At 71.8% G+C, this 110277-nt stretch carries 101 protein-coding genes and 4 pseudogenes (1 of these 105 running past the window's edge); 36 read left to right on the top strand and 69 right to left on the bottom strand.

All coding sequences use genetic code 11. The features are described from left to right. Positions 1 to 292 precede the first annotated feature (292 nt). The gene (locus ACFVH0_RS13125; RefSeq protein WP_385819644.1) at positions 293 to 697 is read right to left on the bottom strand and encodes an FAD-dependent monooxygenase; all 405 of its coding nucleotides are present in this window, start codon (positions 695 to 697) and stop codon (positions 293 to 295) included. Positions 698 to 789: 92 nt separating this feature from the next. After that, positions 790 to 1464 (bottom strand): DUF4232 domain-containing protein, encoded by a 675-nt coding sequence (locus ACFVH0_RS13130; RefSeq protein WP_385819645.1) that lies wholly within the window; start codon positions 1462 to 1464, stop codon positions 790 to 792. Between the two features lie 738 nt (positions 1465 to 2202). On the opposite strand from ACFVH0_RS13130, the pseudogene ACFVH0_RS13135 reads away from it, so the two are divergent. Further along, positions 2203 to 2621, top strand: a pseudogene (locus ACFVH0_RS13135) (phosphotransferase); the annotation flags it as partial. 240 nt (positions 2622 to 2861) lie between these two features. Here ACFVH0_RS13135 and ACFVH0_RS13140 read toward each other — a convergent pair. Continuing rightward, positions 2862 to 3515, bottom strand: a complete 654-nt coding sequence (locus ACFVH0_RS13140; RefSeq protein ID WP_385819646.1) for a TetR/AcrR family transcriptional regulator — start codon at positions 3513 to 3515, stop codon at positions 2862 to 2864. 261 nt (positions 3516 to 3776) lie between these two features. Between ACFVH0_RS13140 and ACFVH0_RS13145 the strand changes: the two genes are divergently transcribed. Beyond that, a complete protein-coding gene (locus ACFVH0_RS13145) occupies positions 3777 to 4397 on the top strand; it encodes an SRPBCC family protein (RefSeq protein ID WP_385819647.1) in 621 nt (206 codons plus the stop codon). 142 nt (positions 4398 to 4539) lie between these two features. Here ACFVH0_RS13145 and ACFVH0_RS13150 read toward each other — a convergent pair whose 3' ends face one another. From ACFVH0_RS13150 to thpR, 4 genes and pseudogenes are all read right to left on the bottom strand, one after another. Beyond that, complete coding sequence (locus tag ACFVH0_RS13150; RefSeq protein WP_385819648.1) at positions 4540 to 4998, bottom strand: hypothetical protein; 459 nt, start codon at positions 4996 to 4998, stop codon at positions 4540 to 4542. 68 nt (positions 4999 to 5066) lie between these two features. Further along, positions 5067 to 5279, bottom strand: a complete 213-nt coding sequence (locus ACFVH0_RS13155) for a histidine phosphatase family protein (RefSeq protein ID WP_385819786.1) — start codon at positions 5277 to 5279, stop codon at positions 5067 to 5069. 122 nt (positions 5280 to 5401) lie between these two features. Further along, positions 5402 to 5794 (bottom strand): annotated as a pseudogene (locus ACFVH0_RS13160) (phosphoglycerate mutase family protein); the annotation flags it as partial. After that, the gene (thpR, locus tag ACFVH0_RS13165) at positions 5728 to 6354 is read right to left on the bottom strand and encodes an RNA 2',3'-cyclic phosphodiesterase (RefSeq protein WP_385819649.1); all 627 of its coding nucleotides are present in this window, start codon (positions 6352 to 6354) and stop codon (positions 5728 to 5730) included. The gene thpR and the pseudogene ACFVH0_RS13160, both read right to left, overlap by 67 nt. Positions 6355 to 6755: 401 nt before the next feature. Here thpR and ACFVH0_RS13170 point away from each other — a divergent pair, with 401 nt between their 5' ends. Next, positions 6756 to 7469, top strand: coding sequence for a GNAT family N-acetyltransferase (locus tag ACFVH0_RS13170; RefSeq protein ID WP_385819650.1), 714 nt, complete (start codon positions 6756 to 6758; stop codon positions 7467 to 7469). A 195-nt stretch (positions 7470 to 7664) separates the two neighbouring features. Here ACFVH0_RS13170 and ACFVH0_RS13175 read toward each other — a convergent pair whose 3' ends face one another. The 3 genes from ACFVH0_RS13175 to ACFVH0_RS13185 all read right to left on the bottom strand — a co-directional run bounded on the left by ACFVH0_RS13175 (position 7665) and on the right by ACFVH0_RS13185 (position 11935). Beyond that, the gene (locus tag ACFVH0_RS13175; protein ID WP_385819651.1) at positions 7665 to 7973 is read right to left on the bottom strand and encodes a hypothetical protein; all 309 of its coding nucleotides are present in this window, start codon (positions 7971 to 7973) and stop codon (positions 7665 to 7667) included. Between the two features lie 411 nt (positions 7974 to 8384). Beyond that, positions 8385 to 9302: an aminoglycoside phosphotransferase family protein gene (locus tag ACFVH0_RS13180; RefSeq protein WP_385819652.1), complete on the bottom strand. Its 918-nt coding sequence runs from the start codon at positions 9300 to 9302 to the stop codon at positions 8385 to 8387. A gap of 737 nt (positions 9303 to 10039) precedes the next feature. Next, the gene (locus ACFVH0_RS13185) at positions 10040 to 11935 is read right to left on the bottom strand and encodes an SMI1/KNR4 family protein (RefSeq protein ID WP_385819653.1); all 1896 of its coding nucleotides are present in this window, start codon (positions 11933 to 11935) and stop codon (positions 10040 to 10042) included. A gap of 525 nt (positions 11936 to 12460) precedes the next feature. Between ACFVH0_RS13185 and ACFVH0_RS13190 the strand changes: the two genes are divergently transcribed. Both ACFVH0_RS13190 and ACFVH0_RS13195 read left to right on the top strand, forming a co-directional pair. Then, positions 12461 to 13066 carry an RNA polymerase sigma factor gene (locus tag ACFVH0_RS13190; protein WP_385819654.1) on the top strand — a complete coding sequence of 202 codons (606 nt, stop codon included), beginning with the start codon at positions 12461 to 12463 and terminating at the stop codon, positions 13064 to 13066. Beyond that, complete coding sequence (locus tag ACFVH0_RS13195) at positions 13056 to 13418, top strand: hypothetical protein (RefSeq protein WP_385819655.1); 363 nt, start codon at positions 13056 to 13058, stop codon at positions 13416 to 13418. The genes ACFVH0_RS13190 and ACFVH0_RS13195 overlap by 11 nt, the downstream gene beginning before the upstream one ends. 27 nt (positions 13419 to 13445) lie before the next feature. Here the strand turns inward: ACFVH0_RS13195 and ACFVH0_RS13200 are convergent. The 8 genes and pseudogenes from ACFVH0_RS13200 to ACFVH0_RS13235 form a co-directional block, all read right to left on the bottom strand. Next, a pseudogene (locus ACFVH0_RS13200) lies at positions 13446 to 13713 on the bottom strand (transposase family protein); the annotation flags it as partial. Positions 13714 to 13868: 155 nt separating this feature from the next. Beyond that, a complete protein-coding gene (locus ACFVH0_RS13205) occupies positions 13869 to 14252 on the bottom strand; it encodes a VOC family protein (protein WP_385819656.1) in 384 nt (127 codons plus the stop codon). Between the two features lie 57 nt (positions 14253 to 14309). Next, the gene (locus tag ACFVH0_RS13210) at positions 14310 to 14741 is read right to left on the bottom strand and encodes an ester cyclase (protein WP_385819657.1); all 432 of its coding nucleotides are present in this window, start codon (positions 14739 to 14741) and stop codon (positions 14310 to 14312) included. Positions 14742 to 14840: 99 nt separating this feature from the next. Next, the gene (locus ACFVH0_RS13215; protein WP_385819658.1) at positions 14841 to 15377 is read right to left on the bottom strand and encodes a hypothetical protein; all 537 of its coding nucleotides are present in this window, start codon (positions 15375 to 15377) and stop codon (positions 14841 to 14843) included. A 159-nt stretch (positions 15378 to 15536) separates the two neighbouring features. Further along, positions 15537 to 16256 (bottom strand): MBL fold metallo-hydrolase, encoded by a 720-nt coding sequence (locus ACFVH0_RS13220; protein ID WP_385819659.1) that lies wholly within the window; start codon positions 16254 to 16256, stop codon positions 15537 to 15539. Positions 16257 to 16441: 185 nt separating this feature from the next. Continuing rightward, positions 16442 to 16714 carry a hypothetical protein gene (locus tag ACFVH0_RS13225; protein ID WP_385819660.1) on the bottom strand — a complete coding sequence of 91 codons (273 nt, stop codon included), beginning with the start codon at positions 16712 to 16714 and terminating at the stop codon, positions 16442 to 16444. Then, positions 16711 to 16986: a hypothetical protein gene (locus tag ACFVH0_RS13230; RefSeq protein ID WP_385819661.1), complete on the bottom strand. Its 276-nt coding sequence runs from the start codon at positions 16984 to 16986 to the stop codon at positions 16711 to 16713. Before ACFVH0_RS13230 ends, ACFVH0_RS13225 begins: the two co-directional genes overlap by 4 nt. Positions 16987 to 17077: 91 nt before the next feature. Beyond that, a pseudogene (locus tag ACFVH0_RS13235) lies at positions 17078 to 17245 on the bottom strand (FBP domain-containing protein); the annotation flags it as partial. A gap of 71 nt (positions 17246 to 17316) precedes the next feature. Between ACFVH0_RS13235 and ACFVH0_RS13240 the strand changes: the two are divergent. Both ACFVH0_RS13240 and ACFVH0_RS13245 read left to right on the top strand, forming a co-directional pair. Then, positions 17317 to 17886: a TetR/AcrR family transcriptional regulator gene (locus tag ACFVH0_RS13240; RefSeq protein ID WP_385819662.1), complete on the top strand. Its 570-nt coding sequence runs from the start codon at positions 17317 to 17319 to the stop codon at positions 17884 to 17886. Positions 17887 to 17987: 101 nt separating this feature from the next. Then, the gene (locus tag ACFVH0_RS13245; RefSeq protein ID WP_385819663.1) at positions 17988 to 19166 is read left to right on the top strand and encodes a GDSL-type esterase/lipase family protein; all 1179 of its coding nucleotides are present in this window, start codon (positions 17988 to 17990) and stop codon (positions 19164 to 19166) included. Here the strand turns inward: ACFVH0_RS13245 and ACFVH0_RS13250 are convergent. From ACFVH0_RS13250 to ACFVH0_RS13260, 3 genes are all read right to left on the bottom strand, one after another. Next, positions 19153 to 19758, bottom strand: a complete 606-nt coding sequence (locus ACFVH0_RS13250) for a hypothetical protein (RefSeq protein ID WP_385819664.1) — start codon at positions 19756 to 19758, stop codon at positions 19153 to 19155. The two genes, ACFVH0_RS13245 and ACFVH0_RS13250, sit on opposite strands and share 14 nt — an antisense overlap. Before the next feature lie 136 nt (positions 19759 to 19894). After that, positions 19895 to 20713, bottom strand: coding sequence for an alpha/beta fold hydrolase (locus tag ACFVH0_RS13255; RefSeq protein WP_385819665.1), 819 nt, complete (start codon positions 20711 to 20713; stop codon positions 19895 to 19897). A gap of 42 nt (positions 20714 to 20755) precedes the next feature. Then, entirely contained in the window at positions 20756 to 21427 is a 672-nt protein-coding gene (locus ACFVH0_RS13260) for a DUF4097 family beta strand repeat-containing protein (protein WP_385819666.1), read from the bottom strand. A 224-nt stretch (positions 21428 to 21651) separates the two neighbouring features. Here ACFVH0_RS13260 and ACFVH0_RS13265 point away from each other — a divergent pair, with 224 nt between their 5' ends. Next, the gene (locus ACFVH0_RS13265) at positions 21652 to 22407 is read left to right on the top strand and encodes a helix-turn-helix domain-containing protein (protein ID WP_385819667.1); all 756 of its coding nucleotides are present in this window, start codon (positions 21652 to 21654) and stop codon (positions 22405 to 22407) included. Between the two features lie 184 nt (positions 22408 to 22591). After that, positions 22592 to 23353 carry a MerR family transcriptional regulator gene (locus tag ACFVH0_RS13270; protein WP_385819668.1) on the top strand — a complete coding sequence of 254 codons (762 nt, stop codon included), beginning with the start codon at positions 22592 to 22594 and terminating at the stop codon, positions 23351 to 23353. Positions 23354 to 23463: 110 nt separating this feature from the next. On the opposite strand, the gene ACFVH0_RS13275 is transcribed toward ACFVH0_RS13270, so the two are convergent. Continuing rightward, the gene (locus ACFVH0_RS13275; RefSeq protein ID WP_385819669.1) at positions 23464 to 23634 is read right to left on the bottom strand and encodes a hypothetical protein; all 171 of its coding nucleotides are present in this window, start codon (positions 23632 to 23634) and stop codon (positions 23464 to 23466) included. 179 nt (positions 23635 to 23813) lie between these two features. On the opposite strand from ACFVH0_RS13275, the gene ACFVH0_RS13280 reads away from it, so the two are divergent. Together ACFVH0_RS13280 and ACFVH0_RS13285 are read left to right on the top strand one after the other, a co-directional pair. Further along, a complete protein-coding gene (locus tag ACFVH0_RS13280; protein WP_385819670.1) occupies positions 23814 to 25523 on the top strand; it encodes a hypothetical protein in 1710 nt (569 codons plus the stop codon). A 41-nt stretch (positions 25524 to 25564) separates the two neighbouring features. Continuing rightward, positions 25565 to 26182, top strand: a complete 618-nt coding sequence (locus tag ACFVH0_RS13285; protein ID WP_385819671.1) for a hypothetical protein — start codon at positions 25565 to 25567, stop codon at positions 26180 to 26182. Positions 26183 to 26186: 4 nt separating this feature from the next. On the opposite strand, the gene ACFVH0_RS13290 is transcribed toward ACFVH0_RS13285, so the two are convergent. Together ACFVH0_RS13290 and ACFVH0_RS13295 are read right to left on the bottom strand one after the other, a co-directional pair. Then, positions 26187 to 26864 (bottom strand): lysophospholipid acyltransferase family protein, encoded by a 678-nt coding sequence (locus ACFVH0_RS13290; RefSeq protein ID WP_385819672.1) that lies wholly within the window; start codon positions 26862 to 26864, stop codon positions 26187 to 26189. Between the two features lie 184 nt (positions 26865 to 27048). Further along, complete coding sequence (locus tag ACFVH0_RS13295; RefSeq protein ID WP_385819673.1) at positions 27049 to 28305, bottom strand: MFS transporter; 1257 nt, start codon at positions 28303 to 28305, stop codon at positions 27049 to 27051. A gap of 143 nt (positions 28306 to 28448) precedes the next feature. On the opposite strand from ACFVH0_RS13295, the gene ACFVH0_RS13300 reads away from it, so the two are divergent. After that, complete coding sequence (locus ACFVH0_RS13300) at positions 28449 to 28928, top strand: winged helix-turn-helix transcriptional regulator (protein WP_385819674.1); 480 nt, start codon at positions 28449 to 28451, stop codon at positions 28926 to 28928. 64 nt (positions 28929 to 28992) lie between these two features. On the opposite strand, the gene ACFVH0_RS13305 is transcribed toward ACFVH0_RS13300, so the two are convergent. Continuing rightward, positions 28993 to 29829 carry a TetR/AcrR family transcriptional regulator gene (locus ACFVH0_RS13305; protein WP_385819675.1) on the bottom strand — a complete coding sequence of 279 codons (837 nt, stop codon included), beginning with the start codon at positions 29827 to 29829 and terminating at the stop codon, positions 28993 to 28995. Positions 29830 to 29920: 91 nt separating this feature from the next. Here ACFVH0_RS13305 and ACFVH0_RS13310 point away from each other — a divergent pair, with 91 nt between their 5' ends. The 4 genes from ACFVH0_RS13310 (at position 29921) to ACFVH0_RS13325 (ending at position 33359) form a co-directional block, all read left to right on the top strand. Next, entirely contained in the window at positions 29921 to 30904 is a 984-nt protein-coding gene (locus ACFVH0_RS13310) for an ATP-binding cassette domain-containing protein (protein ID WP_385819676.1), read from the top strand. Next, positions 30901 to 31722 carry an ABC transporter permease gene (locus tag ACFVH0_RS13315; RefSeq protein ID WP_385819677.1) on the top strand — a complete coding sequence of 274 codons (822 nt, stop codon included), beginning with the start codon at positions 30901 to 30903 and terminating at the stop codon, positions 31720 to 31722. The genes ACFVH0_RS13310 and ACFVH0_RS13315 overlap by 4 nt, the downstream gene beginning before the upstream one ends. Before the next feature lie 99 nt (positions 31723 to 31821). Beyond that, positions 31822 to 32181 (top strand): VOC family protein, encoded by a 360-nt coding sequence (locus tag ACFVH0_RS13320; RefSeq protein ID WP_385819678.1) that lies wholly within the window; start codon positions 31822 to 31824, stop codon positions 32179 to 32181. Between the two features lie 113 nt (positions 32182 to 32294). Beyond that, positions 32295 to 33359, top strand: a complete 1065-nt coding sequence (locus ACFVH0_RS13325) for a BTAD domain-containing putative transcriptional regulator (protein ID WP_385819679.1) — start codon at positions 32295 to 32297, stop codon at positions 33357 to 33359. 86 nt (positions 33360 to 33445) lie between these two features. Here the strand turns inward: ACFVH0_RS13325 and ACFVH0_RS13330 are convergent, their stop codons facing one another. After that, positions 33446 to 34099: a cutinase family protein gene (locus ACFVH0_RS13330; RefSeq protein ID WP_385819680.1), complete on the bottom strand. Its 654-nt coding sequence runs from the start codon at positions 34097 to 34099 to the stop codon at positions 33446 to 33448. A gap of 222 nt (positions 34100 to 34321) precedes the next feature. Between ACFVH0_RS13330 and ACFVH0_RS13335 the strand changes: the two genes are divergently transcribed. After that, entirely contained in the window at positions 34322 to 36139 is a 1818-nt protein-coding gene (locus ACFVH0_RS13335; protein ID WP_385819681.1) for a BTAD domain-containing putative transcriptional regulator, read from the top strand. 35 nt (positions 36140 to 36174) lie between these two features. Here ACFVH0_RS13335 and ACFVH0_RS13340 read toward each other — a convergent pair whose 3' ends face one another. Further along, a complete protein-coding gene (locus ACFVH0_RS13340) occupies positions 36175 to 36708 on the bottom strand; it encodes a hypothetical protein (RefSeq protein ID WP_385819682.1) in 534 nt (177 codons plus the stop codon). Next, positions 36705 to 37544: a 4'-phosphopantetheinyl transferase family protein gene (locus tag ACFVH0_RS13345; RefSeq protein ID WP_385819683.1), complete on the bottom strand. Its 840-nt coding sequence runs from the start codon at positions 37542 to 37544 to the stop codon at positions 36705 to 36707. The genes ACFVH0_RS13340 and ACFVH0_RS13345 overlap by 4 nt, the downstream gene beginning before the upstream one ends. A 232-nt stretch (positions 37545 to 37776) precedes the next feature. On the opposite strand from ACFVH0_RS13345, the gene ACFVH0_RS13350 reads away from it, so the two are divergent. Beyond that, positions 37777 to 38787, top strand: a complete 1011-nt coding sequence (locus ACFVH0_RS13350; RefSeq protein WP_385819684.1) for a TauD/TfdA family dioxygenase — start codon at positions 37777 to 37779, stop codon at positions 38785 to 38787. A gap of 169 nt (positions 38788 to 38956) precedes the next feature. Here the strand turns inward: ACFVH0_RS13350 and ACFVH0_RS13355 are convergent, their stop codons facing one another. The 11 genes from ACFVH0_RS13355 to ACFVH0_RS13405 form a co-directional block, all read right to left on the bottom strand. Beyond that, positions 38957 to 41524 carry an FtsX-like permease family protein gene (locus ACFVH0_RS13355; protein ID WP_385819685.1) on the bottom strand — a complete coding sequence of 856 codons (2568 nt, stop codon included), beginning with the start codon at positions 41522 to 41524 and terminating at the stop codon, positions 38957 to 38959. Next, complete coding sequence (locus tag ACFVH0_RS13360) at positions 41524 to 42309, bottom strand: ABC transporter ATP-binding protein (protein ID WP_124723115.1); 786 nt, start codon at positions 42307 to 42309, stop codon at positions 41524 to 41526. Before ACFVH0_RS13360 ends, ACFVH0_RS13355 begins: the two co-directional genes overlap by 1 nt. 292 nt (positions 42310 to 42601) lie before the next feature. Further along, positions 42602 to 43390, bottom strand: a complete 789-nt coding sequence (locus ACFVH0_RS13365) for a 4'-phosphopantetheinyl transferase family protein (protein ID WP_385819686.1) — start codon at positions 43388 to 43390, stop codon at positions 42602 to 42604. 35 nt (positions 43391 to 43425) lie between these two features. After that, a complete protein-coding gene (locus ACFVH0_RS13370) occupies positions 43426 to 44802 on the bottom strand; it encodes an alkaline phosphatase family protein (RefSeq protein ID WP_385819687.1) in 1377 nt (458 codons plus the stop codon). Continuing rightward, the gene (gene eboE / locus ACFVH0_RS13375; RefSeq protein WP_385819688.1) at positions 44799 to 45980 is read right to left on the bottom strand and encodes a metabolite traffic protein EboE; all 1182 of its coding nucleotides are present in this window, start codon (positions 45978 to 45980) and stop codon (positions 44799 to 44801) included. The genes ACFVH0_RS13370 and eboE overlap by 4 nt, the downstream gene beginning before the upstream one ends. Before the next feature lie 12 nt (positions 45981 to 45992). Beyond that, on the bottom strand, positions 45993 to 46850 hold the full coding sequence (locus ACFVH0_RS13380; protein ID WP_385819689.1) for a TatD family hydrolase: 858 nt from the start codon (positions 46848 to 46850) through the stop codon (positions 45993 to 45995). A 53-nt stretch (positions 46851 to 46903) separates the two neighbouring features. After that, on the bottom strand, positions 46904 to 47563 hold the full coding sequence (locus ACFVH0_RS13385; protein WP_385819690.1) for an EboA domain-containing protein: 660 nt from the start codon (positions 47561 to 47563) through the stop codon (positions 46904 to 46906). Then, positions 47560 to 48441: a sugar phosphate isomerase/epimerase family protein gene (locus ACFVH0_RS13390; RefSeq protein WP_385819691.1), complete on the bottom strand. Its 882-nt coding sequence runs from the start codon at positions 48439 to 48441 to the stop codon at positions 47560 to 47562. The genes ACFVH0_RS13385 and ACFVH0_RS13390 overlap by 4 nt, the downstream gene beginning before the upstream one ends. Then, a complete protein-coding gene (locus ACFVH0_RS13395) occupies positions 48438 to 49469 on the bottom strand; it encodes an SCO3242 family prenyltransferase (protein WP_385819692.1) in 1032 nt (343 codons plus the stop codon). Before ACFVH0_RS13395 ends, ACFVH0_RS13390 begins: the two co-directional genes overlap by 4 nt. After that, positions 49466 to 50653: an inositol-3-phosphate synthase gene (locus ACFVH0_RS13400; protein WP_385819693.1), complete on the bottom strand. Its 1188-nt coding sequence runs from the start codon at positions 50651 to 50653 to the stop codon at positions 49466 to 49468. The genes ACFVH0_RS13395 and ACFVH0_RS13400 overlap by 4 nt, the downstream gene beginning before the upstream one ends. Positions 50654 to 50752: 99 nt before the next feature. After that, positions 50753 to 51544 (bottom strand): Tat pathway signal sequence domain protein, encoded by a 792-nt coding sequence (locus tag ACFVH0_RS13405; RefSeq protein WP_385819694.1) that lies wholly within the window; start codon positions 51542 to 51544, stop codon positions 50753 to 50755. Positions 51545 to 51911: 367 nt separating this feature from the next. Between ACFVH0_RS13405 and ACFVH0_RS13410 the strand changes: the two genes are divergently transcribed. Beyond that, entirely contained in the window at positions 51912 to 52814 is a 903-nt protein-coding gene (locus tag ACFVH0_RS13410; RefSeq protein ID WP_385819695.1) for a hypothetical protein, read from the top strand. 75 nt (positions 52815 to 52889) lie between these two features. On the opposite strand, the gene ACFVH0_RS13415 is transcribed toward ACFVH0_RS13410, so the two are convergent. From ACFVH0_RS13415 to sbnA, 13 genes are all read right to left on the bottom strand, one after another. Beyond that, positions 52890 to 54272 carry an MFS transporter gene (locus ACFVH0_RS13415; RefSeq protein ID WP_385819696.1) on the bottom strand — a complete coding sequence of 461 codons (1383 nt, stop codon included), beginning with the start codon at positions 54270 to 54272 and terminating at the stop codon, positions 52890 to 52892. Beyond that, positions 54269 to 55261, bottom strand: a complete 993-nt coding sequence (locus ACFVH0_RS13420) for an ornithine carbamoyltransferase (protein WP_385819697.1) — start codon at positions 55259 to 55261, stop codon at positions 54269 to 54271. The genes ACFVH0_RS13415 and ACFVH0_RS13420 overlap by 4 nt, the downstream gene beginning before the upstream one ends. 4 nt (positions 55262 to 55265) lie before the next feature. Further along, on the bottom strand, positions 55266 to 61841 hold the full coding sequence (locus ACFVH0_RS13425; protein WP_385819698.1) for an amino acid adenylation domain-containing protein: 6576 nt from the start codon (positions 61839 to 61841) through the stop codon (positions 55266 to 55268). Then, positions 61838 to 66919 (bottom strand): amino acid adenylation domain-containing protein, encoded by a 5082-nt coding sequence (locus ACFVH0_RS13430; protein WP_385819699.1) that lies wholly within the window; start codon positions 66917 to 66919, stop codon positions 61838 to 61840. Before ACFVH0_RS13430 ends, ACFVH0_RS13425 begins: the two co-directional genes overlap by 4 nt. A gap of 72 nt (positions 66920 to 66991) precedes the next feature. Next, positions 66992 to 67207: an MbtH family protein gene (locus tag ACFVH0_RS13435; RefSeq protein WP_385819700.1), complete on the bottom strand. Its 216-nt coding sequence runs from the start codon at positions 67205 to 67207 to the stop codon at positions 66992 to 66994. A 213-nt stretch (positions 67208 to 67420) separates the two neighbouring features. Continuing rightward, positions 67421 to 68596, bottom strand: coding sequence for an FAD-dependent monooxygenase (locus tag ACFVH0_RS13440; protein ID WP_385819701.1), 1176 nt, complete (start codon positions 68594 to 68596; stop codon positions 67421 to 67423). Further along, on the bottom strand, positions 68593 to 70056 hold the full coding sequence (locus ACFVH0_RS13445; protein WP_385819702.1) for a condensation domain-containing protein: 1464 nt from the start codon (positions 70054 to 70056) through the stop codon (positions 68593 to 68595). The genes ACFVH0_RS13440 and ACFVH0_RS13445 overlap by 4 nt, the downstream gene beginning before the upstream one ends. Then, complete coding sequence (locus ACFVH0_RS13450; RefSeq protein ID WP_385819703.1) at positions 70053 to 70769, bottom strand: 2-hydroxychromene-2-carboxylate isomerase; 717 nt, start codon at positions 70767 to 70769, stop codon at positions 70053 to 70055. The genes ACFVH0_RS13445 and ACFVH0_RS13450 overlap by 4 nt, the downstream gene beginning before the upstream one ends. 35 nt (positions 70770 to 70804) lie before the next feature. Further along, positions 70805 to 71548, bottom strand: a complete 744-nt coding sequence (gene fabG / locus ACFVH0_RS13455) for a 3-oxoacyl-ACP reductase FabG (protein WP_385819704.1) — start codon at positions 71546 to 71548, stop codon at positions 70805 to 70807. Between the two features lie 61 nt (positions 71549 to 71609). Then, complete coding sequence (locus tag ACFVH0_RS13460; protein WP_385819705.1) at positions 71610 to 72704, bottom strand: beta-ketoacyl synthase N-terminal-like domain-containing protein; 1095 nt, start codon at positions 72702 to 72704, stop codon at positions 71610 to 71612. 35 nt (positions 72705 to 72739) lie between these two features. Then, positions 72740 to 74032: a beta-ketoacyl-[acyl-carrier-protein] synthase family protein gene (locus ACFVH0_RS13465; protein WP_385819706.1), complete on the bottom strand. Its 1293-nt coding sequence runs from the start codon at positions 74030 to 74032 to the stop codon at positions 72740 to 72742. Further along, entirely contained in the window at positions 74029 to 74292 is a 264-nt protein-coding gene (locus ACFVH0_RS13470; RefSeq protein WP_189544967.1) for an acyl carrier protein, read from the bottom strand. The genes ACFVH0_RS13465 and ACFVH0_RS13470 overlap by 4 nt, the downstream gene beginning before the upstream one ends. Positions 74293 to 74417: 125 nt before the next feature. Continuing rightward, on the bottom strand, positions 74418 to 75467 hold the full coding sequence (gene sbnA, locus ACFVH0_RS13475) for a 2,3-diaminopropionate biosynthesis protein SbnA (protein WP_385819707.1): 1050 nt from the start codon (positions 75465 to 75467) through the stop codon (positions 74418 to 74420). A 212-nt stretch (positions 75468 to 75679) separates the two neighbouring features. Between sbnA and ACFVH0_RS13480 the strand changes: the two genes are divergently transcribed. The 3 genes from ACFVH0_RS13480 (at position 75680) to ACFVH0_RS13490 (ending at position 79267) form a co-directional block, all read left to right on the top strand. Next, entirely contained in the window at positions 75680 to 77293 is a 1614-nt protein-coding gene (locus ACFVH0_RS13480; protein WP_385819708.1) for a tryptophan halogenase family protein, read from the top strand. Between the two features lie 86 nt (positions 77294 to 77379). Next, positions 77380 to 77916 carry a flavin reductase family protein gene (locus tag ACFVH0_RS13485; RefSeq protein ID WP_385819709.1) on the top strand — a complete coding sequence of 179 codons (537 nt, stop codon included), beginning with the start codon at positions 77380 to 77382 and terminating at the stop codon, positions 77914 to 77916. Continuing rightward, a complete protein-coding gene (locus ACFVH0_RS13490) occupies positions 77903 to 79267 on the top strand; it encodes a cation:proton antiporter (RefSeq protein WP_385819710.1) in 1365 nt (454 codons plus the stop codon). The genes ACFVH0_RS13485 and ACFVH0_RS13490 overlap by 14 nt, the downstream gene beginning before the upstream one ends. 91 nt (positions 79268 to 79358) lie before the next feature. Here ACFVH0_RS13490 and trpD read toward each other — a convergent pair whose 3' ends face one another. From trpD to ACFVH0_RS13530, 8 genes are all read right to left on the bottom strand, one after another. After that, positions 79359 to 80462, bottom strand: coding sequence for an anthranilate phosphoribosyltransferase (trpD, locus tag ACFVH0_RS13495; protein ID WP_385819711.1), 1104 nt, complete (start codon positions 80460 to 80462; stop codon positions 79359 to 79361). A 20-nt stretch (positions 80463 to 80482) separates the two neighbouring features. Beyond that, positions 80483 to 80713 carry a hypothetical protein gene (locus ACFVH0_RS13500; protein ID WP_385819712.1) on the bottom strand — a complete coding sequence of 77 codons (231 nt, stop codon included), beginning with the start codon at positions 80711 to 80713 and terminating at the stop codon, positions 80483 to 80485. A gap of 191 nt (positions 80714 to 80904) precedes the next feature. Then, the gene (locus ACFVH0_RS13505) at positions 80905 to 81537 is read right to left on the bottom strand and encodes an anthranilate synthase component II (protein WP_385819713.1); all 633 of its coding nucleotides are present in this window, start codon (positions 81535 to 81537) and stop codon (positions 80905 to 80907) included. Further along, positions 81534 to 83069, bottom strand: a complete 1536-nt coding sequence (locus tag ACFVH0_RS13510; RefSeq protein WP_385819714.1) for an anthranilate synthase component I family protein — start codon at positions 83067 to 83069, stop codon at positions 81534 to 81536. Before ACFVH0_RS13510 ends, ACFVH0_RS13505 begins: the two co-directional genes overlap by 4 nt. 12 nt (positions 83070 to 83081) lie before the next feature. Further along, a complete protein-coding gene (gene sbnB / locus ACFVH0_RS13515; protein WP_385819715.1) occupies positions 83082 to 84116 on the bottom strand; it encodes a 2,3-diaminopropionate biosynthesis protein SbnB in 1035 nt (344 codons plus the stop codon). 142 nt (positions 84117 to 84258) lie between these two features. Further along, positions 84259 to 87258, bottom strand: a complete 3000-nt coding sequence (locus ACFVH0_RS13520; RefSeq protein ID WP_385819716.1) for a BTAD domain-containing putative transcriptional regulator — start codon at positions 87256 to 87258, stop codon at positions 84259 to 84261. A gap of 239 nt (positions 87259 to 87497) precedes the next feature. Continuing rightward, complete coding sequence (locus ACFVH0_RS13525; protein WP_385819717.1) at positions 87498 to 89108, bottom strand: acyl-CoA carboxylase subunit beta; 1611 nt, start codon at positions 89106 to 89108, stop codon at positions 87498 to 87500. A gap of 10 nt (positions 89109 to 89118) precedes the next feature. Beyond that, positions 89119 to 89316 carry an acyl-CoA carboxylase subunit epsilon gene (locus tag ACFVH0_RS13530; RefSeq protein WP_385819718.1) on the bottom strand — a complete coding sequence of 66 codons (198 nt, stop codon included), beginning with the start codon at positions 89314 to 89316 and terminating at the stop codon, positions 89119 to 89121. 664 nt (positions 89317 to 89980) lie between these two features. Between ACFVH0_RS13530 and ACFVH0_RS13535 the strand changes: the two genes are divergently transcribed. Together ACFVH0_RS13535 and ACFVH0_RS13540 are read left to right on the top strand one after the other, a co-directional pair. Beyond that, positions 89981 to 90625: a TetR family transcriptional regulator gene (locus ACFVH0_RS13535; RefSeq protein WP_385819719.1), complete on the top strand. Its 645-nt coding sequence runs from the start codon at positions 89981 to 89983 to the stop codon at positions 90623 to 90625. Between the two features lie 52 nt (positions 90626 to 90677). Next, on the top strand, positions 90678 to 92249 hold the full coding sequence (locus tag ACFVH0_RS13540) for an FAD-dependent monooxygenase (protein ID WP_385819720.1): 1572 nt from the start codon (positions 90678 to 90680) through the stop codon (positions 92247 to 92249). Here ACFVH0_RS13540 and ACFVH0_RS13545 read toward each other — a convergent pair. Together ACFVH0_RS13545 and ACFVH0_RS13550 are read right to left on the bottom strand one after the other, a co-directional pair. Beyond that, positions 92215 to 93099 (bottom strand): alpha/beta fold hydrolase, encoded by an 885-nt coding sequence (locus tag ACFVH0_RS13545; protein ID WP_385819721.1) that lies wholly within the window; start codon positions 93097 to 93099, stop codon positions 92215 to 92217. The genes ACFVH0_RS13540 and ACFVH0_RS13545 overlap by 35 nt on opposite strands. Before the next feature lie 91 nt (positions 93100 to 93190). Beyond that, positions 93191 to 93631 carry a nuclear transport factor 2 family protein gene (locus tag ACFVH0_RS13550; protein ID WP_385819722.1) on the bottom strand — a complete coding sequence of 147 codons (441 nt, stop codon included), beginning with the start codon at positions 93629 to 93631 and terminating at the stop codon, positions 93191 to 93193. A gap of 86 nt (positions 93632 to 93717) precedes the next feature. Between ACFVH0_RS13550 and ACFVH0_RS13555 the strand changes: the two genes are divergently transcribed. Next, the gene (locus ACFVH0_RS13555; RefSeq protein ID WP_385819723.1) at positions 93718 to 94287 is read left to right on the top strand and encodes a PadR family transcriptional regulator; all 570 of its coding nucleotides are present in this window, start codon (positions 93718 to 93720) and stop codon (positions 94285 to 94287) included. Next, positions 94274 to 95149 carry an SGNH/GDSL hydrolase family protein gene (locus tag ACFVH0_RS13560; protein WP_385819724.1) on the top strand — a complete coding sequence of 292 codons (876 nt, stop codon included), beginning with the start codon at positions 94274 to 94276 and terminating at the stop codon, positions 95147 to 95149. Before ACFVH0_RS13555 ends, ACFVH0_RS13560 begins: the two co-directional genes overlap by 14 nt. On the opposite strand, the gene ACFVH0_RS13565 is transcribed toward ACFVH0_RS13560, so the two are convergent. Continuing rightward, positions 95146 to 96093 (bottom strand): N-acetylmuramoyl-L-alanine amidase, encoded by a 948-nt coding sequence (locus ACFVH0_RS13565; protein WP_385819725.1) that lies wholly within the window; start codon positions 96091 to 96093, stop codon positions 95146 to 95148. The genes ACFVH0_RS13560 and ACFVH0_RS13565 overlap by 4 nt on opposite strands. A gap of 417 nt (positions 96094 to 96510) precedes the next feature. Here ACFVH0_RS13565 and ACFVH0_RS13570 point away from each other — a divergent pair, with 417 nt between their 5' ends. Both ACFVH0_RS13570 and ACFVH0_RS13575 read left to right on the top strand, forming a co-directional pair. After that, positions 96511 to 96984, top strand: a complete 474-nt coding sequence (locus ACFVH0_RS13570; RefSeq protein ID WP_385819726.1) for a hypothetical protein — start codon at positions 96511 to 96513, stop codon at positions 96982 to 96984. Positions 96985 to 97171: 187 nt separating this feature from the next. Continuing rightward, positions 97172 to 97669: a BTAD domain-containing putative transcriptional regulator gene (locus ACFVH0_RS13575; protein WP_385819727.1), complete on the top strand. Its 498-nt coding sequence runs from the start codon at positions 97172 to 97174 to the stop codon at positions 97667 to 97669. Between the two features lie 348 nt (positions 97670 to 98017). Here ACFVH0_RS13575 and ACFVH0_RS13580 read toward each other — a convergent pair whose 3' ends face one another. The 4 genes from ACFVH0_RS13580 to ACFVH0_RS13595 all read right to left on the bottom strand — a co-directional run bounded on the left by ACFVH0_RS13580 (position 98018) and on the right by ACFVH0_RS13595 (position 101284). Next, entirely contained in the window at positions 98018 to 99046 is a 1029-nt protein-coding gene (locus ACFVH0_RS13580; protein WP_385819728.1) for a phosphotransferase family protein, read from the bottom strand. Between the two features lie 135 nt (positions 99047 to 99181). Then, positions 99182 to 99823, bottom strand: coding sequence for a glyoxalase (locus ACFVH0_RS13585; protein ID WP_385819729.1), 642 nt, complete (start codon positions 99821 to 99823; stop codon positions 99182 to 99184). Between the two features lie 103 nt (positions 99824 to 99926). Next, positions 99927 to 100337, bottom strand: coding sequence for a VOC family protein (locus ACFVH0_RS13590; protein WP_385819730.1), 411 nt, complete (start codon positions 100335 to 100337; stop codon positions 99927 to 99929). 197 nt (positions 100338 to 100534) lie between these two features. Then, positions 100535 to 101284, bottom strand: a complete 750-nt coding sequence (locus ACFVH0_RS13595; protein ID WP_385819731.1) for a dienelactone hydrolase family protein — start codon at positions 101282 to 101284, stop codon at positions 100535 to 100537. Between the two features lie 240 nt (positions 101285 to 101524). Here ACFVH0_RS13595 and ACFVH0_RS13600 point away from each other — a divergent pair, with 240 nt between their 5' ends. The 5 genes from ACFVH0_RS13600 (at position 101525) to ACFVH0_RS13620 (ending at position 105547) form a co-directional block, all read left to right on the top strand. Further along, positions 101525 to 102112 carry a L,D-transpeptidase family protein gene (locus ACFVH0_RS13600; protein WP_385819732.1) on the top strand — a complete coding sequence of 196 codons (588 nt, stop codon included), beginning with the start codon at positions 101525 to 101527 and terminating at the stop codon, positions 102110 to 102112. 503 nt (positions 102113 to 102615) lie between these two features. Further along, positions 102616 to 103596, top strand: a complete 981-nt coding sequence (locus ACFVH0_RS13605) for a CorA family divalent cation transporter (RefSeq protein ID WP_385819733.1) — start codon at positions 102616 to 102618, stop codon at positions 103594 to 103596. A 54-nt stretch (positions 103597 to 103650) separates the two neighbouring features. Beyond that, positions 103651 to 104436 (top strand): DeoR/GlpR family DNA-binding transcription regulator, encoded by a 786-nt coding sequence (locus ACFVH0_RS13610; RefSeq protein WP_385819734.1) that lies wholly within the window; start codon positions 103651 to 103653, stop codon positions 104434 to 104436. A 50-nt stretch (positions 104437 to 104486) separates the two neighbouring features. Further along, positions 104487 to 104888: a DUF4406 domain-containing protein gene (locus tag ACFVH0_RS13615; RefSeq protein WP_385819735.1), complete on the top strand. Its 402-nt coding sequence runs from the start codon at positions 104487 to 104489 to the stop codon at positions 104886 to 104888. Beyond that, a complete protein-coding gene (locus tag ACFVH0_RS13620) occupies positions 104885 to 105547 on the top strand; it encodes an NUDIX domain-containing protein (RefSeq protein WP_385819736.1) in 663 nt (220 codons plus the stop codon). The genes ACFVH0_RS13615 and ACFVH0_RS13620 overlap by 4 nt, the downstream gene beginning before the upstream one ends. A 21-nt stretch (positions 105548 to 105568) precedes the next feature. Here the strand turns inward: ACFVH0_RS13620 and ACFVH0_RS13625 are convergent, their stop codons facing one another. Further along, positions 105569 to 106177: a TetR/AcrR family transcriptional regulator gene (locus ACFVH0_RS13625; protein ID WP_385819737.1), complete on the bottom strand. Its 609-nt coding sequence runs from the start codon at positions 106175 to 106177 to the stop codon at positions 105569 to 105571. Between the two features lie 52 nt (positions 106178 to 106229). On the opposite strand from ACFVH0_RS13625, the gene ACFVH0_RS13630 reads away from it, so the two are divergent. After that, positions 106230 to 107213 (top strand): GNAT family N-acetyltransferase, encoded by a 984-nt coding sequence (locus ACFVH0_RS13630; protein WP_385819784.1) that lies wholly within the window; start codon positions 106230 to 106232, stop codon positions 107211 to 107213. Here the strand turns inward: ACFVH0_RS13630 and ACFVH0_RS13635 are convergent. Next, the gene (locus ACFVH0_RS13635) at positions 107170 to 108696 is read right to left on the bottom strand and encodes an MFS transporter (RefSeq protein WP_385819738.1); all 1527 of its coding nucleotides are present in this window, start codon (positions 108694 to 108696) and stop codon (positions 107170 to 107172) included. The genes ACFVH0_RS13630 and ACFVH0_RS13635 overlap by 44 nt on opposite strands. A 194-nt stretch (positions 108697 to 108890) precedes the next feature. Here ACFVH0_RS13635 and ACFVH0_RS13640 point away from each other — a divergent pair, with 194 nt between their 5' ends. Both ACFVH0_RS13640 and ACFVH0_RS13645 read left to right on the top strand, forming a co-directional pair. After that, positions 108891 to 109262, top strand: a complete 372-nt coding sequence (locus ACFVH0_RS13640) for a YciI family protein (RefSeq protein WP_266694972.1) — start codon at positions 108891 to 108893, stop codon at positions 109260 to 109262. Further along, positions 109259 to 110277, top strand: partial view of an RNA polymerase sigma factor gene (locus tag ACFVH0_RS13645; protein WP_385819739.1) — the 5' portion only. It continues 244 nt past the right edge of the window; 1019 of the gene's 1263 nt are visible here — the first part of the coding sequence; the start codon lies at positions 109259 to 109261; its stop codon lies off the right edge, out of view. Before ACFVH0_RS13640 ends, ACFVH0_RS13645 begins: the two co-directional genes overlap by 4 nt.

The following is a 110277-nucleotide window of genomic DNA, read 5'->3' on the forward strand; positions in this document are numbered from 1 at the left end:
GGGGCCTCGCGCGCGCCCGGGGTACCCCCGGGCGGACCGTCGGGGTTTACCATGCCGGGGTTTGCGGGGGCGGGGGGGGGCGCGTGTCACGCCCCACACCGGCGCCGCGCGGAACGTCACCACAGAAACGATCACTCCGCTCCCCCGGATGGTGGTCGATGCCGCCGGCTCCGGTCTCTGTCCGGTTCCTGCGGAGGGGCCGGGCTCCGAACGATCCGGAAGGTTGCGTCCTTCATCGAGGTGAGCGGGTTGGTCGAGGCGCGTGAATCATGAATGTGGCCGGCGGAACGATTCACCGCCGCGCGCCCGCGCGCCCCGGTGCTCCGTCTCGGACGGCCACCGCGTAGTCGGGCAGCACCAGCGCCGAGTGCGCCGCGCGTCCTTCTTCGGCGCTCGCCGTCTTCCTCCCCGACTGCGGGTCACGCACCACGGCATTGCGGGCGTCGAGCTGCTCCTGCGTCGTCGGGGTCACGATGGTGCCACCCTCGGTGGCCAGCGCCTGGTTGCGTTCCGCGAAGGGCCGCATCCGGCGCTCGTAGGCGGCGAAAGCGTCCCCGTGATCCGCGTGCGTGGCCAGTTCGCCCGCCAGGACGTACGCGCCGACCAGCGAGACACTCGACCCGTGGCCGGAGAGGAACGAGGTCGCGTGCGCGGCGTCGCCCGCCAGCGCGACGCGGCCGCGGGACCACGCAGGCATGTGGATCCGGCTCACGATGTCGAAGAAGCGGCCCGACGCGTTCGGTCTTGCCCTCAACGTAACGCGCAGGTCCGACAGCTCCTGCCGACCGCTCAGACGATGACGGGGATGGCCTCGGCGCGGTTGGTGGCCCAGTTGGTGACGATGGGCTTGTCGACGTTGGTGGCCTCGGGGAGCTTGAGCTCGGCGGGGTTGGGATCGTCCTCGGTGGTGGCGATGATGACGTTCTCGAATTCCTTGCCGTCATCGGTGTTGGTGGTCTTGGGGCTGATACCGGTGTACGCGACTGCGGAACCGGTGAGCTTGATGGGGTCTTCGCCGCCCTGTCCGACGGGCGAGGCGACACCGTCGGCACCGGAGCCGAAGGACACGGTGGGGGTGTTGGTGTCCAGGTAGCAGGTGATGCCGGACTTGGCCTTGGCGGTGACGAGGTAGTAGCCGCCGGCCTGGGACTCCGAAGTGACTGTGAATTCCAGGTCGTTGGTGCCGCAGGACTGCCCGTAACCGCTCTTCTCGCCGTCACCGGAGCCGGAACCTGAGCCGGTCTTGGCGCCGGAGTCGCTCTTCTTGTCGCTGGAGCCACCGGTGGAGGGGCTGTCGCTGGAGGAGTTGTCACCGCCGGCGGAAGCGACGGCGGAGGGGGCCGTGGAACTGCCGGCGTCCTCGATGTCCTCTGGTCCACAGGCAGTGGCGGTGGCGGCGAGGGCCGTCACGGCCGCGGCGGCCAGGACGAGGCGGGCGGAACGGGCGGCGAGATGCGAACGCATCGTGAACTCCAGCGGCTGTCGATTGCGGTGTTTCCTGCTGACACCAATGACACTAGGGCCGGGTCGATCCTGAAATGATCCTGCCGATGTCCGGGTTCTGTCTCAGCGACTTCGGTTCCAGAAAACAGCGTTGGCTTGTAACAACCCCAGCTCAAGGGGCATGTCCGGGTTCGCCCGGGAAATGGCCCGCGTGGTGGGCAACGCCGGTCCGGGACCGGTCGCAGGTGCACCAGTACGGCTGAAGCGTCCGACGCCGGTTCTCCCGGGGCCGTGTCTCCCTTCACGGGATCGCCGCCTGGGACACCTCGATCAGCTGCGGGATGATCGCGCCATGAATGAGTTCGACACAACGTCCGCCGCAGTGACTCGTTGCTGGTCGACGCACGCCGACGGGGCCCCGAAGGCGCCTTCGCGTACCTGAGGGACGGCGCGCTGGACCGGCTGCTCAAGGCCAGGCGATGATGAACGCGGATCCGGAGGAGAGCGAGGGCGCCTGCCACACCCACGCCGCCCTCAACATCGGCGAGGAAGCCCGCTCCGACCGGAAGCTACTGGGCTCTGGCCACCGGGAAGACCGCGGCCCTCTACGGCCCGAAGGAGATCGCCCCGAGCCGACATCGTACGGGTGAGGGCTGACCAGGCGGCCGGTCCCGGGGGATGCGGTCCCTGAACTCGGCTCTCCGCTCGGCTCGTTGGCCGGTCCGGCTCAATCGCCGGGGGAAAGCCGTTGCGGCGCGCGAGTTCGATGCCGCGGCCCTGACCGAGCTGTGGGACGCGGCGCTGGGTGCCCCGGAACGGGACCGCCCTCCGGTCTGGTTCCACGGCTACTTCCACACCGGCGATCCGCTGACCGTCGATGGCCGTCTCAGCGCGGTCATCGATTTCGGGGTGGGCTCGGCATCGGCGACCCGGCCTGCGACCTGACCATCGCGTTCACCCTGATGTCGGCCGCGAGCCGGGCTGCGTTCCGGGCCGCGCTCGGCGTGGACGACGCCACCTGGGCCCGGGGCCGCGGCTGGGCCCTGGCCACCGCTCTGAACGCCTACACCTCCTACGCAGCGGCCGACCCACGGGTCGCCGCGCAGACCACCCGGCAGATCACCGAGGCACTGGTCGGCCGAGCAAGCGATTCAAGTGCCAGGCGTACGGGTTCATGAGGGGCACGGCACGCCGGAGCCGCTGCCTGAGTCAAGGGCGGGCTCGCCGGCGGACCCGACGCCGGAGCCGAGGGCATGACGGTGCGGCCGAGGAGGTGGCCGACGGCCGATCAACCTGCGGCGCATCAGCGGCGGCTCAGGGCCCACCACGTACCGCAGGAAGGCGCACTCCCGTTCGAGCATCCGTCCACGTGGCGATGCCGATGCGAGCCGCCGACTCGACGCCGGAAGCGGATGACATCAAGCCCGCCGCGTGAGCAGGTCATCGAGCTCGGCTGCGAAGAGCAGGGCGGGGTCGAGGCCCATTCCGGCGAAGTGGCCCGCGAGTTCCAGAGACAGGACGCCGTGCAGCCGGGTCCAGAAGTTCAGGGCCTGATGGAGGGCCGCGGGCGTGGCGGGGTGACCTTCGGCCCAGTCCCGGTGTTCTTCCAGGTGGGCGCCGAACGGTGTCGTGGGACCGTCCGGCGTGAGGGTCGCACACGCGTCGAGCAGGATGGCCATGATCCGGGAGGAGATCCGGGTGGTGTCCTCGGGGGCGTGGTAGCCGGGCACGGGGGTGCCGTAGATGAGGAAGTAGCGCTGGGGATCCTCCAGGGCCCAGTCGCGCAGGGCATGCGCCAGACCGGTCACGTCGGCGCCGGCGGCGAGGGCCTTGCGGAAGGTGTCGGCGAGGCTCTGGTACGCGTCCCGGATGAGCTCGGTGATGAGTTCGTCGCGGCCGGCGAAGTAACGGTAGAGCGCGGGGCCGCTCACGCCCATCTGTTTGGCGACCGCGTTGAGGGAGAGCGCGGGCACTCCTGCCGTGGCGATCTGTTCCCAGGCGTGCTCCTTGATCTCCGCACGGACCTGGGCGCGGTAGCGCTCCCGCGGGGTCTTCGGATCCGGCTCGGCCACGGCCCGCCACCTTCCTTCCCTACCCGATCCGCTACATCTTCAAGGTTTCGTTAGAACCTATCATGCAACGTCTTGACCCTCCATCAACTCGCGAGTTATAACCTCTAACGAACACATGAGCTTATAGCTCATTCGGGAGGCGTCACGCGGCCGTCCCGCTCTCTCCCCCGTCCGACGATCCGACGACAGACATCCGCCCGACAGTCACGGCGCACTCAACAGGCAGCTCCCATCCGGCATCTGACAAACAAGGGGAACACCATGTCCGGTATCCGCACCGCCCTGTTCACCGTTCCGCTCGCCCTCGCCGTCCTCGGCACCGCGGCCGCACCCGCCGGGGCCGCTCACCACCACCCCGGCACGTCCCTCACCTGCCGCGGGGCAGGCGTCGACCCCGACGCGCGTGTTCGCCACAGGACCGAGACCTTGATCCACGCGCCGTTGCGCACCGTCTGGAAACTGCAGACGGACGTGGCGCGGTGGCCGTCCTGGCAGGCCGCCGTCAAGACCGCGGAACGCCTCGACCACGGCCCCCTCCGGAAGGGCTCGTCGTTCCGGTGGACGACTCCGATACCCCCCAACCCCGCGACTCCGGCGACCGAGTTGGACATCACCTCGACCGTCGAGCAGCTCAGGCCCGGCTCCTGCATCCGCTGGACCGGCCCCGCGCTCGGTGAGGGACTGCGCATCGACGGCGTCCACGTATGGAACTTCACCGCGGTCGAGGGCGGCGTCCGCGTGAACACCGAGGAGACCCACACCGGTGCCCAGGTCGACGCGGATGTGCCCACCGCGACGGAGATACTTCGCCAGGGCCTCGAAGCATGGCTGCACGACCTGAAGACCGCCGCCGAGGCCCGCGCCGACGCCCGGCGGAACTGAAGGGTGCCGACGGAACCGAACAGGTGAACGCATGCGGGCCCCCGGGTCCATGTCCCGGGGGCCCGGGGGCCCGCATGGGTTTCACCGCGTGGCGTCGTGAGGCGAGTCGTTCGCACCACCGGCCGACGGCCGGAATGTTCGGTCAGTGCTCCCAGCCGAAGATGCCGGCGTTGTCGTGGCATTCGTCGGTCTCACGTGCTTCCAGGGTGAGTTCGTGCCGACTGGCCTCGATCCGTCCGGTGAGCGTGACCGACGACTCGATGTCCTGTTCAGGTGCGGGGCGTTCGGCGGCATGGCGCAGGATTCCCTCCAGGAGACCGATCCTGCTGGTGCGGCAGCAAGCGGTCTCGGTGGCGTCCAGACGGCCGGTCTCGAAGTGCTTGCTGGTCGCCTGCCCACCGCGGCAGTAGCTGAAGTGCTCGTACTGAGTACGGCAGTCGGCGATGCCGGCCATGGCTTCGGCCACCCACGGCCCCTGCTCCGCGCGGGCCGCGAGAACTGAATGCGGGGTACGCAGGACGTTGCCCGTGGTGAACGGGCCGTGGTGGGGCGTCCCGCACGGTCGCGAGGCGTTCGCCGCACCGGGACCATCGATACTCACTGTCGCTTGGACAGGGACCTACGAAAACACCCAGCACCACACGTCGTCGACGCGGGTCGCCTTCGTCGTCACCTCGTGGGCCACCGAATGCGACTGGCATAGCCGGCCGACTCGATCGGCATCCTGATCCAGGACGCGACGACGAACGTCAGGGAGCCGCCGTGCGTCACGATGATCTGGTGCTCGCAAGGATTCTGCAGAATGTCGTCCATGGCCACGTAGATGCGCTGCGCGCACGCCGCCTTGGTCTCCGCACCCTCCACACCCTCGTCGTGGTCCATCCGCTCCCCGACAGCAGGCGGTGGGATGAAACGCCTGTCCAACCACTCCTGGGGCATTCCCCCGCCTGCCCGTAGGACTTCTCCCGCAGCCTGCGATCCAAGGTCGGCTTCACGCCGAACAGTTCGGCCACCTCCTCGGCCGTCCGCAGGGTGCGCCGCAGATCCGAGGAGAACAGCTCCACCTCGGCTCCGTCCGGGATCCGGGACCGAAGCGCCCTGGCGATGGAGACCGCCGCACGGACGCCGGCGGGCGTCAGCTGCGAATCGTGCCATCCACCGACGACTCCCTCGATGTGGTGCGTGGCCTCCGGATGGGTGACTACGTAGAGAGTGCGCATGGATGCGTGCCTTCCTCTGGGTGGCGTCCTGCCCGGCCACAGCCCGCAACCACCGCGGTCCGCAATTGGTGCGGGTTTCGATGACGGTGCGGTTGAAGGTGAACCGGTCGTCACGCCTCTCCAGGCTGCTTTCGGTTCGTTCGAACACCGGTGGGGTTGCCGTTGCCGAAGGGCCATGCCTCGATGTCGCGGTAGTGGATCGGCCCTCGGCTGCGGCCTGCGTTGCTGCCGACCAGGTGCAGACGTTCGGCGGACCACTGACGTCCGGTGAATCCGTCGAGCCTTTCGGCGATCTCTTCTGCCGAGGTTCGATCTCCTCGGCGGGCACGCGCCAGCGTCAGATGGGGGCGCAGTGGCCGGTCCTCGAAGACGACACCGCAGTTCTTGACGGCGGCACGCACATCGGCCGCGAGCATGTGCAGCCCATCGAGGTCTCCGTCGATTCCGCTCCACAGCACCCGGTCGTCGAAGTTCCCGCTGCCGCGCAATGCCAGACAGAGTGGCCGGTGGTTCGCCGCGAGGTCGGCGAGGGGCGGGCGCAGGAGCGGAACTGTCCCGACCGGAAGCTCCCCGAGGAACGCCAGAGTGATGTGCCAGTCCTCGATGCGGTTCCATCGCATCCGAGGGTGCGAGTCATAGGCGGGGCGCAGTTCCCGGGCGAGTTCCTCTTTCGCGTGGTCGGGCGGGGCGAGCGCGATGAACACGCGGACGGTCGCGGGCTGAGTCTGATCGTTCACATCGGACTTCGTACCGCACGCGGTGGTGGATGCAACGACCCGGGTACGGCAGGATGCCTCGACCGGTAGGTCGGTGAGCGCATCCGGACGAGACCGGCTCATGGCCCGGTTCGACACGGTGCAGTGACACCAGCCGCGAGTGTGTATCACCCCGCTCGCCGAGGGGCGGGTGCTGGGACTGGGACTGCTGTTGGAGGCGGTGGGGCCGTGCCGGGAGCGGGGCCCGGCGCCGGGCAGCCGCCGTACGAAGGTCGACCCCTTCTCCAGGCGCGCGGCTCGGCCCTACTAGAGTCCGATCGCGGACAGATGATCAGCGAGGCTCGTTGCACCGGCCGCGGCGCCCGGGCGTCGCATCGCACGGCAGCGCGCCGGCTCACGCTCGACACGGAAGGCACTGCACCATGGAGGGCAGCAACGCTGTCGTACTCGACGACCCGGTGGGCGCGTCGCTCCGAGGCCACCACGCGCACCTCGCCCGCGGGTACGGCCGGGCCCTCACCTACCTGCCGGGAGTCGCGACCTTCTCCGCAGTGCCCGCCCAACCGGGACCGGCGGAGTGGGCCGACCTCACCCAACTGCTGGGGCCGGACGGGTTCGCGGACATGTTCGACTGCCCGTCGATCCCGCCGTCGCACTGGGAACCCGTCTTCGTCCTCGAAGGGCGTCAGATGATCTGGCCGGGCCCCGGCTCGCCCGTCCCTTCCCGGGCCGAGGGCGGAACCGACGTGGTCGAACTGGGCCCGGGCGATGTGCCCGAGATGCTCGACCTGGCCGGGCGAACCAAGCCCGGACCGTTCTGGGCGCGCACCCCCGAACTCGGCACGTACCTCGGCATCCGCGACAACGGCACTCTGGTGGCGATGGCCGGGGAACGGCTACGGCCTCCGGGATGGACCGAGATCAGCGCGGTCTGCACCGCCCCCGAAGCCCGCGGGCGAGGCTGTGCCGCCCGCCTGGTGAGCGCGCTCTCCGCGCGCATCGTGGCCCGGTACGAACGTCCCTTCCTGCACGTGGCCGACAGCAACACCGCCGCCGTCGCGCTCTACGAACGCCTGGGCTTCGAGACCCGCAGGCCGGTGACGTTCCGCGGGTTCCGCACCCCGGCCGACTCGTAGCGCTCGTGCTGCGCCCTCGGTGTGTCCGGCGTCCCCGGCGTGCCCAGGCACTGTCTCGGGCGACGCACGGTGCAACCGGCCCTGTTACGCACCCGGCCGCGCACCGCCGACGGGTCGGCACGACGGTTCCCGGCGCCGTTTCACATCCCACTCGGCCACTCGGCCGCTCGGCCGCTGGGCCGCTCGGCCGCTGGGTCAGGCGACCGGGTTGATGCCCTGAAGGACGTCCCGGGCATGGAGGTGAAGTTCACTCGCGCCCGTGCCCGTGAGGACGAGGCGAGCGGCGTGGGGCGGATCCACTTCGGTGACCGTCACCCGGGGATAGCGTCGGATCTCCGTCAGGGTCAGGTCGACGGCTCGGCCGTGCGGGCTCACGCAGTGGAAGCGGGCGCCCAGCCTTGTTGTCGCCAGACACCTCACCACGATGGCGAGCAGATCGGTCCCGAGGATGTCCACCTCCACGATCTGGACCTCGGGCTGCGGATCGACGTAGGGCACGGTCACGCTGCCATGTTCTCAGAACGTCTCGACCGGCCGGATCGACGGTCCAACGCCTCGCCCGAGAGCGGACCGGCACGACCGCCATCGGCCGTCGGCCGACCCGCTCGGTGACCGGCCTCGGCCTGCACCAGGCGCTGGCCTTGACCGAACTCGGCCCGCTCGAAGCAGCGCGGAAGGCGTGCGATCGCCCCCTCCCCTCGCGCCGACGGGGCTGCGGCGGGGAGCCCGCGGACCTCTTCGGATCCCTGCCGGCTCCGGCCTTGATCAAGGCTCTGAAGGATCTGCCACGGCGCCACAGCGGCCCGAGCCCGCCGGGAACGTCTCCGCCTTTCCGTACGGCGCGTTCGGGGACCACGAGTACGTGGTGCCGTCATGACGGTCGGCGTTGATCCCGATGCCTGGTCGCGGGCGTGATCAGCGGCCGGCCGTTGCGATCAGGCGTCGCAGTGCGGCGTGGGCGGGTGTGCCCCAGGTGGGCTTGCCGCCGGGGCGGCCGTGGACGCCGGCGTCTCCGATGAGGATGCCGGCGAGGGCGCGCAGCACCGCCCAGCCACGGGCGCGGCGCAAGGTCGCGGCGTCCGGGGTCGGCTGGTAGCCCTCGTAGAAGCGGTCGGCGGCGCCGTCCGGCAGCAGAATCCAAGGGGCGGCGAGGTCGCCGGCCGGATCGCCCGCGCAGAGGTCGCCGAAGTCGATCACGCCGCAGAGGGTGCCGTCCGCGGTGAGAACGTTGGCCGGATGCAGGTCACCGTGGAGCCAGAGCGCCGGGCCCGCCCATTCCGGCGCGGCGGCGGCGTCCTCCCAGACCGCGCGGACGGCGTCCGGGTCGGGGATCAGACCCAGCTCGGTGGCCGAGGCGAGCCCGTCGGTGAACTCGTCGGCGTGGTCGGCCAGCGGTCCCCCGCGGCCACGGCCGACGGGCGCTCCATCGGGAGCGGGTCGGTGCAGAGCGGTCAGGAAGGCGGCCAAGGTGTCGGCCGCGTCCGCAGCGCGCGTGGCGGGGGCGCGGTCGGCCGGCTCGCCCTGCACCCAGGTGGTGACGATCCAGGGCCTCGGAAACCGCTCGGAGGGCTCGCCGAGACGCTGTGGGACGGGGACCGGCAGCGGAAGGTGCGGGGCGAGGGCGGGAAGCCAGGCGTGTTCCTTGCGCAGCAGCTCGTCCGCGGACTGTGTTGCCCAGGGCAACCGGACGGCGAGGTCGTCGCCGAGCCGCCACATCTGGCTGTCCCAGCCACGCGCGCCGAGCTTCAAGGGGTGATCGGCCAGGTCGGGGTGCTGATCTCGCAGCAGGTCACGGACCAACTCCGCGGTGATGTCGATCTCGGTGTGGGTCATGCGGAGCAACCGTAGTCGGAAGGTGCTTCACCGTTTTATGACGCCCATCACTCTGCGCCGCTCGCTCAGGGGCTGAAATGACTCGAATCCTTGCTGCCGCGCCACCTCCCGTATGGCGCAGCCGACCGGCCCTTATGCGATCGGCCACGGTCTGGCGGCGGCCTGTCGCCGAGCAGCTGACCGAGCTCGCCGCCGCCGTCCGGGGTGCCGGTCCGAAGTCCCGGATGCGCTGCTCGCCGCGCACCGGCGGATCCTGGCCGGTCTCGCGCCATCCGCGTTCTACCTGTACGAGATCGTCGAGCGGGCCGGCTCACCGTCGGCGGGAGGAAACGCACCGGACCTGGTCCGAAGGGCCGGGCCCGAACCGGACCGTGCGGGTCGTGCCGATCCGCGTAACGCGACCGGGACGCCGAGACGGGGCACGCGAGAAACGAATCGAGGCCCTTCCCCGGCAGGGGGAAGGGCCTCGCGATCGAGCGCTGGGCAGGCCTTGCACCTGCATTTCCCCGCGGGAAGCGGGGCGTCTTTCCTTGGACCACCAACGCGAGGTCGTTCGCCGTGGGTTGCGGCGAACTCTCAAGATCAACTATAGCGTATGAGTCCGGGCGCCTGCGACGGCAGCAGCGAAGGCCGAAGCGAAGGCGGCGTCGGAATCCACCATCCGCCGCAGCGGCCACCACGACCGGCCTTCACGAGTGGTCACCGCGACCGTCACCACGACCGGTCACCACGACCGGTCACCGCCCCGCGAAGCCGATGAAGGCGTAGCCGAAACCCTCGCCCTCGCGTGGCGCCCGGGTCCAGGACCGGGTGGTGAAGGTGCGGAGCCTGCCTCGGGTCAGCGCGAAACGCGGGAGCGAGAGCCCGAATTCTGTATGCAGGGCCTCCAGCACACGCAGCTCGCACTCCAGCTCGGTGTCCTCCGGGCGGAACAGTCGTACGGGGTCCAGGGCCTCGGGTATCGCGCCGGAGCGCTGGATCTCCGTGCCCCGCACGGTGAACGCGTAAAGCTCCTCGCCCTGTTCGGCCACCGACAGATGGAACGCGGTCGGGTGGTCACCCGGGGACGAACGCCTCGGATCGCGCCACACCACCACCGCGCGGCCGGAAGAGGAGGCGGCCTGAGCGGGGGACAGGAACAGCTTGCTCAGATGGCAGGAGTGGCCTTCGAAGGCGAAGGCCCACGCTTCCGCGGTGCGACCGACGGCGACCACGGCCCGGTCCTCCCAGAGTTCCACACCCTCTCGTTCGTGGGGCCTGGGTGCCCGCCAGGACGCCTTGCCCGGTTCCGTGGGCGCGCTCAGTTCGGCGCCCTCCTCGCCGATCAGGGCGGGCAGACGGGACGGGTCGGCTCCTTCGACCCAGACACAGCGGTATCCGTCGAGCGGCCACTGGTTCGCCGCGGGCTCCGTCAGCCAGGCGAGCCCCGGCGGGTCGAGATCGGGCGCCTGCCCGGGAACGGGGCCCGTTTCCCCGGCCCGTGGTGTCGCGAGGATCTCCCGCCCGCGCTCCGGGGTGATCAGCGGACCCAGGACCGGATCGGCGAGCAGGCCGATCGGGGCGATCAGCGAGGGACCGGGCGTCTCCCACAGCGGGAGCGCCTCCCGCAGCACCCGCCACGCGGCGTCGGTCGCCCCCCAGCAGGCCGACTCCCGGGCCTCGGCGACGGCCCGGCCCCATGCGCCGGGAGGCGCGTAGCGATGAGTGCCGTCCCGCATCGCGCTCAGTACGGCTTCGGCGGTCTTCCGGGCGGCCCCGCGGGCGGCCATCATCCCGAGCCAGTGGTCGTCCCCGCCCAGCCGCCATTCGCCACGTGCCGGCGACATGGCCTCCACGGGCAGAATCTCCGGCAGGTAACGCGGGTCGGCCACCAGATTGCCGTAACTCCGGAAGCTGCGCGAAGTCAGCAGATGCCGGATCTGGTTCAGCAGGACGGCGCTCCGCGGCCGTCCGAAGGACAGCGCTTCCTCAAGCAGGGGCAGAGCCTCCTCGTAGCGTCCGCGCAGGGCCAGCAGGCGGGCCTCCTCCACATGGGCGTCCTGGGCGCGCGTCGTCGCGTTCTCGAAGTCGGGTCTCTCCACCCGGACGGAGTGGAAACCGCGGTACATGGCCTCCATGTACGCGCGGAACGACGGGTATCGGTCCGGCAGCTCACCGCCCCAGCCCTTGTAGACGTAGAGCGCCCATTCGCCGTCCTGGTCGCTGTCGCCCGGGTCGAGCAGGGCGTACGACATGTCGGAGTCCGTCTCCAGCCGTAGCGCCCGCTGCCACATCCCGGCCAGCAGGACGTCCTCCTCGCGCGGGTTGTCGCCCAGGTGCTCCTCGTACATCGGGGTCATGTCGTACGGATCCTGGAACCAGCCGATGTCCGCGGCGCCGCCGAGCTGATAGATCCCTGCCATCTGGTCCACGTGCCACCCGTCGCTCGCGGACAGGAACTCCCGGTACGAGGGCGGCAGCCGGCGCCCGAGCCGCTCCTCGGCCGCAGCGATCGCCGCCTCGTCCGCCCCGGGCCTGCCCAGAGGGGCGACGGCCTGCCCGCCGTCCTCGTTCTCGTCGTCTTCCTCGCGCGGAACCCACTCCTTCTGCCAACGTCCGAGGAATTCGTGCCAGTTGAAAGAATCGCCGCTCATGTCCGGATGATGTCATCCGGCACTGACAACGAGGGGGCCTCCGCCTTGGCGTCCCCGATGGGTGGTTGGCCGGGCGAGTGCCCCTCCGGGCGTCACCGGTCATGCCCGGTGACGCGCAATCATGGGGTTCGTGATGCGGCGTTGTGAGCCGACGTACGGGTATGTATGGGCTTTGCCGAGCCGTTGTTGGCGCCGGTGCCCTTCGGCCCGGCTGCCGGGCCGGCGGGCTTTGCCGAGCCGTTGTTGGCGCCGGTGCCCTTCGGCCCGGCTGCCGGGCCGGCGGGCCGCCGCGGGCCCGGTCGCGGTCTACAGGTCGTACGCGCCGAGGCGCCCTGGACCACCGGATCGTGGGCAGGGGTGAATCCTTCCGCGCCCGGCGCGCCTCTCATATGCGTGCGGACGACCGCGTCCGCCCTGCACCCCACCGGGAGGACCCCATGACCACCGTCGTCATCGCCGCCGCGGCCGCCGCGCTGCTACTGTGCGCGTGCACCGTCACGCTGCTGCGCCGCCGGAGGCGTCAGCGTGGCTGACCGCACTTGGCCCGGCGCGACCCTGATCGGCGCGGCACAACGCGGCGATGTCGAGGCGCTCACCGCGTTGGTGTACGGCTCCTACCCGCACGTGCACCGGTTCGCGCACACGCTGTGCGCCACACCCCAGGACGCCGAGGATGCCGCCCAGGAAGCGCTGATCATCCTCTACCGCAAGATCGGCATGCTGCGCGCCTCCGGGGCGCTGGCGTCGTGGATGTTCCGGATCGTCCGCAACGAGTGCCTGCGCCGCACCCGCGCCCTGCGCCACCGGGAACCGATCGGCGAAGAGGGGAGGCTCGGCACATCGGGCCGGTTCGACGCGTTCGGCGGCACCGCGCGGTCCGCCGAGGAGGACGTCCTGCTGCGCCTGGAGGCCGAACGCGTCGCGGCAGCCGTCGCCGCCCTGCCCGTGGACCAGCGGCAGGTGCTGGTCATGCGGGACGTCCAGGGCCTGCCCGGCCGCACCGTCGCCGACCGGCTCGGTCTGAGCAACGCCGCGATGAAGTCCCGTCTGCACCGGGCCCGTTCAGCCGTACGCGAGGCGCTGCGGGACGATCCGGCCGGGATGATGAGAGGAACCGACGATGACAACTGACACGATCACGGCGACACGCACCGCCACGCCCGGTTCCGTACCCGGTTCCCCGCCCAGCTCCGTACCCGGCACCGCTGGTGTACGCAAGGCGTCGGCGCGCGGCGGCTTCGCCGGCGACACCGTCCCGCGCCATCTTGCCCGCGGCGCCGTCGGGTTCGGTGCGCTCGCCGGGGCGCTGACTCTGTTGCCGGTCGTCGGGCCGGCGAGCCTTCTGCTCGCCCCGGTCGGCCTGATCGCGCTGCGCGGCTGCCCGATGTGCTGGGTGATCGGTCTTGTGGAGACCATCTCGGCCGGGCGGCTGCGTCGGTCCTGTTCGGAGGGGAGGTGCGAGCTGACCCGCGCCAGGCATTAGAGGTCGTTCTTCTCCCAGTGGGCTGCTTCAGCTTCGCCGCTCCGGAGTGAGGATGTCCTTGGCGATTTGACGTCATGCGGTTGGGGCCGCATCGGGATCTGCGGAAGACGCGCCAGGACTTCACCCTCGCGACGCCGCGTTCGACTGGCGCTCGTGCTGCGGCCAGTGCCTGGTTGCGAGCTCTCTCGGTGGGGGTGAGTTCTTGCCGGGGCCTGCGCTCGATACCGGTGGTCAGCCACGGGCCGGCGCCCTGGTGGGCGAGATCGGCCAGGATGGGTACCGCCGCCTGCGAACACCATTCCGGAACGAGCAGTTGAGGACGGATGCCGAGTGGCCATGTGGCTGTGCCCAGTTGCCATGTGGCTCTCGGCCTGAGCGTCCGGGTCTGAGGAGACCCGAGCCTCGGGAGGCCCGGACGCTCAGGAAGCCCGGACCTCAGAGGTCCGAGCCTCAGGAAGACGTCGCAGCGCGATCGGATTCGCTGCGCAGGACACAGAATTCGTTGCCTTCGGGATCGGCGAGGACGGCCCAGCCCGCGCCGTCGGGCTCCCGGCGATCAGTGACCAGGGTGGCGCCGAGAGCCAACAGCCGCTCGATCTCCTCCTCGCGCGAGGTCGTCGGGCGCAGGCACAAGTGGATCCGGTTCTTGATCGTCTTCGGTTCCGGCACCTGGTTGAAGTACAGCAGCGGGCCCTCCGGAAGCATCACCTGGGTCTCCCGGCTGCCCCGTCCGTCCTCCGGATGCAGTGGGCAACCGGTCACCTCACTCCAGAACCGGGCCAGCTCATAGGCACCCGAACAGTCGATCGCCACGTTCTGCACTACCGAAACCATGCAGCTCAGCCTGCCTGAGCACGGCGCGGTCCGCCACCAAGACCGCGAGCCTCCGGATCAGCCCCTGTGGTCCGGGCCGGCTGAGATCTGCTGCATGAGGGAGCTCATGTCCGGAGCCACCCATTCCTCGGCGATCTTGTCCCCTTCGAAGCGGTAGAGCTCGATACTGCGGAAGCTCACCTGCCGCTGCGTCGCCTCGATGCCCTGGAAGGCGCCCTGGTGGGTGCCGCGGAAGTGGACACGCACCGCCACTCTGTCGTCGGCGCCGAAAATGTCCTCGACCTCGATCCGAAGGTCGGGGAATCCTTCGAGCATGGCCCGGGTGCCCAGCTTCCAGACCTCCCGCCCGATCAGCGGGTCGGGCGCTCCGGGGACATTGGCGATGAAGTCGTCCGTCAGCAGTTCCGCGCCCGCGTCGACGTCGCGGCTCTGCATCGCCTGGTAGGCGGTACGCATCAGGGCCATGTTCTTCTCGGGGTTCATGCTCATGCCCCCAGTGAAGACCGTGCCGTCGTGTCAAGGTCAATCGGGCCGAAGCCGGTCCGGTGACATGACTCCGCCGTGGCCCCATGGGAACGGTGTACGGATTCAGTCGGTGATGTACCAATCATTCTTGAGGTACTCCAGGGTGCAGCTTCCGAGTTCGCTCTCGGAGAAGGTGACGGAGGCCCTGACCGCTGCGGTCGGCATCTCGATCTTGTCGGGCGTGCTCACGACGATGCGCCGCGGGTCGACCGTCGCGGTTTGCAGGGCTTTCTTCTGCACGGGCGAGATCATCTGGAACACGACGGGGTACGTCGCCGTGCACGGGCCGAGCCCCTCGTCCTGTGCCTTCTTCGCGGCGGGTCCGGCCACTTCGCAGACCGTGTCGAGGTCCTCGTGGCCCACGGCGTGCAGGTACTGCTCGTACCGCTGGATCGCGCCCTGCGTCGTCCTGGGCGCGGGCCGACCACCCGTCTGGGCGGCCGGCGGCTTCTCGGTCCGACCGGATACGGACGGCGTGGCCGACGGCTCTTCGGCCTGCGTGGATGCGGACGGCTGCGAAGGCCGCGCGTCGGTGTCCTCCTTCGTCTTCTCCGGACCGCATGCGCACGCCACCAGCACCACACAGGCCGATACCGCCACGCCCACAATCGTCCGCGCTCTCATCCGGTCCCCTCGATCACATCACCAGCCGACAACACATCAAGACATCAAGACGCCACGCAGGATCCGGGTGAACGGTTCCCTAGCCGGTCCGGGCGTCGTGATCGGATCCGTGCGATCGATCGGCCTGTGCCCGGCTCACACCCAGTCGTTCTCCGGAGTTGCCGCCCGCAGCACCTCGTTCGCGCCCTTGAGCACCGGTTCGCCGTGCGGGACGCACAGCGCTTCCACCTCGAGCGACGCCAGTCGCCGGAAGGAGGCAATGGCCTGCTCCCTGTCCACGTTGAACGGGCCGAGGATCGCCCGGCCCTCCGCGGTGGCGATGATGTCGCCCGGGAAAAGCACGCCGCTGGAGGGCAGGTGCAGCGCGATGCTTCCCGGGGTGTGTCCGGGCACGTGCAGGACGTGGACAGGCTCGCCCCAGTCGCCGATGCTGTCGCCGTCGTGCAGTTCCACATCCACCGGCACATGTTGCAGGGGCTGGACGTCCGCTTCGGCGAAGCCCGCCATGATCTGCTCGTGAAGCGCGCGTTCCGGGGTTGTGTACGTCGGCTGGGGTTCGGGTGCGGTACCGCGGATGAACGGGGCGTCCACGGCTCCCGCCAGGACGCGGGCGCCGGTGGCCTCGACGAGATCCGCGGCCGAGCCCATGTGGTCGATGTGGGAGTGGGTGAGCACGATCTGCCGCAGATCTTCCGGGCGGCCGCCGAGCCGCGTCAGGGCATCGAGGATCGCGGGGGCGGACCCCGGGACGGCGGTGTCGATCAGAGCGTAACCGTCCGGCAGGCGCACGAAGTGGACGTGCCCGACCGGGAAGGCCAGCTGCCAGACAGCAGGGTTGACCTGGGAAAGTTCCATGATTGCGACGCTAGGCAAGGGGCCGGCGAGTGTCCAGGTTCTTATGCCGACGGTGAATTGAGCGCAGCGCGAACGAGCTCGGTCAGCCGCCGATGAACGAACCGCCCGTCTGCGCGACCGCCAAGTCGCCGGCTCCTTTCGACCGGCAGACAACGTGCAGACGTCCCGGGGCACGGATGGTTTCGTCAGTGGAACCAGACCAGGACCGAGACGCGTATCTCCTTGGCTTCCCGCACGACCATGTACTCGATGATGACCGGTTCACCGGGGACTTCGAGGGAGTATCGGACCTCGAAGTCGTCCATCGCGTCGCCGGGCGGTTTCCTGCCCAGGTTGATCGCGCCACCGGCCTCGATGGCCAGGGCTCGCAGGAAGTTCGCCGTCTTTCTGCGGAGTTCGACGGGCATGTCGAGCACGGTCTGTGCCGGGATCTCCTCCGTCCAGACGGTCCAGCTCACCGCGGCTCGTCCACGAGCAGTTCCTCGACGGAGACGAGAGAGCGACCGGCCGCGGCATTGGCGCGGCTCTGAACCGCGGCGGGGGCACGGTGCAGCATCGCCGTCTTCCACCAGCGGCGCATCACGCCCAGCACTTCGCCCTCTTCGGCGGCCAGGACCTCGGTGTAGAACCGGGCACGCTCGGCACCGGTCAATGCGTCACCGATCGCGTTGATGGTGTGCGGGACAGCGGTGACCCGGGGGCCGGCGGGGTGCTCGGGCTGAGCCGTCACATCTCTCTCCTTCGTTCTGCTGACCCGAGTGTCCTACGCCGGGGCCCGGATCGGGAACCGGGCGGGTGAACTCGCCCCTCGCGGCCGGCTCGGTGGCGAGGTGGGCGCGGTCGGGGGCCCGGGGGGCACGCCGGCCGAGGAAGTCCAGGTCGCCCCAGGGCCGCTCGGCCAGGTCGCGAGGGACGGACAGGCGCTTCGCCTCGCCCTTGGTGCAGTTCACGAACACGGTACGGATCTCCTGCTCGGTCAGCGGCTTCATGAGAGAGAGGCCCATTTGCCTATAAGCTTTAGGCAAATGCATAATAGGTATCGGCAAACAGGAGGAAGCTTATGGTCAGAGTGGGGTTGACCCCGGAGCGTCTGACGCTGGCGGGGGCTGAGCTGGCCGACGAGGTCGGCTTCGATCAGGTGACCGTTTCGGCGCTCGCCCGGCGGTTCGACGTGAAGGCCGCGAGTCTGTACTCACACCTGAAGAACTCCCAGGAACTCAAGACCAGGATCGCCCTGTTCGCCCTGGAGGAACTCGCCGACCGGGTCGCCGACGCCGTGGCCGGGCGTGCCGGCAAGGACGCCCTGGCCGCCTTCGCGGATGCCTACCGCGATTACGCCCGGGAGCACCCTGGCCGGTACGCCGCCGCGCGGCTCCGGCTCGATCCCGAGACGGCGGCCGCCAGCGCCGGGGTGCGGCACGCACAGATGACGCGGGCGATCCTGCGCGGCTACGACCTGACCGGGCCGGACCAGACGCACGCGGTCCGGATGCTGGGCAGCGTCTTCCACGGCTACGTCAGCCTGGAGCTGGCCGGAGGCTTCGAGCACAGCTCCCCCGACTCGCAGGAGTCCTGGGTCTGGATCGTGGACTCCCTCGACGCCCTGCTGCGGAACCGGGCCACGCCCTGACCAGCGGGGTGCCGCACCACCGGAGGCGGTCCGAAGCTCCCCGCACCGGCGCATCCAGAACATTCCGAGAACCTTGATCAACAGGCTGAGGCGCTGAGGCAATGAACACCGAGCACGACACGATCACCACACCCGTCACCACGGACCTCCTGCGCGGCTTCCTCGATGTGGAAACGACCGCGCACGGGCTGCTGCCGCATCGGCTGCCCGCCGGAGCACGCCGGCAGATCCCCGACGACCAATTGGCGGTGGCCGAGGCCCAGCCCTCCGGCGTACGGCTGGCCTTCCGTACCCGGGCCACCACGATCGAGCTGGACACCCTGCCCACCAAGCGGGTCTACCGAGGTCTCCCGGCCCCGGCCGACGGCGTGTACGACCTGCTGGTCGATGGCCGTCTCACCGCCCGGGCCACGGTGGCCGGCGGCAACGTACGCACGATCACCGACATGCTCACCCAGTCCTCCGAGCTGTCGGAGGGGCCGGCCGGCACCGCCCGGTTCACCGGTCTTCCGGCCGGTGACAAGGACATCGAGATCTGGCTCCCGCACACGGAGATCACCGAGCTGATCGCCCTGCGCACCGACGCCCCCGTCGAGCAGGCACCGGACGACGGGCGCAGGGTCTGGCTGCACCACGGCAGCTCCATCAGCCACGGCTCGAACGCCACTCGTCCGACCGCCATCTGGCCGGCCCTGGCAGCGGCCCGGGGCGGAGTGGAGCTGGTCAACATGGGGTTCGGTGGCGGCGCGCTGCTGGATCCGTTCACCGCACGGGCGATGCGGGACGCGCCCGCGGACCTGATCAGCGTCAAGGTCGGCATCAATGTCGTCAACTCCGACGCGATGCGCCTGCGCGCCTTCGGCCCCGCGGTCCACGGCTTCCTCGACACCATCCGCGAGGGGCATCCGGCCACGCCGCTGCTGGTCGTGTCCCCCATCCTGTGTCCGGTCCAGGAGGACACCCCCGGCCCTCTCGCCCCCGACTTCGACGGCGGCACCCTGCGGTTCAAGGCGACCGGCGATCCCGCCGAACGCGCCGCCGGGCGTCTGACGCTCAATGTCATCCGTGACGAACTCGCCCGGATCGTCGAGCAGCGGGCGGCCGACGACCCGAACCTGCACTACCTCGACGGCCGTGACCTGTACGGCGAGCGGGACTACGCCGAATTCCCGCTGCCCGACGAGGTCCACCCCGACCCGGCGGGACACCGACGCATCGGCGAGAACTTCGCGCGGCTCGCGTTCGGCGACGGCGGCCCCTTCGCCGTCAGGACCGGCTGATCGCGGTGCCGGGACTCGTACTGGAGAAGATGTAGCGCACCCGCGTTCCGCGGGCGATCTGGCGGCGGTCGCGGGACAGGGTCCGTTCGGGGATCTCGCGGCTGTGGCTGATCTGGGTCTGCAGCGCGCAGAGGTCGTGCTCCACGGTCTCGGTGATGCCCTCCAGGACCTGCTGGATGCGCCGGTAGTCGGTGATGACTTCGACCTCGGCGGACGGTGCGAGGACCTCGGCGCGCAGGAACCGGGTGGCCAACGACTCCAGCCGGCCGTTGACCTCCTCGGCGTGGCGCAGGTCCTCGGCGAGGCGGCCCCGTTCGCTCTCCAGGAGCTTGATCAGTGCCATTTCGGGGCTGACCACGGCGACCGTGTCGGACTCCGCCTCGGGTGCGCTGCCGGAGGCGAGTGCGAGACCGTTGTCGTGCTCGGTGCCCGTGGGCACGATCAGGCCCGGGTTCAGGAGATCGCGCCGGCAGCGCTCGCGCTCGTTCGGGCCGAGGTTCAGTTCGGCGACGGCCTCGTCGAAGCCGGCCGCGCCACGGAGCCGGAGTTCCTGGCAGAGCGCGAGTGCCGGGTCGTCGGGGCGTGTCCCCATCGTGCTCGCTCTGGCAGCGGTGACCGCGCAGCCCCCCTCGGAGATCCACGAAGCGAAGCCCCCCTTCGCGTGGGATGTTGTCCGATTCCATGAGGTGGGTCGGTTCCGAGATCATGCCGCCCGGCACCGGCGACGGTCAGTTCTCCCTGTCGCCGAGGGCGGCGACCTCACGTACGGCATCGGCGATGGCCGGGAAGTCCTTCTTCAGGATCGCGCCGTGGTTGCTGGCGACCTTCGCGCCGAGCCGGATGTTCGAGTTGCGCTCGTAGACCCGGTCGAGGCCCGCGCGAATTCGTTCCTGCTCGTCGCCCTTGCTTCCGAGGGACGTCCCCGAAGCGACCACGTACCGTACCGGGACGGTGATGTTGTCCAGCACGGGGCCGAGCTCGCGCTCGCGGGAGATCACGCCGATCTCGATGTTGCTGTCCGCCTGCTGTTCGGCGGTCATCCGCGGTGCCAGGCCCGTCGGGCGCAGCAGCGGCAGGAACCAGCCCATCCGCCGGAACATCTTCCGGATCCGCTGTTCCATGGCTTCGTCGAGCCAGTCGTACGGGAACGCTCCGTCGACCATGACCGCACCCAGGGCTCGGTCCGGGTTCCGGCCTGCCCAGTGCGCCGCGACGAACGCTCCGTAGGACCAGCCCACCACCAGCGCCCGGTCCACGCCCCTGGCGTCGAGAACGGCGTCGACGTCCCGGACGGCGGCGGCGAAGGAGTAGTCCGCCGAACGCTTCGACTTTCTGCCCCGGGCCCGCTCGTCGTAGGTGATGTGCCGCCATCCCCCGCCCAGTTCGGCGATGGTGCGCCGCCAGTACCCCTGGGTGGCGAACTGGCCGTTGAGATAGACCACGGGGATACCGGGACCGCCGGTGTCGGTGACGGCCAGGGCCGTATCGTCGACCGGCACCATGCCGGTCCACTCCTCGTCGGTCGGGGACGTGCTGTTTTCCACCATGATCAGTTCTCCTCAGGGGTTGTGGATGTCGGTGGCTTCGGGTCAGAGGCCGCGGGCGGTGATATCGCCGTGGGCGGTGGTCGCGTGGATGTTCAGGTCGGCGGCGGCACCGTCGCCGTTCTTGAGCGAGTTGTGGATCCGGCCGTGGCCGGTGCCCGCGTCCAGCGATGCGGAGACTCCTCGGGCGGCTCCGACCGACACGTCGCCGGACTCGGTGCGCAGCACGACCGTGCCGCGCGTGGCCTCGGCGATGTGGATGTCGCCCTTCGGGGTGCTGATCTCCGCGGGGCCGCCCAGGCGGCCGACCGAGATGTCACCGGCGAGGGCGGTGAGGCGGACGCTGGTGGCCTCGTCGATCCTGGTCGCTCCGTGCGCGCCGTCGAAGGCGACGTCGCCGAGCCGGCCGACGGCCCGGAATTCGGCGCCGGATGCCTTCGCCTCGACGCGGGAGCCGGCCGGCAGCTTGATGGTCACCTCGACGGATCCGGAGGGGCCGAGGATCTGGTGCTTCGTCACCGGGGCCGCGATCCGCAGGACACCGTCGGCGTATTCGACCTCGGTCTGCTCCGCGGCCTTCACGTCGCGGCTCTTCGAGGCGTCCGCGGGCAGGATCTCGACCGAGGTGTCGGACCGGTCGGCGGCGATGAGCTGGATGCGTCCCGCGGTGATGTCGAGGACGGCGGAGATCGGGGTGGGGGTGTCGTACTTCTGCATCGTGCTCTCCTCTTGCGCTTGTTGTTTCCGACACCAGAAACGCTACGTAGCGTTCACTGATTACGCAACGAGTTCATTGCCAATGAATTACATAAATGCAGGTGAGCGCCGTCATATCGTTGCAATGCACATGACGGTAACGCAACGTCAGGCACTCGGTTCGTTGCATTGGGAAGGCGTGAACGCTACGCTGACGATGCCGGAAAACGTGAAGGGAGATGTCGATGCCGGGAGGCAGACTCACTCAGCAGGAGCGTCAGCAGATCGCGCTGGGGTTGGCCGACGGCCTCGCCTACGCGGAGATCGCCAGACGTCTCGACCGCCCCACCTCGACGATCACGCGTGAGGTGATGCGCAACGGCGGCCCCACCGTCTACCGCGCCGACCTGGCCCACCGCGCCACCGAACGCCGCACCCACCGCCGACGGCAGACCACACCCCCGGGACCTCACACCCCCGCACAGGCCGATGGACGCGACATCGAGGCGGTGCGCGAGTACGAGGAGACCTTCACCACCCTCCTCATGCAGTCGGGTCTGCCCAAGATGATGGCCCGCGTGCTGACCTGCCTCTTCACCACCGACGCCGGCAGCCTCACCGCGTCCGAACTCTCCCAGCGCCTACAGGTCAGCCCGGCATCCGTCTCCAAGGCGATCACACTGCTCGAAGGCCAGGGCCTCGTACGCCGGGAACGCGACGAGCGCCGCCGCGAGCGCTACATCGCCGACGGCGACGTCTGGTACCAGGCGACACTGGCCAGCGCCCGGGCCAACACCCAACTCGCCGAGACCGCACGGCAGGGTGTCGCCGTCCTCGGCCGCGACACCCCGGCCGCCGCCCGCCTGGAGAACATCGCCCGCTTCGTCGACTTCATCGGCGAGAGCATCACCCGAGCCGCGGAACAGGCCCGCGAGATCCTTTTCACCCATCCCGACCCGCCCTCGGACGGCACCGCCGGGTCGGAGTCGGATCGCGGATAGACAGCCTCCGGCGGCGCCCCACCCGCGTCGGAGGTACGACCGTGGCCGGCCTTCACCGCCACGGGCCCGGCCACCACGGAAACCAGGCCGGATGTCGGGGTTGAAGTTGTCGCTGCGGCAGCTTCTACCGTCCTGACCAGGGCCGGAAAGACCGGCCCTGGATGCGATCGTGAAGGAGGCGGCAATGGACTGGCCCATCGCGGAGGTCGCCCGGATGTCGGGCGTGACCGCCCGGACCCTGCGGCACTACGACGAGATCGGACTGCTGCCGCCCGCCCGGATCGGAGCGAACGGCCACCGCTACTACGAGGAGCGCCAGCTCCTGCTGCTCCAGCAGATTCTCGTTCTGCGGGCGTTGGGGCTGGGACTGCCGGAGATCGGCCGGGTCCTGGCCGATCAGGTCGACGAGGTGGAAGCCCTGCGCGGCCACCACCGGTGGCTGCTCGCCGAGCGGGACCGGCTCGACGCCCTGGCCGGCACCGTTTCCCGCACGATCGCCGAACTGGAACAGTCCAGGAAGGACGGCACACCCATGACCGCCATCAACCGCCCGGAGAACCTGTTCGAGGGCGTCCGGCCCTCCCAGTACCAGGAGAGCCTGCGGGACTTTCCCGAGCACGCCCAGGAGGTCGACCGCCGGGTCGCCGCGATGACCCCGCAGGAGGTCGTCGCCGGGCAGCGCGAGCGCACGGCGCAGATGATCCGGCTGGCCGAGCTGATGGCCGCCGGCCTCCCCGCCGACGCCGAGCCCGTGCAGGCCGAGATCGACGCCCAGCACCGGACCCTGACCGGACTGCGGGCCGTCTCCGTCGACGAGTACCGCGCCATCGGGCGCTCCTGCGTGGACAACGACGCCTGGCGCGCCGCGTACGAGGCGATCGCACCGGGGCTGGCCGCGTACCAGCGCGACGCCATCGAGGCGTACGCCAACACCCGGCTGAGCTGACCCGGGGTGGTGGGCCGGCCGGCCGTCGTCCGGGCCGTCGAGCACGGCACCGGTGGACGTCTGCCGGCCGGCCCGACCACTGTGTCATTCCGCTGTGTCATTCCGTCGGGTCACTCTTCGAGGTCCTTGACCTCCCGCGTGCGGCCGGCCCGCGAACGGCGCCGGCCGGCCCACCACCCCGCGACGGCCGCCGTCGCGAGGCTGGTGATCAGCTGGGCCGGCAGTTCGGTGAGCAGGGCCTCGGCCAGGGCTGTCAGAGCGTGGGTGAACAGTTCGGGCATGGTGGGGTTCCGTCCGTGATGGCGATCGTTTTGTTCACACCACGCTGAATGTGCTGGGATGTTGCGGTCCACTTGTCCGCCGGACGAGCGGGACAAGGCCGAACAAGCCCTGCTTGTCCACCAGTTGCCCGGGAGGGACGTTGACCGAGGGGCGACGGCGCACTCGCCCGTGGGCCGCCTTGAAAGGGCCGACCGCGCTGGACAACGACCTCGCGTCGTTGCTGCGCGGTTGGATGGACCATGCCGACCTGACGATCGACCTCCTGAGGGAGCGTCTGACGGCCGATCACTTCCCCGACGGGCGGATCCCCAGCCGTACGACTCTCGCCAACCGGTTCTCCGGTGTCGCACTGGACGACGCATTCGTCCAGGCCGTGGCCGACGCCTGTTCCCGCGACGCCGACGAGCAGCGGATGCTGCTGGCCCAGGCACACGAACTGAAGACGCGCGGGGCCGGCGTACCCGCAACGGCCGCGCCGCCCGAGGCTTCCCGCCTGCCGTCACCGACGGACTGGGGGTCGATCGCGCGGGCGGGCGCCGAACTCATCGCGCTGCAGCACAAATACGTGGCCACCCAGGACCGTCTCGTCCGCGCGGTCGAGCGTTCGGCGGAACTGGAACGCGAACGCTCCAGCGCCAATCAGCTGGTCCTGGTCCTGCTCGCCCTCGTCGACAAACTCCACCGCGACATCGACGACCTCCACAACGAGCAGGCCCCGGGCAACAGCCGGAGGCTCACTCGGCGGCCCCTCGACGAGATCCGTGCGCAGCTGTCACGCAGCGAGCAGCAGCGGATGGCCGCGGACGCGGAACTGGTGCGTGCTCGATCGGAGCGGCGCAAGGCCGACCAGCTCGCCAGGGAGGCGGCCGAGCAGGTCGCGGCGCTGCGCGCGGAGGTCGAGGAGTTGCGCCGTGGCCCGTCGGTCCCGGACGGCAGGCCCGCGCACGCGGGCGCGAGCGCCGGGCGGGAGGTGATCGAACCGCATCCGGCGGACGCGACGGCGGACGACGTCGATTCCGCGTTGGCCAAGGCGGCCCGGCACCTGGACGAGAAGGCCGACCGTCTCGATCTGCTGGCCGACGAACTCCACCAGGACAACTCGCCGGACAACTCCCCCACCGGCATCGACAGGCCGGACAATTCGCCGCACGTCGACGTCACGGACGTCACCGCTACCGACAACGACGATGAGGACGCGGACGAAGCCGGGGACGAGGAGGAGAACCTCGCACGGCAGCGGGCGATGAAGCAGATGAAGCAGCAGATCCTGCTCCGTTACTACGAACTCAGGGCGGACCCCGAGGCCTACCGCCGTGTCCTTTCACGGTTCTCGCCGGCCGACGCGTTCGAACTGGGGCTGTTGATGTACGAGATCGCCACCCCTGAAGAAGGCGAACGGGTCTGGAGCACGTACGGCTCGACCGTGATGTCCGACGACCTGCTCGCCCTCGTCGAGAGGCTGGACCGGTCGGGCTGGCCGGATCATGCCTCGGACATCCTGATCTCCGCCGCACGCGGCCGCGAGGTGCCCGGACTGCTCCAGCTCATCAACGAAATGGAGGAAGCCGGTGCCGACCGGACGTCCGTGCTCGCCGACATCGCCCTGTGCCGGGCCGCGCGCGACATCCCTCTCGTCATGGCGAACCTCAGCATGCGGGACAGACGCACCATCCTGAACATGTTCCGCACACACCGGAGCATCGGCGAGAAGCAGGAGCTGGTGCGCGCCATGTACGCCGCCGGCCGCCCCGACTGGGAAATCTCCGACCTGGAGCTGACACTGGGCCCGGTCCCTTTCGAACCGGCCCCCACGGCCGCGGACACACACCCCACTCTGCGTCTCCGCTTCCCACAACAACCGCCCGTGCCGGGATTTCGGCACGACTGAGCCTCGGGGCTCGGGGCTCGGGGCTTACCTATGCTGCCGTCATGGGGCTGGATCTCACACTGTTCATGGCGGACTGGAAACAGTTGCGCGCCCTCCCCGTCGAGCACCGGACCGACGCGTTGGACGACGCGGTCCGGCCACCGGAACCCGACGAGGCGTACCGCTGCGGGCGCCGTCCGGCCGGTGGCCTGCTGTGGCCTCCGGACCCGGCGGTGGCGTGGTGTGCCGAGTACGTCTTCGCCACCACCGGTGCCTACAGCCCCCATGGCCGCACGGGCGCGGCATGGGCGGACATGCGGCTGCTCGTCGACGCGTCCGTGCGTGAGGCGATGGACACCTTTCTCGTCGGCCTGATCCCGGAAGCGGATCCGGCCGTCGGTCCTGCGTCGACCGGGGGCGGGATCTTCCCGCCTGCCGCCGACCGACGGCAGGCGGGGATCCTTCTCGTGTGCCCGCCGGAGGTGCTGCCGGGCAAGGCCCGTGCCTGGGAGCGGGCGGAGCCGCGCATCGATGAGTTGCGCGGGCCGTTCGCCGCCGAGTGCGAGGGCTGGGCGGGCCGTCCGGACACCTTCGAGGACTTCGTCGCGCTGCTGCGTGAATGGGGCCACGTGACGGCGGAGGCCGCTCGCCGCGGCTGGGGCCTCGTGGGGCTGCCCTGATGCGTCAGGCCGCCGTCTGCCGCGCGGCGAGTGCGGCGGGCTCGCGCAGGTGGGCGGCGGCCGTCCGCCAGGCGGTGGTCACCGCGGTGCGGGCCCGTGCCGTACGGACGGCCCGGTCGCCGGTCAACTCCACTGGCGCGCCCACGTGTACGTGGAGTTCCGGTCGGCGCAGTGGGGCCGTGACCAGGCCGGCGAGCTGCTTGACGGGGCTGCCCGAGGTGATCCGGCGGGCTCCGGCCTGGCCCACGGGTACGACGGGGGCGCCGGTGCGTTCGACGAGCCGGGCCAGGCCGCTGCGGAAGGTGCCGGGTACGGCTTCCGCGGCGTCCCTGCGGCGGGGCAGGCCCCCTTCGGCGTAGATGAGGACCAGCCGCCCCTGCTCCAGGGCTTCCGCCGCGGCGTCCAGCGCGGCTGCGGCGCGCCGGTCTCCGCGGATGACGGGTATGTGCCCCTCGCGGGCGAGCGCACGGCCGAGCACCGGGACGCGCCACAGCCCCGCGGCCGCCATGATGACCGGCTCGGCGCCGAGCCGGTGCAGGGCGGCGGTCACGATCGCGGGATCGGCCAAGGACGTGTGGTTCGCGGCGACGATGCTGCCGGGCGCGAGTTCGGTGCCGGGGTCGGTGGTCACCGTCAGGCGGCCGACGGCGGGCACCAGGACGTCGGCGATGCGGCTGAGCATGAACGGTCTCCCGGTCTCGACGATGTTGGTCCTCATCGTCGGGGGCGGGCGTCGGCCGGGGCGTGAGTCGTCGTACTCATCTTCTCGGCAGGGCCTTCGCCACGTCGGTGCCGGCCGGGTTCACGTCGGGGCCGGGGCCCCGGATTCCGTTGGCGGCGGTATCCACGACCGGCGCGTCGTCCCCTCAACAGGCGCTCCGGTCCTGCCTCTTGGCCGGGCGGACCGGCCGGGCGGGGCGGACGGGCGGGGCGGTCGGGCGGGTGGCGCCCCTCTCGGTGAGTGCCCAGATGATGAGTGCGAGGCCGCTGAATCCGGCGCCCAGCACACACACCGCGCTCCAGCCCGCGGTGGCGTACAGGGTTGTCGCGGCGAGGGCTCCGACGGCGCTGCCGATCGAGTAGAAGACCATGTAGCCACCGATGAGCCGGCTGCCCGCCTCGGGGTGCAGCGCGTGGATCAGGCTCTGGTTGGTGACGTGCACGGCCTGTACGGCGAGGTCGAGGAGGACCACTCCGGCCGCGAGGGCCCACAGCGACTGCCGGGTGAGGGCGAGGGGCAGCCACGAGAGGGTCAGCAGGGCCAGGCCGATGCCGGTGGTCCGGTTCGCGTGGCCGCGGTCGTTGAGGCGGCCCGCGACGTTCGCGGCGAGCGCTCCGGCGGCGCCGAGCAGTCCGAACGCGCCGATCGCGGTGGACGACAGGGCCATGGGGGGATCGCTGAGGACCAGAGTGACGCTGCTCCACAAGGTGCTGAACGCGGCGAAGACGAGGAGTGCGAACAGCGCGCGCAGTCGTGGCAGGCGTTCGCGCGTGAACAGGCGGACGGTGGAGGTGAGCAGGCGCCCGTATCCCAGCGTGGGCGCCGGTGTGTCGCGCCGGGGTATGACGCGGTGGAGGGCGAGGGCCGCCGCGCAGGTCAGTGCCGCCGAGGTGAGGTAGACCGAGCGCCAGCCCGCGAGGTCGCCGAGCAGTCCGGAGACGGTACGGGCGAGCAGGATGCCGGTGACGACGCCGCTGGTGACTGCACCGACGACGCGGCCGCGCCGGGCGGGCTCGGTGAAGGATGCGGCGCAGGCGACGAGGGACTGTGTCACGACCGCGAGCAGCCCCACTGAGGCCATCCCGGCGAGGAGTGCCGCGCTGCTGGTCGCGGTCGCGACGAGGAGGAGCGCGGCGGCCAGCAGGATCAGTTGCGCCGTGATCAGGCGACGGGGGTCGAGCCGGTCGCCGAGCGGAACGATGAGGAAGAGGCCGAGTCCGTACCCGATCTGCGTGAGGGTGACGACGGCGCCGAGCGCCGCCGGGGCGATCGCGAACTCGTTGCCGAGGGCCACCAGGAGCGGCTGGGCGAAGTAGACGTTGGCGACCGCGGTTCCGCAGGCGACCGCGAACAGTGCGGTGGCGCCGCGGGGCAGTACGGCGGTGGGTGTCGCCCGGTGCATGGTGGACCCTCCAGCAGTTCGGTTGCATGTTGCCACCGGTGACCGTAGCGGCGACTGGTAGCATGTTGCAACCGCCACGGGATGGCCGGTCGGCCGCGGAGGAGGACATCGCGGCGGGGGAACATCGTGGCGAGGAGGACATCGTGGTGAAACGGACCAGGTTCGACGACAGCGACTGCCCGGTCGCGCGATCGGTCGACGCGATCGGCGACTGGTGGTCACTGCTGATCGTGCGCGACGCCTTCGACGGGAGCCGGCGCTTCGGCGAGTTCCAGCGCAGCCTCGGGGTGGCCAAGAACATCCTGAGCGCCCGGCTGCGCACCCTGGTCGCGGGCGGAATCCTGGAATCGGTGCCGGCGCCCGACGGCGGAGCACACAACGAGTACGAACTGACGGACAAGGGCCGGGAGCTCTTCCCCGTCATCGTGGCGCTGCGTCAGTGGGGCGAGGCGCGGTTCTTCGAACCCGGCGAACCCCATTCGGAACTGACCGACCGCCGCCTGGGCCTCCCCCTGCTCCCGCTGGAGGTCCGCGCGCACGACGGCCGGCCCCTCACACCGGACGAGACGGTCGTCACCAAACTCGACGGCACCACGACGCCCCACCGCCCGCCGGGCCGGTAGGCGCGGACGGCCCGGCGCGGCCGTCGGGTGCGCGGTGCACGCCGGGCGGGCCGGCGCGTTCGGGCTACGCCCGCCGCTCCGGCGCGGCCGAGTCGGCGGTATTGCCGGTATCGGCGGCATCGGCAGCACCGGCAGCGGGGCCGTCCGCCGGGTTGCGCGCCGCCACGAGCGCCTCCAGCCCGTCCAGGATGCGCTGGAGGCCGAACTCGAAGTGGTCGAAGCTGTTGCCGAAGGACTCCTCGGACAAGGAGGCCATGACGGGGTACCGGCCACTGGCCATGGCTTCTTCCAGGACCGGCTGGTGCGCCTCCCAGAACTTCGCGTCCGTCAGACCGGAGGTGCGCTCGATCTCCTCCTGGTGCACCTGCGTGCGGGCGGCCCCCGCCACGTACCCGTCGATCAGGATGATCACCGATACCAGTTCGGGGTCACGCAGGCCCATCGGCCTGATCCGGCCGAGCACCTTCTCCATGCCGTCGAGCGCGTTCGGGCCGAGGATGGGGCGGGACTGGTTGACCTCCAGCAGCCAGGGGTGACGGCGGTGGAGGGCGAGGGTGGCCCGGCCCAGGGCCTGCAGGGCCGAGCGCCAGCCGCCGTCGCCCAGGTCGGCCGGGTCGTCGGACACGCGCTGGACGCGGTCCAGCATCAGGTCGAGCAGCTCGCCCTTGCCGGGGACGTAGCGGTACAGCGACATCGTGCCGGTGCCCAGTTCCGTGGCGATCCGGCGCATCGAGACCGCGCCGAGCCCCTCCCGGTCGGCGACATCGACGGCGGCGGCCACGATCCGCTCCAGCGTCAGGCCCGGTTTGGGGCCCCGGCTGGGCCGGCGGCCGGTGTCCCACAGCAGTTCGAGGGTCCGGTTGATGTCGCCGCTGCCACTGGTCTGCGTACTGCTCGTCATGCAAGCAGTTTAGTTCCGCGCGAAAAAACCGGGTACGGTGTACGCGCAATCGGGTACGGTGTACCCAGTCAGAGAGTGGGAGGGGGTACCCATGAGCGACGGAAGCGACGGTTACGCGGTACGGGCCGAGGGTCTGGAGAAGCGGTACGGAGAGAAACGCGCCCTGGACGGCTTCGATCTGACCGTCCGTACGGGCACCGTGCACGGCCTGCTCGGGCCGAACGGCGCCGGCAAGACCACCGCCGTACGCATCCTGGCCACGCTGCTGCGGCTGGACGGCGGGCGGGCGCAGGTGGCCGGCCTGGACGTCGCCCGGCAGGCGCACGCGGTGCGCGGGCGGATCGGGCTCACCGGGCAGTACGCGGCCGTGGACGAGGTGCTCACCGGCCGGCAGAACCTGGAGATGTTCGGCCGGCTGTTCCACCTGGGCGGGCGGCGGGCCCGGGCGCGCGCCGTTGAGCTGCTGGAGCAGTTCGACCTGACCGACGCCGCCGACCGGGGCGTCGACAAGTACAGCGGTGGCATGCGGCGCCGCCTCGACCTCGCCGCCTCGATGATCCTCGCGCCGTCCGTGCTCTTCCTGGACGAGCCGACGACCGGACTGGACCCCCGCAGCCGGGGCGAGGTCTGGGATTCCGTCCGGGCCCTGGTGGCGAGCGGCACGACCGTGCTGCTGACCACGCAGTACCTGGAGGAGGCCGACAAGCTGGCCTCCCGTATCACTGTCATCGACGGGGGCAGGGCCATCGCCGATGACACTCCGGACGGGCTGAAGGACCTGGTCGGCGGCGACCGTGTCGAGGTCGTGGTCACCGAGCGGGCCGAGATTCCCCGGGTGGTGAAGATGGTCGCCCGCGTCTGCGAGGGCGAACCCGAGACCGACGAGGAGGGGTTGCGGGTGTACGCCCCGGTCACCGACCGGGTGGCCGCCCTGACCGAGGTGGCACGCGCCCTTCAGGACGAGGGCGTCGGGGTCGCGGACATCGGACTGCGCAGGCCGAGCCTGGACGACGTGTTCCTGCGCCTGACCGGGCACCGGGCCGAGAAGCGGAAGAACGAGGAGGCGGCGGCATGAGCGCGCTCGACCTGACCGGGACGGTCGGCCGCGGACGGCTGTACTGGCTGTTCGCCGACTGCGGCAACATCGTCCGCCGAGGTCTGACGCACTACCGGCGCCAGCCCGTCAACATCGCCTGGCAGCTCGGCTTCCCGATCCTTTCCGTCCTCCTCTACGGGTACGTCTTCGGCAGCGCGATGACCGTGCCAGGCGGCGGGGACTACAAGGACTTCCTGATGCCCGGCATGTTCGCGATGACGATGGCGTTCGGCTTCATCAACACCGCGACCATCATCGTGCACGACTCCACCAAGGGCGTCATCGACCGCTTCCGCTCCATGCCGATGGCCTCCTCCGCGGTGGTGGCCGGGCGCGGCGTCACCGACCTCGTGGTCGCCTGCGCCGAGCTGGCGATCATGATGCTCACCGCGATGGCCATGGGCTGGCGGCCGGACGGGGGTTGGGGCTTCCTGGCCGCGTTCGGGCTGCTGCTGTGGCTGAGGTTCGCGCTGATCTGGGTCGGGGTGTGGCTCGGTCTGCTGGTGCCCAACCCGGAGGCGGCGGGCGGGCTGTTCGCGGTGGCGTTCCCGTTGACAATGGTCTCCAGCATCTTCGTCGCCCCGCAGCTCATGCCCGGCTGGCTCGGCTGGGTGGCGGCCTGGAACCCCATCTCCTCCACGTCCACGGCCACCCGGGAACTGTTCGGTACACCGGTCGGAGGCGGCGGCTCCTGGATCGAACAGCACGCGCTGCTGATGGCGGTGGTGTGGCCGGTACTGCTGACGGCGGTCTTCCTGCCCCTGGCGGTACGGCGGTTCAAGAGGCTCAGCCGATAGCCGCTGGTGGGAGGGGGTGCGGGAGCGGGGAAGCCGTACTGGGGGCAGGCGCTCCCGGGGCCCCGGGACTCGTAGGATTGCTCTCCTTGGAGGTGGGTCGTGTTCGACAGCGTTCGTACCGTGATGACCTTCGCCCCGGATCCCGAGGCGTCGGCCCGCTGGTGGGGGGAGCTGTTGGGTGTCCCCGTGGAGGTGGACGTCAGCGATGCCGGAGACGTCTACGCCTGGGTGGAGATCGGCGGGGTCGAGCTCGGGTTCCACCCCGCCGACGACGAGCGCAATCCGCGTGGCGGCAGCCCGGTCGTGTACTGGGGAGTGGCGGATGTCGACCGGGCGCGGGAGCGGCTGCTGGCGGCCGGGTGTGAGCATCACCGGGGTCCGCTGGTGATCGGGCCGGGGCGGCGGATCGCCCAGTTGCGTGATCCGTTCGGGACCGTCGTCGGCATCGAGGGGCCATAGGCGCGTCGGCACGTGTCACTCCGGATCGTTCCGGATGCCTGGTCCGGCGCTCCCGCCATTACCTTTTCGACGGCGCCCGCCAGAACGACCAGCCCGGAGCCCGGGGAGCAGCGATGCCGACGACCGTCACGACCCGCCGGCCGACCGCCGCAGCGCTGGAGCGTCAGGAGCGCAAGGTGCTCCACGCGGTCGGCTGCGGTCTGCGGGACGACGAGATCGCCGCCGCTCTTGCCGTCTCCGAGGACGTCGTGGCCGGGCATCTGGCGCGGATCCTCGTGAAGCTAGGGCTGCGCGACCGGGCCGCCGCCGTTGTCCATGCCTTCGACTGCGGCCTGGTCGTGCCCGGTTGCGGGCCCCGTCCGCAGGCGGCGGACCCGGTGGTGCGGTCGGCGGGCGGGCCGAAGGTGGAGATCTCCCTGCTCGGGCCGCTGGAGGTGCGGCTGGGCGGGCGGGAGCTGGATCCGGGGCATCTGCGCCGGCAGGCCGTACTGGCGGCACTGGCGCTGTGCACAGGGCGGGCGGTCAGTCAGCAGGAGCTGCTCGACGGGGTGTGGGGGATGGAGCCGCCGGTCACGAATGTGGTGCCGGTGTACATCTACCGGTTGCGCAGGACACTGTGCCCCGGGGGCGGCCCGGAGTCGGTGATCGAGCACGGCCGGTGCGGATACCGGCTGGCCGCCGGTGGGGTCGAGGTGGACGTGGCGCGTATGGAGGCACTGGTCAGCGATGCCTCGGCGGCCGATCGGGCGGGCGAGACGGCGGAGGCGGTCCGGCTGTGCTCCCGGGCGTTGGGGCTGTTCCGCGGGGAGCCCCTGGCCGGTCTGCCCGGTCCGTTCGCCGAGCTGGAGCGGCTGCGGCTCACCGAGCGCAGGATCGCCGTGGTGCAGCGGAAGTCGGAGTGGCAGTTGCGGCTCGGCCGGCACTGCGAAGCGATCGCCGAGCTGTCCGCCTTCGCCGCGGCGCATCCCCTGAACGAGTCGGTGGCGGCGATGCTGATGCGCGCGCTCTACCGCGGTGGCCGGCAGGCCGACGCGTTGACCGTGTTCGATCGTGCCAGCCGTCGGCTGGCCGACGACCTGGGGGTTCGTCCCGGTCGGATGCTGCGGCGGACGTGCCAGATGATTCTGCGTGGGGACGAGGCCGGGCTCGGTCCCGGGCTCGGCAGTGCCGCGCCGTGACCGGACCTGGACGCCGGTGGGTGATCACCACCTGCCGGTGGCCGGTGGGCCCGGCAGTCGACAGGTGGTGAACGGGGCGTCCGTGGTTACGCGGGGTACCAGGCGCCGTTGTACCACTGCTCGTTGGCGCCGTCGTCGTGGTGGTCCATGTTGAAGTCTTCGGGGTAGTTGTTGACGTGGTTGGCCGGGTACGTCCAGATGCCGGCGGACTCGTCGCAGACGTAGTCCCAGTGGCAGATGGTCTTGACCGGCACGTTGCCGAAGAACTTGTCGGCACCGGCGAGCGGTGCGCCGACGATCCCGCCGAACGGCACGGATCCGCCGTTGGCGCCGGGGTTGCCCTGGCGCTTGGGGTCCGCGATGAGGATGGCGTTGACGTTGCCGAACGTCTGCCAGTTCTCGGTGACCCAGACGTGCACCACCGCGGCGCCCAGGGAGTATCCGGCCATCTTGACGTGCTGGCCGGGGCAGGCTGCCCGCTGGTCGCGGACCAGCCGGTTCAGCTCGTTGACGCCCGCCCGGGCGCTCGCGCCGTTGGGGATCTGGGTGGGGTAGCCGACGTGCTGCTGGATGTTGCCGTAGAAGCCGTCGTTGTTCCAGGAGCTGCCCGTGCCCCCGACCACGATCGTGTAGGTGCCCTCGCACGGCGCCGCCGCCTGTGCCGTGGTCCCCTGTGCCACCGAAAGCCCGGCGGTCAGCAGCAGTCCGGCTGCCGCGGCCGCGATCCTTCTTGTTCGCATTCCGTCCTCCCCATGTGGTTGGCCGGCGCGGCCGCGTTTCCGGTTGCGGTACGCGGTCGGCCCGGGTCATCGACGACAGTGGCAGCGGTCGATGACATCGCGATGAAACCCGGCTCCGGCGGGCGGTATCGGCGTCCGGCCGCCGGCGATAACCCATGGATAAGGGTGCCGCCTAACTTCGGAGTTCATGCAGGAGGCTCAGACCTGAAAGGGGTTTGCCGCATGGACTTCCGGATTCTCGGGCCGGTGGAGGCCCGGCGTGACGGGGACTGGATCGCGTTGTCCGGTTCCAAGGTGCATACGGTCCTTGCCGCGATGCTGCTCGCACACGGGCGGGTCGTCTCGGACTCCAGACTCGGCGCGCTGCTGTGGGGCTGGGAGCCGCCGGTCACAGCGAGCGCGCAGATCTATACGTACATGTCCCGGCTGCGCAAGCTGCTCGGTGACGAGGTGGAGATCGTGCGGCGGCAGCCCGGCTACGTGCTGCGGGCGCCCGGGGCCCGGATCGACGTCGTCGAGTTCGAGCGGCTCGACCGGCTCGGCCGTGAGGCGCTGCGGGAGCGGCGTTTCGCCGACGCGCAGGCGCTGCTGACCGAGGCGCTCGGATGGTGGCGCGGTCCGGCCCTGTCGAACGTGACCGAGTTCCTTCTGGAGGCGGAGCTGCCGCAGCTGGAGGAGGCGCGGATGCTGGCGCTGGAGAACCGCATAGAGGCGGATCTCGCGCTGGGCATGCACGAGCAGGTGACGGCCGAGCTGACGGGCCTGGTCGCCGAACATCCCGTACGGGAGCGGCTGCGCGCCCAGCTGATGACCGCGCTGTACCGGTGCGGGCGGCAGGCCGATGCCCTCCAGACGTACTACGAGGGTCGCAAGGTGCTCGTCGATCAGCTGGGGGTGGACCCGGGCGAGGTGCTCGGGGCGACGTACCAGGCCGTGCTGGGCGGGGAGTTGGGGTTGCGAGGTGCAGGGGCAGCGCGGGGGCGGTCCGATGTACCCACCATGCTTCCGGCGGCGGAGGACGGCTTCGTCGGCCGGTCCGCGGAACTGTCCCTGCTGACGGCGCGGTTGGCGGCCGGGACGAACCGGCCCCGGCGGCTGCTGGTGACCGGGATGGCCGGGGTGGGCAAGACCGCGCTCGCCGTGCGCGCCGCCGAGGAGAGCGCCGGGCACTTCCCCGACGGCCAGCTCTTCGCCGAGCTGTGCGATCAGGACGGCACGCCCAAGGACGCCGGCGAGGTGCTGGTGCGGTTGCTGCGGGCGCTGGGCGAGCCCGGTCTCGACGGCAGTTCCCCGCGCGCCGCCGACCGCGACGAGCTGGTCCGGCTCTACCGTGCGCGGACCTCCGGCAAGCGGCTCCTCGTCGTCCTCGACGACGCGGTCGGCGACCTCCAGGTCGCGCCGCTGCTGCCGGCGAGCCCGCAGGCGGCCGTGCTGATCACCAGCCGGGCCCGGCTGGCCCGGGTGACCGGGGCGGACACCGTGGCCCTGGCGCCGCTGGACGACGACGAGTCCCTGGCGATGCTCGCGGCGGCGGGCGGTGCGGAGCGGCTGAGGGACGACCCGGACTCCGCCGATGACCTGGTCGCGTACTGCGGGGGGCTGCCGTTGGCGCTTGCCGTGGTGGGAGCGCGGCTCGCGGCGCGGCCGTCGTGGCCGGCCCGCCGGTTCGCGGCCCGGCTCGCGGATCCGGCGGAGCGGCTCGCCGAGCTGTCGTTCGGCGATCTGGATGTGCGCGGGGCGCTGCTGCCGTCGGTGCGGCGCATGGCCGCCGGGGGCCCGTTGGCGCTCGGCGCGCTGTCCGGTGCCGGTACGGAGCCGTTCTCGGCCCGGGACGCCTCGGTGCGTCTCGCGGTGTCGGAGGACGAGGCCGAGCGGGTGCTGGAGTCGCTGGTGGACGCCGCGCTGCTGGACCTCTCGGGCCTCGATCCGCAGGGGCTGCCGCTGTACCGGTGCCATGAGCTGGTCCTGCTGTACGCGGCATCGCTCGACGCGGCGGACCCGGCCGCCGCCGCGCACGACAGCGCCACCGCGGTCGGGTGACCGCGGTGGCCGGGGAGTCGCCGTCGTCCGTTCCGTCACCACGTTCCGCGGGTCCAGGAGTACGTCGGGATCTCGGGGACGAGCGCGGGGGCGATGGTCTCGCGGACCACGGTCCACGCGTCCGCGACCACGCGTTCGCGGGGCGGCCGGGCCGCGGAGCCGAAGGCGGTCGCGGTGACCGCCCACATCGCGGCGACCGCGGCGACGGCCCGGACCTCGGCGGAGGGCTTGGCCGGTACGGCGCGGCCCCTGCCGACGTCGATCCGGAAGCCGAGCTCGGCGGCCTGGCCGGCCCGCACCTCGTGGGCGACCGGGCCGGCGGGCCCGCCGAACGCGGCGGCGGACAAGGGGTGTTCGTAGGCGGTGCGGACCCAGACGGAGACCCGGACGCGCTCGCGCTCCTCCCAGCCGCCGCGGGCGGCGGGCCCGGGGTCCGCCTGCTCGACGGCGGCGGCGAGCTCGGCGAAGTATCCGGTCAGTTCGGTGTCGTCGAGCTGTCCGGGCGCGCCGGTCCGGGGTGCCGGAACGGTCGGGGCCATCGGGGCGGTCTCCAGGGGCTGCGTCGTCATGATGGTCGGCCTCCTTCGGTGTCGGGTGCGTCGGCCTCCTCGGGCGGGCCGAGTACGCAGTGGATGTGAACGGGACCGGGCGGGGCACCGCCGGGCGGACGGGCGATGGCGGCGGCGACCCGGTCGTTGAGCCGCAGGTCCTGGACCGACCAGACGGTGGTGCGGCCGGAGTGCGTGTGCAGTACGCGGACCGGTCCGTGCCGGGCCGGCCAGGTCTCCAGCCGGTTCAGCGCGGTGCCCACCAGTCCCAGCCCGGCCGCCTTCACTACGGCTTCCTTGCGCGTCCAGACGCGGTGGAACCCCGCGTCGCGTACCGGTCCGGGCGGAAGCGACACCAGGTGGGCGCGTTCGTTGTCGGTCAGCACCGAGTCGTACAGCGAGGCCTGGCGCATGGGCCGTACTGCTTCGACGTCGACCCCGATGGCGGGTCCGTCGCCGAGCGCGAAGACCCCGCAGCCCGCGGTGCGGGAGAGGCTGATCGCCCACGGCACCTCGGGGTACTCGATCATCGGCGGGCCGTGCCCGAAGTCCCCGCAGCCGGGGCACTGTCGCCGCCCCAGCTCGATGGACTGCGGTGCCACGAGCAGTAGTTCGGACAGGGCGCGGCGCGCCCCGGCCCTGGTGTGCACGAAGGCGGCCACGTCCCGCTCGGCCAGCAGGGTGAGCGCGCGGTGGAACTCGTCGGTGCCGAGCAGCGCGAGGTCGTCGGGGACGACCCGCTGCGGCGGCTGCCACCACCAGACGTGGGCCGCACCGGCGAGATCCGGTGTCCCGGGCGCTGCCCGGGAAGGCTGCTGTGTCCCGGTGCTCTTCGGTGTTCCGGGTACGAACGCCATGGACTGCCCCCATTCGTTGTTCCTCGACGGTCCTTGTCGACCTCTCGTGGTTTCCCGTGGCCTCCGGTTCCTCCGCACGGCCTGCCGTGCGGACAGAAATGCCACGGTGCGATCGTCCGCCCGGCGGCTACGGGCCGTCTATATATGCCTCGGCGGGAATTCACCGTAGGGGCGCGATAGCACTTCCTCGGAGACTGGGACGGTAATTTCCGACCGACCCGAGGATGTCCACATGTCCGAGACCCATACGCTTTCCCTGCCGATTTCGGCAGCGGCGGCCGGCACCGTCGTGGAATTGACGGAGGCCGAGCAGAAGGCGCTCGTCGCCGTCGCCGAGCAGCTGACCCCGAAGGGGGTGGCGGACGGCAGGATCGACGATCTCCGCTGGCTGGACGCCGCACGTGACGCCTCCGTACAGCTTCCGCGCCGGCTGCTCTCGGCGCTGCGCGCGTTCCGTCACGACGCGGGCCCCGACGGGGTCCTGCTGCTGCGCAACCTGCCGGTGGTGGCGGACGACCCGCTGCTTCCGACGCCGGCCGTGAAGGGGTCGGTGGAGCGTGTTCCCACGGTCGCCGCTTCCGTCATCACCACCGCGATGCTGAATCTCGGGGAGGTCATAGCATTCCGCAACGAAAAGACAGGTGCGCTGGTTCAGAATGTCGTTCCGGTTCCCGGGAGCGAGGCCTCGCAGAGCAATGCGGGTTCCGTTCTCCTGGAACTCCACATCGAAAACGCATTCCATGACAACCGCCCGGATTTCGTGGGTCTGCTGTGTGTGCGGGAGGACCCGACGGGTGATGCGAAGCTGTGCACGTCGTCCATCCGCCGGGCGCTTCCGCTGCTCTCCGAGAAGGCGCGGACGGTGCTCTGCGAGCCGCGGTTCCTGACCGAGCCGCCGCCGTCCTTCGGCGCTCTGGACAGCGTGACGCCCGCCCACGCGGTGCTGAACGGCGACCCGGAGGACCCCAATGTGCTGGTGGACTTCTCCGCCACGCATCCGCTGGACGACGAGGCGCGGCACGCCATGGCGGAGCTGCGGAGCGCGTTCATGGAGACGATGTCGGCTCTGGCGCTGCGCGTCGGCGACCTGGCCGTGGTCGACAACCGCCTCGCGGTGCACGGCCGTACGTCGTTCACGCCGTCCTACGACGGTGCGGACCGCTGGCTGCACCGGGTGTACGCGCACCTGGACCACCGGCGCAGCCGGGTGGACCGGGCGGGCGACGGCGCGGTCCTCGGCTGAGCGGGGCCACGCACACGACGTCCGTATCCGCCAGGCAGGCCGAGGGGCCGGCCCCCGCACAGGGGGCCGGCCCCTCGGCCGTGCGCAGGCACCGCGCACATGCGGCAATCAGGGGTGTACGGGAGCGGAACTCCCGCACACCCCTGGGGTGTTGGCGTGGCGCGTCCGCCTACTGGCGGGCGCTGATGACGTCCGCCGGGCGGCCGCCGAGTGCGACGCGGCCGGGGACCAGCGTCGCCACCGCGGTGAGCACCGCGGCGAAGCCGAGGACCCCGAGGAACATCGGCAGGTCGACGGAGGGCTGGGCGGCGCCCGTCATCCCGACACTGAAGGCGGTGAGCACCGCGAGCGAGATGGCCGTGCCGAGCACCGCGGCGACCAGGACGATCAGGGCGGACTCGATCCTCAGCATCGACATCACCTGGCGGCGGGTCGTGCCGACGAGCCGCAGCAGGGCGAACTCACGGGTGCGGTCGGATACCGACATGGCCAGGGTGTTGACCACGGCGATCGCGGTGAACGCGATGATCAGGCCCATCGCGAGGTAGTTGACCTCGGCGTTGGACTGCTGGACCTCGGCCTGGACATCGTCGACCTGGGTGCGGTCGAGGACACCGATGCCCGGGAAGCGCTTGAGGGCGCCGGTCAGCTGCTCGCGGCCCGCCTTGCCGTCGCCGGCCGTCTTGACGAGTACGGAGGAGGCGAGCGGGTTGTCGACGTGCCGGGCGACCAGGTCGTGCGACATGGTCAGGTCGCCGAAGCCGAGGCCGCGTTCGTAGACGGCGGCGACCTTCAGCCGGACCACGGTGGCGTCGCCGAGCGTCACCTTGAGCGTGTCGCCGGGCTTCTTGCCGAGGTGGTCGGCGGAGACGTCGCTCATCGCGATGCTCTTGTCCCCGAAGCCCTTGAGGCTGCCCCGTGAGACGTCCGGATCCCAGTTCGTGGTGAGGCCCTGCGCGGAGATGCCCTGCGCCGGGTACTTGTCGAGGCCGACGCGGACCTGGGTCCGGACGATCTCGGTGACCTGGGTGACGCCCGGTACGTCGCGCAGCGCTTCCGTCGCCCCGGCGGGGACACCGGGGCCGTTCGAGGCGACCACCCAGTCGGCCTTGTTGCCCGCCTTGGCCTGGGCCGAGGCGGCGTCGCCCATGGTGGTCTGCACGAACAGGACGGTGCAGGCCATGCCGATGAGCAGGACCAGCGGGGTGACGGCCGCGGCCATCCGCTTGGCGTTGGCGCGGGCGTTGGCGGTCGCGAGGTGGCCGCCGACGCGCGAGAACTTCAGCGGGATCCCGAGGATCGCGACGGCGATCCTCGCGATGACCGGGCCGAGCAGCGAGACCGCGACGGCGAGGACCACGACGGACAGGAACGTGACGGGCTGCGAGGCGGGTTCGGTGCGCAGGAAGCCCAGCAGGACGACCACACCGATGCCGAGGGCCAGTACGAGCATCCCCACGCCGAGCCGGCCCCACGCGAAGTGGCGCTGTTCCATGGACGCCTCGGACAGTGCCTCGGCCGGGCGGATGCGGGCGGTGCGGCGGGCGGAGATGCGGGCCGCGACCCACGCCCCGAGCAGGGCGGCGCCGACGGCGGCGGCGAACGGCACGAAGCTGAAGGTGAGTTCGAGGGTGTCCGGGATGGCCTTGAAGTCGATGAACTTGCTGTGCAGCCAGTACGCGATGGGCAGGCCGGCGACCGAGCCGAGGCCGCCCGCGAGGCCGCCGATGATCAGGGCCTCGCGGCCGATCAGCTGACGGACCTGCTTGGGGGTCGCGGCGATGGCGCGCAGCAGGGCCAGCTCGCGGTAGCGCTGCTGGATGGAGAGCGCGAAGGTGCCGACGACGACGAGGATCGCGACGAGCAGCGACGTACCGCCCATCGCGCCGCCCATGGAGACGAGCTTGACCCGGGCCTTGCCCGCGTCGAGGAACTCGATGGGTCCGCGCTCACCGCCGGTGGCGATGGCGTACTTGCGGCCGTCGCCGGCGAGGGCCTTCTCGGCCTGGTCGGCGAGCTCGTCCGCGGAGACGCCGGGCTTGGGCATCAGGCCGACGGTCGTGACCTGGCCGGCCCGTCCGGAGAGGTTGCGGGCGGTCTCGTCGGAGAAGAACAGCGAGGTCTGCTGGTGCAGGTCGCCGTCCTTCGCCGCGGCGATGCCGCTGACCTTGTACGTCGTGGGGGCGCCGGTCGACTGGACGACGAGGCTGCTGCCGGTCCTGAGGCCGGTGCGGTCCGCGAGTTCCCGGTCGAGGACGACCTCGGTGGCGCCCGTGGGTGCCTTGCCGTCGGTCAGTTCGAACGGGGTCAGTGCGGCGGAGGACCAGGCGTGGCCGTAGGACGGCTTGCCGTCGATGCCGGGCACGATCTGGCCCTGGGGGCCGACCGCGTACGCCGGGAAGTTCGTCTCCGGCACCGCCTTGCGCACCCCGGGTAAGGCGGCGAGGGTCTCGGTGGTGCCCTCGGGCAGCCAGACCCGCTCGGCCAGCGGCTTCGCCTTGTGCTTCTCCTTGACCTTGCCCTTCTTCTTCTTGATGGTCGTCTGGTGGACGTTCTGGTCGGCGCCGACGATGACCGGGGCGGCGGCGTAGCGCTCGGTGGCGATGGTGCCGCGCAGGCCGGTCTCCAGGAGGATGCCGCAGGCGGTGACCAGTGCGGCGGCGCAGAACAAGGCGAGGAAGGCGCCGATGAAGCCGCCCTTCCTGGCCTTGAGGGTCTGCAGTGCGTAGCGCAGCATCAGGCCCACGCTCCCAGGTGTGTCATGCGCTCGGCGACGAGGTCGGCGGTCGGGGATTCCATCTGTCCGGCGATCTTGCCGTCGGCCAGGAAGAGGACGGTGTCGGCGTACGAGGCGGCCACCGGGTCGTGGGTGACCATGACGACGGTCTGGCCGGTCTCGTCCACGCAGGAGCGCAGCAGGGACAGGATCTCCTTGGCGGTCACGGTGTCGAGGGCGCCGGTCGGCTCGTCGCCGAAGATGACGTCGGGCCGGGTGATGAGGGCGCGGGCGATGGCGACGCGCTGCTGCTGGCCGCCGGAGAGTTCGGCGGGCCGGTGGGCGGCCCGGCCGCCGAGGCCGACGCGGCCCAGGATCTCGTCGAGCCAGTTCTTGTCGAGGCTCTCGCCCGCGAGGCGCAGAGGCAGCTCGACGTTCTGACGCACCGACAGGGACGGGATGAGGTTGAACGCCTGGAAGACGAAGCCGATGCGCTGGCGGCGCAGCTTCGTCAGCTGGGTCTCGTTCATGTCGTTGAGCTGGGTGTCACCGATGTAGGACTGCCCGGTGGTCGGCTTGTCGAGGCCGGCCGCGCAGTGCAGGAACGTCGACTTGCCGGAGCCCGACGGGCCCATCACCGCGGTGAAGGAGCCGCGCTCGATCCCCACGGAGACCCCGTCCAGGGCACGCACGCCGCGGCCGTTCCTGCCGTACACCTTGGTCACGTCGGCCAGACGAAGGGCGTGCCCCCGGTTGACCGTGTTGTAGCCGTTGTCGAGGGAAGGGCGGCTCGTCTCGGTCACCATGTTGCGACCTGTCCTCTCCATAGTGCGGTTCCGGGTCTCAAGGGGATGATTTTCGAGCGTATATGGCATCGGGTCGAGCGTGGTCCGTACTTCTATATTCGATCTACTTCGGGTCTTTTCGGTGCAGTTGACCAGGCATTCGACGCCGGGCCGGCGAGGCGGCCGGCGGCTTCGGTGTGAGTGTGTTGTGTTCGGTGACGGCCATCGGGACTCCAGGGGGTGGAGAGTACGCGGGGTCCGGGCATGGCTTCGCGCCGCAAGAAGGGGGGTTTTGGCGCCGCGAAGCCCGCTGTCACGCCGGGGCGTGGGTGTGGACCGGGCCCAGTGGGCCGGTCTCCGGGCGGGCCAGCGAGGCCGCCCAGCGGTCGCCGATGTCGACGTCCATCACCTGCCACCGCGATTCCTCACCGCGGTAGCGGTGCACCACCCGCACGGGCCCGTCCTGCGCCGGACCGACGTCCAGCGTGTTGAGCGGCATACCCAGCAGGCCGAGGCCGACGGCCTTGACCACCGCCTCCTTGCGGGTCCAGGCCCGGTGGAAAGCGGCGTCCCTGGCCGGGCCCGGGGGCAGGCCGAGGACGTGCGCGCTCTCCGAGGCGGTGAGGACCACCTCGGCCAGGCCGGCCGGTTCGACCGGCCTGAGGGCCTCCACGTCGACGCCCACCCAGCTGCCCGCCCGTACCGCGAGGGCTCCGGCCCCCGCTGTGCGGGACAGGCTGACCGCGAGCGGGACCGGTGGGTCGGAGACGGCCGGCGGGCCGTGCTCCCGGTCGCCGCAGCCGGGGCAGATCCGCCGGCCGAAGCCGACCTCCCCCGGTTCGACGCCGAGCAGCCCGGCCACGGCCCGCCGGGCACCGGCCCTGGTGGCGGTGAACGCGGCGGCGTCCGCCTCGGCGTGGAAGCGCTGGGCCCGGCCCCGCTCCACCTCGTCGAGAACGGCGTAGTCCGCCGGGTCGGTCCGTGGGCCGAGCGGCCACCACCACACGTGGATCTCGCCCGACTCCTGCATCCGGCCGACCGTTTCGACTGCCGGTCGGGGTATGCGCACCTCGCTGATCGCGGTGTTCCGCCGAGGTGTCATCTGGCCTCCTCTCGATCCTTTCGATACGGCCGGTCTCAGGCCAGTCCGTTGAGGCGCAGGAGCAGGTCCTTCACCTCGGTGGCGTGGTAGCGGTCCCGTTCCTGCCCCGGGTCGGAGCACAGCAGCAGCGGCCCGTCCCGGTGGTCCTGGGGCAGCCGTCCGTGGCTGCCCTTGACGTGGGCCGGGTCGAGCGGCACCACGTTGAGCGGTGCGCGCATCCCGGCCTTCTTGCGCAACAGGGTGAGTGCTGCCTTCGCCTTCACCGCCCTGTCGGCGGGGTCGAAGAAGAGTTCGGCCGGGTCGTAGCCCGGTTTGCGGTGGATCTCGACGCCGCGTGCGAAGTCGGGGGCGCGGGTGTCGTCGAGCCAGTAGTAGTACGTGAACCAGGCGTCCGGTTCGGCGACGGCGACCAGCTCGCCCGCGTTGGGGTGGTCGATGCCGTAGGTGGCCTGTTCGGTGCGGTCCCAGACCTCGTCGACGCCCTCGGTGTGCTTCAGGACGTCGCGGACGCGCGGGATGTCGGCAGGGTCGGCGACGTACACATGGGCGGCCTGGTGGTCGGCCACGGCGAACGCGCGGGAGGTGCAGGGGTCCAGGTACTCCATGCCGCGCTGGCTGTACACCGAGAGGAGTCCCTCGCGGCGCAGCGCGCGGTTGATGTCGACGGGCCGGGAGACGGGGCCGATGCCGTACTCGCTGAGGGCGACGACGGTGGTGCCGCGGTCGCGCAGGTCGCCGAGGAGCGGGGCGAGCGCGGCATCGGCCTCGCGGGCGGCGCGCACCGCCCGGGGGCTGTCGGGCCCGTACCGCTGGAGGTCGTAGTCCAGGTGGGGCACGTAGATGAACGACAGGTCGGGGCGGCGGGTGTCGACGACATGGCGGGCGGCGCCGGCGATCCATCGGGTGGAGGCGATGGAGGCGGTCGGACCCCAGTAGTTGAAGAGGGGGAACTCGCCCTGGCGGGCGGTGAGTTCGTCGCGCAGACCGGCCGGCACGGTGTAGCAGTCGGGGGACTTGCGGCCGTCGTAGTGGTAGACGGGTCGCGGCGTCAGCACGGTGTCGACGTCCGCGCCCATGGCCCACCACCAGCACAGGTACGCGGTGGTGTGGTCGGGGTCCTGCTTCCGGGCGGCCTGCCACACCTTCTCGCCCCGGACGAGGGCGTTGTGCTGGCGCCACATCATGACCTCGCCGTGGTCACGGTGGTACCAGCCGTTGGCGACGGCTCCGTGGTCGCGGGGCAGCAGGCCGGTGGTGAGGGTGGCGTGGACGGTGGCGGTGACGGCGGGGAAGACGGTGTCGAGGCGGGCGGTGAAGCCCTCCTGGCCGATGGCCGCGACGTGCGGCATCTCGCCGAGCAGACGTGGGGTGAGGCCGACGGTGCACAGCACCGCGACCTGGCGGTCGGTCATGGTTTTGCTCCGGACTGCTCGGTGAGGCCGAGACGGATCAACTCGCCGTGTGTCCACTCCAGTTCGGTGGCGATCCCGGCGGCGATGCCGGCCGCTCCGGTGGGCCGGAGCCCGGCGGGCAGGACGTCCCAGGTGTACGTCTCGACCTCGACGTGGTCGGTGAGGGCGCGCTCCCCGCCGAGCGTCGCCCGCAGGGTCTCCTGGAGGGAGTCGCTGGTGTTGCGCAGCGGCGCCTCGGGCTGGTCGTGCAGCGGTACGTGGTAGTGGATGCGCCAGGGCGCGTCGCCGGGCAGGGCGCCGGCGAGGGCGGGGGCGAGGTCGTCGGAGCCGTGCAGGGTGCCGTCGGGGCCCTGTTCGCGGACCTGGTGCAGGAAGCGGGGTTCGGCGAAGGGGCGCAGCGCCTCGCGGGACTCGGCGTCGGCGGGGGTGTCGGCGACGAGGGCGGAGGACGCCTGGAGCTTGACGATGGGCACGCCTTCGGTGACGAGGGCGGCGACGGCGCTTCGCGGGTCCTCGTGCTGGACGGCGAGGTGGCAGGCGTCCAGGCACAGGCCGATCCAGTCGTGGTCGGCGCCGGCGATGGCCCGGGCGGCCTGGGCGGTGGTCTCGGCGACGCAACCGGGTTCGGGTTCCAGGCCGACGCGGATGGTGCGGCCGGTCTCGGCCTCGATCTGCTTGAGTCCGGCGGCCAGGTCGTCGAGGTGCCGGGCGGCGGTGGAGCGCTGCACGCCGGTCCAGGGGGTGCGCCAGGCCAGCGGCAGGGTGGATATGGAGCCGCGGGCGGCGTCCTCGGGGAGCAGTCCGGCGAGCACCTTGGCGAGGTTGAGGGTGTAGGTCAGGCGGGACGGCTCGGACCAGTCGGGGAAGTACACGCCGCGTTTGACGACGGGGGTGTGGAAGCCCCGGTAGGGGAAGCCGTTGAGGGTGACGGTCTCCAGGCCCCGGGCGGTCAGGGCCCGGCGCAGTTCGGCGGTGTCGGCCGGGTGGTCGGCGAGGTGGTGGGCGACGTCGGCGGGGAGCCAGAGGCCGAGGCCGACGAGGTCGGTGCCGAGGTGCTGGCGTACCTGTTCCGCGTGGTCGGTGAGCTGGGCCGTGATCCCGTCGAGGGTCTCCGCCGGATGCACGTTGGTGCAGTAGGCGAGGTGGATGGTGGTGGAGTCCGAGTGGTGCAGACGCATGATGTATCGACCTCAACTGCCGCCGCGGGCGATCGAATTTCCGGCGTACAGCCCCGCGGCCTGCACATCGTTGTAACCGTCCAGGTCAAGCCTGCCCGACTGCCCGTAGAACGTGAGCGGGTTGCGCCACATGACGCGGTCGACATCATCCTCGTCGAAACCGGCTTCGAGCATGGTTTCCGCGGTGATCCTGGTGAGCAGGGGATCGCTGTGTCCCCAGTCCGCCGCCGAGTTAACGAGCATGTGCTCCGTTCCGTACTTTTTGAGGATGTCGACCATCCGCTGCGGGGTCATCTTGGTGTCCGGATAGATGGAGAACCCCATCCAGCAGCCGGTTCCGATCACCTCGGTGACGGTTACCTCATTGAGATGGTCGAGGACGACGTGGCCGGGGTCGATGCCGGATTCCTCGATGACGGCCAGGGAGCGGGCGGTGCCGCCGGCCTTGTCGCGGTGCGGGGTGTGGACCAGTGCGGGCAGCCCGAATTCGACGGCGAGGTCGAGCTGTGCGGCGAACGCGTGCTCCTCCGCGTCGGTCATGGTGTCGTAGCCGATCTCCCCGACCGCTACGACGGAGTCCTTGGCGAGGTAGCGCGGCAGCAGGTCGAGCACGGGGGTGCAGCGCGGGTCGTTGGCCTCCTTCGGGTTGAGCCCGATGGTGCAGTGGTGCCGGATGCCGAACTGGGCGGCGCGGTAGGGCTCCCAGCCGAGCAGGGCGTCGAAGTAGTCGGCGAAGCTGGCCGGGTGGGTGCGTGGCTGGCCGAGCCAGAAGGCCGGTTCCACCAGGGCGCGTACACCTGCGTCGTACATGGCCCGGTAGTCGTCGGTGGTCCGGGACGTCATGTGGATGTGCGGGTCGAATATACGCATGGCCAATCTCCGTCGGTGTGTGGCCCGGCTCCGTTGCGGGCCGGGTGCGGTGCTCAGCTGTCGTGGGTGGCGACCAGCCACAGGTCGGCGGGTACGGTACGGCCCGCCGCTCGGCGCTCGGTCGCGAAGCCGACGGCCATCCGGGCCAGCTCGGCGTCCCGGCGTTCGTGCAGTCCGGCCACCTTGGCCAGCGGGATGCCGGTGAAGAGGCACTTGAGGACGGCCTGGCGCCAGCGGTACTGGTCGAGGTGGGCCCGTGCGTAGGGGCCGAGCGCGGCGGCGATGAGCCGGTTGTCGTTGGTGCGCAGCGCGTCGTCGGTGAGGTGTACGGCGTGCGGTCCGAGCGGCAGGAAGGGCAGGGCGCACAGGACGCCGCGCCGCTCCGCCGCGTCGCCGTTGCGGTAGCGCTCCGTGGCCTCCTGCGCCAACTCCGGGCCTTCGAGCTTCAGTTGGCCGAGGAGTCTGGTGCGTACGCCGTCCTCGACGCTCCAGCCCGCCCAGCCGGGCAGCCTGCCCCTGCCGTAGACGCGGCCGGCGGCGGGGAAGCGGCTGTCGAGGGCGGCCGGGCCCTGTTCGGCGACGGCCGCGAGGTCCTGGGCGAGGCGGGCGCGGTGCTCGTGGTCGAGGGCCGAGCCCAGTCCCTCGGTGAGGGCGCGCAGGGTGAGGGTGTGGTGCACGGTGGTCGGTGCCGCCGTGATCGTCGGTGCTGTCATACCGGTTCGGCCTCCTTCGACAGGGCTGCGGTGCGCAGGAATTCGATGCTGTGGCGGGCGGTCGCGGTCGCCGCGTGGCTGTGTCTGGGCAGCTCCACCGAGACCAGTCCCCGGTACCCGGCGGCGGCGAGGGCACGCAGTACCGGTGGGAAGTGGATCTCGCCCTCGCCGAACGGCAGGTGTTCGTGGACGCCGCGTCGCATGTCCTCGATCTGGACGTGGGCGAGGCGGTCGGATGCCAGTTCGACACAGCGGGGGACGCTGTGGGGTTCGAGGCACCGGCAGTGGCCGATGTCGAGGGTGAGACGGAAGCGGTCGGGGAGGCCCAGCTCGCGGTGCAGCCTGCGGTAGCCGGCGAGGTCGGCGACGAGCATGCCGGGCTCGGGCTCGAAGGCGAGGTCGACCCCGGTGGCGTCGGCGTGCGCGACGGTCTCCGCGCAGCCGTCGACCAGCCGCTGCCAGGCCTGTTCCGGGGTGGTGCCGGGGTCCGAGGTGCCGCTCCAGAAGTGGACGGCCCCGGCGCCGAGTTCGGCGGCGATGCCGATGGCGCGGCGCAGCAGCCCCAGGCGCAGGTCACGGCCCTCGGGCTCGGCGGAGAGCAGGGTGGGGCGGTGCTTGCGCCAGGGGTCGAGAAGGTAGCGGGCGCCGGTCTCGACGACGACGGCGAGGCCGGTGGCGTCGAGGGCGCGCCGGGTCTCGGCGATCCGCCGGGGCAGGTCGTGGGCGTAGGGGTCGAGGTGCTGGTGGTCCAGGGTGAGGGAGACGCCCCGGTAGCCGAGGTCGGCGAGGACGCGCAGCGCGTCGGGCAGCCGGTGGTCGGCGAAGCCGTTGGTGCCGTACGCGAAGCGCAGGTCCGAGGGGTCCGGGCGGTGGCTCATGTCGAGGACACCTTCCGGGCGAGCCGGCCCACCAGGGGCAGGGCGGCGGCGAGCGGCAGGGCGAGCAGGGGTGCTCCGGCGCGGGCGACCAGGGTGGCCTGGAGCGGCAGCAGTGCGTGGATGCCGGCACCGACCGCGGCGCGGACGCGCGGGGCGGAGGGGTCGCGGACGACGGCGGTCTGGGCGCGGGCGCAGGTGCCCGCGTAGGTGGCGAGGGCCGCGCCGGTGACCAGGGCGTCGACGGGCTTGCGGGCGACGGGGGCGTCCGGTGTCCCGGCGGCGGCGAGCAGTGCGGCGACGGAGGACGCGGCGGGGGCGCCGAGGTGGGCGCCGTCCGCCGCGGCGGAGAACAGCCGGGCGGGGGTGGGCGGTCGGGCGGCGTTGGCGGTTGCGGCGCGCGGGCCGGCGGTGGCCAGCAGGTGGGCAGCGCCCGCTCCGGCGATCGCGGCGGTCGTCGCCAGGGACAGCTTCGGCTCGCTCGTGGGCGCGCCGTCGACCTCGTGGCGGCTGAGCCGGGTCACCGCGAAGGTGTGCGCGGCGACGGCGGCGGCGGCCGGGAGGGCGGCGGCCGCGCGGCCGGGGCCGGTGCCGTGCAGGACGTCGAGGGCGCGGGCGGCGGCCATGGCGGCCGGGCCGAGCGGGGTCGACTTGAGGCCGAGGTCGTACGCCCAGACGGCGGCGGCCAGCGGCAGGGTGCGGCGCAGCAGGGTGCGGCGGCCGCCGGCGAGGGCGGCGAGGCCGAGGCCCGCGCCGGTGAGGCCGATGGCGGTGGCGAGGGCGGCGCTCGGGGTGAGCCGGCCGGACGGGATGGGGCGTTCGGGGCGTTCGGTGGCGTCCTCGGCGCGGTCCGCCCAGTCGTTGAGAGCCATGCCCGCCCAGTACAGGGCGACGGAGGACGCGGCGAGGCCGGTGGTGCGGCGGATGCCGGGGCGGCCCGCCGCGAGTGCCCCGGCGACGACGTCGCCGGGGACCGTGATCGCGGCGGGGGCCCGGACCAGTTCCGCGTAGGTGCGCAGGGCGGTGTTCATCGCAGGCTGCCCGTCGCGGCCGGGACCGGGGCGTTCGCCCAGGCGGTCAGGGCCTCGTACTGGAGGGTGAGGTTGTGCTCACGGGAGCCGGCCGGGTCCTTGAAGAAGAAGCCGAGTGCGGTGAGCGCGCCACGGTCGCCGCGGCGGCGGCCGTGGGCGGCCAGCCGTACGAGGTCGAGGACGAGCGGGGCGGCGAGGGCGGAGTCGCAGCCCTGCCAGGTGAACTGCATGGACATCCGGACACCGAGGAAGCCCTCGAAGGAGATGTGGTCCCAGGCGGTCTTCCACTCCCCCATCTCGGGGACGTTGTCGATGTGGACCTGGCCCTGGACGGGGTGGCCGACGGTCTCCTCCAGGCTGCGCTGCTTGGACTCGGTCTTGCTGCGGGCGGCCTCGGGGTCCTGGAGGGTGGCGCCGTCGCCGCCGCCGAGCAGGTTGGTGCCGGACCAGGAGCGCAGGCGCAGGGCGCGTTGGGTGAACATCGGGGCGAGCGCGCTCTTGACGAGGGTCTCGCCGGTCTTGCCGTCGCGCCCGGCGTGCGGGACGCCGCAGGCCCGGGCGAGTTGTTCCAGTGCGGGCAGCGAAGCGCCCGCGGACGGGGTGAAGTTGACGTAGGCGCAGCCGGCGCGGAAGGCGGCGTACGCGTACAGGGAGCTGGGCGGCAGCAGGTCGGTGCTGGTGGCGAGGATCTCGTCGAGCTCCGTGAGGTCGAGGAACGCCGGGTCGGGGTCAGGCAGCGGCTCGGTGGAGGAGACGTTGACGACGACGACCTGTTCCAGGGCGTGCCGTTCGCGGAAGGAGACGATGTCCGCCGCGAAGCGCGCGGCGGCCTCGGCCTGGGGCTCGCCGGGCCGCTGCGAGCCGTCGCGGATCTCGCGGTCGGCGGCCTCCAGTGCGCCGTGCACGCCGTCGAGGAGGGTGGCGGGCAGGACGCCCGCCCGGGCGAGTTGCCCGGCCCTCGCCGTCAGTGGGACGGACACGATGTCGTGTCCGCCGAACACGAGGTCGGCGAGGGCCGGGAGTGATGCGTCGCGGAACGGGGGAAGGTCCGTGACGCATCCGTCACAGGAGGCGCTGCCCGCGGCGATCGCGGTGGCGCCGACGGTCGCGGCCGTGGCGACCGAGCCTCGTGCGCCGATCATCCAGACGCCGATGCGGGGTGAAGTTCCGGTCGTGGCTCGCATGGTGGGCTGTGCCTCCTGAGTCGTACGGGGAGTGGGGTGCGGTCCCGGGGCGTGTGCGGGCACGCCCCGCGGACGGACGGCGCCGCGTTCGGCGGCCTCCTAGAACTTGCCCAGGTCGACCGGGTACGGGTAGGTGTCGAAGGCCGTGTCGAGCTGGTCCGGGCTGCGGTGCAGCCACTTGCGGGTGACGCCGTGCACGGTCCGCCGGGGCAGGCGCTTGTTGTCGTTCGCGTCGATGGCCGGCTGGCCGATGGACTGGAGCTCCCAGGCGACGCCCGCGAGCCGGTTGATGTGCGTCCACCACTTCACGTCGATGTCCAGGAGCCGGAAGCCGGCCAGGAAGGGGTGCCAGCGGTGGTAGGCGTGGGTGAAGTCCGGCGGCGTGAAGTTCATCATGTGGACCTTGTTGCCGGCCGAGCGGCGCGGGTCGAACAGGACGCCCTGGCCGAAGTCCTGGAAGGCGTGGACCAGCCCCTCCGGGTCGTTCCCGTAGAACTCGCGGTAGACGTCGCGCTGGGCGCCGGAGAGCAGCACGAAGGCGTCGCGGTTGGGGCGGATGAGCTCCAGGTAGCTGCGCGGGTAGCGCCCGCCGGAGCGGGTGGCGGCCCAGGCCGAGTCGACCTTGGTGAAGTCGCCGAACGGCTTGACGATGACGTCGACGGCCTCGACGAGTTCGGGCGTCGGGTTGAAGTAGAAGCGCTCGTCGTACTCGTACCAGAACTCGTTGGCGCGACGGTCGCCGACCATGCCCGGGATCTCGGGGAACGTGCTGCGGGGCCGGCCGTGTGCGGAGGCCGGCAGAGCGCCGGCCACCGTCACCGCGGCCGCCGCCCCGGCGATGCCGGCGGCGGCCCTGAGGACGCCCCGGCGGTCCATGGTGTTCTGCGGCATCGGTGGATCTCCTTCGTCAGTGGGCGGTGCGGGGATTGCGGTGATGGAACGACTCTCGCGGGCCGGACTATGTGCGTCCTATAACCGCGTCGGCAGGGCGTATTGCCTGTTCATAGGGGGTGTGATCGGCGCCGAAGCCGCCGCGATGCCGGGACGATATGGCAACGGATTACGTTCTTCCGGAAACAGATGTACGAATCACTACATCGTTTTTCGGCCATTCAAGCGGCCAGTACCGGTCACTGTCCCCACCAGTGAAGGAGTCACTGTGGTCACGCTCACGAGCGCCCGGGTCCAACGGAAGGACACCGAAGACAACGGGGGCATCCCCCGATTACATGGCCCCCTCGCCTGGTGCGCGGGGGCCATGGCACTGCTCGCGGTGACAGCCGCGGGCGGCCTGTTCCTCGACGGACGCACCGTGCTGGGTGAGGGGGTGTGGCTCAAACCCCTGAAGTTCGCGGTCTCGTTCGGCCTCTACACGATCACCCTGGCGTGGATGATCGGCCGGACGGATCGCTGGCAGCGCACCTTGCGCAGACTCGGCACCGTCACCGTGGTGCTGTTCATCGTCCCGGAGATATCGATCATCACGTTCCAGGCCGTACGGGGCGAGCGAAGTCACTTCAATGTGTCGTCCACGCTCAACGACGTACTGGTCAAGGCGATGGGCGGCGCGGCGTACATCGGCTGGACCATGACACTGCTGCTCGGGATCTTCCTGCTGTGGCAGCGCAAGGTGGACCGGCCGCTGGCCTGGGCCATCCCGATCGGGCTGTTCGTCTCACTGGCGGGCATGTCGATCGGCTATCTGATGACCACCCCCACGGCCGCGCAGCAGCGGGCTCTGGACGCCGGGGAGCATCCGGCCACACTCGGCGCGCACAGCGTCGGGGTGCTGGACGGTGGTGCCGGTCTGCCGCTGACCGACTGGGCGACCGGTGGCGGGGATCTGCGGGTGGCGCACTTCGTGGGTCTGCACGCGCTGCAGTTGCTGCCACTGGCCGCCGTGGGCCTCGGGATGCTCTCGGGGCGGCTGCCGCTGCTGCGCGGCGAGGGTACGCGTACGGCCCTGATCGTCGTCGGCGGGGCCGGCCATGCCGGGCTCACCGCACTGCTGTTGTGGCAGGCGGAGCGGGGGCAGCCACTGCTCGAACCCGACCGGCTCACCCTCACCACCGCCGCCTGGCTCGTCGGCGCGGTCGTGGTGGCGGTCGCCGTGGTGCTCGCCACGGCGTCGCGCGACCTGCGCGACTCGCCCGGAGGCTGACGCTCCCGGCACGGACGAGAAGGGGGTCACCGCTGCTGCGGTGACCCCCTCCTTCGCCTTCCGGCGTGCCGTCGGTCAGTCGGCCGCCGCGAACGGGCCCCGGCGCAGGGCCGGGGAGATCAGCGCGGCGAGGGCCGTCACGGCCATCGCGAGGCTGAGCCCCAGAATCGTCCGGGTCGGGCCGAGGCCCTCCAGGGCGAAGCCGGCCGCGACCGGGCCAGCGGCCATCGCACCGCCACCCACCAGCATGGCCAGGGAGTTGGCCCGTCCCCGCATGCTGTCCGGTGCGATCCGGACGAGATAGACCCCGCCCGCCACGTTGAACACACCGCCCACGTAGCCGCTCAGCGCGAAGATCGCACCCAGTGCGTAGGGGTCGCGGAGCACAGCGACGGGCACCATCAGCAGCGCCCACACCGCCAGTCCGCCGATCACCAGGGCGCGCATCGACAGCCGTTCGGTCCACCGGCCACCGCTGAGCGCGCCGACCAGACCGCCCGCCCCGCTGAGCGAGAGCACGACGCCCACCTGGAACTCGGTGCCGCCCGCCGACTGGATGCCGGACATCACCGCCAGGTTGAGGCCCTGGAAGAGGATGTTGGATACGGCGACGGCGGCCATCACGGCCCGCAGGAAGTGCTGGCGCCACATCCAGACGAGGCCGGCCCGGACCTCGGCGGCAAGCGCCGTCCGGGGCGCGTCCTTCCGTTCCTGCTGGAGCTTCCCCCGTACCCCGAACAGGCAGACCACGGCGGCGAGCTGACCGGCCGCCGCCGCCACGAACGGCAGCGCGGAGCCGAGCGTGACCAGTCCGCTGCCCAGTGGCTGGCCCGCGATGGCGGCCCCCCTGGTGCGGGCCTCGTTGCCGGTCATGGCGGCGCCGATCTGCTCGGGCGGCACCACGGCGGGCACGGCGGCCCGCTCGGCCAGCTGGAACAGCACACCGAGGGTGCCCTCGACGAACGCGGCGGCCAGCAGCGCCCACAGCCAGACGTGGCCGCTCAGCAGGAGCGCGGCGACCGCACCGGCCACCAACGCCTGGCCGAGTCCGGCCACCAGCATGATGCGCCGCCGGTCCCAGCGGTCGACGAGCGCACCGCCGGGCAGCTGCACCACGAGCTGTGGGAGCAGCAGCGCGGTCCCGACGAGCCCGGCGTCGCTGGGCGACCTGGTCGCCCACAGGACGGCGAGCGGATACGCGACGGCCGTGGCACGCCCGGCGAGCAGCGAGAGGCCGGCGCCGCCCCACAGCAGGCGGTAGTCACGGTTGCGCCGCAGCGGCACGGGCGGCGCGGCGGTCTCCGCGTCCGGTGCGACCTCCGTCACGGCCTGCGGCGCGCGCTCCGCGGTCGCCCGGGGCTCCTCGTCCGGCACGGCGTCGTCCCGTTGCCCGGCCAGGAGCCACGGCAGCACCGCCGGGTCGGTCGGTTCGGTCACGGAGTCGGTCGCCGGTTTCATCGCGCGGCCACCAGATCGCGGTCCGCGGCGGGGGTCGCCCCGGCCGCCGGCTCCCCGGCCTTCGGGGAGGTCTCGGCGGTGCGGACGAACTCCAGTACCGCCATCGCGCTGTGCATCTTGTTGGTGGCCTGGGCGAAGGCGATGCTGTGCGGTCCGTCCAGCACCTCGGCCGCCACCTCCTCGCCCCGGTGGGCCGGCAGGTCGTGCATGAACACGGCGTCCGGGCTGGTCTCCCAGAGGGCGGGCGTGACCTGGAACGGGGCGAAGACGGTCCGCCAGTCGGGGTCGGGCTTGCTGGTGCCGGTGGTCTGCCAGCGGGTCGTGTAGATCACGTCGTGGCCGCCGGCCAGCTCGTCCATGTCGGACCGCTCGACCAGGGTGGCGCCGGTGCGGGCGGCCTGGGCGCGGGCCCGGTGCGCGATCGCCTCGTCGAGTCCGTAGCCGGGCGGGGTGCGGACCTCGAAGTGGACGCCGGGGAAGCGGGTGAGGGCGAGCGCGAGGGCCGCCGCCGTGTTGTTGCCCTCGCCCGCGTACAGGATCCGCAGCCCGTCGATGTGGCCGAAGTGGCGCACCAGTGTGGTGAGGTCGGTGAGCGCCTGGGTGGGGTGTTCCTCGGCGGTCATGGCGTTGACGACGGACATCGTCCCCTGCCGCGCCCAGCCGCGCAGTTCGGCCTCGGGCCCGGCGGTCCGGGCGACGAGGACGTCGAGCATCCCGGACAGCACCCGGCCGGTGTCCTCGGTGGTCTCGCCGGTGTTGAGCTGGAGGTCGCCGGGTCCGTAGGCGATGAGGGAACCGCCCAGCCGCAGCGATCCGGAGGAGAAGGCGGTACGGGTGCGGGTGGAGGTCTTGGCGAAGTAGACGCCGACCACCTGGCCTTCCAGCGGGGCGGGCCGCCGGGCGAGACCGGCGGAGAACTCGGCACCGCGGTCCACGATCCGCCGCAGCTCCGCGTCGGTGAGGTCGTCGATGGAGATCAGATGACGCATGGGGTCAGCCTTCCTGGGCCGGGTCGTGGGCCGTGCGGACGTCGAGTGCGGCGGCGAGGTGTTCCACCGTGTGGTGGCGCAGCGCGGTCGCGAGGTCGAGGGGGATCCCGGCCCTGCGGGCGGCGAGCAGCAGGGGCGGTACGAGCAAGGAGTCGCCGCCGAGGTCCCTGAAGTCGTCGTGCACGCCGACCTGTTCGAGGCCGAGGACCTCGGCCCAGACGGCGGCGAGCCGTCGCTCGGTGTCGGTGCGCGGCTCCTCGTAGGGGGCGTCGGCGGCGGTGGCGGCGCGGGCCACCAGGGCGAACCGGTCGCGTTTGCCGTTCCCGCCGAGCGGGAGCGCGGGCAGCGCCGTGACGGTCGCCGGGATGACGGCGGCGGGCAGCACCGCGCGCAGCCTCTCGCGCAGGGCGGGTACGGAGACGGTGTGTCCCTCGGCGGGCACCACCCAGGCCGCGAGGCGCTTGCCGCCGTCGGCGGCGTCGACCGCCGCGACGAGGGCTTCGCGTACGGAGGGGTCGGCGGCGAGCGCGGCCTCGGCCTCGCCGGGTTCGACGCGGTGTCCCCGGATCTTGACCTGGTCGTCGGCGCGGCCGAGGAACTCCAGGGCGCCGCCGGGGAGACGGCGGGCCAGGTCTCCGGTGCGGTAGAGGCGGGCGCCCGGCAGTCCGTAGGGGTCGGGCAGGAAGGCGGCTGCGGTCAGGTCGGGGCGGCCGGCGTAGCCGCGGGCGAGCCCGTCGCCGCCGAGGTACACCTCACCGGCGATGCCGTCGGGGACCGGCCGCAGTGCGCTGTCCAGGAGCCGCAGGGTGACGCCCGGGAGCGGGGAGCCGAGGGCCACCAGGGTGCGGGGCGCGCGGGGCCGTTCGGGGGCGTGCAGGGTGTCGGCGTGCTGGAGTCCGGCCCGGACGCCGGCCGGTGCCGTGACGGGGCGCGGCGTGCTCCGGTGCCGGGGCAGGACGCGCAGCGCGGTGGCGGCGACGGTGGCCTCGGTGGGTCCGTACTCGGCGGCGAGGACCATGCCGCCGGCCCCGATGCGGGCGGCGACCCGGTCGGCCTGGGCAGCCGGGTAGGCGTCGCCCGCGCAGACGGCGAGCGCGGCCAGGGAGCCGAGTTCGGCGTCGGTCAACTGGGCTTCCAGGAGCGTCAGATGGCCGGGGGTGAGCCCGACGAAGGAGTAGGGCGCGCCCTTGAGGAGTTCGGCGCCGAACTCCTCCGGCCCGTACTCCTGCGGGAGCAGCCGTACGGTCCGACCGGTCATCAGGGGTGCGTACAGCGCGGGGATTCCGAGGTCGAAGCCGACGGAGGTGAACCACGGCGCGCCGCCGGTGCCGGCCGCCGCGTACTGCTCGACCGCCCAGTGCAGGTAGTGGGCGAGGGAGCGGTGGCTGATCTCGACGCCCTTGGGGGTGCCGGTGGAGCCGGAGGTGTGCAGGACGTACGCGAGCCGGTCCGGGTCGTGGACGGTGGCGGGCCGGGCGGGTACCGGGGCGTCGGTGAGGTCCTCGGTGACCAGGAGCGGGATCTCGCCCAGGCGGGCGGCGTGGCGGCGTTCGGTGACCGCGAGCGCGCAGCCGGTGCCGGCGATCCGGGCGTCGGGGGTGCAGGGGTCCACGGGTACCTGCGCGGCGCCCGCCTTCCAGACGCCCAGGAGTGCGGCCACCAGGTCGGGGCCCCGGTCCAGGAGCACCGCGACGCGGGTCTCGGGCCCGGCGCCGAGGGCGCGCAGCCGGTGGGCGACGGCGTCGGCGCGGGCGTCGAGCGTGGCGTAGGAGAGGGTGGCGGACCCGAAGGAGAGGGCGGGGGCGGTCGGGGTCCGGGCGGCCTGTGCCTCGAACGCGCCGAGCACGTCGGCGGGGGTGTCGGAGTGTGGCAGGGCGGGTGCGGCGAGGGCGGCGCGCTCGTACGCGTCGGGGTACGAGCCACGGGCGTCGCCGTCGGCGCCGGTGCGCGCCATGTCGGCGAAGACGGCGGTGTAGAGCGCGGCGAGGCGCTTGGCGCGGCCCCGGGAGAGGGTGCGGGTGCGGGAGGCGATGGACAGGTGGCCGCGCACGGGGGTGCCGACGACGAGCCGGAACTCGTTGGGGCTGTCGTCGCGGCTGGCCATGATGTCGATGAGCTCGGTGTCGACCTGGTGGAAGTCCAGGTAGTGGAAGAGGACGTCGATGAGGTGGGATTCGCCGCCGGGTCTGCGCATGGCGGGCATCGGGTAGCGGCGGTGCGGCCACAGCTCGACCTCGCGGGCGAAGACCTGCTGGGCGAGTTCGCCCCAGGTCGCGGCGGTGCGCTCGTACGGGAAGGGCACCGAGTTGAGGTACATGCCGGAGACGCGTTCGGCGCCCGCCTCCTCGGGGCGCGCGTCGGCGACCATGCCGCCGCGGAACCGCTCGGCGCGGGTGAGCAGCGAAAGGACCTTGCTGTGCGCGGCGTGCAGGACGCTCTTGTAGGGGACCTCGGCGGCGGTGGCGAGGGCGCGCAGGCCCGGTTCGACGTCGCCGAGCGGGACGTCGATGCGGTAGCGCTCGTCGCCCTCGTCGTCGCCCTGCCAGCCGGCCGGGACACTGAACCGCTCGTACGTGTCGACGATGTGGCGCCAGTGGTCGCGGTCGGCCGGGTCGTCCAGGGAGCGCAGTTCGCCCGCGACGAAGTCGGCGTAGCGAACGGCGGGCACCGGCGGGGCGGGCTCGGGTTCGGCGCCGGAGCGCAGTGCGCGGTAGGCGCGGAGCATCTCCATCAGCTGGGAGTGGTAGCTCCAGCCCTCGATGACGGGGTGGCACTCGGTGATGGACAGCCACCAGCTCTCGTCGTCCAGGAGGTGGACGGCCATCCGCATGAGCGGTGCGCGGGTGAGGTCGAAGAGCTCTTCGCGGTCGCGGTCGGCGAACTCCCAGAGGGCCAGTTCGCGGCGGGCGGCCGGCAGGTGGCGCAGGTCGTCGAAGACGCAGGGCATCCGCGAGGCCGCGTGGACGAGCTGGAGCGGCCGGGAGTAGCCGTCGAGGGCGAAGGAGGTCCGCATGACCTCGTGGCGTTCGACGATCAGGTCGGCGGCCCGCTGGAACGCCTCGGGGTCGAAGGGGAGTTCGTCGCGGATCCGGAAGGAGGTGATGTTGTGGTAGCGGTTCTCGGTGCTCTCGCCGTACATCTCGACGAGCATCCCGGCCTGGGTGAGCGAGACGGGGTAGGCGTCGGTGACGTCGGCGGGCAGCGCGGCCCGGTCCTGTTCGCCGATGAGGGCGAACCGGGCTACGGTGCCGCCCGGTCCGGCGCCGTCCGCGTCGCCGAGGGCGGCGCGGAGCCGGGCCACGGTGCGGTGCGCGAAGATGTCGCGGACGCTGGTCTCCCAGCCGGCCTCGCGCAGCGCGCCGACGAGGGTGACGGCGCGGATGGAGTCGCCGCCGAGTTCGAAGAAGTTGTCGTGGACGCCGACGGTGTCCCGGCCCAGGACGGTGGCCCAGATCCCGGCGATGGCGCCTTCGGTGGCGTCGCGGGCCTCGACGTAGTCGCCGACGGCGGTGGCGGCGCGGCCCGGGGCGGGCAGCGCGCGCCGGTCGAGCTTGCCGTTGGCGGTCAGCGGCAGGGCGTCGAGGGTGAGATAGGCGGCGGGCACCATGTACGGCGGGAGGGTCTCGCCGACGCGGGCGCGCAGCGCGGCCGGGGCGAGGTCGTCGGGGTCGGCGCCCTCGGCGGGGACGACGTAGGCGACGAGTTCTTTGGCGCCGGGGCTGTCCTCGCGGACGAGGGCGACGGCTTCGGAGACGGCCGGGTCCGCGGTGAGCGCGGACTCGATCTCGCCGGGCTCGATGCGGTAGCCGCGGAGTTTGACCTGGTGGTCGGCGCGGGCGACGAAGTCGAGGTTGCCGTCGGGCAGCACGCGGGCGATGTCGCCGGTGCGGTAGAGCCGGGTACCCGCCGGGCCGTAGGGGTCGGGCACGAAGCGTTCGGCGGTCAGGTCGGGGCGGCCCGCGTAGCCGCGGGCGACGCCGATGCCGCCGATCCACACCTCGCCGGGCACGCCGATGGGCAGCGGTCGCAGGTGCTCGTCGAGGACGTACATGGTGGTGTGGGGAACGGCGCGCCCGATGGGGACGAGTTCGGTGGTGACGGGCCCGTCGAGGAAGTACGCGGAGTTGCCGACGGTGATCTCGGTGGGGCCGTACTCGGCGGCGAGGCGGGTGCCGTCGGGGCCCGCCGAGGTGGTCCAGCGCTCGGCGAGCCGGGCGGTGAAGGAGTCGCCCGCGGCGATGACGAGACCGGCCAGCCCCTTGATCTGATTGTCAGTCAGTTGTTGCTGGAGCAGGTCGAGATGGCCGGGGGTGAGTTTGATGAAGGCGTACGGGGCGCCCGCGGCGAGCAGGGCGCCGAGGTCGGCGGTGTCGAAGTCCTGCGGGAGCAGGTGGACGTCGCGGCCGGTCATCAGCGGTGCGTAGAGGTCGGGTACGCCGAGGTCGAAGGCGATCGACGAGAACAGCGGGGCGCCGCCGGGGCCGGCGTCCGCGTAGGCCCGGACGGTCCAGCCGAGGTAGTTGGCCAGCCCGCGGTGGGTGACGAGGACGCCCTTGGGGCGGCCGGTGGAGCCGGAGGTGTAGATGACGTAGGCGAGTGCGTCGAGGTCGTACCCGGTGGGCAGGGCGGCGGTGGCGGCCGCGCGGGCGGCCTGCTCGGCCGGGTCGTCGGTGACCAGGACGGCGGGGCCGTCTTCGTCGGTGTCCAGGACGGCGGGGCCGTCGAAGCGGTCGGCGTAGCGGGTCTCGGTGAGGACGGTCCGGGTGCCGGTGGTGGCCAGCATGTGGCCGACGCGCTCGTCCGGGTAGCCGGGGTCGACGGGTACGTACGCGGCGCCCGCGCGCCAGATGCCGAGCAGGGCGGCGACCAGTTCCGGCGAGCGGTCCAGGAGGACGGCGACGGTGTCCTCGGGGCCGACGCCGAGCCCGGCGAGCCGGCGGGCGTGGCGCTCCGACTCCTCGGCGAGCCGGCGGTAGGTGTACGTGGTGTCGCCGTGCCGCAGGGCGGTGGCGTCGGGGGTGGCCGCGGCCTGTTCCAGGATGGTTTCCAGGACGGGGCGCAGGGCGGTGGGGTCGAGGGGGTGATCGGTGCCGACGGGGGTGGCCGGTCCGTCGAGGAGCAGGGCGCGCTCCTCGGGGCCGATCGGGTCGAGGGCGGAGAGCGGGGCGTCGGGGGCGGCGGCGATCCGGGCGAGGAGCCGGGTGTAGTGCCCGGCGATCCGGGCGGCGGTGGCCGCGTCGAAGAGGGCCGTGGCGTATTCGAGGCTGCCGTGCAGGGTGCCGTCGGCGCGTTCGGTGAGGTGCAGCGTCAGGTCGAAGCGGGCGATGGAACTCGCGGCGGGGACGGGCTCGGCGGTGATGCCGGGCAGGTCGGGGCCGTCGGCCCCCTCGCCGGACGCGAGGTCGAACATGACCTGGAAGAGCGGTGTGGTGGACAGGTCGCGCTCGGGCTCCAGCTCGTCGGCGATCCGGTCGAACGGCGTCTCCTGGTGGTCGAAGGCGTCCAGCACGGTGGTGCGGTTGGCGGCGAGGACATCCCGGAAGGCCGGGTCGGCGCCCCAACGGGCCCGTAGCACCAGGGTGTTGTACGCGTATCCGGCCATCTGCCGCAGTTCGGGGCGGGTGCGCCCGGAGACGGCGGTGCCGACCGAGACGTCCCGTTTGCCGGTGTAGCGGCCGAGCAGGGTCTGGTAGGCGGTGAGCAGGACCATGAAGAGGGTGGCGTCGCCGTCACGGGCGACCTTGCGCAGCGCGGTGGCGGTGGTGGCGGGGACGTCGAAGCCGTGCGTGGCGCCGCCCCAGGTGCGCACTGCGGGGCGGGGCCGGTCGGTGGGCAGGGCGAGCGGCTCGACGCCGGCGAGCTCCCGGCGCCACCGGTCGAGGCCGCGGTCGGCGTCGGGGCCGCTCTGCCTGCGGGCGGCCCAGGCCGCGTAGTCGGCGTACTGGACGGGCAGTTCGGGCAGCTCCTCGCCCCGGTAGAGGGCGGCGAGGTCGGCCAGGAGCAGCGGGCGGGTCAGCGCGTCGCAGGCGATGTGGTGCATGACGACGAGCAGGACGTGGTCGTCGGGGGCGAAGCGCAGCAGCCGTACCCGCAGCGGGTGGTCGGCGGCCAGGTCGAAGGTCTCGGCGGCGCGTGCCTCGGTGAAGGCGACGGCGGCCGCGTCGCGGGCGACGGCGTCCAGGCCGGGCCGGTCGGTGACGGCGAGGTCGACGGGCCCGGCCGGGTCGACGGCCTGCCGGGGGTCGGCCGCGTCCAGGACGTAGCGGGTGCGCAGGATCTCGTGGCGGGCGGCGAGCGCGTCGAACGCCTGCTGGAGGGTGCCCGGCGACAGCGGGCCGCGCAGCCGGTACGCCATCGGCAGCAGGTACTCGGGGCTCTGCGGGTCGAGCTGGTGCAGGAACCACAGCTGACGCTGCCCCGCCGAGAGTTCAAGAGGCTCGGCGCGGTCGGCGCGCGGGATCGCGGCGGTGCGGGCGGGGGTGCCGGCGCCGCGCCCGGCGCGCCCGGCGAGGCGGCGGCGCAGGAGCTCGGCGCGCAGCTCCTCCTGCGTGGGCTGCGTCGGCGCGGTGGGTGCGGTCACGGCTGGTACTCCCTGTGGGCGAGGGCGAGTTCGGCTTCGGTGAGCGTCTCTATCTCGGCCGTCACTGCCTCTTCCACGGCTTCGGCGAGCCGGGCGACGGTGGGGCGTTCGAAGACGGCGCGCAGGGGCAGTTCGACGTCGAACTCCTCCTGGATGCGGGCGACGACCTGGGCGGCACGCACGGAGTTGCCGCCGCTGCGGAAGAACCCCTGGCGGGCGCCGATCCGGTGGCCGGCGACGGCTTCCGGGCCGTGCAGCACCTCGGCCCAGATCCCGGCGATGATCTCCTCGACGGGTCCTTCGGGGGCGGTGTACGGCTCGTCGGCGAGCGCGGCGGCGAGGTCGGGCGTGGGCAGGGCCGCGGTGTCGACCTTGCCGTGCCGGGTGAGCGGCACCGCGGTGATCGGCACGAGCAGGGCGGGGACCATGTAGTCGGGCAGCTTGCGGGCGCAGTGGTCCAGGAGCGCGCTGTCACCGGGCACGGGGGTGTTGTCGGCGGCCACCCAGTAGCCGACGAGCGCGGCGTCGGAGCCGGAGCCATGGACGGCGACCACGGCCTGGGCGACTCCGGGGTGCTCGGCCAGGACGCCCTGGACCTCGCCGGTCTCCACCCGCCTGCCGCGGATCTTGACCTGGCCGTCGGCGCGCCCGGCGAACTCCAGCGTGCCGTCGGGCAGCATGCGGGCCATGTCGCCGCTGCGGTAGAGGCGGGCGCCGGGCTCGCCGTACGGGTCGGGCACGAACACGGCCGCGGTCAGGCCGGGCCTGCCGTGGTAGCCGCGGGCGAGGGCGGCCCCGCCGATGCACAGCTCGCCGGTCACCCCGTACGGCACGGGGGTGAGGTTCTCGTCCAGGACGCGGACCGTGCAGTGCGGGTAGGGGCGGCCGATCGGGGTGGACTGCGCGGTGTCGTGCGCGTCCCACCGGGTGGAGGCGATGGTCGTCTCGGTGAGTCCGTACTCGTTGATGAACCGCCGCAGCCTGCGCGAGAGGTCGCGGGCGAGGGCGGGCGGGCAGTCCTCGCCGCCGGTCTTGCCGACCAGTGGGCGGCGGCCGAAACCGGCGTCGATCAGCATCTGCCAGTGCGCGGGGGCGGCCTGGAGGTGGCTTACGCCGTGCCGGTCGAGCAGCGCCAACTGGGCGCGGTGGTCGCGCAGTTCGTGGTCCTGGGCAAGGACGACCCGGCCGCCCGCGACGAGCGGCATGACGAGTTCGGTCCAGGAGATGTCGAACGTGGGCTGGGCCAGGGCGAGGTAGGCGTCGTCGGGGCCCTGCCCGAAGTCCAGGTGGGCCTGGAAGGCGCGCAGGGTGGGCAGCAGGGTGCGGTGCTCGACGGCGACGCCCTTGGGACGGCCGGTGGAGCCGGAGGTGTACATCAGGTAGGCGAGGCGTCCGCCGTCCCCGGCGGGCAGCGGCTCGGCGTCCGTCGGCGGTGCGGCGTCCGGTTCCGTGTCCAGGGTGAGGACGGCGCCGCGGTGGATCCCGGCCAGGCGTGCGGCGCCCGCCGTGTCGGTGACGAGGACGCCCGCCCCCGAGTCGGCGAGCACATGGGCGATCCGGTCGTCGGGCGCGCCCGGGTCGAGGGGCACATGGGCGGCGCCGGCGTGCCAGCTGCCGAGGATCGTGGCGAGCAGTTCGGGGGTGCGGCCGAGCAGCACGGCGACGGTGGTCTCCGGGCCGGCGCCGAGGCCACGCAGCCGGTGGCCGAGGAATTCGGCGCGCCGGGTGAGCCGCCGGTACGTCCAGGTCTCGTCGCCGCAGACGACGGCCGGGTCGTGCGGGGAGCGCCGGGCCACCTCCGCGATCGCGGTGTGCACACCGCCGTCGGACGCTCCGGTGATGGTGTCCCCCGGGCCGGCGGGGCCGGGGCCGTGGGCGACGAGTTCGGCGCGCAGCGGGGCGGGCAGGAGGTCGGCGGTGCCCAGTCGTACCCACGGGTCGTCGGTGACCGCCTCCAGCAGGCGGGTCCAGCAGTCGGCGAACCGCTCGACGGTGGCCGGGTCGAACAGGGCGGTGGCGTACTCGGCCATGCCGAGCAGGGAGCCGTCGTCCCGGCGCTGCACGACGAACGTGAGGTCGGTGCGGGCGGCCTGCCAGGCGCCCCGGAAGGCGTCGAGGTCGCCGGCCGAGGTCGCGGTGCCGGTGCGGCCCTCCTCGTGCAGGTCGAACATCACCTGGTAGAGCGGGGTGCGGGCGGCGTCGCGGCTCTCGTCGAGTTCGGCGACGAGCCGGTCGAAGGGCAGCTCCTGGTGGGCGAAGGCCGCGCGGGCGGTGTCGCGGACCCGGACGACGGCGTCTCGGAAGGTGTCGTCGGCTGCGGCGTCGCAGCGCAGCACGAGGGTGTTGAGGAAGAACCCGACGACGTCGGCGGTCTCGGGCCGCTCGCGGCCGGCCACCGGGATGCCGACCGGGACGTCCCAGCGGCCGGTGAGGCGGGCGACGAGCGCGGAGAACGCGGTGAGCAGGGTCTGCTGGAGGGTCGCCCCGCAGCTGCGGCCGAGGGCCGCGACGCGCTCGGTGAGCGCGGCCGGGACGGTGAAGAGGTGGACGGCGCCGTGCGCGTCGCGCACCGGGGGCCGGGGCCGGTCGGTGGGCAGGTCGAGCGGGGCGATGCCGTCCAGCACCCGCTTCCAGTGGCCGAGTTCGCGCGAGAGATACGTCTCGGTGAGCCGGGCGCGCCGGTGGGCGGCGTGGTCGGCGTACTGCACCGGGAGTTCGGGCAGCCGGGCGTCGGTGCCGGTGTGCGCGGCCTCGGCGAGCGCCTTGAGGTCGCGCTCCAGGACGACGGAGGACCAGCCGTCGCAGGCGATGTGGTGCAGCGAGAGGATCACGTGCAGGTGTTCGGTCCCCCGGCGCACGGTCAGGGCCCGCCAGACGGGGCCGTGCTCCAGGTCGAAGGGGCGGGCGAACTCCTCCTGCACCAGGGCGTTCAGCTCGTCGGCGGTCGCGGCGAGCGCGGTGCGCAGTCGGGGCGGGCGGGTGCCGGGCGCGTCGGCGATCTGGACGGGCTCGGTGCCGTTCAGTACGTACCGGGTGCGCAGGATCTCGTGCCGGTCGGCGAGTGCGCCGAGGGCGGTGGCGACGGTGGCGTCGCTGTACTCGGCGGGCAGGGTGAGGAAGGCGGGGGCGTTCCACTCGCTGCTGCCGGGGCGCAGCCGGTCGAGCAGCCACATGCCTTGCTGGCCGGGCGAGAGCGGCAGGCCCTCGGGCTTGCGGGGCACGGGAAGGACCGTTTCCGCAGTGTGGTTGTCGCCGGTCGGGTCGACGGGACGGCCGATCAGCGCGGCCTGGGTCTCGACGGTGGTCGCGGTGAACAGGGCGCGCAGGGGTACGCGGGTGCCCGCCGTAGCGGAAAGCAGCTCGGAGAGCCGGGTCAGCATCAGCGAGGAGCCGCCGAGCTGGAAGAAGTCGTGGGTGGCGCCGATCTCCCCGGCGGGGATGGCGATCAGCCGTGCCCAGATCTCGGCGACGGCCCGCTCGGTGGCGTCGCGCACCGGGACGTACGCGGTCTCGGTGCGGCTCTCGGCCGGGTCGGGCAGGGCGCCCCGGTCGATCTTCCCGCTGGCGGTGAGCGGCCACTCGTCGACGGTCACGAAGACGGACGGCACCAGGACGTCGGGCAGGGTGCGGCGCAGGAAGGCGCGCAGCTCGTCGGGGCGGGGGGCCTCGCCGCGCGGCTGGACCCAGGCGGCGAGCCGGTGGCCCCCACCGGCGGGGTCGGGCACGGCGGCGGCGACGGCGGTGCGCACCCAGGGGTGGGCGGCGAGCGCGGCCTCGACCTCGCCGGGCTCGATCCGTACACCGTTGACCTTGACCTGCTGGTCGAGGCGGCCGAGGTATTCGAGGACGCCGTCGGCGCGCCAGCGCACCTTGTCCCCGGTGCGGTAGAGCCGCTGGCCCTCGTTGTGCGGGTCGGGCACGAAGCGTTCGGCGGTGAGGTCCGGGCGGCCGAGGTAGCCGAGGGCGAGTCCGATGCCGCCCGCGTGGAGTTCGCCGGGGACGCCGACGGGCACGGGCCGTCCGGCCGGGTCGAGGACGACCACGCGCATGTTGCCGATGGGTCGCCCGATGGGGACGGCACCGGTGTCCCGGTCCGGATCCCACAGGTGCTCGGTGATGTCGACGGACGCCTCGGTGGGGCCGTAGGTGTTCCAGATCCGTACGCCGGGCGCGCGTTCCAGGATGCGGCGGCACAGGTCGGCGTGGAGGGGTTCACCGGCGCTGAACACCAGTCGCAGGGCGGTGGCGCGCTCCCAGCCGGGTTCGTCGACGAGGCGCCGGTAGACGGAGGGGACGCCCTGGAGGACGGTGACGCCGTGGTCGGCGACGGCGGCGAGCAGAGTCGCGGGGTCGCGCTCGGCGCCGTCGGGGGCGAGCACGAGGGCGGCGCCGCTGACGAGCGGGGAGAACAGCTCCAGTCCGGCGGCGTCGAAGCCGACGGTGGTCTTGAGCAGCACCCGGTCGGCGGGGCCGAGCCGGTGGCGGTGGGCGAGCCAGCGCACCCGGTTGGCGATGCCCTGGTGCGGGACGACGACGCCCTTGGGGCGGCCGGTGGAACCTGAGGTGTGCAGGACGTAGGCGGGCCGGCCCGGTTCGGCGACGAACTCCGGTGCATCCACGGGCTGTTCGCCGGTGGCGGTGACGTCCTCGGCGAGCAGCACCCGGGTGGCCGCGGGCAGCTTGTCGGCGGTGGACCGCTCGGCGAGGGCCACCGGCGCCTGCGCGTCCTCCAGGACGAGGGCGATGCGGCTCTCGGGGTGGTTCGGGTCGAGCGGTACGTAGGCGCCGCCCGCCAGCCAGACGCCGAGGAGCCCGGCGACCAGGTCGGGCCCGCGGCGCAGGCACACGCCCACGAAGTCACCGGGGCGCACGCCCAGGGCGTGCAGCCGGGTGGCGAACAGCGCGGCGCGCGCACCGAGTCCGGCGTAGGTGACCACGGTTCCATCGGCGCCGATCACAGCGGGAGCGTCGGGCGTACGGGTGCGCTGGGCGGCGAACAGCGCGGGCAGCAGGGGTGCGGTCCTGGGCCGGGCAGCGGGTGCGCCGGTGTACGAACCCGACAGCGTGCGGTCGTTCACAGTCTCTCCTCCATCGGGATCGGGCGGCGCGGTGGGGGTCGGGCCCGGCCTCGGATCCGGCGGCCAGTACGGTCAGGCGGCGGTGGCGTCCATGCGGCGGCGCAGGCTCAGCGGGCGCAGGTCGGTCCAGATCTCGGTGATGCGCGCGAGGCACTCCTCGCGGGTGCCCTCGCTGCCCTCGGCGTGCCAGCCGGCCGGCAGGGCGCGGTCGGCCCACCAGATCGAATACTGCTCCTCGTCGTTGAGCACGACGCGGTACGGGGTTTCTTCGCTCTGCTGCTCGCTCATCGGTTCGGTGTCCCTTCATGTGATCGGCTATGGCCATGGTTGGACGGAGCGCTATCCGGGCCCTATGCCGGTCATGTATTCGCCGCGCCCCGCACCGAGTCCGGAACCACGACCCGAACCGAGTCCGGGGCCGCGCCCGGAACATGGCGGGGCCCCTGGCGCGGGGAGAGCGCCAGGGGCCCCTGGTCCTTTCGCACGCGGCCCGACTACACGTCAGGCCGCCTGGTGGAGTCGGCTCTGCGACCCGTCGAGGGCCGCCTCGACGTCGTGGTCGAGGACCCAGTCGACGCTCTCGGCGTCGATGCGGCGGTGCGCGGCGGCGTCCTTCGGCTGCTGCCCGGTCCGGGAGCCGAGCTGCACGCGGGTGGTGTGCGGCCGGCGCGCCTCCTCGTAGCGGCGCAGTGCGGCGGCGATGCCGTCCGCGCCGGGCTCCGCCTCTTCGAGGCAGACGGCGAGCGCCACGGCGTCCTCCACGGCCTGGTTGGCGCCCTGTCCGTGGTGCGGGAGCATCGGGTGGGCCGCGTCGCCGAGCAGGGTGGTGCGGGAGGTGCTCCACCGCGCCAGCGGCTCGCGGTCGTACAGCGCCCAGCGGCGCACCTCGCCCGCCGCGTCGGCGAGCGCGCGCACGGCGGGATCCCAGCCCGTCAGGACGGCGTCCAGGTCGGTGCGGTCGCCCGCGCTGGTCCACGACTCGGCGGCACCCTCGGCGGCCGGGGTCACCACGACGTAGGTGAACTGCCGGCCCCCGGCGACCGGGTAGAGCAGGACGCGCGCGGTGGGGCCCGCGTACATGTACATCAGCGCGGGGTCCAGGTCCGGCAGGTCGGCGGCGTCGACCACACCGCGCAGGGCGCTGTTGCCGGAGTAGACCGGGGCGTCGGCGCCCGCGACCGCGCGCCGGACCGCCGAGTGCACCCCGTCCGCGCCGATCAGCACGTCGGCGTGGGCGTCGGTGCCGTCCGCGAAGTGCAGGACGACCCCGTACACGGTCTCCTCGAACCGGACGAGCTCCTTGCCGGTGTGCACCCGCTCGGCGGGCACCCGCGAGGACAGCATCCGGTGCAGGTCGCCGCGGTGCACGGTGTAGTACGGGGCGCGGAACCGCTGCTGCCACGCCTCGCCCATCTCCTGGCGGGCCACGGTGGCGCCGTTGTGGAAGGCCCGTACCACCAGGGCCTCGGGGCGCACCGCGCACCGCTCCAACTCCGGTCCGAGGCCCAGCCGTTGGAGCAGTCGGGTGCCGTTGGGGCCGAGGTGCATGCCGACGCCCTGCTCGCGCAGATCCTCCCCCCGCTCGTAGACCTGGACGTCCAGGCCCCGGTGGTGCAGTGCGGCGGCGGCCGTCAGTCCGCCGAGTCCCGCACCCACGATCGCGATGCGCATGGTCATCGGAGTTCCCAGGAGTTCTCGAAGGATTCGAAGTCGTCGAAATCGGCGACGTCGTCGAAGGAGGTGGAGCCGAGGGCGAGCAGCGCGGCCGTCTCGTCCTGGCCGGCCAGTTCCACGTCGCCGATCCGGGTGCCCGGGTCGGCGACGGCCGCGGCGAGCATCCGCTCGTAGCCGTCCGCGAACCGCTCGACCGTGGCCCGGTCGAGCAGGTCGGTGTCGTACGAGAAGACGGCGGTGACACCGTCGGGGGTCTGCTCGATGCGCAGCAGCAGGTCCAGCTGGCCCTCCTGCTGCGGTACGTCGATCAGGGCGATGTCCAGCCCCTTGTACGCCACGGACGGGCCGATGACCTGCCCCGGCGGGACATTGGGCACCGGCGGGTCCATCCGGTCCATCTGGACCAGGAACAGCGCGGTGCGGAAAACGGTGGCCTGCGGGAAGGCCAGGGCACACGGGTAGCGGACGTTGACCATGCCCCGCATCACCCGCTCGCCGGCCAGCACGGCGGTGCTCCGGAAGGTGCTGGTGGCGTCGAACTCGGCGCGTACCGGCATGGTGTTGAGGAAGCAGCCGATCACGTCCCGCTGCGCCTTGCCCACCCTGCTGGTCGCGGGCACCCCGAGGACGAACTCCTCCTGGCCGGTCCAGCGGTGGGTGAGCGCCTGGAAGACACCGAGCAGATACGCGAACGGGGTGACGCCCGCGTCGTCGGCCGCCGCGTCGAGCCCCCGGGCGGTGGCCGGGGCGAGCACCCGGACCACGGTGCCGCCCCGGAGCGAGCGCACGACGGGTCGCGGCCGGTCCAGCGGGAGTTCCGCGGCGGGCGCCCCGGCGACCGACTCGCGCCACCGGTCCGCGCCGCGCCGCCCCGCCTCGGAGGCGATGTGGCGCAGCTCCTCGGCGGCGTGGTCGGCGTACGAACCGGGGATGGGCCGCCAGGCCGGCTCGGTGCCGGTGGAGATGCCCGCGTAGGCGTCGAGCAGGTCGCGGACGAGCAGCCAGCGCGAGGTGAAGTCGCTGACGATGTGGTGGGCGGCGGTCACGAGCGCCCACTCGTCGTCGCAGCGGCGCAGCAGCACGACCCGGAAGGCGCCGGACTCCAGGCGGAAGGGGCGGGCGCCCGCTTCCTCCGCGGCCCGTCGCAGGCCCTCCTCGTCGATGCCGTCGAGGTCCCTGAACTCCATGCGGACCAGGGCCCGTTCGGCGGCTGTGCGGACCGGGGTGCCGTCCTGCTCGGTGAAGACGGAGCGCAGCAGTTCCTGCCGGTCGCCGACGACGGTGACCGCCTCGGCCATGGCGGCCGGGTCGACGGGTCCGCGCAGCAGCAGCGGCATCACGATGTTGTAGGAGGCGCTCCGGGGTGCGACGCGGTACGCGGTCCACATCGCTTCCTGGATGGCGGTCAGCGGCAGGGTTCCCCCGGCCGTGGCGCGCTCGTCGGTGCCGGTCACGGTGCTCATCCGCAGCCTCCCGCGTGGCTCATGTCGGTGGTCCGGCCGGCGGCGGGGACGGCGGGCGGCTCGGCGGTGGCGGCCGCGGGGACGGCGGCGGGGGCGAAGGACGCGGCGAAGTCTGTGACGCGGTCCAGGCCCCAGTACGGCTCGCTGCCGTTGATGAAGTAGGGCACGCCGAAGACGCCGTCGCGGTGCACGTCGAGCAGCGCCCGTACGCCCTGTTCACGCACCAGCGGGTGGTGGGGGGCCTGGTCGACCTCCGCACCGTCCAGACCGATCTCCTCGGCCAGTCCGCGCACCACGGCCGGGTCGCAGATGTCGCGGCCCTCCAGCCAGCGGGCCCGCCCGGCGCGCTCGACCCAGGTGCGGCCGAGTCCCTCACGCTCGGCGAGGAACCAGGTCAGGTGGGCCGGCTCCCACCAGGGCTTGCGGTCCACCGGCCAGGTCAGCGCCAGGCCGCGGTCGGCGGCGAGCCTGCGCACATCGCGCAGGATGTAGAACTGCTTGGCGCGGGACATCGGGTGGAACGGGAACTCGGCGCCGGGCGAGGCCTCGGCGAGCAGCCTCTCACTGGCCGGGTCCGGCTCCCAGAACGGGCGCCATTCGACCCGGTCGAGCAGCTCCGGGTGGTCGCGCTCCAGGTCGGCGAGGGCGAAGAAGTTGTAGGGGCTGCGCAGGTTGAAGTAGAACCGGGGCGGCTTGGTGGTGCGGGCGGTCATGGCGAACTCCTTGGGATGACGGGAGGACCGGGGTGTCAGACGACCAGGCCGCCGTCGATGGAGAAGACCTGTCCGGTGATGTAGGAGGCACGGTCGGAGGCGAGGAACGCCACCAGCTCGGCGACCTCCTCGGGCTCCCCGAACCGGCCGAGCGGGATGCTCCTGGTCATGTCCTTGGCGTACTTCTCGGAGAGTCCGCCGGTCATGTCGGTACGGATGAAGCCGGGGGCCACGGTGTTGGCGCGCAGCCCGGCCCGGCCGCCCTCCTTGGCGAGGGCCCTGGTGAAGCCGATGATCCCGGCCTTGGAGGCCGAGTAGTTGGTCTGGCCGGCCTGCCCCTGGGCCGCGACCGAGGAGAGGGTGATCACCGTGCCCCGGCGGCGTTTCATCATCGGGAAGACGAGCGCCCTGGCGAAGTTGTACGTGCCGTCGAGGTTGGTGCGCACCACGGCGTCCCAGTCGTCGTCGGTGAGCGTGGCCAGGTTGCTGTCCCGGACGATCCCGGCGGCGGTGACGAGGGTGTCGACCGGGCCGAGGGTGTCCTCGGTCTCCGCGACGAAGGCGCGCACCGCGTCCCGGTCGGTGACGTCGACGCGGCCGGTCAGCGTCCGGGCCCCGTGCTCCCGGGCCGCCTTCGCGGCGAGCTCGGCCGCCTCCGCCCGGGACTGGTAGCACAGGGCCACGTCGTATCCGTCGCGGGCCAGGACCTCCACGACGGAACGCCCGATGCCGCGCGATCCACCGGTGACGAGGGCTACCGGCCTGGGAGTGTCGGACATGGTGCGTGGCCTTTCTGCGAGTGCTGCGCGGGAAGTTGGGGATTGCGGAAGGCTCGGCGGCTCAGCCGAGGCGGAGCAGGGCCGCGCCGACGGTGCCGTCCCGGTCGACCGCGGTGACCAGGGCGAGCCGGTCCACCAGCTCCGGCCGGGCGGCCGACTCGGCGAGTACGGCGGCGAGCTGGAAGGCAGCGCCGGCCGCGGTGGCGTCGCCGATGAGGGGGCGGACCGCGAGGCGGGGCGCGGCGAGGCCGTCCAGGGCCGCCGCCTCCTCCTTGCCGAAGACGCCGGGCGGGGTGCCGGGGGCGACGATCGCGATGTCGTCGGGGGTGGCCCCGGCGGCGGCCAGGACCTCGTCGACGCAGTTCCTCAGCACGGCGGAGGCACGGCCGGTGTTCCGGAAGGCCCGGAAGCGGCAGCCGAGCACGGTGGCGAGGACGGTACGGCCGCTGTCCCGGGCCGCCGCCCCGCTCTCCAGAAGGAAGAGCGCCGCGCCCTCGCCGAGCGGTTCGGCGGCGCTGCCGCCGTGGTCGGCGACCTGCTCCAGCCGGGCCCGCTGTACCGAGAACTCCTCGGCGGCGCCCGCCAGGAGTGCGGTGGCGTGGCCGCCGCGCAGCAGCCGGGAGGCGTAGTTGAGGGCGAGCAGCCCGGTGGCGGCGCCGCCGGAGACAGTGACGTTGGGGCCCTTGAGCGTGTGCCGGATGGCGCTCTGCCCGGTGGGGCAGTTCATCACGGTGTTGGGGAACCTGGCGGGGTCGACCAGGTAGGGCGCCTTTCCGGTGAGCGCGTCCCGGGTGAAGTCCATGATCGACTGGACGCTGCCGGAGGTGCCGAGCACCAGGCCGGTGCTCTCGGGGTCGGCGGCGAGGCCGGCTCCGTACTCCTCCAGGAGCATCCCCACGGTGGTGGCGGCGATGGCGGTGACCCGGTCCATGGAGCGGGTGCCCTTGCGGCCGAGGACAGCCTTGATGTCGAAGCCGGGTATGAGTCCGGCCTCCTCGTAGGGCACCGGCCACTGCTCTCTGTCGAGGGCGGCGACGGCGCGCCGCCCCTCGCGCAGTCCGGCCGTGAACCCGTCCCGGCCCAGCCCGTACGGGGAGGACACAGCCCAGCCCGAAACGACCAGGTCCTGCGCGGTGGTGACCGCGTCGGCTGACATGCCGTTCAACTCCTCTCAGGCCGCGTCGGGCCGGTTCAGGCCGCCGCTGCGGCGTCGGCGGGCAGGGTGTCGGCCGCGTTCTCGTCCCAGTGGCCGAGCATCAGTACGGCGTTGTTCCCGCCGAAGGCGAGGCCGTTGTTCTGCACGACCCGCAGCCGGGCCTCGACCGCCTCGTTGGGTACGCAGTCGACCGCGCACTCGGGGTCGGTCGTGCGGTGGTTGATGGTGGGCGGGATGAAGCCCTCCCGCAGCGCCAGGGAGCAGGCCGCGGCGGCCAGCGCGCTCGCGGCGCCCATGGTGTGGCCGATCATCGACTTGATCGACACGGTGCGCGGCAGTTCGTCGCCGAAGACCTGCCGGATCGCGCCGACCTCGGTGACGTCGTTGGCCTTGGTGCCGGTGCCGTGCGCCGAGATGAAGTCCACGTCGGACGCCTCGATGCCGGCGTTGCGGTGGGCGGCGGTGATGCAGCGCGCGATGGAGTCCCGGTCGGGCGCGACCGGGTGGCTCGCGTCGCAGGACAGCCCGTATCCGAGAACCTCCGCGTAGATGCGGGCGCCGCGCTCCAGCGCGGACTCCAGGGACTCCATCAGGAGGATCCCGGCGCCCTCGCCGGTCAGGATGCCCTGCCGGTCGGCGTCGAAGGGGCGGCACACGTCGGGGGCGATGGTGCCGAGCCGGTAGAAGCCGGTGAACGTCTTGCGGCACAGCGCGTCGGCCCCGCCGCAGAGCGCCATCTCGACGTCACCGGAGCTGATCGCGTCGTAGCCGGAGCCGACCGCGTAGTTGCCGGCCGCGCAGGCGGTGGGGACGGTGACCGTCTCCACGTCCTCCAGGCCGAGTTCGCGGACGATGCCGGCGGAGAGCCGGCCGGGCCACACCCGGCGGGCGACGGTGGCGTCGAGCCGGTCCTCGCCCTCGGTGACCTGAAGGCCGATCAGGTGGTCCAGGTCGCGGGACTCGCCGTCGGTGGTGCCGACCGAGACCAGGGTGCGCCTGGCCCGTACGTCGTCCTCGGTGAGTCCCGCGTCCGCGACCGCCATCCGGCTGCCGGCCACCGCGAACTGCGCGGCCCGGCCGAGCTCGTCGGCCGCCATGTCGCGCAGCCACTCCTCGGGGTCGAAATCGGTGATCTCGCAGGCGTTGGAGTACGCGAATCCCGTGGTGTCGAAGGCGCCGATCGGCTTGGCGCCGCTGCGCCCGGCCCGCAGGCCGTCGGCGAAGGCGTCCACCCCGGTGCCGATGCTGGTCACCACGCCGAGCCCGGTGATCACCACCCGGTGCCGGGGGGCCGTGCGCGGCGCCGTGCCGCCCGTCGCTCCGCTCACTTTCCCTCGGCCTCCGCGACCACGGCGTACACGCCCGCCAGGTTGACCATGCGGCTGAGCTCGGCCTGCTCCAGGACGAGACCGAAGTTGCGCTCCATGGAGGCGAGGATCTCGATGGTGCGCAGGGAGTCGGCGTCGTGCTCCTCCTTGAAGAGGCTGGTGTCGGTGACCTCGTCGAGTTCGAGTTCGAGGATGTCGCAGACGATCTCCTTGATCTCGGCCTTGCGCTCGGTGCTGAGGTCGGCGATCTGGGTGGTCATGTGGTGCCTCCGGGTCTCGGTTCGGGTTTCCCTGTTCGGGACTGCTCGGGTCGGGATTTCTCGGGCCGGATTTCTCGGACCTCTGGTGCTGTTCGCTGATGAGGAAATCCTGCGGTGACGCGCTATTACTGGGCTATATCGGCCAGTTGGCCCACGAACCCGGCGTCCGACGGCCCGTCCCACAGGTGGGCGACGTCCCCGAAGTGCCGCTGCACCCAGGTGTCGTCGTAGATCGTGTCGAGGTAGCGGTCGCCGCCGTCGGGCAGCACGATCACCACGTTGGAGCCGGGTGGTATGCCGGGGGCGAGCCGGGTCAGGGCCGCGACGACCGCGCCCGACGAGCCGCCGGCCAGGATCGCCTCGCGGCGCACCAGGGTGCGGCAGCCCACCACGCAGTCGAGGTCGCCGACGTGCACCACCCGGTCGGCGTCGGTCCGCCGCAGCAGCTTGGGCGCGACGGACGCGCCGTGGCCGGGCACCAGGCGGGCGCAGTCGACGGGTGAGTCGAACAGCACGCTGCCGAGGGCGTCGACCGCGTTGACGGTGGTGCCGAGGTCGTGCCGGCGGATGTACTCGGCACAGCCGCCGAGCGTGCCGCTGGTGCCGGCGGCCACGACGAGCTGGTCGACCTTGCCGTCGAGGGCTTCGGCGATCTCCCCCATCGTGGTCTCGTGGGCCCGCCGGTTGAGCGGGTTGGCGTACTGGTCGGGCCAGTAGGCGTCGGGGGTGGTGGCCACGAGTTCGGCGACCCGGTGCAGCCGGGCGGACAGCAGTTCCCCGGTGGCCGGGTCGGGCTCGGTGATGATCTCGACCTCGGCCCCGTAGGCCCGCAGGATCGCGATGTTCTGCCGGGTGGTGCGGGTGTCCACCACACAGACGAGCCGCAGGCCGTAGTAGCCGCAGATCTGCGCGAGCCCGATCGCGAGGTTTCCCGAGCTGGACTCGATGACCGTCGAACGGCCCGGGACGAGCTCCCCGGACCGGATCTTCGTGGCCACCATGTTCAGCGCCGAGCGGTCCTTGACACTACCGCCGGGATTGAAACGCTCCACCTTGGCGAACACCCGCGAGGTGAACCCCGGCATCAACCGTTCGAGCTCTACGAGCGGGGTTCCTCCCACAGTGGAAAGGATGCCTTTCAGCCCCGTCTCCGGCTCCCGTTCTGTGCACGCCATGTGATGCGGCCATCCTCTGCTGGGAGATACGAGTGTGGAATCAACAGGTCCCAGGCTGTGCCCGCGCGCTATACGCCCTCCATAAATCCCGACACCCAGCGATCTCATTCGGCCTTTTCCGCCGGGTTATAGAAGTGCCGTAGAGCTGCTGCCGACTCTGGCCATCTCCACAGTTTCGCCACCGCAACTTCGGCCAGAAGAGGGAATTCGATATGACGGGCACCTCCACCGCAACAGACAACGCCATCAAGAAGGTCGTGATCCTCGGCGGCGGTACGGCCGGCTGGATGACCGCCGCCTATCTCGGCAAGGCCCTCCAGAGCACGGTCGACGTCACGGTCCTGGAGGCGCCGAGCATTCCGCGCATCGGTGTGGGAGAGGCCACCGTGCCCAATCTGCACCGCGTTCTCTTCGACTTCCTCGGAATCGAGGAGGAGGAGTGGATGCGCGAGTGCAACGCCAGTTACAAGATGGCGGTCCGCTTCATCAACTGGCGTACTCCGGGCAAGGGCCAGAGCAGTCCGCGTGAGCTCGACAAGGGCGGTCCGGACCACTTCTACCACCCGTTCGGCATCAGCCCGGAGCACGACAACACCCCGATGTCGCACTACTGGTTCAAGAACAAGTACGAGGGAAAGACGGACGAGCCGTACGACTACGCCTGCTTCCGCGAGGCGCCGCTGATGGACGCCAACAAGGCGCCGCGGCACCTGGACGGCACCTCGCCCACCCGGTACGCGTGGCACTTCGACGCGGCGCTCGTCGCGGACTTCCTGCGCCGGTTCGCCACCGGGAAGCAGGGCGTGCACCACATCCAGGACGAGATGACGCGCGTCGAGAAGGACGAGCGGGGCTTCGTCAAGGCCCTGCACACCAAGGAGGGCCGGGTCCTCGACGCGGACCTGTTCGTGGACTGCTCCGGCTTCCGCAGCCTGCTGATGAACCAGGCGATGGAGGAGCCCTTCATCGACATGAGCGACCAGCTGCTGTGCGACCGCGCGGTCGCCACGGCCGTGCCGCACGACGACGAGGCCAACGGCGTGGAGCCGTACACCTCGGCGATCGCGATGTCCTCCGGGTGGACCTGGAAGATTCCGATGCTGGGCCGCTTCGGCACCGGTTACGTCTACTCCAGCCGCTTCACCACGCAGGAGGAGGCCACCGCCGAGTTCTGCGAGCTGTGGGGCCTGGACCCCGAGACCACCCAGTTCAACCACGTGAAGTTCCGGGTCGGCCGCAACCGCCGCGCCTGGGTGAAGAACGTCATCGGCATCGGCCTTTCCAGCGCCTTCCTGGAGCCCCTGGAGTCCACCGGCATCTACTTCATCACCGCCGCGGCCTACCAGCTGGCGAAGCACTTCCCGGACAAGACGTTCAACCCGGCCCTGGTCGACAACTTCAACAAGGAAATAGAGGTGATGTTCGACGACACCCGCGATTTCATCCAGACCCACTTCTACTTCGCGCCGCGCACCGACTCGCCCTTCTGGCGGGCCAACAAGGAACTGAAACTCGCCCCGAGCATCCGCGAGAAGATCGACGCGTACAAGGCGGGGCTTCCGGTCAATCCCGCGGCCACCGACGACACGACGTACTACGGAAACTTCGAGGCGGAATTCCGTAACTTCTGGACCAACGAGCGCTATTACTGCATCTTCGCCGGCCTCGGTCTGGAGCCGGACGCACCGCTGCCGATCCTCTACCACAAGCCGGAGTCCGTGGCCGCCGCGCAGGCCATGTTCACCAAGGTCAAGAAGGAACAGCAGGAACTCCTCAACTCCCTGCCGAGCACCTACGAGGCGCTCCGCCAGCTGCACGGCAAGTAGTCGTGCCGCACCGCGCCGCCCGGCAGCCGGGGCTCCTCTCCGGCCGGCTGCCGGGCGCGCGGCACACGTCTTCGACAGGAGAAACCATGACCGACCGGCCCGTTCCGGAAGCCGACATACGCCCGCTGATGGGCAGTTTCCCCTCCGGCGTCTCCGTGGTGACGACGCTCGACGCCGACGGCACGCCCCGCGGGATGACGTGCAGCTCACTGGCGAGCGTGGCGCTCTCCCCGCCGACGCTCGTGATCTGCCTGCGCACGGCGAGCCCCACCACCGAAGCCGTGCTCGCCGGCGGGCAGTTGGCGCTCAACCTGCTGCACGAGGGCGCGCACGCCACCTCCGACCTCTTCGCCTCCGGCAACCCCGACCGGTTCACGCTGAGCGAGTGGCGGCTGCCGCTGGGCGCGGGCGGCCCGCATCTGACGGCGGCCGCGCTCGCCATCGCCGACTGCGCGGTGGTCGGTACGCGGGAGGTCGGGGACCACACCACCGTCTTCGCCCAGGTACGGCGGTTCACCACCGACGAGTCCGCCCAGCCGCTGCTCTACGGGCGGCGCCGCTACGCACGCTGGTCGGACGCCACGGCGGCCGCCAGGGAAGGAGCCGGCCGTGTCGGCACGTGACCCCCTGCCCGATCTCCTGATCGCCATCCCGGTGGTCATCCTGGTGTGCCAGGCGGGCGCCCAGCTGTTCCGCAGGTTCGGCCAGCCGCCGGTCATCGGTGAGATCACCCTCGGCATCATGCTGGGGCCGTCGCTGCTGGGCTGGATCTCGCCCGCGGCGCAGACCTGGCTGTTCCCCGAGTCGGTGCTGCCGTTCATCAGCGCCTTCGGCAACATCGGCCTGCTGGGCTTCATGTTCCTGATCGGCCTCGAACTGGATCTCGGCACATTGCGCGGCCATCGCGGGACCGCGGTCGCGGTCAGTCAGGCGAGCATCGTCCTGCCGCTGGTTCTGGGCTCGCTGCTGGCCCTCGCGATGTTCGGCTCGTTCGCGCCGCCGGGCGTGGGCCGGCTGCCGTTCGTGCTGTTCATCGCCGTATCGATGAGCATCACCGCGTTCCCCGTACTCGCCCGGGTCCTCACCGACCGGGGCCTGATCGGTACCCGGATCGGCTCGCTGGCCATGGCGTGCGCGGCGGTCGACGACGTGACCGCCTGGTGCCTGCTGGCGGCGGTGGTCGCGGTGTCGGCGAGCGGTTCGCCGGCCGAGGCGCTGACCACGGCGGCGCTCGCCGCGGTCTTCCTCGCCGTCATGATCTACGCGCTGCGTCCGCTGCTGGCCCGCTGGGCGGAGCGGGCCGAGCGGACCGTGGACGGTGTGGTCCTCGTCGTCCTCTTCAGCGGCCTGTGCCTCTCCTCACTGGCCACCGACCGGATCGGTGTGCACGCCCTGTTCGGAGCCTTCGTCTTCGGCCTGGTCACTCCGCGGGGGTCCATGGTCATCGAACGGTGCACGGCGCGGCTGCGGGCGTTCTCGGTTCCGGTGCTGCTGCCGCTGTTCTTCGTCTCCACCGGGCTGCGCACGGATGTCTCGCTGCTGGCCGGCGACCCGGTCCAGTGGCTGTGGGCGCTGGCGGTGCTCGCCGTCGCGATGCTCGGCAAGTGGGGCGGGAGCACGGCCGGGGCACGGCTCGCGGGTCGGTCCTGGCGCGACTCCCTGGCGATCGGGGCGCTGATGAACTGCCGGGGCCTGACCGAGCTGGTGGTGCTCAACCTGGGGCTCGAACTCGGTGTGATCGGGCCCGATCTGTTCACCATGCTGGTGCTGATGGCGCTGATCACCACGGGCCTCACATCGCCGGCCCTCTCCTGGATCCGGCGCGAGAAGTTCCGCGGGTCCGCGCGGACGGAGTCCGGGCCGCCCGGCCCGGACGGCGCGGAACCGGCCGCGGCCGAGGCAGCGGGCCAGGAGCGGGGCGAGGCAGCGGGCCAGGAGCGGGGCGAGGTTCTGGCGCCCACCTCCGCCCGGTGACCGCGCGGAGGCGCCATGGCCGTACCCACCGGTCTCCCGGGAGGTACCGCCATGGCGCCGTCCACGATCCGCACCCGTCCCGGGCACCCGGTCACGCCGCCGTCGCGACCCGGGTGACCGGGGCTTCGACGACCGGGGCGCACGGCGCCGAGGTGGCCCGTACCCACCGGTCGAGGGTGTCGGCCGCGGCGCCGGAGTCGATCGCCCGGCCCACCGCTTCCACCGCCCTGCCCAGGCGTTCGGTGACGGTACGGCCCCCGGTCGGTTCGCCCGCCACGAGTGCGGCGCCCGCGGAGAGCAGCACCGCGTCCCGTACCGGGCCGCGCTCGCCGTCGAGGACCCGCCGGGCGACGGCCGCGTTGTACGCGGCGTCCTCCCCGCGCAGTGCCGCCAGCGGTGCGAGCGCGATCCCCACGTCGCGCGGGTCGAACCGCTCCTGCCGGATGTCGCCGTCGTCCACGGTCAGCACGGTGGACGTGGTGGTGACGGTGAGCTCGTCGAGCCCGTCGTCGCCCCGGAAGACCAGGCCCCGGCCGCCGGCCCGGGCCAGTGCTCCGGCGATCAGCGGCAGCAGCCGGGCGTCGGCGACCCCGACGGCCTGGGCGGTGGGTGCCGCCGGATTGGTCAGCGGGCCCAGCGCGTTGAAGACGGTCGGGATGCCGAGCTGTTTGCGCGGCCCCGCCGCGTGGCGCATCGCCGGGTGGAAGTCCGGCGCGAAGCAGAAGGTGATGCCCGCCTCGTCGACCACGGCGGCGATCCGCTCGGGCGGCAGCCGCAGGGTGACGCCCAGTGCTTCCAGTACGTCGGCGGAGCCGGAGGCCGAACTCGCCGCACGATTACCGTGCTTGACGACCCGTGCCCCCGCTCCCGCCGCGACGATCGCGGACATCGTGGAGATGTTGACCGTGCGTGCCCCGTCGCCCCCGGTGCCCACCACGTCGACGGTCCTCCCCGGCACGTCGATGTGTACGGCATGGGCCAGCATTCCGTGTACGAGCCCTTCGAGCTCGCCCACGGTCTCGCCCTTGGCCCGCAGGGCCACCAGGAAGCCGGCGATCTGTGCGTCGGTCGCCCTGCCCCGCATCACCTGGTCCATCACCCAGGCGGTGTCGACGGCGGTCAGATCCCGGCCGTCGAGCACCTGCCCCAGCAGCGGGGGCCAGGAGCGGTCCTGTTCGGGTGTCGTGGCGCTCACTGGTCTTCTCCTTCTTCGGGTCAGGCGCTCGGCGCCGGGTGCCACGGGTCGTCCAGTGTCAGTCCCTGGGCTGCCACGGGGCTGGGGTGCCACGGGTCGTCCAGCGGGGTGGCGGCGGCAGTGGTGTAGGTGCTGCCGTGGTCCGCCCGGCCGGCCTCCGAGACGCTCTGCACGGTGGCGAATATCGCCGCTCCGGCGAGCGTCACGACGACGGTCTGCTGGATCTTCCCGGTGATCGCGTTGAGCTTCATGATTTGTTTCCCCCCATTTGAACTGCTGCGGTTCGTTCCGACATCCAGAACATTAGGAAGGACCGGTTTCGAATCATTATCGCCAGGACTTCCGCCCATCACACGTGGCAATAAATTTGATATAACCGCTGATCAGCCCCATCCGGACCGGGATATTCCAGCCATCAGGAGGGGTGGACGTGGGGTGGATTTCAATTTCCGACCGATCCCGCAGGCGAGTTCCGCATATCGGTCTCCTCCCGTGCGGGGCCGGCCCGGCGGGCGGCCGTCAGAAAGTTGTCCAGGAGCCGCAGACCGCCGACGGTGGTGATGGACTCGGGGTGGAACTGCACCCCTTCCACGGCGAGCGTGCGGTGCCGCAGCCCCATCACATAGCCGTCGTCCTGGGCGTGCGCGGTGGCGATCAGCGGGGGCGGCAGCGGTTCGTCGGCGATCAGCGAGTGGTAGCGGGTGGCGGTCATCACCGGTTCCAGCCCCTCGAACACCCCGGCGCCGTCGTGGCGTACGAGGCTGGTCTTGCCGTGCTTGAGCCGCTCGGCGACCGTGACCCGGCCCCCGTAGGCCAGGCAGATCGCCTGGTGGCCCAGGCAGATGCCGAGCAGCGGTACGGACCCGGCGAAGGTGCGCACCAGCTCCACGTGGCCCGAGTCGGCCGCGTGGCCCGGTCCGGGGCCGAGGACCACCGCGTCGGGCCTCAGGCCGGCGAGCTGCTGCGGGGTGCGGGTGTGCGACCGTACGACGTCGGTGTCGGCGCCCAGGGTGCGCAGGTACTGGTCGATGATGTGGGTGAAGCTGTCGTACGCGTCGACGAGCAGGACCTTCACGGCAGCAGCTCCTCACCGGTCAGCGCCCAGTAGGCCGCGCCCATCTTGTGCAGGGTCTCGCGCCACTCGGCCCCGGGGGACGAGTCGGCGACGATGCCCGCGCAGCTCTGGGTGGAGTAGGTGCCGCTGCGGCCGTCGTGCACGATCGTGCGGATGCACAGGGCGAGTTGGCTCCAGCCGCGCAGGTCGACGAGGCCGACGGCGCCCGCGTACATGCCGCGCGGCTCGCTCTCCAGCTCCTCGATGATCTCCATGGCGCGGATCTTGGGCGCCCCGGTGACGGTGCCCGCCGGGAAGGTCGCGCGCAGCACGGACCAGGTGTCGTCCTCGGGGGCGAGGGTGCCCTCGACGGTGGAGACGAGATGGAAGACGTGCGAGTACGTCTCGACGGTCATCAGCCCGCGCGCCTCCAGCGTGCCGGGCAGACAGACCCGGCCGATGTCGTTGCGGCACAGGTCGACGAGCATGACGTGCTCGGCGCGTTCCTTCTCGTCGGCGACGAGCCGGGCGACCCGGGCCTCGTCGACGCCGGGGTCGCCGCTGCGCGGCGCGGTCCCGGCGATGGGCCGCATGACGACCTTGCCGCCCTCGGTGCGGAAGAGCACTTCGGGGCTGGCGCCGATGACGGTGCGCCCGTCGCGCGGGACGAGATACATGTACGGGGACGGGTTGCGGCCGCGCAGCCGCCGGTAGACCTCGAAGGGTTCGAGGCCGGATTCGACGTCGATGCGGTGGCCGATCTGGATCTGGTAGATGTCGCCGACACCGATGTGTTCCAGGCAGCGCCGGGCTCGCGCGAGGAAGGTCTCCTCGTCGCAGGTGTCCCGTACGGAGTGCGGCCGGGGCGCCTCGGGCAGGACCTCGGGGACCGGGCCGACGGCGGCGACCGCCCGGACGGTCTCCTCTGTCAGGTCGAGGGGCGCCGGGTCGGGGAAGGCGTCGCTGTGCGCGGTGAGTCTTCGTACGGTGCCCGGCTCCGGGCCGTACCAGACGGTCTCGCGGAACAGGCCGAGCACGATGTCGGGTTCGCCGCGGTCGCGGTCGCCCCGCTCGGGCAGGGTCTCCATGTGCCAGGCGGAGCCGTAGCCGAAGGTGGCGAGGAAGCCGAAGGCGTAGCTGTCGTGCGGCCGGCTCGTCTCCACGGTGAACAGGTCCTGGACGGCGCGCAGCAGTTGCCAGACCTGGTCGCCGTGGAGGAGACCGCGTTCGTTGCCGGGCCGGGGGGCGAGGCCGAGGCCGTCGGCGGCCGCGAGGGCCGCGGCGACGACGGCTTCGGCGCCGTCGACGGAGATCCGGTCGGCGTGCACCCGGATCTCGGCGAGCAGTCCGTGGCCGACGACGGTGGCCCCGGGGGACTGTCCGGGGCCCTCGCGGCTCTCCAGCAGGAAGACGTCGTGCGCCGACTGTTCACGCAGTGCTGCGTACAGGTCGAGCGGTTCGTGCGGGGCGAGGGAGGTTTCCGCCACCCGTACGGTGATGGGGCCCGGGCCGGGCCCTGCGGGCCGGGGCGGGCTGTCGAGCAGAGTGGTCACTGTCGTCTCATCTCAGCCGTATCGGCGCATCTCGTGGAAGAAGTCGTCCACGACGGCGAGTTGGCCGTCGGCGTGCAGGGTGTCGTAGATGTGTCTGCCGACCGCGAGGTCCAGGACGCCGAGCCCGAAGGGCGAGAAGACGACGGGCCGGTCGCCGGGGATCTTCAGCTCGCCGGTGAGCACGTCGTACAGCGTGCCGTCGATGAACTCCCGGTTCCCGCTGAGCTGTTCGGCGAGGTGCGGGGACGTGTCGGCCTTGAGGCAGTGGTCGATGTCGTCGACGATGTTGGTGGCCGCGAGGATCACCTCGGGCGACAGGTCGCGCAGCGACACGTGCAGGACCAGCGGGTTGTGGCCGAACCACGCCGGGTCGGTGACGTGCGGGGCACCGGCGACGGTCGCGAAGACGACGACGTCGCTGGAGCGGATCAGCTGTTCGGGGCCGCTGTGCAGGGTGACCGTGCCGTTGTCGCCCTCGCGCTCCAGGTGTTCGGCGAAGCCCCGGGCGTGCTCGTCCGACAGGTCGTACACCCCGGTCTCCTCGAAGCTCCAGCCGGTGCCGACGAGGTACTGGTGGATGAACCGGGCGATCAGGCCGGTGCCGAAGAAGCCGATCCGGCGCGGCCGGTCACGCCCCTCGGTGAGCCGGTCCGCGGCGAGCGCCGCCGAGGCGGCGGTGCGGGCCGCGCTGATGATGGAGCTCTCCAGGCAGGCCAGCGGGTAGCCGGTGGCCGGATCGTTGAGGATGAGCACGGCGGAGGCCCGGGGGATCCCGGCCGCCACGTTCTCGGGGAAGCTGGAGATCCATTTGATGCCGTCGACGGGTTCGTCGCCGCCGAGGGAGGCGGGCAGGGCGATGATGCGTGAGGTGGGGCGTTCGGGGAAGCGCAGGAAATAGGACGGCGGGTTGACCGTGTCACCACCGCCGTGCACGCGGTAGGCCGACTCGATCAGCCGGACCACTTCCTCGTGCCGGCCGTCGAGGACTCGGTGCACCTGCGCGCCGGGGATCACGGCGAACGAGGGCACCCCGGGGGTAGGCGGCATCACAGACTCCACAGCTCTCGGGAAACCGAATTTCTGTGACGAAGCTAGGCAACCGCCTTATCGGCGTGATATCGCCGGATTAAGCGGACCCCGCCCCACCGCCCGTGACCGGCCGCCGGAAGAATGGCCGGTCCCTTTCTTCCTATTCGCCGATACTCACCCCCGGGGAAGGCTCCGGGGAGACCTCCGGCGCGACTTCCGGGGAAATCTCCGGGGAACCGCTGAGCTCCCGGGCGACCTCCTCCTGCCAGTGCGTGGCCCCCCTGCGGGTGAACAGCTCCTTGGCGCCCAGGAGTTCGGCCCGTGCCTCCTCGTCCCGGCCCAGCTCCCGCAGGAGTACGCCGAGTTTCAGCCGGATCGATCCCTCGACCACGGGGCTGCCGAGCTCGCGGGCGACCTTGCGGCCCTGGACGTACGCGGTCTCGGCCGATTCGAGCGCGCCGAGCGCCACCCGGGCCTGGCCGAGTCCGTACAGGGCGTGCGCGAGGCCATGGGTGTCGGCCTTCGCCCGGGACAGCTCCTCCACGCGCAGGTAGGACTCCTCGGCCTCCTCCGCACGCCCGGACAGGAGCTGTGCGCTGCCCAGCCGGTACAGGCACTGGGCGAGGCTGCGCGAGGCGCCGGGGTCCATGGACTCCGCGACCCGTACCGCGTCCCGGGCGTGACCGAGGCTGGCCTCGTAGTTGCCCCGGTCCAGCTCCAGCTGGGCCATGTTCTGGAGGACGGACGACTCCGACGACAGGTCACCGGCCTCGCGGAAGATGGGCAGGGCACCGCGCAGCCGGTCCGCCGCCGCGTCGGGATCGCCCTGGAGCCGGTGGACGACCGCGAGGTTGCGCAGGACCAGGGCCCGGCCCAGTCGTTCGTCCAGGTCGCCGTAGAGCTCCAGCGCCTCCTCGGAGCGCGCCTTCGCCTCGTCCATGCTCTGCCGCATCAGCGCGGCGGCCCCGGTGTGGTGCAGCATGACCGCCTGGCCCAGGCGGTCGTCGGCGGCCCGGGCCGCGTCCAGGGCGTGCACGGCGCAGCTCTGCCAGTTCTCCACGTAGCTGCGCGTCTCGAAGAGAACGGACGCGGAACCCGTGAGGTCCCAGGCGAGATCGGCCATGCCCATCCGGGCCGCCTGCTCCACCATGCCCACCAGGCAGAGCCGCTCCGCCTCGAACCAGGCCAGCGGGTCGGCGAGCAGCTCCTCCAGCAGGTCCGTGTCGATGGCGGCCGGCTCGGTGCCGCTGTGCACGATGCTGAACTCCCCGCCGCTCTCCCTGCGGTGGGCCTCGCGGGCGATGGTCAGGGCGGTGCGGAAGACCCGGCGGCAGGCGTCGTGCCAGGCCTCGTCCGACTCCTCGTCCCGGGCGCGCTCCCCCGCGTACAGGCGCAGCAGGTTCTGGAAGCGGTAGCGCAGCCGGCCGGTCGCGTCGACGCCGACGACCTCCAGGAACTGGGTGTCCACCAGGTCCTCCAGCAGCAGCTCCGCGTCTATCACGTCGACGTCGAGCAGTGCGGCGGCCACCCAGGAGGTGAAGTCCGGTACGTCGGCGAGGCCGAGGCGGCGGTAGAGGCGGGCCGCGTCGGCGGAGAGGTAGCGGTAGCTGAGCTCGAACCCGGCCCGGACCCGGGACTCCCCCTGGCTCAGTTCGTCGAGCCTGCGCCGCTCGTCGCTGAGTCTGGCCACCAGGTGCCGTACCGACCAGTGCGGCTTGGACGCCAGGCGTGCGGCGGCGATGCGCAGGGCGAGCGGCAGCCGGTCGCAGAGCTCGACCAGGCGGGCCGCGTCCGTGCGGGCGGCGGCGGTCCGCTCCTCGCCGGCGATCTTGGCGACGAGTTCGACGGCCGCGTCGGGCGGCAGTACGCCCAGGTGGACGCGGGCCTCCTGCGGCCAGGTCACCAGTTGCTCCAGCTGATCGCGGCTGGTGACGACCACGCAGCTGGCGCCGCTGCCCGGCAGCAGCGGGGCGACCTGGGCGTGGGTGCGCACATTGTCCAGGACGATCAGCGCGCGGCGTTCGGTGAGCAGGCTGCGGTAGAGCGCGATCCGCTCCTCCAGCGCCTCCGGGATCTGCTGCCCCGGCACGCCGAGCGAGCGCAGGAAGCGTCCGAGCACATCGGCGACGGAGGCGGGCTCGTGCTGCTCGTCGTAACCGCGCAGGTCGGCGAAGAGCCGCCCGTCCGGGAAGTCGTCGGCGACCCGGTGCGCCCAGCGCAGCGCGAGGCCGGACTTGCCGACCCCGGCGACACCGGTGATCAGACCGACGGTGGGCGTCTGGAGCGCCGCCCCGGACTCGATCATCAGCGCGTCCAGGGCCGTGAGTTCGCTCTCGCGTCCGGTGAACCCCGGTACGTCCGGCGGCAGTTCGGAGGGGACCACGACGACGTCGGGCACCGCGGCCTCGGCCGCGACGGAGACCGGCCCGTCGGCCGGGGTCAGCGACGGGTCGTCGCGCAGGATCAGGTCGTGCAGTTCCTGGAGGTCCGGGCCCGGTTCGAGCCCCAGCTCCTCGATGAACTGCTCGCGCGCCTCCCGGTAGGACTCCATGGCCTCGGCGCGCCTGCCCGCCCGGTACTGGGCGAGCATCTGGTGGTACCGGGTCCGCTCGCGCAGCGGGTTCTCCTGCACGACGCCACCGAGCTCGGGCAGCAGCTCGTAGTGGCGCCCGAGCGCCAGCTGGACGGCGGTGGCGTCGTCGTAGGCGTTGAGCCGGTACTCACCGAGCCGGCCGGCCTCCTCCTCGACGAGCAGCCCGGACACCCCGGCGAGCGCGGGCCCGCGCCACAGGTCGAGGGCGCGCCGGTACCGGCCCGCCGCGTCCTCCAGGCGCTGCTCCCGCGCGTCGATCTCCGCCTGGGCGACGAGCGCGGTGAACTCCACCGAGTCGATGTAGTGGCTCTCGGCGTCGAGGAGGTAGCCCGGATGCGCGGTCACGATGGTGTCGTCGGCCGCGCCCTGCGCCTTGAACGTCTTGCGGAGCGCGGCGATGACGATGGCGATCTGGGTACGGGCGGTGGCGGGCGGATTCCCGTTCCACACTTCGTGCACCAGAGTGTCCACCGGCACCGTTCGGCCGGGATTGAGCAACAGCAGCGCGAGCGTGGTCCGTTGACGTGCCCCGCCGATGACCACCTTTCGCTCGCCCGACGTCACCATGAGTGGGCCAAGGATTTTGAATAAGAACCGTTCCCCCACCGGGCCTCCCGTGTCCCCCACCCCGAGGAATTCCGGGATCACAGTACCCGTCCAGGAGTTCGAAACGGGTGATCGGCGACGAACTCCCCTCGGCCGGTTTCCGATGCCGGGCGCGGGCACACCGTCCGGGACCGTTTACCTGTCATATGCGGTCACATCCGCACGGGTCCGATCGGCTGCGATCCGCTCCACCGGTGAGACTACTGCGGGGGGTTTCCGTGTTTGCGGGAGGGCAGGTCGGCGTGCTTGTTGCGGAGCATCGCCAAGGATTTGACGAGCACTTCCCGGGTTTCGACCGGGTCGATGACGTTGTCGACGAGCCCGCGCTCGGCGGCGTAGTACGGGTGCATCAGTTCCGCCTTGTACTCCTCGACCATGCGGGCACGCATCGCCTCCGGGTCCTCGGCGGCGGCGATCTGCCGGCGGAAGATGACATTGGCGGCACCCTCGGCACCCATCACCGCGATCTCGTTGGTGGGCCAGGCGTAGGTCAGATCCGCGCCGATGGACTGGCTGTCCATCACGATGTACGCACCGCCGTACGCCTTGCGCAGGATGAGGGAGATCCGGGGCACGGTCGCGTTGCAGTACGCGTACAGCAGCTTGGCGCCGTGCCGGATGATCCCGCCGTGCTCCTGGTCGACGCCCGGCAGGAAGCCTGGGACGTCCAGCAGCGTGATGATGGGGATGTTGAAGGCATCGCACATCTGGACGAAGCGGGCGGCCTTCTCGGACGCGCCGATGTCCAGCACCCCGGCCAGTGACTGTGGCTGGTTGGCGACGATGCCGACGACCCGGCCGTCCAGCCTGGCCATCGCGCAGATGATGTTGCGGGCCCAGCGTTCGTGGACCTCCAGGTAGTCGCCGTCGTCGACGATCTCCTCGATGACCTCGTGCATGTCGTACGGACGGTTGCCGTCGAGGGGCACGAGGTCCAGGAGCCCGTCGTTGCGCCGGTCGGCGGGGTCGCGGGTGGGCTGGACGGGCGGGTCCTGCCGGTTGTTGGAGGGCAGCATCCCGATCAGGTAGCGGACCTCGGCGATGCAGGTCTCCTCGTCGTCGTACGCGAAGTGCGCGACGCCCGAGGTCTCGGCGTGCACATCCGCGCCGCCCAGCCCGTTCTGGCTGATCTCCTCACCGGTCACGGCCTTGACCACGTCCGGTCCGGTGATGAACATCTGCGAGGTCTCGCGGACCATGAACACGAAGTCGGTCAGTGCGGGGCTGTAGGCCGCGCCGCCCGCGCACGGGCCGAGCATCACGCTGATCTGCGGGATCGCGCCCGAGGCCCGGGTGTTGCGCTGGAAGATCCCGCCGTAACCGGCGAGCGCGGAGACGCCCTCCTGGATACGGGCGCCGGCGCCGTCGTTCAGGGAGACCAGCGGGGCACCCGCCGAGATGGCCATGTCCATGATCTTGTGGATCTTCGTGGCGTGGGCCTCGCCCAGCGCACCGCCGAAGATCCGGAAGTCGTGGGCGAAGGCGAAGACGGTCCGGCCGTCGACGAGCCCCCAGCCGGTGATGACCCCGTCGGTGTACGGCCTCTTGTCCTCCAGGCCGAAGCCGGTGGCACGGTGCCGCCGCAACTGCTCGACCTCGCAGAAGGTGCCCTCGTCGAAGAGGAGCGCCAGCCGCTCGCGCGCGGTCAGTTTGCCCTTGGCGTGCTGCGCCTCGGTCGCCTTCTCGCTCGGCCCGCTGCGGGCGAGTTCCCGCAGGGCGTGCAGCTCCACGACACGCCCCCGGACATCGGTCGGGGCTGCGGCATCCGCCGAGGCGGAAGCGGTGGCGGAGGGTTCGATGGTCGTCGTCATGGCGGCCCCCTCACTGCCAGCTGAGCGGGGCGTTGTACCGGTCCGCGTGCCGCCACCACCGCGACCCGGAGACGGCCCGCGTCTGCGGCGACTGTTCCCGCTCGGCGCGCAACGCGAGCAACACCACGGTGAGCGCGGCCAGTTCCTCGTCGGTGGCCTGCCCCCGCTCGACGCACAGCGCGATCCCGGATCTGTCCGGACTGTCCATCTCACCCTCCTTCGCCTCCGGGGAGTTCACTGCGGAGAACTCCACGGCCCCTCATGGGACGACGGATTCCTTGCGGAGGACTACACGGCCCCTATGCCCGCCATCGGCGCGCCGCTTCGGCACCGCCCGTATGGCCTTGCCAACTGCCTTTTGAACAAGCCCAGTTGGACCAGTTGAAACCAATTGATATGGGGCCGACGCATTCCTCGAAAGTGGTTGCGGTCCCCAAATCCGTACAGCAGGACCCCACCTTGTCCCACCCCCACCCGATCCTCTGCAGAAGGAAATCCTGAATGCGCAAACGTGGAGCAATGCTGTCCCTGGGCGTCGCGGCGATGGCCGCCATCGGCCTGAGCGCGCCTTCCGCCCAGGCGGCGGACTGGACATACATCGGCCTGTACGCGAGCAAGTCCCGGTGCGTCGAGCCGGTCAGCAGTACCAGCGCGAAGGCTGGTCGGAATGGAAGTGCACGAACAAGCCGGGCTCGGGTGAGTAACTGGCTCTACACCCGCTGAGCCCGAGCGGCGTCGGGGACCGGGGACGGGGCGCAAGCCACCGCACCGGTCCCCGAGGCCGTCATGGCATCTCCCCGCGGACCACCTCAGAAAAACTTTCCGTTTCGGCAATCTTGCCGTGACGGCAAGATTCGTTCTACGCTGCTCGCATGACACCAGCAGACGAGGCCCGCACGACCGGGCAGTCCGGACTCCGCGAGCGCAAGAAGCGGGAGACCCGCGTCGCGCTGAGCCAGGCGGCGATCCGGCTCTGCGTCCTGCACGGCTGGGCGGATGTGACGGTCGATCACATCGCGGCCGAGGCCAATGTCTCCGTCCGCACCTTCCGCAACTACTTCTCCGGCAAGGCCGAGGCGATCGCCGCCGGCCACCTGGAGAGAATGCTCCGGATCGCCGACGACCTGCTCGACCGTCCGGCCGGCGAACCGCTCTGGGACTCGCTGCTGCACGCTGTCCTGGGCCAGTTCGTACCGCCGGAGAGCCCCGCGTCCCGGAACGCGCCGCAGAACGAGCGGTGGCGCGAGGGGGTGCGGCTGATGCTGGCCGAGCCCGCGCTGGCCGGTGAGATCGTCAAGACCAACGCCGCCGTCCAGCAGGAGCTGGCCAGGGCCGTCGCGCAACGCACCGGCACCGATGCCGACCGCGACGTGTACCCGAAGCTGGTCGCGGCCGCGGTCGCGGCCGGCACCGCGGTGGCCGTCGAACACAGCCTGCGCGCCGACGAAGCCACACCGCTCGGCACGGTCCTGGCCCAGGTCTTCGAGCAGCTCACCGCCGGCCTGCCGGTCCCGTAGCACCGCACTCCCCTCCCTTACCTCTTCTCTTCCGCACCAAGGAGGCACGACCGTGACAGCCGACGTGATCATCGTGGGAGGCGGCCCGAACGGGCTGATGCTGGCCTGCGAGCTGAGCCTGGCCGGCATCAGCCCGATCGTGCTGGAGCAACTCCCGCAACCCAGCACCGAGCCCAAGGCCAACGGCCTGCTCGGCCAAGTGGTGCGCCTGGCCGACCACCGCGGTCTGCACGAGCCGCTCAGCGGCAGCCCGCAGCCCCCGCGGCCGAACTCCGCCTACTTCATGTTCGCCGCCATGGGCCTCGACCTCGGCCTGCTGGACGCCAGTCCGGTCTTCGGCCTGGCCGCCACGCAACACCGCATGGTCCAGGTCCTGGAGGAGCGCGCCCGGTCGCTCGGGGTCGACCTGCGGCGCGAACACCGGGTCCGGGCCGTCGCCCAGGACAAGGACGCCGTGACCCTCGACGTCACCGGCCCCGACGGCGACCGACAGCTCCGCGCCCGCTACGTGGTCGGCGCGGACGGCGCGCACAGTGTGGTCCGCAAGCTCTCCGGGATCGGGTTCCCCGGCGTCAGCCACGACCGCCGCACCAACCGCACCGCCCACGCCACCGTCCCGGCCGACTGGGTCGACCCCGTCAACGGCGCGCTCACCGTGCCCGGCCACGGGCCGGTGCTGCCCTTCCTGCCCCACCGCACCGACCGGGGCGGCTTCTCGTACGCGCCGTTCCCCGGGCAGCCGCCGCTGATCAGCACCACCGAGTGGGACCAGCCCGCGACGGACGGGCCGATGACCCTGGCCGAGATGGAGTCGAGCGTCCGCCGCGTCCTCGGCGTCGGACTGCCGCTCGGCCCGCCGGACGGGCCGGGCCCGCATGTGCTGCGACGGCTGACCGGTGGCAACACCCGGGTCGCCGACCGGTTCCGCGATCGCCGGGTCCTCCTCGTCGGCGACGCCGCCCATGTCTACGCCTCCGGCGGCGGCCCCGGGCTGAACCTCGGCCTCCAGGACGCCGCCAACCTCGGCTGGAAGCTCGCCGCCACGCTGCGCGACACCGCCCCGCCCGGCCTGCTCGACAGCTACGACACCGAGCGCCGCCAGGCCGCCCGCCGGATGGTGCTCAACGCCGAGGCGCAGTCCGCGCTCACCGCGCCGGGGAGCGACACCACGGCCCTGCGCGAGCTCTTCACCGAGCTGCTCACCGACAAGGAGGTCGTCCAGCGCCTCGCCGACCTCATCGCGGGCACCGACGTGCGCTACGAGATGGGCGTCCCCGATCCCCACCCCGCGGTCGGGCATTTCGCACCGGAGCTGGAGCTGATCACCGGTACGGAGAAGGTCCGGCTCGCCGAACTCGCCCGGAGCGCCCGGCCGTTGCTGATCGACCTGACCGAGGACCGGTCGGTGGCGGCCGTACTGGCAACGGATCAGGACACCATCGAGCCCGTCGTCGCTCAGGGCGTCGGCGGCCCGGCCGGCCTCTCCGCCCTGCTGGTGCGCCCCGACGGCTACGTGGCCTGGGCCAGTGGCTCCCCCGTACCGGCCCCGGCCGAACTGGCCGGGTTGCGGACGGCAATCGAGCGCTGGTTCACGGTCGGGTGTGGGTCTCCAGGGCGTCGATGATCTCGGGCCAGAGTTCGCGGGGGCGGTCGTGCCCCATGTCGGCGAGGAGCAGGAGCTTCGCGCCGGGCACCAGCTCGGCGGTGCGCCTTCCCCCGCTGGGGTCGGTCAGCGTGTCGTCCAGACCATGGATCACCAGGGTCGGCACTCGAAGCCCGCGCAGTGCGTCGGTGCGTGAGCCGCCGAGGATCATTGCTGCGAGTTGCCGCCCGGCTCCGGCCGGGTAGTGGGCGCGGTCGTAACTCCGGGCAGCCAGCTCACGGAGGAGCGCCGGGTCGCCGTATCGCTTGGAGGCCCACACCAGGTCTCTCTCCGCCGCCGCGATGTATCCCTCGCGATCCGGTGGTTTCGGGCTGGAGACCACTGCCTGGGCCTCGGGGCTGGGCCGGCCGTAGTCGGGCTCGCCGGTCGAGGACATCATCGACGTCAGGGTCAGCACTCGGTCCGGCCGGCTGATGGCCATCGTCTGGGCGATCATGCCGCCCATCGAGGTTCCGACCACGTGAGCCCGCTCGATGCCGAGCGCGGTGAGCAGACCGAGGCCGTCGTCGGCCATGTCCTGCAGCGTGTAGGGCGCCATCGCACGGGCGGACGGGATGTCTCCCGAGCTCACGGCTTCGATGAACCGGCCCACGTCGACGGGATGTTCGTCGAATTTGGTGGACAGCCCGCAGTCGCGGTTGTCGTACCGGATCACGTAGCGTCCACGATCCGCGAGCGCACGGCAGAAGTCCTCGTGCCAGGCGATCATCTGGGCGCTGAAGCCCATCACGAGCAGGACAGCCGGATCAGCGGGGTCACCGAAGGTCTCGTACTCGATGGACATTCCGGGCAGGGCTTCGACAAGCGGCATGCCGGAAGTGTCCCAGCACCGAGCGTCCGCGCGCATCCCGGGTTCGGCTCCGGCCCCGCTCCGCGATCCGGCCCGATCCAGACGAGAGGCCCTAGCCGTCCACGACCCCGGGGACGAGCCCGTCGGCGACCAGACCGTCGAGTACCGCCTGGCCCAGGGCGTGCACGGCGGACTGGGGGCGGACCATCACGGTGAACTCCTTGATCCGGCCCGCCCCGTCGAACTGGAGCAGGTCGATGCCGTGGATCTGCTTGCCGTTCACGGTGGCCCGGAAGAGCAGGACCGTCGACGGGGCCTCTTCGCCGTCGGCACTCGTCTCGGCCGTGCCCTCGAAGTGTCCGACGTAGCGGAAGTCCTCGAAGATGCGCAGCAGCACGCCGAAGAGCCCCAGCACCATGGGCCTGCCCTCGAAGGGGGTGAACTTCACGGGGCTGTAGAGACGGATGTCCTCGGTGAACAGGTCGCCCAGCGCGGCCGGTTCGCCCTTCTCCACGGCGGCGCGGAAGCGTTCGGCGGTCTCCACGGTCTCCATGACTCCTCCTGACACTCAAGAATATGATTAGTCATTTTCTTGAGTATGATGCAGGGACGGACGAGCTAAGGGAAGGGGTCGCTCCGATGGCCTTGCGACATGCCGTGCTGGCGGCGCTGCTGGACGGTGAGTACAGCGGATACCAGCTGGCGAAGGCGTTCGACATCGGCGTCGCGAACTTCTGGCACGCCCTGCCGCAGCAGCTGTACGCGGAGCTGGCCAAGCTGGAGAAGGAAGGACTGGTCGCGGGGCGGCAGGTGGTCCAGGAGACGCGGCCCAACAAACGTCTGTTCCAGGTCACCGACGCCGGCCGCGCCGAACTGGAGAAGTTCGCCGCGGCCGTGTCGAAGCCCTCGTTCATCCGCGACGACCTGCTCGTCAAGGTCCAGGTCGCCGACCGCATCGGCACGGCATCGGTGATCGAGCAGCTCCGGGAGCGGGCGTCCGCGGCCGAGGCCAAGATCGAGCTTCTCGGCAAGGTGCTGCGGCAACTGCGCGGCGACGCGGACGAGGAGGAGTTCCTCCTCCGGGGCGAGCGGATCGGACCGTACCTGACCTGTCTGCGCGGCCTGGCCTTCGAGCAGGAGCACCGGGACTGGTGCCGGCGGATCGCCGCGGTTCTCCGGGAAAGGCAGTCGACGCATGCCGAAGGGTGAGTACCTGCGCTACGTCGCCCTGGGCGACAGCCAGACCGAGGGACTCGGCGACGGTGACGACACCGTCGGGCTGCGGGGCTTCGCCGACCGGCTCGCCGAGCACCTCGCGGCCGTCGACCCGGGGCTCCGGTACGCCAACCTCGCCGTACGCGGCCGTGTCGCCGGCCAGGTCCGCGCCGAACAGCTGGGGACCGCCCTGGCCCTGCGGCCGGACCTGGCCACCGTCGTCTCCGGGGTCAACGATCTGCTGCGGCCCCGGTTCGACGCCGCGGAGGTGGCCGGGCACATGGAGGAGATGTTCGCCGCGCTCACCGCGGCCGGAGCCCAGGTGGTGACGCTGACCTTCCCCGACGTGGGGAAGATCGTGCCGCTCGCCCGGCCGATCAGGTCACGCGTGTCCGACCTCAACACCCGCATCCGTGCCGCGGCCGCCCGGCACGGAGTCGCGGTCGCCGAAACCGGCCGGGCGACCGTCGCCACCGATCCCCGGCTGTGGAGTGCCGACCGGCTCCACGCCAGTCCCCTGGGCCACGAGCGGATCGCCGCGGCCGTCGCCGAAGCGATCCACCTGCCCGGCAGCGACGACGCCTGGACGCTCCCCCTGCCACCGCAGAGGGTTCCCACGGGCCGTCAGGCCGCAGCGGCCGAACTGCGCTGGGCCGCCGCGTTCCTGGGCCCCTGGCTCGGACGCCGCCTTCGCGGCCGGTCCTCCGGTGCCGGCCGCACCGCGAAGCGTCCCCGACTGCTGCCCGTGAGCACCACGCCCGGCTCCCCGTCAGGAGCCCAGGGCCTCTCGTCCGGATCATGCCGGGCTCACGTGCCCCGGTGCCTGATCCGGCCTGATCCGAACGAAAGACCCTAGGCGTCCACGGTGTCAGTACCGGAATCGATGACGGCCCGTTCGATCGCGGCCTCGACCGCGGCGACGACGGTCCGGGTGTCGGCGCCGCTGCCGACCTGACCGGCGAGCGCGGTGATCGCGGCGGTCTGGGCGGCCATCCGCCTGTCCATGGACCGGATGCGGGCCTGCATGTCCTTCAGGATGGACTGCGGCTGCCACGTCGGATTCGTCGAATGGTCGGCCGCGTCCGACGGGCCGCCGATCGCGTCGGTCTTCCACACGGCGTCGAAGATGTCGCGCTTGGTGATTCCTGCCATGGGGTCCTCCTGGTCGGAGCCGGGGTTCCAGCTCGCGGGGTGCTTGAGCCGCTCGGCCACGTCGGCGCGGAGCTTGGGCATGGTGAAACCGCGGGGGTCGACCTTGTCGTTCGACCACTCCAGGTGGCCGATCACGGACTTCGCCGACCATTTGTGCGCCCGGCACAGGGCTGCCTGGACACGGACGATCGCGTCGTACTGGGCCTTGGGCCAGGGGTCCTTGCCGTCGCCGAGGTTCTCGCACTCCCACCCGTAGAACCGTGCGTTGCCGTCGACCCCGTTGCTGTTGCCGCGGGTCGGCGGAGTCGGCCGGGTGCCGTACGACTCCGCTATGACCTGGTCCAGCACCTTGGGGTCGCCACCACCGGCGTGATTCGCGCGGCCCCAGCCGACCATGTGCACCCGGCCGTCCTTCGCGATCATGCCGTGACACAGCGGGCCGGGCAGGTCCGCGTAGCCGTCGCGGACCATCCGGACCGTCGCAGCGGTGCCCTTGGTCACGGTGTGGTGCACGATGCTGCCGTTGACCGGGCCCCACGGGCCCTTCGAATTGCGGTTGTGGGTACGCCAGTTACCTACCTCGACCACGCGCACGCCCTCGGCGCGCAACGCCTTGAGCACAGCGGAGGCGGACAGAGGACTAGCCATTCGTTTCCCTTTCAGCCCGATATGTACGGGAAGTTGTGGATCCCGCGTACGGTCCACCACCGTCCGCGTGAACGCGAACCGGGTTGCGGTGACGACCATTTCGTAAGAGATCCATACCCCCGCAACGGCAGCCGGACTCGACCGCGTGACCAGCAGTGTGGACGGATCGCCGGCAGCGAACGACCGGATGCGGCTCGGCCGGGATTTCGCGCACGGTCCGCGAGGGTTCACTCACCGCCGGACTTCGACCGATCATCCGCGAACCCGTGCAGCGATGCCCCCGGTCGGCGGGGCCGGCCCGGTGCCGCCGACCGGCGCAAGCAGTTTCGTTTCAGCACTGAAGCCGCTGGGCCGTCCGGGTGGGTTCGTGGCCGCGTGCCTGGCCCAGGCGTCTGCCGCCTGCGTAAATCCAGGGTTGTGATCAAGAACCTCGTGCGGCGCGGCCTTCCCGCGCTCGCCCTCGCAGTCCTGCCCGTCCTGGCCTCCGTTCCGGCTGCCGACGCCGTGGGAAGCAGCCACCCTGTCCGGAGCGCGCAGGCCCAGTCGGCGCTGCGGAGCGACTCCCACTTCTACCCGCCCGCCAGCCTCGGCCGGAACCAGGCCTGGACCTCCGGCAACGGCCGTACCATCCTGCGTGTCCAGAGCGACGGCAACGTCGTCGTCTACAAGGACAACCGTCCCGTCTGGCAGGCCCCGAACGTCTACCCCAACGCCGACAGCCTCGTCATGCAGGAGGACGGCAACCTCGTCGTCTACAACCGGGCCGGCGACCCGCTCTGGGCGGCCGGAACCTGGCACAAGGGCCGGTACCTCTCCGTCCAGGACGACGGCAACGTAGTCGTCTACGACAGCGCGAACCGGCCCGTCTGGGCCACCAACACCGGCGACTGAGCAACGTTCCATGTACTGAGCGACGCTCCATGTACGGCAAGGGCCCGGACGGCTGTCCGGGCCCTTGCCCTTTCCCTGCCGTCCAGGAAAAGGCTGGTCCCTCCCTCCCACCAGTGGCAGGATCGCCTGCCACAGGGCCCTGAGCACGGAGGATGCGGATGCGTTTTCGGTCCTCGGACCACTCGAAGTGTTCGACGGCACCCACTGGCGGGGTATCTCGGCCGCCAAACCCCGCCTGCCCGCCACCCCGCTGGTGCAGCGCGATGTCCCCGTGCCGACGGGCCGGCTGGGCGCGGAGTTGTGGGGCGGGCGTGAACCCGAGGCCGCTGCCGATCTGATTCAGCAGTATGTGATGCGGCTGCGTCGCGGACTCGGGGACCGACAGGGCCGGTTGCTCGTCACCCGGCCGCCCGGCTATCAGATGGTGCCGGCCGACGAGGACGACATGGACGCCTCGGCCTTCACCCGGCTCGGCGACTCGGGCCGCGCGGCACTGGCGGTCGGCGATGCGGAACGGGCGGCGGGCCTGCTCGCCCGGGCACTCGCACTGTGGCGCGGGCCCGCGCCCGCCGATGTGCAGACCGGGCCGATGGCGGAGGCGGAGGCCGCGCGGCCGGCCGAGCAGCGGCTCGATGTCCTGCAGGACCGCGTCGAGGACGTGAAGGCCACGGGGCTCCAGGTCTGAACGGTCCGTGAGGGAGGGGACGGGCTCAAGGGCCGTTCCCCTCTCCCACGGTCGTGCGTGGTCATCCGTACCGGGCAGAACGTCCGGCCGGGCGGCGAACCGGCCGGGCGGCGAACCGGCCGGGCGGCGAACCGGCCGGGCGGCGAACCGCCGTCCGGACAGCGGGGACGCGGTTCAGCGGCACAGGGCCGTGTCCGGTTCAGCGGCACAGGGCCGTGTCCACGACGCTGTCGAGGTGCTTCGTGGTCGCCCAGTCGGTAGGGATGCCGGTCACCGCGGCATCGCCGGCGCGGCCGTCGTCGGTGGCCCCGCCCCGGGTCTCGCAACCGTCGGCCCGGCGAAGGGTGTCTACGGGCGCTCCGACGGGACCGGCCGGAGTTCGGGCCAGCGGGCGAGCATGCTGCGGCGCATGTCCGTGCTGAGCCCGCTCAGGCCGCTCAGGCCGGTGCGGTCGGCGGTCAGCCGGCCGACGACTCCGAGCCGGTGGACGAGACGTTGCCGGGCGGTCGCGGTGCCCCACTTCCAGTCCTGGTCCGGGATCCGGGCCAGGTGGTCGGTGGTTTTGCGGCGGGCCCTCTCGACCAGTGCGTCGCCCCGTAGCAGCCAGCCGGCGCACGCGTCGGCGAGGTCGCCGTGGAGTTCGGTGCCGGTCGCGGTGTGCCAGGCCGTGCGGTAGGCGGACTCGGCCCGGTCCAGCAGCGGGGCGGGGGCCGCGGTGACGCACCAGCACGTCGGGAAACCGATGCGCAGATAGGCGAGTTCCATCAGTCCGCTGCCCAGCGACGCCTGTTCGAAGTCGATGAACCTGACCCCGTCGGCGGTGTGCAGGTCGTTGCCGGGACACGGATCCCCGTGCAGAAGGGCGTGCCCCGGGGCCCGGCCGAGCCGGTGCACGAGCGCGTCGAGTTCGCCGGACACGCCGGGTGCGACGGGAACCTCCAGCGCCTCGGCCAGTCCGAGGAAGGACTCGACGTCGGCCTCGTCCGGACCGGGCCAGCGGGGCAGTGATCCGGCGTCCTCGGGGCGGGCGACGGCGTGCAGCCGGGCCAGTGCCGACGCGTAGTCGACGATCCAGTCCCCGGACGGGCGCCGGTGGTCCAGATGTTCCAGGACCAGCACCCGCTCACCGGGGTCGGTGCCCAGCAGCGCGGGCACCAGGGGCGCTTCGGCACGGGCGGCGAGCCGCAGCGCGGTCAGCTCGCGGGCGTACCGCTCCTCGGCGTCGGGACCGTCGACGATCTGCTTCACGACCGCCGGGCCCCCGGCCAGCTGTACGCGCCACACGCGCGAGCGCGGGCTGCTGGACAGACGCCGGGAGCGCCCGGGAGCGCCCAGCCCTGCCCGTAACTCGTTCCCGAACGGGAGCCGCGACCACATGGGGGCTCATCCTTCCACGCGGGCGGGCGCGGTGCGGAGGGCCGGGTGGTCTGCCTCGGGGCGAGGCAGCCTCATGGTCCGTCAGCCGGCCTCAGGGCTGCGGCAGCCCCCTTCGCGCCCTCCTTGTCGCCGCGGTCACGCCCGGTGGCGTTCGGCCGGAACGGCCGGCGAGACGGCCTCCCATGCGAACCCGTCCGGGTCGGTGAACGATCCGGCGGCGCCGCCGATCGCGAGCCCGTGCGTTCCGGTGCCCTCGGGTGGGACGCCGAGGTCCTTGGCCAGTGCGCGGCGCCGGTACAGCGCCAGTTTGACGGGGCTCTCCCCGGCCGCGAACTCGACGTACATGCGGCTGAAGCTCTTCGCCACGGCGAGGCCCCGGCCGACGTAGAAGCACTTGCTCGCGACCACGTCCGCGACGCCCAGCAGGAGCACGATCTCGTCGATCTGCCGGGTGGCGGGGCCGGTGTCCTTCTTCGCCGAGGTCGCGACCTTCCAGATCGTCCCGTCCGGGGCCTGTACGACGCCGCCGTAGCCCCAGAGCGACTTCGCGGCGGGCTTCAGCGATGTGGCGCCCGCGTCGAGTGCGGTGCCGATGAGGCTGTCGACGGTGGCGGGCCGGGACACCGTGAGCGCGAGCGTGAACCCGCGGAAGCCGGTGGTGGGGGCCTCCGAGGCGCGCAGGCGGATCTGGTTGGCCAGGCCGAAGGCGGTGGTGTGGAAGCGCTCGGCGGCCGCGGGGTCGGCCACCTCAAGGGTCACGGTTTCGATGGATGCCATGTCCATCACGCTAGTTACGGCCCGGCGGCCGGTGCTTCTCGATTCCTGATCGGTTGGGTCCGTACGCCGGCCGCGCCCCCCTGCCTCGTTGCCGCCGAACGGCTCAGCGCAGTTCCTGGATCCGGACCAGGTTGCCCGCGGGGTCGCGGAAGGCGCAGTCGCGCATGCCGTACGGCTGCTCGGTCGGTTCCTGGACGACCTCGGCGTCGGCGGCCCGCACCTGCTCGAAGGTGGCGTCGAGGTCCCGGGTGGCCAGCAGGATCCAGCCGTAGGTGCCCTTGGCCATCATCTCGGCGATGGTGCGGCGCTCGTCCTCGGTGACTCCGGGGTCGGCGGCCGGCGGGGCCAGCAGGATGGAGGTGCTGGGCTGGTCGACGGGACCGACCGTGATCCAGCGCATCTTGCCCTGTCCGACGTCGCCGCGTACCTCGAAGCCGAGGACGTCGCGGTAGAAGACCAGGGACTCCTCCGGGTCGTCGTGCGGGAGGAAGCTGGTGTGAATGGAGATGTCCATAACGATCATGCTAGGCGCGGCTCCGCGATCCGCACCTCGTGATTCACTCGCGCTCTTCCGTCCCGGTGCCGTCCGGACGACCGCCCGCGGCAAGGCCCTCATCGGCCTCGACGCGTCCGCCGGGGTACGGGCGGGTCGAGGGCCCGTACCCCGGCGGACCGGGTGGCCGGCCCTCGGCCGGCCTCGGTGCCGGAGCCTCAGCCCTTGGTCAGGGTGCGGTCGAGGAGGGGGAGCAGCCGGTCCCAGTGGTGTTGCAGTGCGGCGGCGTCGAAGGCGGCGGTGTCGGCCATGGTGAAGCCGTGGACGGTGCCGGGGTAGATCTCGCAGGTGTGGCCGACGCCCGCGGCTTCCAGCACCTGGTCGAGCTCGCCGACAGCCTCCGGCGACATGTCGCTCTCGGCGATGCCGAAGTGGACCTCGGCGGTGACCTCGGGGGCGATGCGGTGCGGGCTGTCGGGCGCGTCGGTGACCAGGGCGGAGGGGTGGAATCCGGCTACGGCGGCGACCCGGTCGGGGTGGGCCGCCGCGGTGCGCAGCGCCAGGGCGGCACCCATGCAGTAGCCGATCACGGCGACCGGTCCTGCGCCGACCTCGGGCTGGGCAGTGAGGAACTCGAAATAGGCGTCGGCGTCACGCAGGGCGCGTTCGGTGGTGTGCGCCTCGATCAGGGGCATCAGCCGGGCGAACAGCGCGGGCCGGGACTCTGCTCCGATGTGCTCGGGGAGTTCGACCACCGGTGCCGGGCCGTGCCGGTAGAAGACGTTGGGGACGAGCACGTAGTACCCGTGCCCGGCCAGTTCGCGGGCCATCTCCTCCAGCACCGGACGCACTCCGATGGCGTCCATGTACAGCAGCACTCCGGGGTGCCGCCCGCCGCCGTCGGGGAAGGCCGCGAAAGCATCGGCCTGACCGTCTCGGGTGGGAATCTGCAGCGTCTTGGTAGGCATGGGCATGAACCGTAGCAGCGGGTGATCGATCCGGGACCGCCGTTGTGCCGGTATTCAACCGGCGCGCATAAGCGCAGGCCGGGGCGGTGCATCGGGCAGGCATGGGGGCATGCATGCCCGCCCATCGGCGCATCGCCGCCGGGCGTTCCGTACCGCCTCCCCGAGGGCCCATGGTTGGTCCACGGCGCCCCGGACTCCCGGGGTTCGCCGCCTCCCCAGTCCTCGAAGGAGCGATCACCCATGTCCGCGACCTCTCCCCTGCGTGTCCGTGCCGCCGCCATCGGTCTGAGTGCCATGGCCCTGATGACCGTTGCCGCCGTCACCGCCCCGAGCGGTCGGGCCGCCGCCCCGGCCGGTGGCGCCGCTGTCACCACCCTGAAGTTCGTACGGAACTCCGCCGACCCGCAGAACTCACGCCTGCTGGTGGTGCGCGGCAACGAGACGCAGGCCGTCTTCCGCGCGGGCTCCGGACTCGGCCGCGGCCATGCCAAGGGGCGCGACGAGTGCGCTTCGGCCAAGGGTTGGCTGCCCGCGGGCACCTACACCGTCGGCGCCCGCCAGACCCGCTACAACGGAAACCTCATCAAGGGTTACGCCATCCCACTGAGCAACAAGACGTGCAGGAACGGCCGGACGACGCGTACCGAACTCTTCATCCACAGCGAGATGACCCGCACCGGCGGGCAGGGCAGCACCGAGAGCCGGCGCTGGGACGGCGTGGGTGACTACAAGTCCGCGGGCTGCATCAAGCTCGCCCCGGAGGACATCAAGAAGCTCTTCCGCAACCTCGGCCGGGGCGCGGCGCCCAAGCGTCTCGTCGTCGTCTGACAACGGGAACGGGGCGCTCCGCCCGCGGTCGGCGCCCCGGCAACTTCTCCTGCAGCCGGGTCCAAGACGACATCGCAGTGCTGCTGCGGGGCCATCGGGGAGCAGCGCAGCTGCGCTCCGGTGGCCGCGGTGAGTTTCACGTAGTCCTGGGGGCCGTCAGCCTGTCGAACATCCGGCGCGGCTGACCGGGGTAGAACCGCTCGTACTCGTAAGTCATACCGGCGGCCGTAGGAGCGGGGGCGCCCGCACCGACCCGAGCGGCACAGGTCGTTCCCCCGCACAGCCCGGGCACCTGCCCGCCGGTCGGAAGCGGTGGCTCTGCGGATGGTCGTCGGTCCGTGGTCCGCGTCATCCTCGTGGTCGGCGCGTGCGTCCGGCCCTGCGCGCTTCCCGCCCCGAAGATGGGTCCGAGTACAGATCCGAATCCGGTTCCAGCTCCGGCTCCGCGTACCGGGACGTGCGTGGTGGCCGCGGATGACCCCGGTGACCCATGGCGAGGAACGATGATCGTATCGATGGTGTCGATGCCGGAAGGGGTCATCACTCACACCCATGTGTCGGAGGCACGCAGGCATCTGACGGCATCCCGTTTCCTGCTCGTGGACATCGAACTGCCCGAGGAGCAACCGCCCGACGAACAGCCGGTCGCCCACCTGCTCGGGCTGGAGGCCGAGGACGTGGCGTGGCTCGGCAGGGAAGGCGAGTCCGCGCGGGCCGAATTCCTCGGGGACAGCGCCGCGTTCGTCGTGCCCGCGGTCCAGGCGGACCGGATCACGCATCTCCACGCCTTCGTGACCGAGCGATATCTGATCACGGTGCACCGAGGACCGGCCGGACCGGTCAAGAGTCTCATCACCAGGTTGCCGCACGAACGGCCGCCGGACAGCGTGGCCATACTGTTCCTGTTGCTGGGAGAGGCCCTGGACACCTTCCGCCGGTCGGCCGTGCAGGCACTGCTGGAGGTGGAGGACCTGGAGGACGAGATGTTCCAGCACCGGGTTCCCCAGCATGTCTACCGCCTGGCACTGCTTCGCCGGCGCGGGGCACTCCTGCACCACGCGCTGCTGCCCTACCTTCAGGTGACGGACGAGACCTTCACACGCCGGATGATGAACCCCGGTTTCCCCGAGAAGCGCCAGAAGCTCGCTCGCGACTACCAGCACACCGCGAGGCTGGTGCTCACGGACATCGAGTCGCTCCAGAACTCCGCCCGTCGAGCTTTCGGCAGCTACTCCTCACTGGTGTCCGGCGAACAGAACAGCGTGATCAACCGGCTGGCGATCGTGTCGACGATCTTTCTGCCGCTGACCTTCCTGACCGGGTTCTTCGGCATGAACTTCACCTACCTGACCGACGAGCTGGAGAGCAAGGACGTCTTCTGGCTGCTCGCCGTAGGTCTGCAGGCGGTGTTCCTGCTCATCGCCCTCTACGCGCTGCACCGCACTCGCATCTGGCGGAAGCTGCGCGACGACGACAGCCAATAGCGGAGTTCGCACACTCGGATGTTCATTCAAACTGGAGCATGGTAGAAATGAGCCATGGGTGTCGCCAATCGTCTGGACCTGACCCTGCGATTGGTGCAGGGCTCCGACCGGGTTTCCGTGTCGGAGCTCTCCCATCGTCTGGGCGTCTCGGAAATGACCGTGCGCAGGGACCTCGACGCGCTGGAGCGTCAGGGCCTGGTGCGAAGGGTGCACGGTGGCGCTGTCGCCACCCGCCCACGTGACGAGGGCGCGGGATTCTCCGCGCGGGAGCCGTGGCAGGCGGCCACCAAGGACCGTCTGGGTGCGGCCGTGGCCGGGCTCGTGGAGCCGGGATCGCGGGTGCTGCTCGACGCGGGGACCACGACCGTGCACGTCGCCGAGCACCTGGCCGCCCGGGCCCCGCTGACGGTCGCCGTGCTCAGCCTGCAGGCGGCGCTGAGCCTGGCCGACCGGCCCGGGATCGATCTGTTGGTCGTGGGTGGCCGCTCCCGTCCCGGCGAGCGCTCCCTCGTCGGCCCGCTGGCGCTGCGCACGCTGGAGTCCCTGGCCTTCGACTGCTTCGTGATGTCGATCGGCGGTGTGCACGCCGAGCACGGCTGGTCGGAGTTCTCGCTGGACGACGCGGCCGTCAAGCAGATCGGGCTCACCCGGGCCACCCGCACGATCGCGGTGGCGGACGCGACCAAGCTCGGCGTGCGCGCCTTCAGCCGGGTCGCCCCGCTCGACGCGGTGGACCGCTTCGTCACCGACAGGGCGGCCGAGGACGCCGCCACGCACCCCAGCGGCCCGGCGACCCTGGACGCCCTGCGGGACGCGGGCGTCGACAGCCTCCTCGTCTGAATCCGAGCCCGGTGCCCGATCCGGCGCCCATCCCCAAGGACTGAACGCCCATGACCGACGTTCCGCGCGAAATTCCGCGCACCCTTCCACGCGCACTGATGATTCTCGTCGCGGGCCCCTACCGTTCGGGCACCGGCGACGACCCCAGCAAGCTGGAGGCCAACGTACGGGCGATGAACGAGGCCGCGCTCGTCCTCTTCCGCGCCGGGCACCTGCCCGTCACCGGCGAGGCCCTTGCCCTGCCGCTCCTGGAGACGGCCGGCAGTACCGGCCCCGGCGACGCGCTGTTCCAGGAGATCTTCCACCCCGTCGCCGAGCGGCTGCTCTCGCGCTGCGACGCGGTCCTGCGCGTCGGCGGCCCCTCCGAGGGGGCGGACCGGATGGTCGCCCAGGCCCTGGCGCGGGGCAAGGACGTCTACGCCGGCCTCGACGCCGTACCGGCCGCCCGATGACCGCCGGGATCGACACCCCCGACCGGCGCGGGCGCACCGGCCTGGAGCAGCACGGCCGCGGCCTCACCGGCAACCCGGGCGTGCGGATCCGCGAGGTCGAGCTGCTCTCCAGCGACTGGTACGTCCTGCGGAAGACCACCTTCGACTACCGGCACAGCGACGGTCACTGGAGCCGCGAGCAGCGCGAGACGTACGACCGGGGCGACGGGGCGACCATCCTGCTCCACAACACCGACCGGCGCACCGTGCTGCTGACCCGTCAGTTCCGCCTCCCCGCCTATGTCAACGGACATCCCGACGGGATGCTGCTGGAAACCGCCGCCGGGCTCCTCGACGGCGACGGTCCGGAAGAGGCGATCCGGCGGGAGGCCGCCGAGGAGACCGGGCACACCGTCGGTGCCGTCGAGCACGTCTTCGACGTCTACATGAGTCCCGGCTCGGTCACCGAGCGCCTGCACTTCTTCGCCGCCCCCTACGACACGGCCGACGTCCCCGCCGGCGGCGGCCCCGGCGGAATCGCCGACGAGGGCGAGGACATCACCACCGTGGAACTGCCCTTCGCCGAGGCGCTCGAGCGGATCCGCGACGGCACGATCGCCGACGCCAAGACCATCATGCTGCTCCAATGGGCCGCCCTCGACGGGCCGTTCGCGCGGTGACGGTACGGGGGTCCGGGCGGCTCATCGCCGTGCGGGCCGGGGCGGTGTGATCGAGGCGAGGAATTCGTCGACCATGGCGATCTGTACGTCCTCGGGGAACCGGCCGGGGTCGAAGAGTGCCTGGACGACGAGTCCGTGGGTGAACGCGACCGCGGTGGCGGCGAGTTGTTCCGGGTCGGCGGCTTCGGGGACTTCGCCCAGGCCGCGCGCGGCCTCGAAGTGCGGGCGGAGCGTCGAGCGCAACCGGGTGTAGCGGTCGGCCTGGTCCGCGGCCAGTCCGTCGTCGGCGAGGGCCAGGTCCCAGGAGCTGACCCAGATGCGGTTGCGGGCGGTGTCGCCCTCGGTCAGCGGCAGGATGTCCAGCAGCATGGCCCGCACGGTGGCCAGGCCATCGGCCGGACGGTCGCGGCGCGGGCGTTCCGCGGTGCGCTTCTCCAGCAGGTCCAGGGCGTGCGCGATCAGGGCCCGCTTGGTCGGGAAGTAGTGCATGAGCATCCCGGTCGAGACGCCCATCGCGGCTGCGACGGCGCGCAGCGTCAGCCCGCCGAACCCCTTGTCGGCGAGGACCTGCCACACCGCCCGGGAAACGTCGTCACGGCGGGCTTCACGGTCTCCGGGTGCGGGCGGCATGCTGCTATCTTACGTACCGAACGCTTGTTACGTACCCAGGGACGAGGTTTCCGTGTTCACACTGCCGCTCGGCGACACCGCTCAGCTACGCCCCCTGGAGCCCTGGCACGCGCAGGAGTTCCTCGCCCACATCGACCGCGCGCGGCCCCATGTGGACCCGTGGATACCCTGGGCGACCTTCAGCACCGACCGCGCCTCCGCCACTGCGGTCCTCCAGCGCTACGCCGACAAGCAGGCCGCGGACACCGCCCGGATCTACGGGATCTGGCTGGACGGCACACTTGTCGGCGGCGTCATGTTCACGCGCTTCGACAGCACCTCCGGAGTGTGCGAGGTCGGCTGCTGGCTGGAGGCCGCCGGGGAGGGCCGGGGACTGGTGACCCGGGCGTGCCGGTCGCTGCTCGACTGGGCTTTCGCGGAGCGCGGGATGAGCCGGGCCGAATGGTGGGTCCGGACGGGCAACACTCGGAGCGTCGAAGTCGCGCGCCGGCTGGGGATGAGCCGTGACGGTGTGCTGCGGAAGCACACCGAATACCGGGGCGAGCGGCTCGACATCGAGGTCTGGTCGGTCCTCTCCGAGGAGTGGCCCCCCGCGGCGGAAGAATCCGCGGGGGGAGTACCCGTTTCCGAGGTCAAGGCCGAACTCGACCGGTTGACGCACACCTTCTTCGGCGCCTTCACCAACACCGGCGGAAGCCGGCCCGACCTCGGCGCCGTCCGCGAGGTGTTCGTCCCGCGGGGAACGATCATCGCGAACACCGGGGCCGTCGACACCGAGCCTGTGGTCCACGACCTCGACTCCTTCATCGCTCCCCGGGAGAAGATGCTCACCGACGGGACGCTGACCGAGTTCTCCGAATGGGAGGTCGCCGAGCGGACCGAAGTCTTCGGGGCCATCGCGCACCGGTTCAGCGAATACCGGAAGTCCGGCATCCGCGACGGCGAGCGCTTCGAGGGCTCCGGCCACAAGACGATCCAGTTCGTACGGACGCCTACCGGCTGGCGGATGAGCTCGATGGCCTGGGAAGACGTGTAGACGCTTCCTCGTCCGGGGCGGTCCGGACACGGGAGGCCAGGGACGTCAGCACGGCCAGTCCCACGAAGAAGACCGCGGCGACGCCACCGGTGACGTGCAGACTGGCGGTGAACGCCTCACGCGCGGTGTCCAGCAGTTCCGCGCCCCGGTCGGCGGGCAGGTGCCGGCTCGCCTCGACCGCGCCGGCCAGCGAGTCGGACGTGCCGTCCGTCCGGCTGCGGTAGACCACCGCGGCCAGCACACCGAGCAGCGCGAAGCCGAGCGAACCGCCGAGGTAGTTGCCGGTCTCCGACATCGACGCCGCCGAGCCCGCGCGCTCCGGTGGTACGGACCCGACGACCAGCCCGGTGCCCAGCGCGAACAGCGGTCCGGTGCCCAGCGCCAGTACGGTGATGCCGGTCATCACCAGCGGCAGGGCGTGCCCGCCGTCGACGAGGACCAGCAGCAGGCTGCCCAGCGCCGACACCGCCAGCCCGCCGGCGATCGCGGTCGGCTGCTTCATCCGGCGGGCGAGCGCCGGTGCGGTCATGGTGCCGACCGCCACGCCCAGGCCCATGGGCGCGAACAGCATCGCCGAAACGACCGGCGAGTGGCCCAGCACGCTCTGCAGGTACTGGGTCACCAGCAGGCCCGTACCGGCCATGGCCATGCCGGCGAAGACCAGCGCGACGAGCACGGCGGTGAACGGGCGGCTGCGCAGCAGCCGGAGGTCCAGCAGCGGCGTCTCCAGCCGCAGTTGCCTGCGTACGAACAGGACACCGATGGCCGCGCCGACGACGACCGCCACCACCGGCACGAAGGGCACGCTCCCGGCGCCCACGCTCTCCACGGCCAGCCGCTTGATTCCGTAGACCAGCAGGAGCACCGCCGCGAGCGACTGCCCGACGCCGGCCGGGTCCAGCCGCCCGGCCCGGTCGCTGCGGAACTCCGGCAGCAGGACCGGCCCGGCGATCAGCAGCAACAGCATGGCCGGCACGGCGATCAGGAACACCGATCCCCACCAGAAGTGCTGGAGCAGGAATCCGGCGAGTACGGGGCCGAGCGCGCCGCCGGTGAACTGGCAGGTCGCCCAGACCGCGATGGCCTGCCCACGCTGCCGTTCGTCGCGGAACATGTTGGTGATCAGGGCGAGGGTGGACGGCACCAGGGTCGCCCCGGCGACGCCCAGCAGCGCTCGGACGACGATCAGCATCAACGGGTCGACCGCGAAGGCGGCCACGGCCGACAGCACCGCGAAGGCCGCGCAGCCGATCATCAGCAGCCGTCGGCGGCCGATCCGGTCGCCGAGCGTGCCGGTCGTGATGACGAGGCCGGCCACCATGAGTCCGTAGCTGTCGCTGATCCACAGCTGCTGGACGTTGGTGGCCCCCAGGTCGGCGCTCAGCTGTGGGAGCGCGAGCAGCAGTGCCGTCACATCCATGGCGACGAGAAAGGTCGGCAGCATGAGGACGACCAGTCCCAGCCATGCCCGGTTGACTCGCATATCGGAAACTCCCTGTTCTCTCGATGTTTCGCCGCCTGGTCGGAGCGGTCGGGAGTTTCTTGACATCGGTACGGGCGCGCGGCGGCGAAAATCTTCCGCGGAAGTTCCGGCGGGGATGTCAAGACGGCCGCGTCGGCTCCGACCCACTGGGTGAAGGGCCCGACCGGGCTCGCGGACCACGAGGAGTGCGAGAGATGAAGTTCCTGATCAGCATGCATATCAACCCGGCCGTGCTGGACGCGCTGACCGACGAGGAGAAGGCGGCGATCGGCGGCGGCCACGGCGAGTTCATCGAGGCGCTGAAGAAGTCGGGCGAGCTGATCAACACGCAGGCGCTGGTCGACCCGTCCCAGGCCGTCGTGGTGTCCGTGCGCAACGGCCAGCCGGTGGTGACCGACGGGCCGTTCCTGGAGTCGAAGGAGTATCTGGGCGGCTTCTACCTGGTCGACTGCGAGAACAAGGAGCGGGCGATCGAGCTGGCGGCGCGGATCCCGGACGCCGCGATCGACGGTCTGGGCATCGAGGTGCGGCAGGTGATGTTCGCCGACGGACAATTGGAGGCATGACAGCACCAGCCATCGAGGACCTGCTGCGTGAACTCACGCCGCAGGTCCTGGGCACATTGGTACGCCGGCACGGCAGGTTCGAAGGGTGTGAGGACGCCGTGCAGGAGGCCGTCCTCGCCGCCGCGGTCCAGTGGCCCGCCGAGGGGGTGCCGGACAACCCGCGCGGCTGGCTGGTCACCGTCGCGTCCCGGCGGCTCATCGACCAGATGCGCAGCGACCACGCCCGCCGCGAACGGGAGTCGGCGACGGCCGCCGAGGTGGTGCCCGAGGACGTGCCGGACACCGACGACACGCTCGTCCTGCTGTTCCTGTGCTGCCATCCGACGCTGACCGCGGCCTCCCAGACCGCCCTGACGCTGCGGGCGGTCGGCGGTCTGACCACTGCCGAGATCGCCCGCGCGTTCCTGGTGCCGGAGGCCACGATGGCGGCCAGGATCAGCCGGGCCAAGCAGCGCATCAAGGCCGCCGGCAGCTCGTTCGGGCTGCCGGTGGGTGCGGAGCGCGAGGAGCGGCTGCGGGTCGTCCTGCACGTGCTCTACCTGATCTTCAACGAGGGCTACACCGCCTCCTCGGGCAGCGAGCTGCACCGCGCGGACCTCGCTCGCGAGGCGATCCGGCTGACCAGGTCGGTGCACGCGCAGCTGCCCGAGGACGGCGAGGTGACCGGGCTGCTCGCGCTGATGCTGCTGACCCACGCCCGCCGCCGGGCACGTACGACGGCGGCGGGCGACCTGGTGCCGCTGGACGAGCAGGACCGTACGGAGTGGGACCGCGAACTGATCGACGAGGGGCTGGGGCTGGTCAAGTCGTCGCTGGCCGGTCCGGCGCTGGGCCCGTACCAGTTGCAGGCCGCGATCGCCGCCACGCACGCCGACGCGGCCACGGCGAAGGAGACCAACTGGCCGCAGGTGCACGCCCTTTACCTGGTACTGGAACGGATCGCGCCCAACCCGATGGTCACCCTCAACCGGGCGATCGCACTCGCCGAGACTCAGGGCCCGGCGGCCGGGCTGGC

It is taken from the genome of Streptomyces sp. NPDC127117, from assembly GCF_042677325.1.
GTDB lineage: Bacteria > Actinomycetota > Actinomycetes > Streptomycetales > Streptomycetaceae > Streptomyces.

What these genes read in the sequence shown, in the direction of transcription:
- ACFVH0_RS13470 (WP_189544967.1), bottom strand. Translation starts at nt 74,292, where the DNA reads ATGACCACCCAGATCGCCGACCTCAGCACCGAGCGCAAGGCCGAGATC.
- ACFVH0_RS13335 (WP_385819681.1), top strand. Translation starts at nt 34,322, where the DNA reads ATGGACTTCCGGATTCTCGGGCCGGTGGAGGCCCGGCGTGACGGGGAC.
- ACFVH0_RS13520 (WP_385819716.1), bottom strand. Translation starts at nt 87,258, where the DNA reads ATGGTGACGTCGGGCGAGCGAAAGGTGGTCATCGGCGGGGCACGTCAA.
- ACFVH0_RS13290 (WP_385819672.1), bottom strand. Translation starts at nt 26,864, where the DNA reads ATGCTCAGCCGCATCGCCGACGTCCTGGTGCCCGCCGTCGGCCGCCTG.
- ACFVH0_RS13395 (WP_385819692.1), bottom strand. Translation starts at nt 49,469, where the DNA reads ATGAACACCGCCCTGCGCACCTACGCGGAACTGGTCCGGGCCCCCGCC.
- ACFVH0_RS13365 (WP_385819686.1), bottom strand. Translation starts at nt 43,390, where the DNA reads ATGACACCTCGGCGGAACACCGCGATCAGCGAGGTGCGCATACCCCGA.
- ACFVH0_RS13500 (WP_385819712.1), bottom strand. Translation starts at nt 80,713, where the DNA reads ATGAAGCTCAACGCGATCACCGGGAAGATCCAGCAGACCGTCGTCGTG.
- ACFVH0_RS13220 (WP_385819659.1), bottom strand. Translation starts at nt 16,256, where the DNA reads ATGGAACTTTCCCAGGTCAACCCTGCTGTCTGGCAGCTGGCCTTCCCG.
- ACFVH0_RS13610 (WP_385819734.1), top strand. Translation starts at nt 103,651, where the DNA reads ATGGGTGTCGCCAATCGTCTGGACCTGACCCTGCGATTGGTGCAGGGC.
- ACFVH0_RS13265 (WP_385819667.1), top strand. Translation starts at nt 21,652, where the DNA reads ATGCCGGGAGGCAGACTCACTCAGCAGGAGCGTCAGCAGATCGCGCTG.
- ACFVH0_RS13310 (WP_385819676.1), top strand. Translation starts at nt 29,921, where the DNA reads ATGAGCGACGGAAGCGACGGTTACGCGGTACGGGCCGAGGGTCTGGAG.
- ACFVH0_RS13340 (WP_385819682.1), bottom strand. Translation starts at nt 36,708, where the DNA reads ATGACGACGCAGCCCCTGGAGACCGCCCCGATGGCCCCGACCGTTCCG.
- ACFVH0_RS13385 (WP_385819690.1), bottom strand. Translation starts at nt 47,563, where the DNA reads ATGACAGCACCGACGATCACGGCGGCACCGACCACCGTGCACCACACC.
- ACFVH0_RS13620 (WP_385819736.1), top strand. Translation starts at nt 104,885, where the DNA reads ATGACCGCCGGGATCGACACCCCCGACCGGCGCGGGCGCACCGGCCTG.
- ACFVH0_RS13400 (WP_385819693.1), bottom strand. Translation starts at nt 50,653, where the DNA reads ATGCGAGCCACGACCGGAACTTCACCCCGCATCGGCGTCTGGATGATC.
- ACFVH0_RS13585 (WP_385819729.1), bottom strand. Translation starts at nt 99,823, where the DNA reads ATGGCATCCATCGAAACCGTGACCCTTGAGGTGGCCGACCCCGCGGCC.
- ACFVH0_RS13195 (WP_385819655.1), top strand. Translation starts at nt 13,056, where the DNA reads ATGACAACTGACACGATCACGGCGACACGCACCGCCACGCCCGGTTCC.
- ACFVH0_RS13185 (WP_385819653.1), bottom strand. Translation starts at nt 11,935, where the DNA reads ATGAGCGGCGATTCTTTCAACTGGCACGAATTCCTCGGACGTTGGCAG.
- ACFVH0_RS13330 (WP_385819680.1), bottom strand. Translation starts at nt 34,099, where the DNA reads ATGCGAACAAGAAGGATCGCGGCCGCGGCAGCCGGACTGCTGCTGACC.
- ACFVH0_RS13435 (WP_385819700.1), bottom strand. Translation starts at nt 67,207, where the DNA reads ATGAGCGAGCAGCAGAGCGAAGAAACCCCGTACCGCGTCGTGCTCAAC.
- ACFVH0_RS13360 (WP_124723115.1), bottom strand. Translation starts at nt 42,309, where the DNA reads ATGGTGACCGAGACGAGCCGCCCTTCCCTCGACAACGGCTACAACACG.
- eboE (WP_385819688.1), bottom strand. Translation starts at nt 45,980, where the DNA reads ATGCGTCTGCACCACTCGGACTCCACCACCATCCACCTCGCCTACTGC.
- ACFVH0_RS13420 (WP_385819697.1), bottom strand. Translation starts at nt 55,261, where the DNA reads ATGCGTCATCTGATCTCCATCGACGACCTCACCGACGCGGAGCTGCGG.
- ACFVH0_RS13635 (WP_385819738.1), bottom strand. Translation starts at nt 108,696, where the DNA reads ATGCGAGTCAACCGGGCATGGCTGGGACTGGTCGTCCTCATGCTGCCG.
- ACFVH0_RS13440 (WP_385819701.1), bottom strand. Translation starts at nt 68,596, where the DNA reads ATGACCATGCGCATCGCGATCGTGGGTGCGGGACTCGGCGGACTGACG.
- ACFVH0_RS13260 (WP_385819666.1), bottom strand. Translation starts at nt 21,427, where the DNA reads ATGCAGAAGTACGACACCCCCACCCCGATCTCCGCCGTCCTCGACATC.
- ACFVH0_RS13125 (WP_385819644.1), bottom strand. Translation starts at nt 697, where the DNA reads ATGCCTGCGTGGTCCCGCGGCCGCGTCGCGCTGGCGGGCGACGCCGCG.
- ACFVH0_RS13255 (WP_385819665.1), bottom strand. Translation starts at nt 20,713, where the DNA reads ATGGTGGAAAACAGCACGTCCCCGACCGACGAGGAGTGGACCGGCATG.
- ACFVH0_RS13480 (WP_385819708.1), top strand. Translation starts at nt 75,680, where the DNA reads ATGACGGGCACCTCCACCGCAACAGACAACGCCATCAAGAAGGTCGTG.
- ACFVH0_RS13600 (WP_385819732.1), top strand. Translation starts at nt 101,525, where the DNA reads ATGTCCGCGACCTCTCCCCTGCGTGTCCGTGCCGCCGCCATCGGTCTG.
- ACFVH0_RS13285 (WP_385819671.1), top strand. Translation starts at nt 25,565, where the DNA reads ATGGGGCTGGATCTCACACTGTTCATGGCGGACTGGAAACAGTTGCGC.
- ACFVH0_RS13170 (WP_385819650.1), top strand. Translation starts at nt 6,756, where the DNA reads ATGGAGGGCAGCAACGCTGTCGTACTCGACGACCCGGTGGGCGCGTCG.
- ACFVH0_RS13345 (WP_385819683.1), bottom strand. Translation starts at nt 37,544, where the DNA reads ATGGCGTTCGTACCCGGAACACCGAAGAGCACCGGGACACAGCAGCCT.
- sbnA (WP_385819707.1), bottom strand. Translation starts at nt 75,467, where the DNA reads ATGGCGTGCACAGAACGGGAGCCGGAGACGGGGCTGAAAGGCATCCTT.
- ACFVH0_RS13550 (WP_385819722.1), bottom strand. Translation starts at nt 93,631, where the DNA reads ATGGAGACCGTGGAGACCGCCGAACGCTTCCGCGCCGCCGTGGAGAAG.
- ACFVH0_RS13270 (WP_385819668.1), top strand. Translation starts at nt 22,592, where the DNA reads ATGGACTGGCCCATCGCGGAGGTCGCCCGGATGTCGGGCGTGACCGCC.
- ACFVH0_RS13370 (WP_385819687.1), bottom strand. Translation starts at nt 44,802, where the DNA reads ATGACCGACCGCCAGGTCGCGGTGCTGTGCACCGTCGGCCTCACCCCA.
- ACFVH0_RS13580 (WP_385819728.1), bottom strand. Translation starts at nt 99,046, where the DNA reads ATGTGGTCGCGGCTCCCGTTCGGGAACGAGTTACGGGCAGGGCTGGGC.
- ACFVH0_RS13275 (WP_385819669.1), bottom strand. Translation starts at nt 23,634, where the DNA reads ATGCCCGAACTGTTCACCCACGCTCTGACAGCCCTGGCCGAGGCCCTG.
- ACFVH0_RS13530 (WP_385819718.1), bottom strand. Translation starts at nt 89,316, where the DNA reads ATGGACAGTCCGGACAGATCCGGGATCGCGCTGTGCGTCGAGCGGGGG.
- ACFVH0_RS13155 (WP_385819786.1), bottom strand. Translation starts at nt 5,279, where the DNA reads ATGGACCACGACGAGGGTGTGGAGGGTGCGGAGACCAAGGCGGCGTGC.
- ACFVH0_RS13315 (WP_385819677.1), top strand. Translation starts at nt 30,901, where the DNA reads ATGAGCGCGCTCGACCTGACCGGGACGGTCGGCCGCGGACGGCTGTAC.
- ACFVH0_RS13460 (WP_385819705.1), bottom strand. Translation starts at nt 72,704, where the DNA reads ATGTCAGCCGACGCGGTCACCACCGCGCAGGACCTGGTCGTTTCGGGC.
- ACFVH0_RS13450 (WP_385819703.1), bottom strand. Translation starts at nt 70,769, where the DNA reads ATGACCGCCCGCACCACCAAGCCGCCCCGGTTCTACTTCAACCTGCGC.
- ACFVH0_RS13485 (WP_385819709.1), top strand. Translation starts at nt 77,380, where the DNA reads ATGACCGACCGGCCCGTTCCGGAAGCCGACATACGCCCGCTGATGGGC.
- ACFVH0_RS13350 (WP_385819684.1), top strand. Translation starts at nt 37,777, where the DNA reads ATGTCCGAGACCCATACGCTTTCCCTGCCGATTTCGGCAGCGGCGGCC.
- ACFVH0_RS13595 (WP_385819731.1), bottom strand. Translation starts at nt 101,284, where the DNA reads ATGCCTACCAAGACGCTGCAGATTCCCACCCGAGACGGTCAGGCCGAT.
- ACFVH0_RS13355 (WP_385819685.1), bottom strand. Translation starts at nt 41,524, where the DNA reads ATGCTGCGCTACGCACTGCAGACCCTCAAGGCCAGGAAGGGCGGCTTC.
- ACFVH0_RS13325 (WP_385819679.1), top strand. Translation starts at nt 32,295, where the DNA reads ATGCCGACGACCGTCACGACCCGCCGGCCGACCGCCGCAGCGCTGGAG.
- ACFVH0_RS13615 (WP_385819735.1), top strand. Translation starts at nt 104,487, where the DNA reads ATGACCGACGTTCCGCGCGAAATTCCGCGCACCCTTCCACGCGCACTG.
- ACFVH0_RS13390 (WP_385819691.1), bottom strand. Translation starts at nt 48,441, where the DNA reads ATGAGCCACCGCCCGGACCCCTCGGACCTGCGCTTCGCGTACGGCACC.
- ACFVH0_RS13415 (WP_385819696.1), bottom strand. Translation starts at nt 54,272, where the DNA reads ATGAAACCGGCGACCGACTCCGTGACCGAACCGACCGACCCGGCGGTG.
- ACFVH0_RS13405 (WP_385819694.1), bottom strand. Translation starts at nt 51,544, where the DNA reads ATGCCGCAGAACACCATGGACCGCCGGGGCGTCCTCAGGGCCGCCGCC.
- sbnB (WP_385819715.1), bottom strand. Translation starts at nt 84,116, where the DNA reads ATGCCGCCTACCCCCGGGGTGCCCTCGTTCGCCGTGATCCCCGGCGCG.
- ACFVH0_RS13205 (WP_385819656.1), bottom strand. Translation starts at nt 14,252, where the DNA reads ATGGTTTCGGTAGTGCAGAACGTGGCGATCGACTGTTCGGGTGCCTAT.
- ACFVH0_RS13545 (WP_385819721.1), bottom strand. Translation starts at nt 93,099, where the DNA reads ATGCCGCTTGTCGAAGCCCTGCCCGGAATGTCCATCGAGTACGAGACC.
- ACFVH0_RS13590 (WP_385819730.1), bottom strand. Translation starts at nt 100,337, where the DNA reads ATGGACATCTCCATTCACACCAGCTTCCTCCCGCACGACGACCCGGAG.
- ACFVH0_RS13565 (WP_385819725.1), bottom strand. Translation starts at nt 96,093, where the DNA reads ATGGCTAGTCCTCTGTCCGCCTCCGCTGTGCTCAAGGCGTTGCGCGCC.
- ACFVH0_RS13525 (WP_385819717.1), bottom strand. Translation starts at nt 89,108, where the DNA reads ATGACGACGACCATCGAACCCTCCGCCACCGCTTCCGCCTCGGCGGAT.
- ACFVH0_RS13555 (WP_385819723.1), top strand. Translation starts at nt 93,718, where the DNA reads ATGGCCTTGCGACATGCCGTGCTGGCGGCGCTGCTGGACGGTGAGTAC.
- ACFVH0_RS13295 (WP_385819673.1), bottom strand. Translation starts at nt 28,305, where the DNA reads ATGCACCGGGCGACACCCACCGCCGTACTGCCCCGCGGCGCCACCGCA.
- ACFVH0_RS13240 (WP_385819662.1), top strand. Translation starts at nt 17,317, where the DNA reads ATGGTCAGAGTGGGGTTGACCCCGGAGCGTCTGACGCTGGCGGGGGCT.
- ACFVH0_RS13640 (WP_266694972.1), top strand. Translation starts at nt 108,891, where the DNA reads ATGAAGTTCCTGATCAGCATGCATATCAACCCGGCCGTGCTGGACGCG.
- ACFVH0_RS13625 (WP_385819737.1), bottom strand. Translation starts at nt 106,177, where the DNA reads ATGCCGCCCGCACCCGGAGACCGTGAAGCCCGCCGTGACGACGTTTCC.
- ACFVH0_RS13410 (WP_385819695.1), top strand. Translation starts at nt 51,912, where the DNA reads ATGGCACTGCTCGCGGTGACAGCCGCGGGCGGCCTGTTCCTCGACGGA.
- ACFVH0_RS13250 (WP_385819664.1), bottom strand. Translation starts at nt 19,758, where the DNA reads ATGGGGACACGCCCCGACGACCCGGCACTCGCGCTCTGCCAGGAACTC.
- ACFVH0_RS13535 (WP_385819719.1), top strand. Translation starts at nt 89,981, where the DNA reads ATGACACCAGCAGACGAGGCCCGCACGACCGGGCAGTCCGGACTCCGC.
- ACFVH0_RS13130 (WP_385819645.1), bottom strand. Translation starts at nt 1,464, where the DNA reads ATGCGTTCGCATCTCGCCGCCCGTTCCGCCCGCCTCGTCCTGGCCGCC.
- ACFVH0_RS13245 (WP_385819663.1), top strand. Translation starts at nt 17,988, where the DNA reads ATGAACACCGAGCACGACACGATCACCACACCCGTCACCACGGACCTC.
- ACFVH0_RS13180 (WP_385819652.1), bottom strand. Translation starts at nt 9,302, where the DNA reads ATGACCCACACCGAGATCGACATCACCGCGGAGTTGGTCCGTGACCTG.
- ACFVH0_RS13145 (WP_385819647.1), top strand. Translation starts at nt 3,777, where the DNA reads ATGTCCGGTATCCGCACCGCCCTGTTCACCGTTCCGCTCGCCCTCGCC.
- ACFVH0_RS13305 (WP_385819675.1), bottom strand. Translation starts at nt 29,829, where the DNA reads ATGACGAGCAGTACGCAGACCAGTGGCAGCGGCGACATCAACCGGACC.
- ACFVH0_RS13445 (WP_385819702.1), bottom strand. Translation starts at nt 70,056, where the DNA reads ATGAGCACCGTGACCGGCACCGACGAGCGCGCCACGGCCGGGGGAACC.
- fabG (WP_385819704.1), bottom strand. Translation starts at nt 71,548, where the DNA reads ATGTCCGACACTCCCAGGCCGGTAGCCCTCGTCACCGGTGGATCGCGC.
- ACFVH0_RS13560 (WP_385819724.1), top strand. Translation starts at nt 94,274, where the DNA reads ATGCCGAAGGGTGAGTACCTGCGCTACGTCGCCCTGGGCGACAGCCAG.
- ACFVH0_RS13380 (WP_385819689.1), bottom strand. Translation starts at nt 46,850, where the DNA reads ATGCGTATATTCGACCCGCACATCCACATGACGTCCCGGACCACCGAC.
- ACFVH0_RS13605 (WP_385819733.1), top strand. Translation starts at nt 102,616, where the DNA reads ATGATCGTATCGATGGTGTCGATGCCGGAAGGGGTCATCACTCACACC.
- ACFVH0_RS13210 (WP_385819657.1), bottom strand. Translation starts at nt 14,741, where the DNA reads ATGAGCATGAACCCCGAGAAGAACATGGCCCTGATGCGTACCGCCTAC.